The sequence below is a fragment of the Bradyrhizobium sp. URHA0013 genome, assembly GCF_000518345.1.
GTDB lineage: Bacteria > Pseudomonadota > Alphaproteobacteria > Rhizobiales > Xanthobacteraceae > Bradyrhizobium.
The window spans coordinates 543,507-657,253 of sequence record NZ_KI912426.1; the positions used below are offsets into that span (position 1 = coordinate 543,507).

General features: G+C 64.4%; 100 protein-coding genes and 1 pseudogene (1 of these 101 only partly in view). 61 read left to right on the forward strand and 40 right to left on the reverse strand.

Translation table 11 applies throughout. From position 1 onward, the window contains the following. From paaA to N551_RS0123200, 9 genes are all read left to right on the forward strand, one after another. A protein-coding gene (gene paaA / locus N551_RS0123160; protein WP_027568911.1) for a 1,2-phenylacetyl-CoA epoxidase subunit PaaA crosses the window boundary here: on the forward strand, positions 1 to 232 show its 3' portion. It extends 761 nt beyond the left edge of the window; only the last 232 of its 993 coding nucleotides appear in the window; its start codon lies beyond the left edge, outside the window; it ends in the stop codon at positions 230 to 232. Positions 233 to 242: 10 nt separating this feature from the next. Continuing rightward, positions 243 to 530, forward strand: coding sequence for a 1,2-phenylacetyl-CoA epoxidase subunit PaaB (gene paaB, locus N551_RS0123165; protein WP_027568912.1), 288 nt, complete (start codon positions 243 to 245; stop codon positions 528 to 530). Further along, positions 530 to 1,306, forward strand: coding sequence for a 1,2-phenylacetyl-CoA epoxidase subunit PaaC (gene paaC, locus N551_RS0123170; protein WP_027568913.1), 777 nt, complete (start codon positions 530 to 532; stop codon positions 1,304 to 1,306). The genes paaB and paaC overlap by 1 nt, the downstream gene beginning before the upstream one ends. After that, entirely contained in the window at positions 1,300 to 1,803 is a 504-nt protein-coding gene (gene paaD / locus N551_RS0123175) for a 1,2-phenylacetyl-CoA epoxidase subunit PaaD (RefSeq protein ID WP_027568914.1), read from the forward strand. Before paaC ends, paaD begins: the two co-directional genes overlap by 7 nt. Before the next feature lie 2 nt (positions 1,804 to 1,805). Then, positions 1,806 to 2,888 carry a 1,2-phenylacetyl-CoA epoxidase subunit PaaE gene (paaE, locus tag N551_RS0123180; protein WP_027568915.1) on the forward strand — a complete coding sequence of 361 codons (1,083 nt, stop codon included), beginning with the start codon at positions 1,806 to 1,808 and terminating at the stop codon, positions 2,886 to 2,888. A 55-nt stretch (positions 2,889 to 2,943) separates the two neighbouring features. Further along, complete coding sequence (gene paaI, locus N551_RS0123185) at positions 2,944 to 3,393, forward strand: hydroxyphenylacetyl-CoA thioesterase PaaI (RefSeq protein WP_027568916.1); 450 nt, start codon at positions 2,944 to 2,946, stop codon at positions 3,391 to 3,393. 28 nt (positions 3,394 to 3,421) lie between these two features. Then, positions 3,422 to 4,753, forward strand: coding sequence for a phenylacetate--CoA ligase PaaK (gene paaK, locus N551_RS0123190; protein WP_027568917.1), 1,332 nt, complete (start codon positions 3,422 to 3,424; stop codon positions 4,751 to 4,753). Positions 4,754 to 4,817: 64 nt separating this feature from the next. Continuing rightward, entirely contained in the window at positions 4,818 to 5,822 is a 1,005-nt protein-coding gene (locus N551_RS0123195) for a zinc-binding alcohol dehydrogenase family protein (RefSeq protein ID WP_027568918.1), read from the forward strand. Positions 5,823 to 5,824: 2 nt separating this feature from the next. Continuing rightward, positions 5,825 to 6,883 (forward strand): YeeE/YedE family protein, encoded by a 1,059-nt coding sequence (locus N551_RS0123200; RefSeq protein ID WP_027568919.1) that lies wholly within the window; start codon positions 5,825 to 5,827, stop codon positions 6,881 to 6,883. Here N551_RS0123200 and N551_RS0123205 read toward each other — a convergent pair. After that, positions 6,862 to 7,776, reverse strand: a complete 915-nt coding sequence (locus N551_RS0123205; protein ID WP_027568920.1) for a DMT family transporter — start codon at positions 7,774 to 7,776, stop codon at positions 6,862 to 6,864. The genes N551_RS0123200 and N551_RS0123205 overlap by 22 nt on opposite strands. 100 nt (positions 7,777 to 7,876) lie before the next feature. Here N551_RS0123205 and N551_RS0123210 point away from each other — a divergent pair, with 100 nt between their 5' ends. Further along, positions 7,877 to 9,307, forward strand: a complete 1,431-nt coding sequence (locus N551_RS0123210) for a PLP-dependent aminotransferase family protein (RefSeq protein ID WP_027568921.1) — start codon at positions 7,877 to 7,879, stop codon at positions 9,305 to 9,307. 10 nt (positions 9,308 to 9,317) lie between these two features. Here N551_RS0123210 and N551_RS0123215 read toward each other — a convergent pair whose 3' ends face one another. From N551_RS0123215 to N551_RS0123235, 5 genes and pseudogenes are all read right to left on the reverse strand, one after another. Then, the gene (locus N551_RS0123215) at positions 9,318 to 10,541 is read right to left on the reverse strand and encodes a bifunctional alpha/beta hydrolase/OsmC family protein (RefSeq protein WP_027568922.1); all 1,224 of its coding nucleotides are present in this window, start codon (positions 10,539 to 10,541) and stop codon (positions 9,318 to 9,320) included. Positions 10,542 to 10,567: 26 nt separating this feature from the next. Then, on the reverse strand, positions 10,568 to 11,227 hold the full coding sequence (locus N551_RS0123220) for a sulfite oxidase-like oxidoreductase (RefSeq protein WP_027568923.1): 660 nt from the start codon (positions 11,225 to 11,227) through the stop codon (positions 10,568 to 10,570). A gap of 3 nt (positions 11,228 to 11,230) precedes the next feature. After that, a pseudogene (locus tag N551_RS37370) lies at positions 11,231 to 11,431 on the reverse strand (alpha-ketoglutarate permease); the annotation flags it as partial. 124 nt (positions 11,432 to 11,555) lie between these two features. Beyond that, complete coding sequence (locus tag N551_RS0123230) at positions 11,556 to 12,779, reverse strand: cytochrome P450 (RefSeq protein ID WP_027568924.1); 1,224 nt, start codon at positions 12,777 to 12,779, stop codon at positions 11,556 to 11,558. Between the two features lie 54 nt (positions 12,780 to 12,833). Continuing rightward, positions 12,834 to 13,043 (reverse strand): ferredoxin, encoded by a 210-nt coding sequence (locus N551_RS0123235; RefSeq protein WP_027516766.1) that lies wholly within the window; start codon positions 13,041 to 13,043, stop codon positions 12,834 to 12,836. Between the two features lie 135 nt (positions 13,044 to 13,178). On the opposite strand from N551_RS0123235, the gene N551_RS0123240 reads away from it, so the two are divergent. Continuing rightward, on the forward strand, positions 13,179 to 13,826 hold the full coding sequence (locus N551_RS0123240; protein ID WP_027568925.1) for a TetR/AcrR family transcriptional regulator: 648 nt from the start codon (positions 13,179 to 13,181) through the stop codon (positions 13,824 to 13,826). Here N551_RS0123240 and N551_RS0123245 read toward each other — a convergent pair. From N551_RS0123245 to N551_RS0123260, 4 genes are all read right to left on the reverse strand, one after another. Then, positions 13,823 to 14,473 carry an aspartate/glutamate racemase family protein gene (locus N551_RS0123245; protein WP_027568926.1) on the reverse strand — a complete coding sequence of 217 codons (651 nt, stop codon included), beginning with the start codon at positions 14,471 to 14,473 and terminating at the stop codon, positions 13,823 to 13,825. The two genes, N551_RS0123240 and N551_RS0123245, sit on opposite strands and share 4 nt — an antisense overlap. 62 nt (positions 14,474 to 14,535) lie before the next feature. Continuing rightward, positions 14,536 to 15,549 carry an amino acid ABC transporter substrate-binding protein gene (locus tag N551_RS0123250; RefSeq protein WP_027568927.1) on the reverse strand — a complete coding sequence of 338 codons (1,014 nt, stop codon included), beginning with the start codon at positions 15,547 to 15,549 and terminating at the stop codon, positions 14,536 to 14,538. Positions 15,550 to 15,561: 12 nt separating this feature from the next. Then, a complete protein-coding gene (locus tag N551_RS0123255; protein ID WP_027568928.1) occupies positions 15,562 to 16,911 on the reverse strand; it encodes an aspartate aminotransferase family protein in 1,350 nt (449 codons plus the stop codon). Positions 16,912 to 16,914: 3 nt separating this feature from the next. Further along, positions 16,915 to 17,787 carry a MurR/RpiR family transcriptional regulator gene (locus tag N551_RS0123260; protein ID WP_027568929.1) on the reverse strand — a complete coding sequence of 291 codons (873 nt, stop codon included), beginning with the start codon at positions 17,785 to 17,787 and terminating at the stop codon, positions 16,915 to 16,917. 86 nt (positions 17,788 to 17,873) lie between these two features. On the opposite strand from N551_RS0123260, the gene N551_RS0123265 reads away from it, so the two are divergent. Both N551_RS0123265 and N551_RS0123270 read left to right on the forward strand, forming a co-directional pair. Next, positions 17,874 to 19,061: an amino acid ABC transporter permease gene (locus N551_RS0123265; protein ID WP_027568930.1), complete on the forward strand. Its 1,188-nt coding sequence runs from the start codon at positions 17,874 to 17,876 to the stop codon at positions 19,059 to 19,061. Between the two features lie 2 nt (positions 19,062 to 19,063). Further along, positions 19,064 to 20,170, forward strand: a complete 1,107-nt coding sequence (locus N551_RS0123270; RefSeq protein WP_027568931.1) for an amino acid ABC transporter permease — start codon at positions 19,064 to 19,066, stop codon at positions 20,168 to 20,170. Between the two features lie 70 nt (positions 20,171 to 20,240). Here the strand turns inward: N551_RS0123270 and N551_RS0123275 are convergent, their stop codons facing one another. After that, the gene (locus N551_RS0123275) at positions 20,241 to 21,659 is read right to left on the reverse strand and encodes an amidase (RefSeq protein ID WP_027568932.1); all 1,419 of its coding nucleotides are present in this window, start codon (positions 21,657 to 21,659) and stop codon (positions 20,241 to 20,243) included. Positions 21,660 to 21,785: 126 nt separating this feature from the next. Next, entirely contained in the window at positions 21,786 to 22,562 is a 777-nt protein-coding gene (locus tag N551_RS0123280) for an SDR family oxidoreductase (protein ID WP_027568933.1), read from the reverse strand. Between the two features lie 157 nt (positions 22,563 to 22,719). Here N551_RS0123280 and N551_RS0123285 point away from each other — a divergent pair, with 157 nt between their 5' ends. After that, positions 22,720 to 23,793 carry a tartrate dehydrogenase gene (locus N551_RS0123285; RefSeq protein ID WP_027568934.1) on the forward strand — a complete coding sequence of 358 codons (1,074 nt, stop codon included), beginning with the start codon at positions 22,720 to 22,722 and terminating at the stop codon, positions 23,791 to 23,793. A gap of 199 nt (positions 23,794 to 23,992) precedes the next feature. On the opposite strand, the gene N551_RS0123290 is transcribed toward N551_RS0123285, so the two are convergent. The 4 genes from N551_RS0123290 to N551_RS0123305 are packed head-to-tail and all read right to left on the reverse strand — an operon-like array spanning position 23,993 to position 28,204. Next, positions 23,993 to 25,066: a malate/lactate/ureidoglycolate dehydrogenase gene (locus tag N551_RS0123290; protein WP_027568935.1), complete on the reverse strand. Its 1,074-nt coding sequence runs from the start codon at positions 25,064 to 25,066 to the stop codon at positions 23,993 to 23,995. 11 nt (positions 25,067 to 25,077) lie between these two features. Further along, a complete protein-coding gene (locus N551_RS0123295) occupies positions 25,078 to 25,989 on the reverse strand; it encodes an NAD(P)-dependent oxidoreductase (protein ID WP_027568936.1) in 912 nt (303 codons plus the stop codon). A 14-nt stretch (positions 25,990 to 26,003) separates the two neighbouring features. Further along, positions 26,004 to 27,254: a Zn-dependent hydrolase gene (locus N551_RS0123300; RefSeq protein ID WP_027568937.1), complete on the reverse strand. Its 1,251-nt coding sequence runs from the start codon at positions 27,252 to 27,254 to the stop codon at positions 26,004 to 26,006. A gap of 32 nt (positions 27,255 to 27,286) precedes the next feature. After that, the gene (locus N551_RS0123305; RefSeq protein WP_027568938.1) at positions 27,287 to 28,204 is read right to left on the reverse strand and encodes a LysR family transcriptional regulator; all 918 of its coding nucleotides are present in this window, start codon (positions 28,202 to 28,204) and stop codon (positions 27,287 to 27,289) included. 120 nt (positions 28,205 to 28,324) lie between these two features. On the opposite strand from N551_RS0123305, the gene N551_RS0123310 reads away from it, so the two are divergent. The 6 genes from N551_RS0123310 to N551_RS0123335 all read left to right on the forward strand — a co-directional run bounded on the left by N551_RS0123310 (position 28,325) and on the right by N551_RS0123335 (position 33,923). Continuing rightward, positions 28,325 to 29,140, forward strand: coding sequence for a putative hydro-lyase (locus tag N551_RS0123310; protein WP_027568939.1), 816 nt, complete (start codon positions 28,325 to 28,327; stop codon positions 29,138 to 29,140). 89 nt (positions 29,141 to 29,229) lie between these two features. Continuing rightward, a complete protein-coding gene (locus N551_RS0123315) occupies positions 29,230 to 30,474 on the forward strand; it encodes an ABC transporter substrate-binding protein (protein WP_027568940.1) in 1,245 nt (414 codons plus the stop codon). A 171-nt stretch (positions 30,475 to 30,645) separates the two neighbouring features. Beyond that, the gene (locus tag N551_RS0123320; RefSeq protein WP_026233279.1) at positions 30,646 to 31,524 is read left to right on the forward strand and encodes a branched-chain amino acid ABC transporter permease; all 879 of its coding nucleotides are present in this window, start codon (positions 30,646 to 30,648) and stop codon (positions 31,522 to 31,524) included. Beyond that, positions 31,524 to 32,507, forward strand: coding sequence for a branched-chain amino acid ABC transporter permease (locus tag N551_RS0123325; RefSeq protein WP_007593738.1), 984 nt, complete (start codon positions 31,524 to 31,526; stop codon positions 32,505 to 32,507). Before N551_RS0123320 ends, N551_RS0123325 begins: the two co-directional genes overlap by 1 nt. Further along, positions 32,504 to 33,235: an ABC transporter ATP-binding protein gene (locus N551_RS0123330; protein WP_007593737.1), complete on the forward strand. Its 732-nt coding sequence runs from the start codon at positions 32,504 to 32,506 to the stop codon at positions 33,233 to 33,235. Before N551_RS0123325 ends, N551_RS0123330 begins: the two co-directional genes overlap by 4 nt. Continuing rightward, a complete protein-coding gene (locus N551_RS0123335; protein ID WP_027568941.1) occupies positions 33,219 to 33,923 on the forward strand; it encodes an ABC transporter ATP-binding protein in 705 nt (234 codons plus the stop codon). Before N551_RS0123330 ends, N551_RS0123335 begins: the two co-directional genes overlap by 17 nt. 184 nt (positions 33,924 to 34,107) lie before the next feature. Here the strand turns inward: N551_RS0123335 and N551_RS0123340 are convergent, their stop codons facing one another. Next, a complete protein-coding gene (locus N551_RS0123340; protein WP_035961779.1) occupies positions 34,108 to 34,782 on the reverse strand; it encodes an aldolase in 675 nt (224 codons plus the stop codon). A 103-nt stretch (positions 34,783 to 34,885) separates the two neighbouring features. On the opposite strand from N551_RS0123340, the gene ltnD reads away from it, so the two are divergent. The 6 genes from ltnD (at position 34,886) to N551_RS0123370 (ending at position 44,362) form a co-directional block, all read left to right on the forward strand. Next, the gene (ltnD, locus tag N551_RS0123345) at positions 34,886 to 35,803 is read left to right on the forward strand and encodes an L-threonate dehydrogenase (protein ID WP_027568943.1); all 918 of its coding nucleotides are present in this window, start codon (positions 34,886 to 34,888) and stop codon (positions 35,801 to 35,803) included. Positions 35,804 to 35,817: 14 nt separating this feature from the next. Further along, positions 35,818 to 36,600: a 2-oxo-tetronate isomerase gene (otnI, locus tag N551_RS0123350; protein ID WP_018456984.1), complete on the forward strand. Its 783-nt coding sequence runs from the start codon at positions 35,818 to 35,820 to the stop codon at positions 36,598 to 36,600. Beyond that, a complete protein-coding gene (gene otnK, locus N551_RS0123355; RefSeq protein ID WP_027568944.1) occupies positions 36,597 to 37,889 on the forward strand; it encodes a 3-oxo-tetronate kinase in 1,293 nt (430 codons plus the stop codon). Before otnI ends, otnK begins: the two co-directional genes overlap by 4 nt. A gap of 169 nt (positions 37,890 to 38,058) precedes the next feature. Beyond that, entirely contained in the window at positions 38,059 to 39,750 is a 1,692-nt protein-coding gene (locus N551_RS0123360) for a methyl-accepting chemotaxis protein (protein ID WP_027568945.1), read from the forward strand. Positions 39,751 to 39,993: 243 nt separating this feature from the next. Further along, positions 39,994 to 43,173 carry an efflux RND transporter permease subunit gene (locus tag N551_RS0123365; RefSeq protein WP_027568946.1) on the forward strand — a complete coding sequence of 1,060 codons (3,180 nt, stop codon included), beginning with the start codon at positions 39,994 to 39,996 and terminating at the stop codon, positions 43,171 to 43,173. After that, positions 43,160 to 44,362: an efflux RND transporter periplasmic adaptor subunit gene (locus tag N551_RS0123370; RefSeq protein ID WP_027568947.1), complete on the forward strand. Its 1,203-nt coding sequence runs from the start codon at positions 43,160 to 43,162 to the stop codon at positions 44,360 to 44,362. The genes N551_RS0123365 and N551_RS0123370 overlap by 14 nt, the downstream gene beginning before the upstream one ends. 107 nt (positions 44,363 to 44,469) lie before the next feature. Here the strand turns inward: N551_RS0123370 and N551_RS0123375 are convergent, their stop codons facing one another. Together N551_RS0123375 and N551_RS0123380 are read right to left on the reverse strand one after the other, a co-directional pair. Beyond that, complete coding sequence (locus N551_RS0123375) at positions 44,470 to 45,987, reverse strand: acetyl-CoA acetyltransferase (protein WP_027568948.1); 1,518 nt, start codon at positions 45,985 to 45,987, stop codon at positions 44,470 to 44,472. Between the two features lie 119 nt (positions 45,988 to 46,106). Beyond that, on the reverse strand, positions 46,107 to 47,240 hold the full coding sequence (locus N551_RS0123380) for a nitronate monooxygenase (RefSeq protein ID WP_027568949.1): 1,134 nt from the start codon (positions 47,238 to 47,240) through the stop codon (positions 46,107 to 46,109). Positions 47,241 to 47,543: 303 nt separating this feature from the next. Between N551_RS0123380 and yghU the strand changes: the two genes are divergently transcribed. Further along, a complete protein-coding gene (yghU, locus tag N551_RS0123385) occupies positions 47,544 to 48,425 on the forward strand; it encodes a glutathione-dependent disulfide-bond oxidoreductase (RefSeq protein ID WP_027568950.1) in 882 nt (293 codons plus the stop codon). A gap of 135 nt (positions 48,426 to 48,560) precedes the next feature. Here yghU and N551_RS0123390 read toward each other — a convergent pair whose 3' ends face one another. From N551_RS0123390 to N551_RS0123400, 3 genes are all read right to left on the reverse strand, one after another. Further along, entirely contained in the window at positions 48,561 to 49,838 is a 1,278-nt protein-coding gene (locus N551_RS0123390) for an acyl-CoA dehydrogenase family protein (RefSeq protein ID WP_027568951.1), read from the reverse strand. A 272-nt stretch (positions 49,839 to 50,110) separates the two neighbouring features. Further along, positions 50,111 to 50,491: a VOC family protein gene (locus N551_RS0123395; protein ID WP_027568952.1), complete on the reverse strand. Its 381-nt coding sequence runs from the start codon at positions 50,489 to 50,491 to the stop codon at positions 50,111 to 50,113. A gap of 25 nt (positions 50,492 to 50,516) precedes the next feature. Continuing rightward, positions 50,517 to 51,296 carry an SDR family NAD(P)-dependent oxidoreductase gene (locus tag N551_RS0123400; protein WP_027568953.1) on the reverse strand — a complete coding sequence of 260 codons (780 nt, stop codon included), beginning with the start codon at positions 51,294 to 51,296 and terminating at the stop codon, positions 50,517 to 50,519. A gap of 165 nt (positions 51,297 to 51,461) precedes the next feature. Between N551_RS0123400 and N551_RS0123405 the strand changes: the two genes are divergently transcribed. Genes N551_RS0123405 through N551_RS0123415 form a run of 3 tightly spaced genes read left to right on the forward strand, consistent with a single transcriptional unit; the run spans position 51,462 to position 53,613 of the window. Then, complete coding sequence (locus N551_RS0123405; protein WP_027568954.1) at positions 51,462 to 52,250, forward strand: enoyl-CoA hydratase/isomerase; 789 nt, start codon at positions 51,462 to 51,464, stop codon at positions 52,248 to 52,250. Continuing rightward, on the forward strand, positions 52,247 to 53,233 hold the full coding sequence (locus N551_RS0123410) for a phosphotransferase family protein (protein ID WP_027568955.1): 987 nt from the start codon (positions 52,247 to 52,249) through the stop codon (positions 53,231 to 53,233). The genes N551_RS0123405 and N551_RS0123410 overlap by 4 nt, the downstream gene beginning before the upstream one ends. Before the next feature lie 2 nt (positions 53,234 to 53,235). Next, positions 53,236 to 53,613 (forward strand): DUF6285 domain-containing protein, encoded by a 378-nt coding sequence (locus tag N551_RS0123415; protein ID WP_027568956.1) that lies wholly within the window; start codon positions 53,236 to 53,238, stop codon positions 53,611 to 53,613. Positions 53,614 to 53,777: 164 nt separating this feature from the next. Here N551_RS0123415 and N551_RS0123420 read toward each other — a convergent pair whose 3' ends face one another. Continuing rightward, a complete protein-coding gene (locus N551_RS0123420) occupies positions 53,778 to 54,557 on the reverse strand; it encodes an enoyl-CoA hydratase-related protein (protein ID WP_027568957.1) in 780 nt (259 codons plus the stop codon). Between the two features lie 208 nt (positions 54,558 to 54,765). On the opposite strand from N551_RS0123420, the gene N551_RS0123425 reads away from it, so the two are divergent. Beyond that, on the forward strand, positions 54,766 to 56,040 hold the full coding sequence (locus N551_RS0123425; RefSeq protein WP_027568958.1) for an acyl-CoA dehydrogenase family protein: 1,275 nt from the start codon (positions 54,766 to 54,768) through the stop codon (positions 56,038 to 56,040). Between the two features lie 197 nt (positions 56,041 to 56,237). Here the strand turns inward: N551_RS0123425 and N551_RS0123430 are convergent, their stop codons facing one another. Together N551_RS0123430 and N551_RS0123435 are read right to left on the reverse strand one after the other, a co-directional pair. Continuing rightward, positions 56,238 to 57,815: a fatty acid--CoA ligase gene (locus N551_RS0123430; RefSeq protein WP_027568959.1), complete on the reverse strand. Its 1,578-nt coding sequence runs from the start codon at positions 57,813 to 57,815 to the stop codon at positions 56,238 to 56,240. A 215-nt stretch (positions 57,816 to 58,030) separates the two neighbouring features. Beyond that, the gene (locus tag N551_RS0123435; protein WP_027568960.1) at positions 58,031 to 58,903 is read right to left on the reverse strand and encodes an SDR family oxidoreductase; all 873 of its coding nucleotides are present in this window, start codon (positions 58,901 to 58,903) and stop codon (positions 58,031 to 58,033) included. A gap of 115 nt (positions 58,904 to 59,018) precedes the next feature. On the opposite strand from N551_RS0123435, the gene N551_RS0123440 reads away from it, so the two are divergent. The 4 genes from N551_RS0123440 to N551_RS38335 all read left to right on the forward strand — a co-directional run bounded on the left by N551_RS0123440 (position 59,019) and on the right by N551_RS38335 (position 62,655). Then, positions 59,019 to 59,828, forward strand: coding sequence for a crotonase/enoyl-CoA hydratase family protein (locus N551_RS0123440; protein WP_027568961.1), 810 nt, complete (start codon positions 59,019 to 59,021; stop codon positions 59,826 to 59,828). A gap of 141 nt (positions 59,829 to 59,969) precedes the next feature. Next, positions 59,970 to 61,514 (forward strand): acyl-CoA synthetase, encoded by a 1,545-nt coding sequence (locus tag N551_RS0123445; protein ID WP_027568962.1) that lies wholly within the window; start codon positions 59,970 to 59,972, stop codon positions 61,512 to 61,514. 93 nt (positions 61,515 to 61,607) lie between these two features. Further along, positions 61,608 to 62,012 carry a YccF domain-containing protein gene (locus N551_RS0123450; RefSeq protein ID WP_027568963.1) on the forward strand — a complete coding sequence of 135 codons (405 nt, stop codon included), beginning with the start codon at positions 61,608 to 61,610 and terminating at the stop codon, positions 62,010 to 62,012. A 463-nt stretch (positions 62,013 to 62,475) separates the two neighbouring features. Continuing rightward, positions 62,476 to 62,655, forward strand: coding sequence for a hypothetical protein (locus N551_RS38335; protein ID WP_027568964.1), 180 nt, complete (start codon positions 62,476 to 62,478; stop codon positions 62,653 to 62,655). Between the two features lie 134 nt (positions 62,656 to 62,789). Here N551_RS38335 and N551_RS0123460 read toward each other — a convergent pair whose 3' ends face one another. After that, positions 62,790 to 63,707 carry an NADP-dependent oxidoreductase gene (locus tag N551_RS0123460; RefSeq protein ID WP_027568965.1) on the reverse strand — a complete coding sequence of 306 codons (918 nt, stop codon included), beginning with the start codon at positions 63,705 to 63,707 and terminating at the stop codon, positions 62,790 to 62,792. A 345-nt stretch (positions 63,708 to 64,052) separates the two neighbouring features. Next, entirely contained in the window at positions 64,053 to 64,676 is a 624-nt protein-coding gene (locus N551_RS0123465; RefSeq protein WP_027568966.1) for a TetR/AcrR family transcriptional regulator, read from the reverse strand. Positions 64,677 to 64,801: 125 nt separating this feature from the next. On the opposite strand from N551_RS0123465, the gene N551_RS0123470 reads away from it, so the two are divergent. Next, positions 64,802 to 65,680, forward strand: coding sequence for an SDR family oxidoreductase (locus N551_RS0123470; protein WP_027568967.1), 879 nt, complete (start codon positions 64,802 to 64,804; stop codon positions 65,678 to 65,680). A gap of 97 nt (positions 65,681 to 65,777) precedes the next feature. Here the strand turns inward: N551_RS0123470 and N551_RS0123475 are convergent, their stop codons facing one another. Both N551_RS0123475 and dctA read right to left on the reverse strand, forming a co-directional pair. Continuing rightward, positions 65,778 to 66,941: a mandelate racemase/muconate lactonizing enzyme family protein gene (locus tag N551_RS0123475; RefSeq protein WP_027568968.1), complete on the reverse strand. Its 1,164-nt coding sequence runs from the start codon at positions 66,939 to 66,941 to the stop codon at positions 65,778 to 65,780. A gap of 32 nt (positions 66,942 to 66,973) precedes the next feature. Further along, positions 66,974 to 68,248, reverse strand: coding sequence for a C4-dicarboxylate transporter DctA (dctA, locus tag N551_RS36185; RefSeq protein WP_371180086.1), 1,275 nt, complete (start codon positions 68,246 to 68,248; stop codon positions 66,974 to 66,976). A gap of 237 nt (positions 68,249 to 68,485) precedes the next feature. Between dctA and N551_RS0123485 the strand changes: the two genes are divergently transcribed. Both N551_RS0123485 and ppc read left to right on the forward strand, forming a co-directional pair. Further along, positions 68,486 to 69,376, forward strand: coding sequence for a LysR family transcriptional regulator (locus N551_RS0123485; RefSeq protein WP_027568969.1), 891 nt, complete (start codon positions 68,486 to 68,488; stop codon positions 69,374 to 69,376). Positions 69,377 to 70,203: 827 nt separating this feature from the next. Beyond that, complete coding sequence (ppc, locus tag N551_RS0123490; RefSeq protein WP_027568970.1) at positions 70,204 to 72,993, forward strand: phosphoenolpyruvate carboxylase; 2,790 nt, start codon at positions 70,204 to 70,206, stop codon at positions 72,991 to 72,993. Positions 72,994 to 73,043: 50 nt separating this feature from the next. Here ppc and N551_RS0123495 read toward each other — a convergent pair whose 3' ends face one another. The 4 genes from N551_RS0123495 to N551_RS0123510 form a co-directional block, all read right to left on the reverse strand. Continuing rightward, positions 73,044 to 74,210 carry an SMP-30/gluconolactonase/LRE family protein gene (locus N551_RS0123495; RefSeq protein WP_027568971.1) on the reverse strand — a complete coding sequence of 389 codons (1,167 nt, stop codon included), beginning with the start codon at positions 74,208 to 74,210 and terminating at the stop codon, positions 73,044 to 73,046. A 114-nt stretch (positions 74,211 to 74,324) separates the two neighbouring features. Continuing rightward, positions 74,325 to 75,239 carry an SDR family oxidoreductase gene (locus N551_RS0123500; RefSeq protein WP_027568972.1) on the reverse strand — a complete coding sequence of 305 codons (915 nt, stop codon included), beginning with the start codon at positions 75,237 to 75,239 and terminating at the stop codon, positions 74,325 to 74,327. 5 nt (positions 75,240 to 75,244) lie between these two features. Continuing rightward, positions 75,245 to 76,384: a thiolase gene (locus N551_RS0123505; protein WP_027568973.1), complete on the reverse strand. Its 1,140-nt coding sequence runs from the start codon at positions 76,382 to 76,384 to the stop codon at positions 75,245 to 75,247. Positions 76,385 to 76,388: 4 nt separating this feature from the next. Next, entirely contained in the window at positions 76,389 to 76,802 is a 414-nt protein-coding gene (locus N551_RS0123510; RefSeq protein WP_027568974.1) for a Zn-ribbon domain-containing OB-fold protein, read from the reverse strand. 173 nt (positions 76,803 to 76,975) lie between these two features. Between N551_RS0123510 and N551_RS0123515 the strand changes: the two genes are divergently transcribed. The 5 genes from N551_RS0123515 (at position 76,976) to N551_RS0123535 (ending at position 81,866) form a co-directional block, all read left to right on the forward strand. Beyond that, positions 76,976 to 78,325: an amidase gene (locus N551_RS0123515; RefSeq protein WP_027568975.1), complete on the forward strand. Its 1,350-nt coding sequence runs from the start codon at positions 76,976 to 76,978 to the stop codon at positions 78,323 to 78,325. After that, complete coding sequence (locus N551_RS0123520) at positions 78,318 to 79,004, forward strand: DUF2848 domain-containing protein (protein ID WP_027568976.1); 687 nt, start codon at positions 78,318 to 78,320, stop codon at positions 79,002 to 79,004. Before N551_RS0123515 ends, N551_RS0123520 begins: the two co-directional genes overlap by 8 nt. 156 nt (positions 79,005 to 79,160) lie before the next feature. Then, positions 79,161 to 79,907 carry a 2OG-Fe(II) oxygenase gene (locus N551_RS0123525; RefSeq protein WP_027568977.1) on the forward strand — a complete coding sequence of 249 codons (747 nt, stop codon included), beginning with the start codon at positions 79,161 to 79,163 and terminating at the stop codon, positions 79,905 to 79,907. 9 nt (positions 79,908 to 79,916) lie between these two features. Then, positions 79,917 to 80,570, forward strand: a complete 654-nt coding sequence (gene alkB / locus N551_RS0123530; protein ID WP_027568978.1) for a DNA oxidative demethylase AlkB — start codon at positions 79,917 to 79,919, stop codon at positions 80,568 to 80,570. 54 nt (positions 80,571 to 80,624) lie between these two features. Further along, on the forward strand, positions 80,625 to 81,866 hold the full coding sequence (locus N551_RS0123535) for an MFS transporter (protein ID WP_027568979.1): 1,242 nt from the start codon (positions 80,625 to 80,627) through the stop codon (positions 81,864 to 81,866). On the opposite strand, the gene N551_RS0123540 is transcribed toward N551_RS0123535, so the two are convergent. The 6 genes from N551_RS0123540 to hpaH all read right to left on the reverse strand — a co-directional run bounded on the left by N551_RS0123540 (position 81,844) and on the right by hpaH (position 88,186). Further along, the gene (locus tag N551_RS0123540; protein WP_027568980.1) at positions 81,844 to 83,472 is read right to left on the reverse strand and encodes a thiamine pyrophosphate-dependent enzyme; all 1,629 of its coding nucleotides are present in this window, start codon (positions 83,470 to 83,472) and stop codon (positions 81,844 to 81,846) included. The genes N551_RS0123535 and N551_RS0123540 overlap by 23 nt on opposite strands. Before the next feature lie 24 nt (positions 83,473 to 83,496). After that, a complete protein-coding gene (locus N551_RS0123545; protein ID WP_027568981.1) occupies positions 83,497 to 84,366 on the reverse strand; it encodes a fumarylacetoacetate hydrolase family protein in 870 nt (289 codons plus the stop codon). 3 nt (positions 84,367 to 84,369) lie between these two features. Next, positions 84,370 to 85,353, reverse strand: a complete 984-nt coding sequence (hpaD, locus tag N551_RS0123550) for a 3,4-dihydroxyphenylacetate 2,3-dioxygenase (protein WP_027568982.1) — start codon at positions 85,351 to 85,353, stop codon at positions 84,370 to 84,372. 66 nt (positions 85,354 to 85,419) lie between these two features. After that, the gene (gene hpaE, locus N551_RS0123555; RefSeq protein WP_027568983.1) at positions 85,420 to 86,958 is read right to left on the reverse strand and encodes a 5-carboxymethyl-2-hydroxymuconate semialdehyde dehydrogenase; all 1,539 of its coding nucleotides are present in this window, start codon (positions 86,956 to 86,958) and stop codon (positions 85,420 to 85,422) included. Continuing rightward, complete coding sequence (locus N551_RS0123560; protein ID WP_027568984.1) at positions 86,951 to 87,349, reverse strand: 5-carboxymethyl-2-hydroxymuconate Delta-isomerase; 399 nt, start codon at positions 87,347 to 87,349, stop codon at positions 86,951 to 86,953. Before N551_RS0123560 ends, hpaE begins: the two co-directional genes overlap by 8 nt. Before the next feature lie 30 nt (positions 87,350 to 87,379). Continuing rightward, on the reverse strand, positions 87,380 to 88,186 hold the full coding sequence (gene hpaH, locus N551_RS0123565; RefSeq protein WP_027568985.1) for a 2-oxo-hept-4-ene-1,7-dioate hydratase: 807 nt from the start codon (positions 88,184 to 88,186) through the stop codon (positions 87,380 to 87,382). Between the two features lie 110 nt (positions 88,187 to 88,296). Between hpaH and hpaR the strand changes: the two genes are divergently transcribed. The 18 genes from hpaR to N551_RS0123655 all read left to right on the forward strand — a co-directional run bounded on the left by hpaR (position 88,297) and on the right by N551_RS0123655 (position 111,601). Beyond that, the gene (hpaR, locus tag N551_RS0123570; protein WP_027568986.1) at positions 88,297 to 88,815 is read left to right on the forward strand and encodes a homoprotocatechuate degradation operon regulator HpaR; all 519 of its coding nucleotides are present in this window, start codon (positions 88,297 to 88,299) and stop codon (positions 88,813 to 88,815) included. Between the two features lie 118 nt (positions 88,816 to 88,933). Then, positions 88,934 to 90,019 (forward strand): malate/lactate/ureidoglycolate dehydrogenase, encoded by a 1,086-nt coding sequence (locus N551_RS0123575; protein ID WP_027568987.1) that lies wholly within the window; start codon positions 88,934 to 88,936, stop codon positions 90,017 to 90,019. A 142-nt stretch (positions 90,020 to 90,161) separates the two neighbouring features. Beyond that, complete coding sequence (locus N551_RS0123580) at positions 90,162 to 90,938, forward strand: HpcH/HpaI aldolase/citrate lyase family protein (protein ID WP_018456947.1); 777 nt, start codon at positions 90,162 to 90,164, stop codon at positions 90,936 to 90,938. A 93-nt stretch (positions 90,939 to 91,031) separates the two neighbouring features. Next, on the forward strand, positions 91,032 to 92,555 hold the full coding sequence (locus N551_RS0123585) for a UxaA family hydrolase (RefSeq protein WP_027568988.1): 1,524 nt from the start codon (positions 91,032 to 91,034) through the stop codon (positions 92,553 to 92,555). Between the two features lie 186 nt (positions 92,556 to 92,741). Further along, the gene (locus N551_RS0123590) at positions 92,742 to 93,263 is read left to right on the forward strand and encodes a PAS domain-containing protein (RefSeq protein WP_027568989.1); all 522 of its coding nucleotides are present in this window, start codon (positions 92,742 to 92,744) and stop codon (positions 93,261 to 93,263) included. Next, positions 93,241 to 94,545: a methyl-accepting chemotaxis protein gene (locus tag N551_RS0123595; protein WP_027568990.1), complete on the forward strand. Its 1,305-nt coding sequence runs from the start codon at positions 93,241 to 93,243 to the stop codon at positions 94,543 to 94,545. Before N551_RS0123590 ends, N551_RS0123595 begins: the two co-directional genes overlap by 23 nt. 286 nt (positions 94,546 to 94,831) lie before the next feature. Next, positions 94,832 to 98,101: a DUF2126 domain-containing protein gene (locus N551_RS0123600; protein WP_027568991.1), complete on the forward strand. Its 3,270-nt coding sequence runs from the start codon at positions 94,832 to 94,834 to the stop codon at positions 98,099 to 98,101. 27 nt (positions 98,102 to 98,128) lie between these two features. Beyond that, complete coding sequence (locus N551_RS0123605) at positions 98,129 to 100,666, forward strand: circularly permuted type 2 ATP-grasp protein (RefSeq protein ID WP_027568992.1); 2,538 nt, start codon at positions 98,129 to 98,131, stop codon at positions 100,664 to 100,666. After that, positions 100,663 to 101,541, forward strand: coding sequence for a transglutaminase family protein (locus tag N551_RS0123610; RefSeq protein ID WP_027568993.1), 879 nt, complete (start codon positions 100,663 to 100,665; stop codon positions 101,539 to 101,541). The genes N551_RS0123605 and N551_RS0123610 overlap by 4 nt, the downstream gene beginning before the upstream one ends. 216 nt (positions 101,542 to 101,757) lie before the next feature. Further along, on the forward strand, positions 101,758 to 102,585 hold the full coding sequence (locus N551_RS0123615) for a metal-dependent phosphohydrolase (protein WP_027568994.1): 828 nt from the start codon (positions 101,758 to 101,760) through the stop codon (positions 102,583 to 102,585). Positions 102,586 to 102,597: 12 nt separating this feature from the next. Beyond that, positions 102,598 to 103,488, forward strand: a complete 891-nt coding sequence (locus N551_RS0123620; RefSeq protein ID WP_027568995.1) for an alpha/beta fold hydrolase — start codon at positions 102,598 to 102,600, stop codon at positions 103,486 to 103,488. A gap of 135 nt (positions 103,489 to 103,623) precedes the next feature. Continuing rightward, a complete protein-coding gene (folE, locus tag N551_RS0123625) occupies positions 103,624 to 104,250 on the forward strand; it encodes a GTP cyclohydrolase I FolE (protein ID WP_018456940.1) in 627 nt (208 codons plus the stop codon). Positions 104,251 to 104,277: 27 nt separating this feature from the next. After that, positions 104,278 to 105,801: an FAD-dependent oxidoreductase gene (locus N551_RS0123630; RefSeq protein WP_027568996.1), complete on the forward strand. Its 1,524-nt coding sequence runs from the start codon at positions 104,278 to 104,280 to the stop codon at positions 105,799 to 105,801. A 177-nt stretch (positions 105,802 to 105,978) separates the two neighbouring features. Continuing rightward, positions 105,979 to 107,187 carry an ABC transporter substrate-binding protein gene (locus N551_RS0123635; protein WP_027568997.1) on the forward strand — a complete coding sequence of 403 codons (1,209 nt, stop codon included), beginning with the start codon at positions 105,979 to 105,981 and terminating at the stop codon, positions 107,185 to 107,187. A 249-nt stretch (positions 107,188 to 107,436) separates the two neighbouring features. Continuing rightward, a complete protein-coding gene (locus N551_RS0123640) occupies positions 107,437 to 108,669 on the forward strand; it encodes an acyl-CoA dehydrogenase family protein (protein WP_027568998.1) in 1,233 nt (410 codons plus the stop codon). Positions 108,670 to 108,788: 119 nt separating this feature from the next. After that, complete coding sequence (locus N551_RS36190; protein WP_051462891.1) at positions 108,789 to 110,189, forward strand: sensor histidine kinase; 1,401 nt, start codon at positions 108,789 to 108,791, stop codon at positions 110,187 to 110,189. Further along, positions 110,182 to 110,574: a response regulator gene (locus N551_RS36195; RefSeq protein ID WP_197031184.1), complete on the forward strand. Its 393-nt coding sequence runs from the start codon at positions 110,182 to 110,184 to the stop codon at positions 110,572 to 110,574. Before N551_RS36190 ends, N551_RS36195 begins: the two co-directional genes overlap by 8 nt. 535 nt (positions 110,575 to 111,109) lie before the next feature. Next, positions 111,110 to 111,601, forward strand: a complete 492-nt coding sequence (locus tag N551_RS0123655; RefSeq protein ID WP_027568999.1) for a septal ring lytic transglycosylase RlpA family protein — start codon at positions 111,110 to 111,112, stop codon at positions 111,599 to 111,601. Positions 111,602 to 111,757: 156 nt separating this feature from the next. Here N551_RS0123655 and N551_RS0123660 read toward each other — a convergent pair whose 3' ends face one another. After that, positions 111,758 to 113,728: an AI-2E family transporter gene (locus N551_RS0123660; RefSeq protein ID WP_027569000.1), complete on the reverse strand. Its 1,971-nt coding sequence runs from the start codon at positions 113,726 to 113,728 to the stop codon at positions 111,758 to 111,760. Between the last annotated feature and the right edge of the window lie 19 nt (positions 113,729 to 113,747).

The following is a 113,747-nucleotide window of genomic DNA, read 5'->3' on the forward strand; positions in this document are numbered from 1 at the left end:
CGGCCTCACCATTCCCGATCCCGGCATGATTCAGGATGCGGACGGGCACTGGCGTTACAGCGAGATCGACTGGACAGAATTCAAGCAGGTGCTCGCCGGCAACGGCCCGTGCAATCGTGACCGAATGGCCGCGCGCCGCAAGGCGCACGGCGAAGGCGCCTGGGTGCGCGAGGCGGCAGCTAGCTATGCCGCAAAGCGCGCGCAGCGTCGAACTGCACAAGCGGCAGAGTAGGGAGATCGCAATGGCCACGCCAAACACGCCGCTGTGGGAAGTCTTCATTCGCAGCCGCAACGGGCTCGCGCACAAGCATGTCGGCTCGCTGCATGCGAGCGACGCCACGATGGCCTTGCAGGCCGCCCGCGATATCTACACCCGTCGCGGCGAAGGTCTTTCGATCTGGGTCGTGCCGTCGACGGCGATCACCGCAAGCGATCCCGCCGACAAGGGCTTGATGTTCGAGCCGGCGGAGTCGAAGATCTACCGGCACCCGACGTTTTACGAAGTGCCCGAGGAAGTGGGACACATGTGATGCCCGTCGCGAACATCGAGGTCTCAGAAACACCACTGGTGCTCTACGCGCTGCGCCGGGCCGACGACGCGCTGATCCTTGGGCACAGGCTGTCGGAATGGTGCGGACATGCGCCGATGCTGGAAGAGGACATGGCGCTCTCCAACATCGCGCTCGACCTCCTTGGCCAGGCCCGCGAACTCTACTCTTACGCCGCCAAGGTCGAAGGCAAGGACAACGACGAGGACAGCTTCGCATACCTGCGCGACGTCAGGCAGTATCGCAATTTGCTGCTGGTCGAGCAGCCCAATGGCGATTTTGCCCAGACGCTGGTGCGGCAGTTCTTCTATTCCGCCTTCGCTGATCTCTACTGGCGTGCGATGATGACTTCGCGCGATGCGGCGCTAGCGGCCATTGCCGCCAAGTCGGAGAAGGAGAGCGCCTATCACCTTCGCCATGCCTCGGAGTGGATCATCCGGCTCGGTGACGGCACGGCTGAAAGCCATGCCCGCGCGCAGGCCGCGATCAATCATCTCTGGGCTTTCACCGGTGAGATGTTTGCCGTCGATGAAGGCGAGCGCGCCCTGATCCATGCCGATATCGCCGTCGATCCCGGAAGCTTGCGGGGTCGCTGGATGACGACACTCTCGGGTGTCGTCAGTGAAGCCACGCTAGAGCTGCCGCAGACCGACTGGATGCAGCAAGGCGGTCGTTCCGGGCGGCACAGCGAGCATCTTGGCCATCTTCTGTCCGAGCTGCAGTCGATGCAGCGCACTTTCCCGGGGCAGACATGGTGACGGTGCTGGAGCCCCATAGCGAACTGCGCCAACGGGCCTGGGATGCCGCGGCGAGCGTGGTCGATCCCGAAATTCCGGTCTTGACCATCGCCGATCTCGGCGTGCTCCGTGATGTCGTCCTCGACGGCGATCACGTCGAGGTCGCGATCACCCCGACCTATTCGGGCTGCCCAGCCATGAACATGATCGCGCTGGAAATCGAAGTCGCGCTGGAGCGCGCCGGTTTTTGCAGTCCAAAAGTCCGCACTGTGCTCTCGCCGGCCTGGACCACCGACTGGATGAGCGAAGAGGGCCGCCGGAAGCTTCACGCCTACGGCATCGCTCCGCCGCAGGATTCGAATTCACGCCGCGCGCTGTTCGGCGAGCAAGCTGTTACGTGCCCGCAATGCGGCTCGGCGAATACCGAGCTGCTATCCGAATTCGGCTCCACCTCCTGCAAGGCGCTCTGGCGCTGCAGGGCCTGCCGCGAACCCTTCGATTATTTCAAGTGTCATTGACCATGTCAGCAGCCGCACCACGCTTTCATCGCCTGGCCGTCAACGACCTCCGCCGCGAGGCGTCGGACGCCGTATCGCTGACATTCGCCATCCCGGCGGAGCTTGCGGCCGACTACGCCTTCACGCCCGGCCAATACCTCACACTCCGCACCACGCTGGATGGCGAGGAAGTGCGCCGCTCCTATTCGATCTGCTCCGGGCCCGACGACGGCGAGATACGCATCGCCGTAAAGAAGATCGATGGTGGCGCGTTTTCGAGCTGGGCAGCGGACGATTTGAAGTGTGGCGACGCGCTGGATGTGATGACGCCCACGGGACGTTTCGGCGTGATCCCGCCGGCCGGCACCGGCCGCATCCATGTCGGCTTTGCCGCCGGCTCCGGCATCACGCCGATCCTGTCGATCGTCAAGGGCACGCTTGCGCGCGAGCCGGACAGTCAGTTCTTCCTGTTCTACGGCAATCGCACGACCGACAACATCATGTTCCTCGAGGCGCTCGAAGAGCTCAAGGATCGCTTCATCGACCGGCTCTCGATCTTCCACGTCATCTCCGGCGAGGAGCAGGACATCCCGATCCTGCATGGCCGGCTCGACGGCGACAAGGTGCGAGTGCTGCTGCGTTCGCTGGTGCCGGCGGAAAGCGTCGATCACGTCTTCATCTGCGGTCCGTCCGGCATGAGCGAGGACATCGAGGCGACCTGCCGAGGGCTCGGCATCGCGGAAGAGCGTATCCATGTCGAGCGCTTTGTCTCCGAGTTCGGTGGCAAGCCGCGGCCGAAGAAGATCGTTGCGCCGGACGCGCCCCCGAAAGCGATCGCGTCGCTGATCATCGACGGCAAGCGCCGCGACGTGCCGGTCGCCGAGGACGAGGCGATCCTCGATGCCGCACTACGCGCCGGTGTCGATCTGCCCTTCGCCTGCAAGGGCGGCATGTGCTCGACCTGCCGTGCAAAACTGGTGGAGGGTGAGGCGCCGATGGATATCAACTACTCGCTGGAACCCTGGGAGCTGAAGGCCGGCTTTGTCCTGACCTGTCAGGCCAAGCCATCATCGGAGCGGGTCGTGGTCGATTACGACCACGTTTGACAGTTTTAGCCAAGCAGCAGAAAATCGTGTCCAAACAATCGGAGGGGAGAAGCGCGTGAATGTCAAGCCCGCCTTGTCGCCCGAGGATGTAGCCCGTGCCTGCGCCGATGCGATGTGGGCGGAGGACGATGCCTCCAAAGGACTCGGCATGGAGATCGTCGAGATCGGGCCGGGCTATGCGACGCTGGCGATGACTGTGCGGCCGGACATGGTCAACGGCCAGCGCATCGCCCATGGCGGCTTCATCTTCACGCTGGCCGATTCCGCCTTCGCTTTCGCGTGCAACTCGCACAACGACCGCGTCGTGGCGGCGCAGGGACAGATCACCTTCATCAAGCCGGGCAAGCTCGGCGATCGGCTGGTGGCGAAGGCGCGGGAGGTCACCCGTAGCGGCCGCTCCGGCATCTATGACGTGCGCGTCACCGCCGGCGATACAGTCATCGCCGAATTTCGCGGGCATTCGCGGGTCATTCCCGGCAATTGGCTGCCGGCGGAGGATCAATAAAGAAAAGCAATGATGCGGGGAAACGAAGATGGCTCTGACGAGGCTCAAGGAAGGTGGTAACACCTATCGCGCCGAAATGGATGCGCGTGAGCGCGCATCGCGCGACGAGATCATGGCACTCCAGACGGAGCGACTGGCCTGGTCGCTGAAGCACGCCTACGACAACGTCCCGCACTATCGCAAGGCCTTCGACGCGGCCGGCGTGCATCCGTCCGACTTTCGAGAGCTCTCGGATCTTGCGAAATTTCCGTTCACGGTGAAGACGGACCTGCGCGACAATTATCCCTTCAACATGTTTGCCGTGCCCCGTGAAAAGCTGGTGCGCGTGCATGCGTCCTCCGGCACGACGGGCAAGCCGATCGTGGTCGGCTATACGCAACGCGACATCGACACATGGTCGGACGTGATGGCGCGCTCGATCCGCGCCGCCGGCGGCCGCACTGGCATGATCATCCACAATGCCTATGGCTACGGTCTCTTCACCGGCGGGTTAGGGGTGCACTATGGCGCCGAAAAACTCGGCTGCACCGTGGTGCCGATCTCCGGGGGCATGACCGAGCGGCAGGTGCAGCTCATCAACGACTTCCGGCCCGACATCATCACGGTGACGCCGAGCTACATGCTGGCGATCCTCGACGAGTTCAAGCGCCAGAAGCTCGATCCACGCCAGTGCTCGCTGAAGGTCGGCATCTTCGGTGCCGAGCCCTGGACCAATGCCATGCGCGGCGAGATCGAAGACGCCTTCGACATGGACGCGACCGACATCTACGGTCTTTCCGAGGTGATCGGGCCCGGCGTTGCGCAGGAATGTATCGAGACCAAGGACGGTCTGCACATCTGGGAGGATCATTTCTATCCCGAAGTCATCGACCCCGAGACGGGTGCGGTGCTGCCCGACGGGGAGAAGGGCGAACTGGTCTTTACCTCGCTCACTAAGGAAGCCTTTCCGGTAATCCGCTATCGTACCCGCGACCTGACGCGGCTGTTGCCGGGCACGGCGCGGCCGGGCATGCGGCGGATGGAGAAGGTCACGGGCCGTTCCGACGACATGATCATCCTGCGCGGCGTCAATCTGTTCCCGACCCAGATCGAGGAGGTTCTGCTCGCCACCGACTGGTGCGGAGGGCATTTCATTCTGGAACTGACCCGCGAAGGCCGCATGGACGAGTTGACCATCATTGCCGAGGCGCGGCCGGAGAGCTGGGACGGCCGGGGCCTCCTCGACCATGCGAGCCGGATCTCGACGCACATCAAGAACACCATCGGCATCAGCTCCAGGGTAAGCGTGGTTGCGCCGGCCACGCTGGAACGCTCGCTCGGCAAGGCCAAGCGCCTCTATGACAAGCGGCCCAAGGATTGACTTGACGGATTGACTCGACCGTCCCCAAGGGCGACAAGGCCCGCGAGAAATCGCGGGTCTTTCCATGTCAACAGCCGATCCCAAAGCCGTCGACGCGCGCTGTGTGCGCCTCAACGCGAAGGCCGAGAACGCGGCTGCGGTTGCGCCGGTGGTTGAGCGTCAGACGCTCGCTCGCGGCCCTGGCGATCTCCTGATCGACGTGAGGGCCGCCGCCGTCAATCCGTCCGACGTCAAGGCCGCGACCGGGCTAATGCCCTATGCCATCTTCCCGCGCACGCCGGGTCGCGACTACGCCGGCGTGGTGATTGACGGGCCGGCCGGTACGATCGGCCGCGAGGTGTTCGGCTCCTCCGGTGATCTCGGCATCCGTCGCGACGGCACTCACGCCAGCCATCTCGTCGTTGAATCCGACGCGGTGGTGGAGAAGCCCAAGACCGTGTCCTGGGAGGAGGCCGCCGGCATCGGTGTGCCCTTTGTCACCGCGATGGAGGGCTTTCGCCGCGCCGGCATTCCAAAGCCCGGGGAGACGGTGCTGGTGTTCGGCGTCAACGGCAAGGTCGGTCAAGCGGCGGTGCAGATCGCGACCTGGCAGGGCGCGCGTGTCATCGGCGTGGTGCGCAAGGCGGAACCTTATGAGGGCCACACCAACGCCTCTGTCGAGGTGATCGACGCTTCCGCGACCGACGTCGCCACGCGCGTGCGCGAGTTGACCGGGAGTAAAGGTGCCCACATCGTCTTCAACACGGTCGGCGATCCCTATTTCCAGGCGGCGCACAAGTCGCTCGCGCTTCGCGGCCGCCAGATCCTGATCGCCGCGATCGACCGCATCGTGCAGTTCAACATCCTCGAATTCTACCGCGGGCAACACACCTATGTCGGCATCGACACGCTCGGCCTCTCGTCGATCGCGACAGGCGCTGTGCTGCGTGACCTCAGCCCGGGCTTCGCGAGCGGGCACCTGAAACCATTCCCGATCAAGGCGAACGCCGTCTATCCGCTCGAACGCGCGAAGGAGGCCTATGTCGCCGTTGCCGGCTCGTCGCGGAACCGCGTGATCCTGAAGCCTTGATCATGGAGTCGTCCACCCAGCTCGTCATCCTCGCCGGCCTCGGCATCGGCCTGCTTTACGGCGCCGTCGGCCTGCTCAGCGGCTTCTGCCTGATGAGCAGCATGCGCGGCTGGCTGGCGAAGGGGGATGGGCGCTTGGTACGCACCTACGCGTTGGCGATCGCGGTTGCGACCGCCGCGAGCCAATTCCTCGCCGGCAACGGCATGGTCGATCTCGGCAAGTCGATCTACCTGCAACAGTCCTTTTCGGTGCCAGTGCTGTTTCTCGGCGGACTTCTGTTCGGATACGGAATGGTGCTGTCGAACGGCTGCGGTTCGCGCGCGCTGGTGCTGCTCGGTCGCGGCAATCTCCGCTCCTTCGTCGTGGTGGTCGTGCTCGCCATCGCCGCGCAGATGACGCTCAAGGGCCTGATCGCGCCGGTGCGCATCGCGCTGGTCCAGGCCTCGCAAACCACGGTCAACGTGAATTCGCTGCCGTCACTGTTGGCGACGTTCGGTCCGGCTGAAGCGGTTTCGCGCGCGATGGCTGCTGCTGTCGTCGTTGTTGCGCTGATCCTGTTCGCTTTCGCGCACCCGGCGTTCCGGCGTTCCCCCGGCCAGATTGCGGCCGGTGTCATCGTCGGTCTCCTCGTCGCCGGCGGCTGGTTCGTCACAGGCTATCTCGGCGCGGATGACTTCAACCCGGTGCCGGTGACCTCGCTCACCTTCGTCGCGCCGATCGCGGACAGCCTGCAATATGGCATGCTCTCGACTGGTCTGACGCCGAATTTCGGCATTGCGACAGTTGCCGGCGTCTTCGCTGGCAGTCTGGCCACCGCGCTTGCTACCGGCCGTTTTCATCTCGAAGGCTATTCCTCGCCACGCCACATGCTGCGATCGGCGGGTGGCGCCGCGCTGATGGGCATCGGCGGCGTGATGGCGTTCGGCTGCTCGATCGGGCAAGGGCTTACAGGCGTGTCGACGCTCGCGCTGGGCTCCTTCGTCGCCGTCGCCGGCATCCTGCTCGGCACGACGGCGGGCTTGCGCGGGATGCTGCGCGTTCAGCCGTTCGCGGTAGCCTGACGGCGCAGCATACGATCGCCGAGCGTGGCAAAGCCAATGCCACCGATGATCAGTCCGGCCGCAACGGCAAGACTAATATCAATAGGCTCGCCCAGCAGGATCGCAGCGCAGGCGATCCCGACGAGCGGCGTGCCGGTGGTTCCGAGCGCCGTCGTCAGAGCCGAGATGCTCTTGTTGACCATCGACATGGCCCAATAAGCCAGCGCTGTCCCGATCAGACCGGAGTACAGGAACAGCAGGACGAGTTTCCATGACCATTCCGCGTGCGGCAGCCCCTCCACGATCATCGCAGCCGCTGACAGCACGATCGTGGCAACGAGCACCTGCCAGATTAGGAGCTGAAGTGGGGATGCGATCCAGCGATGGGCCCGAATATAGATGATGTTCGCAGCCCATGAGATCGCGGCCAGGATCACCATGCCGGCGCCAAGCACGACGTTGGCATTCGTCCAGTCGATCGAGGTGGGATTCAGGATCACGGCAAGACCAATCAGCCCGAGCAGGGCGCCGGCCAGTTTTGGCGCAGTCAGCGTATCCTTCCCCAGCAGGGGCGCTGCGATCGCGACCCAGAGCGGCGTGGTGTAGCCGAGCACAATGGCCTTGCTCGCGGGCAGGAAGCGCACACCGGCCGCCACCAGGACAGAGAATATCGTCATGTGCAGCAGCGCGACACTCAGGACCACCGGAATGTCGCGCCGCTTCGGGATCACCAGATTGTTGCTGAGCCCCAGGATCACGAACAATGCTGCCAAAGCGATCCAGCTGCGGATCGCCGAGGTCCAGAGCGGCGGAAGGAATTGCACGAGTTGCTTCGTCACCGACCAGTTTACGCCCCAAGCCAGCACGACGATGAGGAATAGGCCGACGGTCGCGCGGGGCGAGAGGGAGTTCATCGGAAAATCCTTGAAGCAGTTCTATCAGGCGGATAGCATTCCGCCTGGCACCTAAAAAAGTGCCAGATCAGAAAGGATCAAGGTGCCAGTTCCGGAAAGCATGATCTCCGCCCTGATCGACCTGAACCGGGCCGACGACGAGGGGCTGGTGGCTCAACTGACGAGCCAGCTCCGAAGCTTGATCGCGACCGGCCGTCTCGTCAAAGGCCGCACGCTGCCGTCGAGCCGCCGGCTTGCGAGCGATCTCGGCGTCTCGCGCAACACCGTCACCTATGCGTTCGAGCAACTCGCCGCCGAGGGATATCTCGAGGCCTCGCACGGACGCCGTCCGATGATTACGGTCGAGGGCGGCGAGCGCATTGCAGAGGCGGGCGCCATCGCATCTCGCATGCGCCTTGCCAGGCCGCGGCTTTCGCCCTGGGCTTCAAGCCTCACGCAGACCGACTGGCCGATGTCTTATCAGGCACGACTGAGACCCTTGCGTCCCGGGCACGGCGATTTCCGGGAGTTTCCGAACGAGGTCTGGGCGCGCTGCCTGCGCCGCAGCGCCGTGCGCGCGGCCAAGCGCGAGCTCGGACCGGTCAACCGGGCGCGCCTGCGCGAGGCGCTGGCGCATTATCTCGCGACCAGCAGGGGTGTGCGCGCGACGGCGGATCAGATCCTGATTCTGCCGAGCGCGCAGGCCGCGCTGACCTTGATTGCGGCCGCCGTCATCACGCCCGGCGACGACGTCTGGGTCGAGGATCCCGGCTATCCCGGCGCCGCGGCCGCGTTCCGTGCGTCCGGTGCGCGCGTGACCGGGATGAGGTTGGACGAGCAGGGCATGCAGCGGATTCCGGGGATAGCGACCCCGACATTGATCTTCATGACGCCGTCGCACCAGCACCCGACCGGCCGCCTGATGTCGCTCTCGCGCCGCACGGAGTTTCTTGGCCTGAGCAGGCCCGGCAAGACCTGGATCGTAGAGGACGATTACGACGGTGAATTCCACTATGACAGCCGGCCGGTGCCGGCCTTGCAGGGACTCGATGCCCATGGCCGCGTGTTCTATGTCGGTACGTTCTCCAAGGCCATGACCTCGGACATCCGGCTCGGCTATCTCGTCGTTCCGCCGGCCCTGGTCAACACCTTGGAGATCGCACAGCGGCACATCGGGCTGATCGCCCCGAGCCACGTCCAGGAAGCGCTGGCCGAGTTCATTGCCGACGGACATTTCCTGGCGCATCTGCGCCGGGTGCGCCGGATCTATCACACTCGTCGCGATCACCTCGTCGAGGGACTTGAGCGTCATCTCGGCGAGGTACTCTCTGCCGAAGTGCCCCCCGGTGGCATTCAGCTCGTCGCGCGCCTCAAGCGCGGTCGCGCGGATCAGAAGGCGGTAAAGCGGCTGGTCGAAGCGGGCGTTGAAACGCGTGCCCTGTCCGGCTTGGCACTGGGCAGGCCGCGCGATCACGGTCTATTGCTCGGCTTCGCGGCCTGGCGCGAGAGCGAGATCACCGCGGCGTTGCGGACGATGGCGTCCTGCTTCTAGCGCAAGCGCGCTAATCCACGGCCCTGGTCACGATCCGGATTTCCGAGGTCAGCGTCCGGTGCACCGGGCACTTGTCGGCGATCTCCATCAATTTCTTGCGCTGCTCGGGATCGAGCGCGCCGTCCATCGCGATGTCGCGCTCGATCTGGTCGAGCATGCCGTCGCGCGTCTCGCATTCCGCGCAGTCTTTCGCATAGATCTTAGAATGCTTCAGTGAGACGGTGACACGATCGAGCGGCAGCGACTTGCGGTCGGCGTAGAGGCGCATGGTCATGGAGGTGCAGGCCCCGAGGCCAGCGAGCAGAAGATCATAAGGACCAGGGCCGGCATCCTCGCCGCCAGCGGCGACCGGTTCATCCGCGATCAGGCGATGCGGACCGACAGAGATGACCTGGTTGAACTTGCTCTTGCGGGTCTCCTGCACCACGACCCGGCGCGGCGCCTCGGGAAGATCCATCGCCTTCGCCGGTTTGGCTGTGTCGATGTACCGGCTTGCCCAGGCCGCGATCATGTCGGCCGCGTAGAGCGCATCGGCCGGCTTGGTCAGGAGATGATCGGCATGATCGAGCGAGACGAAGCTCTTGGGATGCCGGGCGGAGACGAAAAGCTTGGTCGCATTGTCGATGCCGACGGTATCGTCGACTGGAGAATGCATGACCAACAGCGCCTTGTGCAGGCCGGTGACGTCCTTCATCAGCTCGTGCTCGGCGATGTCGTCGAGGAATTCGCGCTTGATCCGGAACGGGCGTCCCGCAAGCGAGACTTCGACCTCACCTTGGGTGCGAATGTCGTCGAGATGCGCTTTGAACAGGCCGGTGACGTGGGCGGGATCGGATGGTGCCGCGATGGTCGCAACCGCCTTGGCCTCCGGGATGCGTCCGGCCGCCGCGAGGATCGCGGCGCCGCCGAGGCTGTGACCGATGAGGATCGACGGCGCCTTGCGGACGCTACGCAGATGATCGGCGGCGTGCACGAGATCGGCGACGTTGGAGGAAAACGTCGAATTGGCGAAATCCCCTTCACTGGAGCCGAGCCCGGTAAAGTCGAAGCGCAGCACCGCGATGCCCTTGGCGGCCAGCGCGACCGAGATGCGCTTGGCGGCCAGCGTGTCCTTGCCGCAAGTGAAGCAATGCGCGAACAGCGCGAAGGCCGCCGGCTCGCCGTCGGGTAGCTCCAGCGCGGCCGAAAGTTGATGGCCGCCTTCGCCCGTGAATTGAAAGCGCTCTGTCCGCATGGGCTTCCCCCCGTCCTTGCTTGAACCTATTCGCCCGAATAGCGCTGCTCTGCCCAGGGATCGCCGCGATTATGATAGCCGCGGACTTCCCAGAAGCCCGGCGCGTCCTCGGTCAGGAACTCGATGGCCTGGAGCCATTTGGCGCTCTTCCAGAAATACAGATGCGGCACCACCAGCCGCACCGGGCCGCCATGTTCGTCCGACAATGGCTCACCGGACCAGCTATGGGCGAGCAATGCATCCTCGGCTGCAAAGTCGTCCAGCGCGAGGTTGGTGGTGTAGCCGTCATGGGAATGCAGCACGACGAAGCGCGCGTCCTCGCGCGGCTGGCAGGCCGCGAGCAGCTCGCGCGTAGCGAGCCCCTCCCACTCATTGTCGTAGCGCGACCAGGTCGTGACGCAGTGGATGTCGGAGGTGAACCGCGCCTGCTTCTGAGCGGCGAACTCGGCAAAGGTCCAGAACACGGGGGTCTCGATTGCGCCGTAGACGTCGAGCCGCCAGCGCTCACGCGAAACCGGCGGCACGACGCCGAGATCGAGCACCGGCCAGTCTTTTGTCAGATGCTGGCCGGGCGGCAGGCGCTGATCTTCCGGGCGCGTGATCTTGCCGGTCAAAAAGCGGCCTTCGCGCGCCCATTTTTCCTTCGTGCGCGTCAGCTTGCTGTCGGATGGCGTCTCGTCGGTCATGAGCTACTCGTGCCGGTGCATCGCGGAGGCATGCTTGGTGCTGCGCATGGAGGAATAGATGATCAGCGACAGGCAGATGATACCAGCGAGATAGTAGTAGAACCACTCCTCATGCCCGATGCTCTTGAAATAGAGCGCGATTGCCGGCGCCGTGCCTCCGAACACCGAGACGGTGATCGCATAGGGCAGGCCTACGCCGAGGTTGCCGATCGAGCCGATGAAGGTCGCGTTGATCCGCGCTGGGCGCTGGCGATATCAAAATGCTCAGAGGCCGGTTTGAGCTTGTCTCAGTCACGTCCGGCCTCTCCGCATCGCTGTTTGGAGAGGTCTACATCGCCTTTCCAAGCAAAAATGGCAACTGGCGGGGACCTCTGACGGTTCCCTGTGACCAGGTCACCGTGCCCGCCGGATCGAGGGCGAAGTCCGGAATTCGCTTCAGCCATTCCTCCAACGCAACCTGCATCTCCATGCGCGCAAGGTTCGAGCCGACGCAGCGGTGGATACCGAGGCCGAAGGCGGCGTGGCGGTTCTCACGGCGGTCAATCACGACCTTGTCAGCATCCGGAAACATTTTCGGGTCACGGTTGGCGGCCGGGAAGGACAGCAGCACCATGTTGCCTGCCTTGACCGGGCAGCCGGAAATCGTGGTCTCCTTGACCACTTCGCGCGCCATCGTCACCGGCGAATAGGCGCGCAGCAGCTCCTCCACCGCGGTCGGGATCAGTCCGGGCTCGGCGACCAGGCGCTGGCGGTCGGCGGGCGTCCGGGCGAGGTGCCAGAGCGAGGAGCCGATCGCGCTCCAGGTGGTGTCGATGCCGGCGATCAGGAGCAGTCGCAGCGAGCCCAGCACGTGCGAATCCTCGAGCGGATTGCCCTCCTTGTCCCTGGCATTCATCAGGTAGGAAATGAGGTCGTCGGTCGGCTTGTTCTTGCGCGCTTCGATATGGGCGCTGAAATAGACGGTCATCTCTTGCACCGCCTGGAGCAGCGTGTTTTCGTCCTTGATGCCAAGTTCCAGGATCATGTGGATCCAGCGGATGAAGAGATCGCTGTCTGTCTCGGGGATGCCGAGCATGTGGGCGATCGCGCGAACCGGAATGTGCTTGGTGTAGCGCTCTGCCGCGTCCAGTCCGCCTTCAGTGATGAAACCGTCGATCAACTCGTTGCAGATCGCGCGCACCCGCGGTTCCAGCTTCTTCATCGCGTCCGGCGTGAACGGCGGCAGCAGCAATTGCTTGGCTGGCTTGTGCACCGGCGGATCGGACGTGATCGGCGGGGCGGAGTTTCTGCTGGTGATCTCCGGCCGAACGTCACGGACGATGATGCGGCGCGAGGAGAAATGCTCGCTGTCGTTGGCGATCTGGCGCACCGCTTCATAGGTCGTCGGCAGGTAGCAGCCGAGGAAGCGGTCGGTATGCACGACCGGGCTTGCGGCGCGCAGCTCGTCCCAGATCGGGAAAGGATCTTCCGTCCATTGCGGATCGGTGTGGTCGAAATCATGGACCCAGTCGGTCACGGGCGGATGGGCGGCGGGCTGGCTGACGTCGGACATCTCGAAATCCCTTGGGGCTCGTGTGCACGGAAGGCTCGCGGGGCAGCGGCTGCGCTACTCCTCGATCACGTCGATCGCGATTTCCGGACAATTGGATTTGGCGAGCCAGGCCTTGTCTTCGAGGCCGGATGGGACGGTGCCGTCGCCGGCTTCGTGGGCGTTGCCGTATTCGTCCAGCTCGAACAGCTCCGGCGCCAGCGCCTTGCAGCGCGCGTGCCCCTGGCATTTGTCCGGATCGACGCGAACCCTCAGTCGCTCTGTCATGGCGGCTTCCTCGGTCGTATGCGCTCCGGCCTGAAGGCGGCGCGCGCTCCCATCTGAGTTCTTATTCAAGTTATAGGATATTACATTCGCGGCGGACTTCCCCTGTCAAGCGCAAACTTATAGGCTCTGCGCAACATGCGTTCACAACTTTCCCGCAAGCCCGAGAACACCTACCACCATGGCGATCTCCGCGACGCCTTGATCAAGGCCGCGCTGCGCGAAGCCGAGCAGGGCGGGACGGAGGCGATCAGCATCAAGGCGCTGGCAAAGCAGCTGGGTGTCTCGCAGCCGGCGCCCTACCGGCATTTCGCCGATCGCGAGGCGCTGCTTGCGGCGGTGACGGCGGAGGCGTTCCGGCAGCTCAACGGGATCTTGCGGGCGGCGATGGCAAAGCCGTCGAAGCGGTCGAAGCTGTCGCTGTTGGCGCAGGCGACGCTGAATTTCGGCTTACGCCGCAATGGCATCTACCGCTTGATGTTCGCCTCTCGCACGGTGTCGTGTGCGGCGAAAGGTAGCAAGTTGCACGAAGCGACCCGCGAAACGTTTGCGCTCGTGATCGAGGCACTGGAAGCTCCGGCTGTTGATTACTTGCGCGAGCGGCAGGCGCTCAAGATCTGGGCGGCGATGCACGGCGTGGTGATGCTGGCTGAGCAGGGACTGTTCACCGGCGAGGCGGCTCATGCCACGCGCGAAGACCTGGTCGAGGACTTTGTCAGCGAAACCAAGGCAGCGCTTGCGGTGGCGATCAAGGGCGCACGGCGCCGGAAAAAGGCCGGCGCTTAAGCCCTCGCCGCCAACAGCTTCATCAGCTTCTCGACGGCGCTGTCGGGCGTGGTCACGACGGGGCGGCCGGTAGCTTCTGCCACGACGGGCGCCGTTGCCGCGATGCTGAACTGCGCGAGCGCGATGACGTCGCAATCGCGCAAATCGCGTGAGGCTTCCACGATCAGCCGGTCATGCGTAGCGCGGTCGCCGCGGTCCAGCGCGGCCAGCGCGCCTTCGGCTAGTTTCGGCACGACCTGGACGGAGGAAGGAAACTCCGGCGGCATCGAGGCCAGCGTCGGCGCGAAAGTCGAGAGCAGGCCGATACGCCGGCCCATCGTCACCGCCCGTTCGATCATGGCTTCGTTCGGCTTGAGCACCGGCATCGGCGCATGTGCGCGCGCAACCGCCTCGATGCAGGGACCGAACGCCGAGCAGGTGAACAGGATCGCATCAGCGCCTGTCACCGCGGCGTAGTGGCCGAGCGCAAGGAAGCGTTCGGTCATGGCATCATTGAGCCTGCCATCATGTGCCAGATCCGAGGACAGGCTGTCATCGAGCAGGTTCATCAGCCGCGCTTCCGGCCACGCGTTCGCGAACGCAGCTTCGATCGGGGCGATGGAATGCTTGAGGGCGTGGATCAGGGCGATGCGAAGGGACGTCGGCATTGAACGTTACCTGATGCAAGTTCGCGAGGCCCGGACGCAGCGCGTCCGGGACACGAGAGGCGTTACTTGAATGGCACCGCGTACATCAAGCCGCCCTTGCTCCAGAGGCCGTTGAGGCCGCGCTCGAGCTTGAGCGGGCTCGCCTTGCCGACATTGCGCTCGTAGATCTCGCCGTAATTGCCGGTAGCCTTGATGGCTGTGACCAGCCATTTGTTGTCGAGCCCGAGCCGCGAGCCGAGATCGCCGGAGGCACCGAGCAGGCGCTGGATCGCGGGCGTCTGCGACTTCGCCATCTCGTCGACATTGCCTTGTGTGACGCCGAGCTCTTCGGCCTCGATCAAGCCGTAATGCAGCCAGGTGATGATGTCGCTCCAGACCTCGTCGCCATTGCGGGTGAAGGGGCCGAGCGGCTCCTTGCTGATGGTCTGCGGCAGCACGACGTAGTCGGCCGCGTTCGGCGCCGCGGTCGTCACGGCGCCTGCGAGCGCGGAAGCGTCCTGGGTCATGGCATCGCAGCGTCCGCCGAAGAACGTCTGGTACATGGTGTCGACGCGGTCGAACACCAGCGGCTTCCAGTCGATGCCGTTGGCGCGGCCGTAATCGCCGAGCGTGACCTCATGCGTGGTGCCCTGCGCGACGCAGACGGTGGCGCCCTTGAGATCCTTAATCTCCTTCACGCCGAGGTCCTTCTTCACGACAAAGCCCTGGCCGTCGTAGAAGTTGACCGGTCCCTGCCGCAGGCCCAGCGTGACACCGCGCAGATAGGTCTGCGTCGAGTTGCGGTAGAGCACGTCGATCTCGCCGGACTGGAGCGCGGTGAAGCGGTTCTGCGCGGTCAGCGAGACGTAACGCACCTTGCTGGCATCGCCGAGCACGCCGGCGGCGAGCGCGCGGCAATAATCGACGTCGAGACCCTTGTAGTTGCCTTGCGAATCCGGCGCGGAGAAGCCGGCAAAACCGGCGCTAACGCCGCATATCAGCGTGCCGCGGCTCTTCACCGTGTCGAGCGTTGCCGCCGACGCGACCACCGTCGATGCCGCGAGCACGCCGGCTACGATAACCACTTTCCTCATCATGCTATTCTCTCCTCAGTGATTGACACGACGCAATACGTTGTCGACGGCGGTGCCGAGCTTGTCGACGATCAGGTCGATCTCCTCCGGCGAAGCGATATAGGGCGGCGCCAGCAGTACGTGGTCGCCACGGACGCCGTCCACGGTGCCGCCGCCGGGATAGCAGCCGAGACCGTTGGCGAAGGCCTCCGCCTTGATCTTCTGGTTCAGCTTCAGCGCGGGATCGAACGAGGTCCGGCTGGCGCGATCGGCGACGAGTTCGATCGCCCAGAACAGGCCGCGGCCCCTGATATCGCCGACATGACGGTGATTGCCGAATCGCTCGATGAGCCGCTGCTCGAGCTGCTTGCCGCGCTCCTTGACCCGGTCGAGCAGGCCGTCCTCGCGGATCACGTCCTGCACCGCGAGCGCAGCAGCGCAAGCGAGGGGATGCGCGAGATACGTGTGGCCGTGCAGGAAGGCGCCCGAACCTGAGCGGACTGTGTCGATGATCCTGCCACTGGCCAGCATCGCGCCGATCGGCTGGTAGCCGCCGCCGAGACCCTTGGCGATCGCCTGGATGTCGGGCGCCACGCCTTCCTGCTCCCAGGCGTGCGTGGTGCCGGTGCGGCCCATGCCGCTCATGACCTCGTCGAAAATGAGCAGCGCGCCGTGGCGGTCGCAGATCTCGCGCACCGCCTTGAAGTAGCCGTCCGGCGCCGTCACGGCACCTGCGGTGGCGCCGACGACGGGCTCTGCGAGGAACGCCGCCACCGTATTGGGACCGAGGCGCTGAAACTCGGCTTCGAGTTCGGCCGCGAGCCGGGCGACGAATTGCGCGTCGGATTCGCTCTCGTGCTTCTCGTGATAGGCGAAGGCCGGGGTCACATGGCTGAAGGCGTCGGAGAGCAGCGGCGCGTAGGGCGCGCGGCGGCAGGCATTGCCGCCCGCCGCGAGCGCGCCGAGCGTATTGCCGTGATAGCTCTGGCGCCGGGCGATGAAATGCTGCCGCTGCGGCTCGCCGCGCTCGATGAAAAATTGCCGCGCGAGCTTGATGCTGGCCTCGATCGCCTCCGACCCGCCGCTGACGAAATAGGCGTAGGCGAGGCCGCCGGGCTCATGGCCGACCAGCCTCTCCGCCAGCGCCTCCGCCGGCTCGGACGAGAAGAAGGATGTGTGGGCATAAGCGAGGGTCGAAGCCTGCTTCGTGATCGCTGCGATCACGCGCGGATGCTGGTGGCCGAGACAGGAGACCGCAGCTCCGCCGGAGGCGTCGATGATGCGGCGCCCGCCCTCGGCAAAGAGATAGACGCCTTCGCCGCCGATCGCCTTGGGCGGCGTTTCGCGCAGCGAGCGATGCAGCACGCGGCTGGTGCGAGCGACCATGGGTCAACCTTTCTCTGAAACGTAAGTTGAGGCCGCGGCCAGCCGCGCCTCCGTATTCTCCAGGCGCTTCTTCGCGGCCGTGCCGCCGAGCGAAAACGTCACGGCGGCGAGCGATTGCGCGATCGCAATGGCGCCGGTGAGGCTGGGGAAAAAGCCGGGAGAGGAGGCCGCCTCGAACAGCAGCACGTGGTCGGCGCCTTCGGCCATTGGCGCCGAAGGGCTATCGGCGATCGCGATCAGGGTGGCGCCGGCACGATAGGCGGCCTGCGCCACCCGGACGCTCGCATGGGTGTAGGGCATGAAGCCAATGACGATGACGGCTTCGCCGGGCCGGAACGCGCCGAGGTCGAGATCGTCGGGGCCGGACGTGCCGACGAGTTGCACCTGTTCGGGGCGAAACAGCCGGAGCTCATAGTTGAGCAGTTCCGCGACGCTGCGGCAGCTTCGGTAGCCGGTGATCCAGACCCGCTTGGCATCGTGGAGCGCGCGTGCCGCCTCCGCAATCGGCTGGGCCGGGATGCGCGGAAGGCCGGCGGCCTCGGCTTCCAGCTTGTCGGTGACGAGCGCGACATCGGCATTCGGGCCGTGGCGGCGGCTCCTGGCGCGGCCGGAGAAGGGCGCTGTCTGCGAGGGCCGTCGCGCCTCCGTCAGTGCCGCGCGCAATTCGTCCCAGCCCGAATAGCCGATCGCCTTGGCAAGCCGCGTGAAGGCGGCGGGATTGGCGCCGGCAACCGCTGCGAGATCGCGCATCGAACGCGTGGTGGCGTCGTAATCGTTGGCCGCGACGAAACGCCCGACCTCCTGCAACCGCATCGGAAGCGATGGCAATGCAATGCGCAGTTCGCTCAGCGGCGAGGATTTGGCGGGCTCGGCCATGAAACATTTGTTGCACGAAGTAGAGTTTGGTGCAACAGTTGACGTACGCTGCCGGAAATCGCCGTCTTGAGAAGGATTTTTGTGCTGTGACGTCAGACGCTCCGAGACCGCCGCCGCGCCGTCGCTTCTTCGGCGCTTTCGGACAACGCGAGCTGAAAGGCCTGTTCTGGCAGGCCCTGGTGGTGGGGATCGCAGTCGCGGTCATCGCCTTCCTCTGGTCCAACACGGTCACCAATCTCTCCGCGCGCCGCATCACGACCGGTTTTGCCTTCCTGGGCCGAGAGGCCGGCATGCCCATCGCCGACAGCCTGCTCGCCTATAATCCGAGAGACTCATATCTCTGGGCCTTCGTCGTCGGCATCGCCAACACCCTGCGCGTCGCCGTGATCGGAATCGTGCTTGCAACCATCCTGGGCACGGTGATCGGCATCTCGCGGCTGTCGGCCAACTGGCTGCTGTCGCGGCTCGCCGCGGTGTATGTCGAAACGCTCCGCGACATCCCGCTGCTGCTCCAGCTCCTGTTCTGGTACGTGCTGATGCAAGCGCTGCCGGCGGCGCGCGCGGCATGGCGGCCGATCGAGGGCGTGTTCCTGTCTAATCGCGGGCTGATCCTGCCGGCGATTCCGATCGGGACGCCGCAGCTTTGGGTGCTCGGCACGGCAGTGCTCGGGCTTGTGGTGTTCTATGTCATCCAGCGGCGGCTCATCGCGCAGCAAATGCGCGACGGCAGGCCGCGGCCGGCCTGGCCGTTTGGACTCGGGTTGCTCGTTGGGCTGCCTGCGGCGGTGTCCGTGCTGCTCGGCGTGCCCTGGACGATCGAATGGCCTGGGTTGCGCGGCTTCAACTTCGTCGGCGGGCTGACGCTCGCGCCGGAATATTTCGCGCTGCTGATCGCGCTCGTCACCTACACCTCGGCCTTCATCGCCGAGATCGTGCGCAGCGGCATCCAGTCGGTGCCGCGCGGCCAGTGGGACGCCGCCAATGCGCTCGGCCTGCGCCGCAGCTTCATGCTGCGGCAGATCATCCTGCCGCAGGCGCTGCGCGTCATCGTGCCGCCGATGACGAGCCAGTACCTCAACCTCACCAAGAACTCCTCGCTCGCGGTCGCGATCGGCTACCAGGACGTCGTCTCGGTCGCCAACACGACGCTGAACCAGACCGGGCAGGCGATCGAGGCTATTGCCTTGATCATGGCGGTGTTTCTCACGATCAGCCTCGGCATCAGCTTTTTCATGAACTGGTACAATTCGCGCATCGCGCTGGTGGAGCGCTGACCATGACGGCGATCGCCGACATTCCGGAAGCACCGCGCGCCGCCCGCCGCCCGCAAATTGGCAACCCGGTGCTGCGCTGGCTGCGCGCCAATTTGTTCTCGTCGATCCCGAACGGCATCCTCTCGGTCGCGTTGCTGGCAGTGCTCGCAAAGGGCCTTTTCAGCTTCGTGCAATGGGGCATCGCCAATGCGGTCTGGCTCACCCCGGCGAACGATTCCAGCGCCTGCCGCGCGGTACGCGGCGTCGGTGCATGCTGGGCGATCATCCCCGAAAAATACCGCTTCATCCTGTTCGGCACCTATCCGTTCGACGAGCAGTGGCGGCCGGCGCTGGCAGTATTGCTGTTCATCGCCCTGTTCTATCTCTCCACCCGCCGCGCCCTATGGCGGCGCGAGCTGGCCTATCTCTGGATCGCCGCTCTCGCGCTGATCAGCATGTTGATGTGGGGCGGCATACTCGGCCTGTCGTTCGTCTCGCAGGACCGCTGGGGCGGTTTGCCCGTGACGCTGATCCTGGCGACCTTTGGTCTGGCTTTTGGCTTCCCGCTCGGCATCCTGGTCGCACTCGGCCGGCGCTCAAAGCTGCCGGCGATCCGCTCGCTCAGCGTGCTCTATGTCGAACTGATCCGCGGCGTGCCGCTGGTCAGTCTGCTGTTTATGGCCAGCGTGATGTTTCCGCTGTTCATGCCGAACGGATTCAACATCGACAAGCTCCTGCGCGCGCAGGTCGCGATCATCCTGTTCGCGGGTGCCTATCTTGCCGAAGTCATTCGCGGTGGCCTCCAGGCCGTGCCGCGCGGGCAATACGAGGCCGCCGACGCGCTCGGCCTGTCCTACTGGCGCAAGAACCGGCTGATCGTCCTGCCGCAGGCGATCCGCCACGTCATCCCGCCGCTGGTCAACACCTTCATCGCCTTCTTCAAGGACACCAGCCTCGTCCTGATCATCGGTATCTTCGACTTGCTGACAACGGCCAAGACCGCGATCATCGATCCGGCGTGGCAGCAATTCTCCGTCGAGGTCTACATCTTCGTCGCCGGGATCTATTTTGTCTTCTGCTTCGCGATGTCGCGGTATAGCCGCAGCCTGGAGGCGACGAGCGGAAGGTGACTATCTCTCTTGTCCCGGCTCTGCAGCACACCGCTGAAGAAGCGCTGCGCCGCGTCCGGGACACGAGAGGCTAGTTCTTCACGCGCGGATCAATCGGTGTCGTGCCGCGCACGCCCAAAATATCCTCCAGCACCTTGGCGCCGGCGATCACATGCGCATCCGCGCGCGGAGCCCCGACGACCTGCAGGCCGACCGGAAGTCCCGATTCGGTGAAGCCGCACGGCAGCGACAGCGCGGGACAGCAGGCGAGCGTGATCGCATAGACGATGCCGAGCCACTCGACGTAATTGTCGAACTTCTTGCCGGCGCATTCGGCGACATAGCGATGCTCGATCGGGAAGGGCGGCACGATCGTGGTCGGTACCAGCAGCAGATCGTAGCTCTTGAAGAACTCGACCGCACGCGCGGTCATGCCGACGCGCTGCGCCTCGGCGCGTTCGAGCTGCTCGATCGTGAGCTTGAGGCCTTCCTCGATGTTCCAGATCACTTCGGGCTTGAGCAGGTCGCGCTTGGTGCGCAACAGATTGGCCTTGCTGATCGCAAAATCGAAGGCGCGCAACGTGTGGAAGCACTCGTGCGCCTCGCGCCAGTCCGGGTGCGCCTCCTCGACGATGGCGCCGGCTTCGGCAAAGCGTTCAGCCGCCTTGCGTGTGATCGCTTTGACTTCGGGATCGACCGGCGTAATGCCGAGATCGGGCGAGTAGGCGATGCGCTTCGGTTTCTTGCCTGATTGTGCCGCTGACAGGAATGAGGTCGCAGGCGCGGGAAGCGACAATGGATCGGCTGCATAGTCGCCACTCATGGCATCGAGCAGCAGCGCGAGATCCTCGACGTTGCGTGCCATCGGACCGACGACGCCGAGGTTACGATCGATGGCTGATTTTGGAGTATGTGCGACCCGGCCGATGCTCGGCCGCATGCCCACGACGCCACAGAAAGCTGCCGGGCTGCGCAGACTGCCGCCCATGTCGGAGCCTTGCGCAACCCAGGCCATGCCGGTGGCGAGCGCAACGGCCGCGCCGCCTGACGAGCCGGCTGCCGACTTGGACGTATCCCACGGATTGAGAGTTGCGCCGAACACCTCGTTGAAGGTGTTGGCGCCCGCGCCGAATTCCGGCGTGTTCGACTTGGCATAGATGACGGCGCCGTTGGCCTCGAGATTTTCGACCAGGATGTCGGACGTCGCCGGGATGTTGTCCTTGAAGATCGGCGAGCCCTGGGTGTTCAACACGCCTGCAACGTCGGTCAGGTCCTTGATCGGCACCGGCAGGGCTGCGAGCAGCCCGCGCGCGCCGGCCGGCTTCCGCATCAGCGCCTTTGCGCTATCCCGCGCGCGATCGAAGCACAGCGTCGGCAGCGCGTTGACCTTGCCATCGACTTCACCGATGCGCTTCTCCAGCACATCCAGGAGCTCCAGCGGCGACACGTCGCCGGACCGCAGCTTGTCGACGACGGTGCACGCGGTTTCGCGGATCAGGTCCTGAGACAACTATTTTGCTCCTGTGCTTGTTCTAGGCTCCGTCATTGCGAGGAACGAAGCGACGAGGCAATCCAGACTTTTGCCGCAGATACATTTCTGGATTGCATCGCTTCACTCGCAATGACGTGGACAGACTTAACCCCATCCCGCGCTGATGCCGCCGTCCACCGTGTAAATCACGCCTGACGTGTAGCCCGCGCGATCCGACGCCAGGAACGCCATGAGATCTCCGATCTCGCGCGCATGCGCAGGCCGGCCGAGCGGCAGGCTCTTCTGGAATTCCTTGTAGCGGCTTTCGTCGCCGAACTGGTGCTTTGCCCGGGTCTTCAGCAAGGTGACGTGACGGTCGGTGCCCACAGGACCGGGATTGATTCCGACGACGCGGATGTTGTCGGCGAGGCTCTTGCCCCCGAGCGCGCGGGTGAAGGCCATCAGCGCGGCATTGCCGGCGCTGCCGCAAATGTAGTTGGCGTCGAACTTCTCGCCGGCCGCGCCGATATCGTTGACGATCACGCCGCCGCCCTTCGCCTTCATCTGCGCATAGATCATGCGCGTGAGGTTGATGTAGCCGAACACTTTCAATTCCCAGGCGTGGCGCCAGGTCGCCTCGTCGATCTTGTCGATAGAGCCGCCGGGAATGTCGCCGGCATTGTTGACGAGGACGTCGATGTCGGCGGCTTCCTTGGCGAGCCGCGTCAAATCCTCGCTCTTGCGCAAATCGACGATGCTCGTGGCGGCATCGATCTGGTGCGCCGAGCGCAAGCGCTCGGCCAGAGCCTTGAGCTGATCGCCGTTGCGGGCGGCGAGGAGGAGATGGCAGCCTTCCTCGGCAAAGGCCTCGGCGGCAGCCGCGCCGATGCCCTTGGACGCGCCTGTGATCAGGACGCGCTTGCCACGCAGATGCAGATCCATGGGAGTTACTCGCAGGAGAGGAACGGGAATAAAATCAGTAGGCGGTCGGCCGCGCCATGGTCAACATTGCAGTGCAGCGTTGCACTGCCGCCGCGTTTGGTCCATTGCAGTGCGGTCAAAAAGGCGGCGGCTGCCGGAGCAATCAAGGACGTTCTCGATGAGCAAGAAACAATACCGGATCGCGGTCATTCCTGGCGACGGCATCGGCAAGGAAGTGATGCCCGAAGGTCTGCGCGTTCTGGAGACCGCGGCGAAGAAGCACGGGGTGTCCCTTCATTTCGATCATTTCGACTTCTCGTCCTGGGACTATTACGAGAAGCACGGGCAGATGATGCCGGACGATTGGAAGGATATGATCGGCAAGCACGACGCCATCTATTTCGGCGCGGTCGGCTGGCCGGCCAAGATTCCGGATCACGTCTCGCTCTGGGGCTCGTTGATCAAGTTCCGCCGCGAGTTCGATCAGTATGTGAATCTGCGCCCGGTACGGCTGATGCCGGGCGTGCCGTCGCCGCTGGCAAACCGCAAGCCCGGCGACATCGATTTCTGGGTGGTGCGCGAGAACACCGAGGGCGAATATTCCTCCGTCGGCGGCCGCATGTTCCCGGACACCGACCGTGAGTTCGTGACGCAGCAGACGGTGATGACCCGCATCGGCGTCGATCGCATCCTGAAGTTCGCGTTCGAGCTCGCGCAGTCGCGGCCGAAGAAGCACCTGACCTCAGCGACCAAGTCGAACGGCATCTCCATCACCATGCCCTATTGGGACGAGCGCGTGGAGGCGATGGCGAAGAAGTATCCAAGTGTGAAGTGGGACAAGTACCACATCGACATCCTGACCGCGAACTTCGTGCTGCATCCGGATTGGTTCGACGTCGTGGTCGGCTCCAATTTGTTCGGCGACATCCTGTCCGACCTCGGCCCGGCCTGCACCGGCACCATCGGCATCGCGCCGTCGGGCAACATCAACCCCGAGGGCAATTTCCCGTCGGTGTTCGAGCCGGTGCACGGCTCGGCGCCCGACATCGCGGGGCAGGGCATCGCCAATCCGATCGGCGCAATCTGGTCCGGCGCGATGATGCTCGAACATCTCGGCGAAAAGGAAGCCGGCAAGTCGATCGTCGATGCGATCGAGCGCACGCTGGCAGAGCGCACGCTCCGCACCAAGGATCTCGGCGGCAACGCCGACACCACGGCTTGCGGCAAGGCGGTCGCAGATATGGTGGATTAGAGCGCTGCTTTCCCTCCCCCCTTGTGGGGGAGGGTGGCTTCGATGCGAAGCATCGAAGACGGGTGAGGGGTTGTCTCCGCGGAGACAGACCTCTCAATTGTGCATTTCCCTTCGCGGAGAGAGACCCCTCATCCGGCGCTTCGCGCCACCTTCTCCCACAAGGGGAGAAGGGAAGAGCACCGTGCTCTGCTCCACCTCACTACCCCGCGATCTTCTCGATCGCCGCCTGATCCAGCCCGAACTTCTTCCCGGCCTCCAAGATCTCCTGCCAGGTGGTCGGATCGACCGGAATGCCTTCAGCCAGGCGCTTCTGTTTCGTCTCGCGCTCGGGCTCGCCGGCGATCTTCACCTTGTCGACGCCGACGGCGGGCGGTGAGCCGGTGTGCCAGGCGACGAAGCTCTCGACTTCGCGCGCGAGATTCTCCGCGGTGCCGAGCTTGGTCGGATCGATGATGATCGAGAGCATGCCGTTGAGGACGTTGTACTTGCCATCGGACGGGCCCTTGACCACCTGCCCGCCGGAGAGCGCGCCGCCGAGGATTTCGCACACAAGCGCGAGCCCCGACCCCTTGTGCTCGCCGAACGGCAAGATGGCGCCGTGCGGCGGGATCACGGTGTAGCGCGGGTTGGTGGTCGGCTTGCCCTCATTGTCGATGATGGTGCCGGGCTCGAGCTCGACGCCCTTGTTGTGGGCGACGCGGGTCTTGCCCTGCGCGATCCTGCTGGTGGCGAAGTCGAGCACGATGGGGTCCTTGCCCGCGCGCGGGATGCCGACGCAGAACGGGTTGGTGCCGTGGCGCCCATCGCTGCCGCCCCACGGCGCAACGATCGGGCGCGAGATCACGTTGACGAAGTGAATCGAGACCAGTCCGTGGTCGATGCACTGCTCGGCCCAGTGGCCGATCCGGCCGATATGGTGCGAGTTCGAGAGGCCGACGAGGCACACGCCGTTGCGCTTGGCCCGCTCGGCAGCCAGCTCCATCGCTTCATGGCCGATCACCTGGCCGTAGCCGGTGAGACCGTCGAGGGTGAGCAGCGGACCGGTGTCGAGCACGATCTTGACGTGCTGGTTCACGGCGAGGCCGCCCGTGGTGACGCTCTGGACATAGCGCGGGATCATGCCGACGCCGTGGGAGTCGTGTCCCTTGAGATTGGCTTCGACCAGATTGGTGGATACGAGCTCGGCCTCGCGGTCCGTGGAGCCGCCGGCCTTGACGATGGCACTGATGGCTTCGATGAGCGGCTGTGCCTTGATGGTGCGATAGTCGGCCATTGTTGGTGCTCTTATCCCTTTACGATTCTGCGGCAGTGCTCCCACGCCGCATGAATGAGGTTCTCGCTCGCCTCGGGGGTCCGGAACGCCGAATGCGCCGACAACGTCACGTTCGGCAGTTTTGTCAGCGGATGATCGCCGGGCAGGGGCTCGATGTTGAAGACGTCGAGGCCGGCATGGCGGATGTGGCCCGACTTCAGCGCGTTGATCATGGCGGCCTCGTCGACGATTGCGGCGCGGGCGGTGTTGACGAGGATGACGCCCGGCTTCATCTTCGCGATCATCTCGCGGGTGATCATGCCGCGCGTTTCGTCGTTGAGCAGCAGATGCAGCGATACGACGTCTGCTCTGGCCAACACCGTGTCGAGATCGGCGAATTCCACGCCCGGATAGCTCTTCGGCGAGCGGTTCCAGGCGATCACCTTCATGCCGCTGCCTGAGGCGATGCGCGCGACTTCCGCGGCAATGCCGCCGAAGCCGATCAGGCCGAGCGTCTTGCCGGTGAGCTGCATGCCGTCTTCGCGCAGCCAGTTTCCGCCGCGCATCTCTCGGTCCATCATCGCGATGACGCGGGCCGAAGCCCACATCAGCGCGATCGCGCATTCCGCGACCGCCGTGTCGCCATAGCCCTTGATCAGGTGCACGGAGATGCCGAGCTCAGCGAGCTCCTCCGGGTTCATGTAACTGCGTGCACCGGTGCCGAGGAACACGACATGTTTCAGCCCCGCGCACTTCTTTGCGACATCGGTCGGCAGCGCGGTATGGTCGACGATCGCGATCTCGGCGCCGTCGAGAATTTCAGGATATTGCTCGGGCTTGATGTCGGGATCCCTGTGGATCCGCACCTTGGGATCGCCGGGCTGCTCCAGGCGCTCCATGATCACGGCCAGGGCTTCGTTGGCGTCGACGAAAACTCCGCGCATGACTCTCTCTCCGGTCAGGATGCGACGCCGGCGATCGCCAGCACCGTGTGCATGAGGACATTGGTGCCCGCGGCGCAATCGGCCTGCGTGGCGTCTTCCAGCTCGTTGTGGCTGATGCCGTCCTTGCAGGGCACGAACACCATTGCGGCCGGCATGATTGTGTTGAGATTGCAGGCGTCGTGGCCGGCGCCGGAGGTGATGCGGCGAGAGGAGTAGCCGAGCGTCTTCGCCGCGTTCTCGACGGCCGCAATCAACTTGGGATCGAAATGCGTCGGCGGCTTGCGCCAGACCAGGTCGATCTTCACCTCGACCTTGCGGCGTGCGGCGATCTCGGCAATCGCGCTGCGCAGATCGCGATCGAGCGCATCCATGATCGCGCCATCTGCACTGCGGCAATCCATCGTGAAGGCGATCTCGCCGGGAATGACGTTGCGCGACGGGTTTGCGATCACGGCCTCGCCGATGGTGCCGACTGCCTTCGGCCCGTGCTTGCTCGCAATGGCCTCCATCGCCAGCACGATCTCGGACAGCGTCGCCAGCGCGTCGCGCCGCAGCGGCATCGGCGTCGACCCGGCATGGCTCTCGAAGCCGGAAATCTTGCCGTCGTACCAAAGTACGCCCTGGCCGGAATCGACGACACCGATGGTCTTGCCTTCGGCTTCCAGGATCGGGCCCTGCTCAATGTGCAACTCGACGAAACAGCCGAGCTTCTGGAAACCGACCGGCTTGTCGCCGCGATAACCGATGCTGTCGAGCGCCTGGCCGACGGTGGTGCCGTCGGCGTCCTTGCGCGACAGGATGTCGTCGGTGGTGAAGTCGCCGACATAGGCGGCGGAGGCCATCATCGCGGGAGCGAAGCGCGAACCCTCTTCGTTGGTCCAGTTGACGACGCAGATCGGCGCCTCGGTCTCAATGCGGGCGTCGTTCAACGTGCGGATCACTTCCAGTGCTCCGAGCGTTCCCACAATGCCGTCATACTTGCCGCCGGTGGGTTGCGTGTCGAGATGCGAGCCGATGCCGACAGGCGGCTTCGACATGTCGCGTCCCTTGCGCAGGCCGAACTGCGAACCGAGCGCATCGGTGTGCACCTCTAAGCCGGCGTCCTCGCAGGCCTTGCGGAACCAGTCGCGCACCAGCTTGTCCTCCGCGCTCAGCGTCAGCCGCCGCACGCCGCCCTTGGCCGTCGCGCCGAACTGCGCGGTCTCGTGGATGGAGCCCCAGAGGCGGGCGGAATCGATTTGCAAATTGGTGGCGGCTCGGCTCATGCGGTCAGTCTCTCATTTGTCCGGCGCCTGTTTCAATGACGCGCCGGCGCGGGCGCGTCAACTGTAAGGCTGCCCTGCGCAATCTGACATGCAAGCTCTGCGACCCGCTCCACCGCCACGACGTCGGGCGAGGCGAGCCAGCTGGCGGTGAATGTCAGCGGCGCGATTTTGAGATCGGTGTCGAGCAGTTGCAGCCGCCCGTCTGCGAGCTCGCTCTCGACGATGGCGTCGGGGATCACGGCGATGCCGAGGCCCTCGACCGCCATGTGAATCACGGTCGCAAGCGAGGCGGAGGCGTGCAGCCGGATCGGCGGAAGCTCCGGCCGGTCGAACACTTCGCGCACGACCTCGTAGGGCCGCGTCTTCCGCGGAAATGTAATGATCGGAAACCGGGCGAGCTCGGCCCGGGTGACCGGCCCATGGCCGAGGCCGAGCGAGGGGCTGGCGAGAAATCCGATCGGATAGTCGGCGAGAACGCGATTGTGCACCCCGGAGGCCGAGAGCGGACCCACGACGAAAGCAAGTTCGATCTCCTGCGCAAGCAGGCGCGCGGTCAGGTTCGGCGTGATGTCGACCTCGATCTCCAGCGACAGGTTCGGGTAGACTTCGTTCATGCTCTTCACCAGCCTCGGCAGCCAAGTGTGCACGATGGTCTCGGCGACGCCGAGCCGCATCACGCCGCGCATCGCGGAGCGATCGCCGATCTCGGCGATCATCGCGGCCCGCAGGCCGATCAGCTTCTCCGCGTAGACCATCATCTGCCGGCCGCTCGGCGTCGGCGAGGCCACGCGGTGGTCGCGATTCAGGAGCTTCACCCCCATCTCGCGCTCGAGCTGGGCGATGCGCTGGGAGATCGCCGGCTGGGTCGTGTTGAGGCGTGCTGCGGCGCCGCGAAAGCTGCCGAGCTTCACAACCCAAAGGAACGTCTCGATCGATCTGAAGTCCAGCATTGGAAGGATTTTCCCGTTCGATAAATGAAATTTATCGATATTGATTAGAAAGGAAGATTAGACTTTATAGCACGCGTGGTGTTGGCTTGTCTTTGTCGAGTTTATAGGCAGGTCGATCCCATGACTGTTTTGGTGGCAGTGCAGCAAACTGAAACGCCCGACACGCTCCCGAGCCGCAAGGCGCGGCTTGCCTACCGCGAGGGGCTGGTCGCCTCCACCGCCGGCGTTGCCCCCGGCTTCGTCCAGGGCAATCTGGCGATCCTGCCGGCGGAATATGCCGGCGCCTTTCACCGCTTCTGCCAGCTCAATCCCAAGCCGTGCCCCATCATCGGCATGTCCGATGTGGGCAGTCCGCACATCCCGGCGCTGGGCGCCGATCTCGACATCCGCACCGACGTGCCGCGCTACCGCGTCTGGCGCGACGGCGAGATCGTGGACGAGCCGACCAATGTGACAAAGCATTGGCGCGACGATCTCGTGACCTTCGTGCTCGGCTGCTCGTTCTCGTTCGAAGAGGCGCTGCTCGACGAGGGCATGCCGATCCGCCACATCGAGCACAATGTGCGCGTGCCGATGTATCGCACCAGCATCGCTTGCGGCGAGTCCGGTCCCTTCGCCGGTCCCATGGTGGTGTCGATGCGTCCGTTCAAGCCGGCGGATGCGATCCGCGCGGTGCAGATCACCTCGCGCTATCCGGCCGTGCACGGCGCGCCCGTGCATCTCGGCCATCCGCACCTGATCGGTATCAAGGACATCGCCAAGCCCGATTACGGCGATCCGGTGCCGGTCGCCGACGACGAGATCCCGGTGTTCTGGGCCTGCGGCGTGACACCGCAATCGGTCATCAACGCTGCCAAGCTGCCGTTCGCGATCACGCATTCGCCCGGCCTGATGCTGGTGACGGATCTCAAGAACAGGACCATGGCCGTGATTTAGTGGGCAGCGTTTGCTGCTTCTTCGAGCTTTACCGCATCCATCAATCGCTTCATTCGATCAGCCGAAATTCAGTAACAGGGGACTTTGCCATGACGATCACTCGCCGCGACGTATTGTTGGGAGCCACCGCTACGGCCGCGCTGGTGCCGCTGGCCGCCCGCGCACAGACTTCGGAAGTCGTGATCGGCGTGATCTATCCGTTCTCCGGCGGCAGCGCGCAGCAGGGCGTCGACGCGCAGAAGGCCTATGAGACCGCGCTCGAGGTCATCAACAAGGACACCGATTTCGACCTGCCGCTGGCGAAGGGCGAGGGCTTGCCGGGTCTCGGCGGCGCAAAGGTCCGCCTCGTGTTCGCCGACCACCAGGCCGATCCGCAGAAGGGCCGCGCCGAGGCCGAGCGCCTGATCACGCAGGAGAAGGTCTCCGCCATCATCGGCACCTATCAGAGCGCGGTCGCCGTCACCGTCAGCCAGATCTGCGAGCGCTATCAGATCCCGTTCGTCTCCGCCGACAACTCCTCGCCGAGCCTGCACCGTCGCGGCCTGAAATATTACTTCCGCGCCGCGCCGCATGACGAGATGTACTCGGCCGCCATGTTCGACTTCTTCGATGCGTTGAAGAAGAAGGGCACCAAGATCGAGACGCTGTCGCTGTTCCACGAGGACACCATCTTCGGCACCGATTCCGGTAATGCCCAGGCCAAGATCGCCGGCGAGCGCGGTTACAAGATCGTTTCCGACATCAAGTATCGCGCCAACTCGCCCTCGCTCTCGGCCGAGGTGCAGCAGCTCAAGAGCGCGAACGCCGACGTGCTGATGCCCTCGAGCTACACCACCGATGGCATCCTGCTGGTGAAGACCATGGGCGAGCTCGGTTACAAGCCGAACGCGATCGTGGCGCAGGACGCCGGCTTCTCCGAGAAGGCGCTCTACGACGCCGTCGGCGACAAGCTCGAAGGCGTGATCTCGCGCGGCACCTTCTCGCTCGATCTCGCGCAGAAGCGCCCGATGGTCGGCAAGATCAACGATATGTTCAAGACACGGTCGGGCAAGGATTTCAACGATCTCACCTCGCGTCAGTTCATGGGCCTGATCATCCTCGCCGACGCCATCAGCCGCGCCAAGTCGACCGACGGCGAGAAGATCCGCGACGCGCTGGCCGCCACCGACATCCCGGGCGAGCAGACCATCATGCCCTGGAAGCGCGTCAAGTTCGACGAGATGGGCCAGAACAACGACGCCGACCCGGTGCTGCTGCAATATGTCGGCGGCAAGTTCGTCACCATCTTCCCACCGCAGGCCGCGATCGCCGAGGCGATCTGGCCGATGAAGTAAGACACGGCGAGCGGGAGCAGGGAAGCAAATCGAGATCGTCGCAAGAGCCTCGTCATTGCGAGGAGCGAAGCGACGAAGCAATCCAGACTGTCTCCGCGACGAGATTCTGGATTGCTTCGCTTCGCTCGCAATGACGGAGCAAACGATGATATTTCGAGCGGGGGACCACCGGTGACAGCCCAAACCATTATCCAAAGTCTCGCGAGCGGCCTTCTCATGGGTCTGCTCTACGGACTGATCGCGGTCGGCCTCGCGCTGATCTTCGGCCTGATGGACGTCGTGAACTTCGCCCATGGCGAGTTCCTGATGATCGCGATGTATGTGAGCTTCTTCCTGTTCACGTTCTTCGCCATCGACCCCTTGCTGTCGGCGCCGCTGGTGGCCGCCGCGCTGTTCGTATTCGGAGCGGTCGTCTATTTGTTGATCGTACGCTTCGCTATGCGAGCCAAGGCCAATGCCGGCATGGTGCAGATCTTCTCCACCTTTGGCCTCGCCATCGTGATGCGCGGCCTCGCGCAATTCTTCTTCACGCCTGACTATCGCAGCGTTCCGCAGTCCTGGCTCGGCGGCAAGACGATCTCGATCGCCGGCGTCTTCCTGCCGGAGCCGCAGCTCATGGGTGCGCTGGTTTCGATCCTGGCCTTTGCCGGCCTCTACTTCTTCATCCATCGCACCGATTTCGGTCGCGCGCTGGAGGCCACCCGTGAAGATCCCGGCGCGGTGGCCCTCGTCGGCATCGACAAGAACCGCGTGTTCGCACTCGGCTGGGGGCTTGGTGCCGCGCTGGTAGGCCTCGCCGGAGCGATCATGGCAAGCTTCTTCTATATTTATCCCGACGTCGGCGCGTCCTTTGCGCTGATCGCCTACGTCACGGTCGCGCTCGGCGGCTTCGGCAGCGTGTTCGGCGCTTTCGCCGGCGGGATCATCGTCGGCCTCGTCGAGGCAACCACCGCGCTGGTGCTGCCGCCGTCGCTGAAATCGGTCGGCATTTACGCCGTCTACCTGCTGGTCGTCTTCATCCGGCCGCGCGGCCTGTTCGGATCGATGTGATGGACAAGGATTTTGCCGCGCGGCGCCGCCGCGACCTCATCATCGCCGCGGTGTTGACCGCCCTGGCGGCGCTCGCGCCGCTGTTCATCAAGGACGTCTACGTCCAGAACATCCTGATCCTGACCTTGATGTATGCGGCGCTGTCGCAGAGCTGGAATATTCTCTCCGGCTATTGCGGGCAGATCTCGCTGGGACACGCGCTCTATTTCGGCATCGGCGCCTACACCACCGAGCTGCTGTTCACCAAATTCGGCGTGCTGCCATGGTTCGGCATGCTCGCCGGCGGCGCGGTCGCGGCCGCGATCGCGATGGGGCTCGGCTATCCCTTCTTCCGCCTGCGTGGCCATTACTTCGTGATCGCGACCATCGTTATCGCCGAGATCGGGCTGCTGCTGTTCCAGAACTGGGAATGGGCGGGGGCCGCGATGGGAATCACCATTCCGGTGCGCGGCGACAGCTGGCTGAAATTCCAGTTCATGCGCAGCAAGCTGCCGTACTTCTATTTCGCACTGGTGCTATGCAGCCTCGCCTGGTTCGTCACCTGGTGGTTGGAGGACTCCAAATGGGGCTTCTGGTGGCGCGCGGTAAAGGACAATCCGGAAGCGGCCGAGAGCCTCGGCGTCGTCGTGTTCAACTCCAAGATGGGCGCGGCTGCCGTCTCTGCTTTCCTCGTTGCCATCGGCGGCGCCTTCTATGCGCAGTTTCTCGCCTATATCGATCCTGAAAGCGTCATGGGCTTCCAGTTCTCGCTGCTGATGGCGTTGCCGGCCGTGCTTGGCGGCATCGGCACCCTCTGGGGGCCCGTGTTAGGAGCGGCCATCCTGATCCCGATGACGGAGCTGACGCGCTCCTATATCGGCGGCTCCGGCCGCGGCGTCGATCTCATCGTCTACGGCACGCTGATCGTGCTGATTTCGCTCGCCCTGCCACAGGGTCTGGTGAGCCTGTTCTCTCGTGCGAAGCGGAAGGGAGCCACGCGATGACCCCGCTGCTTGAAACCCGCGGCGTCTGGCAGCGCTTCGGCGGCCTCGTCGCCAACAGCGACGTCTCGATCTCGGTCGGCCGCGGCGAGATCGTCGGCCTGATCGGCCCGAATGGAGCCGGCAAGTCGACGCTGTTCAATCTCATCGCCGGCGTGCTGCCGCCGACGCAAGGCTCGATCTGGTTCGACGGCGAGGATGTCACCAGCATGCCGGCCGCCGAGCGCTGCCAGCGCGGCGTCGGTCGCACCTTCCAGGTCGTCAAGAGCTTCGAGACCATGACCGTTATCGACAACGTCATCGTCGGCGCTCTCGTGCGCAACACCGTAATGCGCGAGGCACGCCGCAAGGCTCATGAGGTGCTCGAATTTACCGGCCTTGCCGCGCGCGCCAACGTGCTCGCGAGCGACCTCGTGCCGGCCGAAAAGCGCCGCCTTGAAGTCGCGCGCGCGCTTGCAACAGAACCGAAATTGCTGCTGCTCGACGAAGTCCTCACTGGTCTTACGCCGACCGAGGCGCAGACCGGTGTGGCGCTGGTGCGCAAGGTGCGTGACGCCGGCATTACCGTCCTGATGGTCGAGCACGTCATGGAGATCGTGATGCCGCTGGTCGATCGTGCCATCGTGCTCGACCTCGGCAAGGTGCTGGTCGAGGGCAAGCCCACTGAAATCGTCCGCGATCCCAAGGTGATCAGCGCATATCTGGGAGATCGTCATGCTGTCGGTGCGTGAAGTCACGACCGCCTATCAGGGCCTGGTCGCGATCTCCGGGGTCAGCATCGAAGTCGCCAAGGGCGAGATCGTCTGCGTCGCCGGCGCCAACGGCGCGGGCAAGTCGACGCTGCTGAAATCCATCGCCGGCGCCGAGCGCCCGCGCTCGGGCACGGTGACGTTCGACGGCAAGCGCCTCGACGGCATGGCGCAGCACCACATCACCGCCACCGGCATCGCCTATGTGCCGGAGAACCGCCGCTTGTTTCCGCGCCTCTCCGTGCGCGACAATCTGCGCCTCGGCAGCTATCTCTACCGCGGCGAGGCCGACCGCGAGAGCCCTCTCGATCTCGTGTTCCAGCTCTTTCCGCGCCTCTCCGAACGCCTCGAGCAGCGCGCCGAGACGCTAAGCGGCGGCGAGCAGCAGATGCTCGCGATCGGCCGGGCGCTGATGACGCGCCCGCGGCTGTTGATGCTGGACGAGCCCTCGCAGGGCATCATGCCGAAGCTGGTCGACGAGATCTTCCAGGCCGTCAAGCGCATCCGCGACGCCGGCATGACCGTGCTGATCGTGGAGCAACGCATGGCGGAGTGCCTGGAAATCGCTGACCGCGCCTACATCCTGCAAACCGGCCGCGTGCTGATGCAGGGCGCGGCAAGCGAGATCAAGGGCAATCCCGACGTGCGCAAGGCGTATTTGGGGCTGTAGCCGCGAAGTGTTGGGCACGCTCACGCAACACACTCGGCGTCATCGCCCGCGAAGGCGGGCGATCCAGTATTCCAGAGGCCGTTGTGATTGAGCCGAGAAGCCGCGGCGTACTGGATTCCCCGCCTTCGCGGGGAATGACACCGGTGAGCAGGACGGTGTTAGTTCACCCACGGCTGCACGAGGCTCATTCCTCGTGCCCATGCTCCGGCAGCGCCACCCCAAACACCTTCACCAGATCCGTCACCTGCTCTGGCGACAAATATCGCGGGTTCATCCCGCGCAGCAGCAGATACAGCTTCGCCGTCTCCTCCAACTCCTCGGTCGCGAACACCGCTGCTTCCAGCGTATCGCCGGCGACGACCGGGCCGTGATTGGCGAGCAGCACGGATGAGTATTTTCCCGCCAGTCCCCTGATCGCATCCGCGACCGCGGGATCGCCGGGGCGGTAATAGGGCACGAGCGCGGTGGCGCCGCATTTCATCAGATAATAGGCCGTCATCGGCGGCAGCGCGGCGCGCGGGTCGATCTCCGGCAGCATCGACAGCGCAACCGAATGGGTGGAGTGCAGATGCACGATCGCCCTTGCGCTCCCGCGCGTGGCATAGAGTGCATTGTGCAGCGGAACTTCCTTGGTCGGCGCATCGCCCGAAACCAGTCGGCCCTGATCGTCCAGCCGCGACAGTTTTGCGGGATCGAGGAAGCCGAGCGAGGCATTGGTGGGCGTCACCAGCCAGCCGCCGCCGTCCAGCCTGACGCTGATATTGCCGGAGGAGCCGGGCGTCAGCCCCCGCTCGAACAGGGACCGTCCGAAGCGGCAAATGTCTTCGCGCAGCAATGTCTCGTTGCTCATGGCCGCCATGTCCGTTTGTCTCACGCTTTGGCAGCGCGGCCAAGCCGTGTTATTCGGTTGGCAAGCTGCCGCAAAGGGTGGCCCTCCGGGAAACGTCGCAAGGATCAGTTGCATGTCCGCCTCCACGTCACAGAATCAGCGCATCGCCGTCATCGGGCTCGGCTCGATGGGGTTTGGCATGGCGACCTCGCTGAAGCGCGCCGGTCATGTCGTCACCGGCTGCGACGTCTCGGCTGATGCGGTGGCTCGTTTCGTGACGGAGGGCGGCGCGGGCGCCAAGACGCCGGCCGAAGCTGCCAAGGGCGCCGACATCGTCGTCAGCGTCGTCGTCAATGCCGCGCAGACCGAGACGATCCTGTTCGGCAAGGATGGCGTCGCGGAAACCATGGCCAAGGACAGCGTCTTCCTGTCGTCGGCGACCATGGATCCCGACGTGGCGCGGCGTCTCGCCAAGCAGTTGGAGGCGACCGGCCGGCACTATCTGGATGCACCGATCTCCGGCGGGGCGCAGCGCGCAGCGCAGGGCGAGCTGACGATCCTCGCCTCCGGCAGTCCGGCTGCGTTTGAGAAAGCGCGGCCCGCGCTCGATGCCATGGCCGCAAAGCTCTACGAACTTGGCGATGCCGCAGGCCAGGGCGCCGCCTTCAAGATGATCAACCAGTTGCTCGCCGGCGTGCATATCGCCGCCGCCAGCGAGGCGATCGCGTTCGCGGCCAAGCAGGGGCTCGATATCCGCAAGGTCTATGAGGTGATCACGGCGTCCGCCGGAAACTCCTGGATGTTCGAGAACCGCATGCCACACGTGCTCGACGGCGATTACACCCCGCGCAGTGCGGTCGAGATTTTCGTCAAGGACCTCGGCATCATCCAGGACATGGCGCGCAGTGCCAGATTCCCGGTTCCGGTCTCCGCCGCAGCACTTCAGATGTTCTTGATGACAGCCGCCGCCGGTATGGGCCGCGACGACGATGCGTCGGTGGCGCGGATGTATGCGCAGGTCACCGGAGTCAAGCTGCCCGGCGACAAGTAGACAAGAGGATTCCAATGCCCCGTTTCGCCGCCAATCTCTCGATGATGTTCACCGAGGTGCCGTTCCTCGACCGCTTCGATGCCGCTGCGGCAGCCGGCTTCACCGCCGTCGAGTTTCTCTTTCCCTACGAGCATTCGGCCGAGGCGGTCGGCGAGCGGCTCAAGCGCAACGGCTTGACTCAGGCGCTGTTCAACCTGCCGCCGGGCGACTGGAATGCCGGCGAGAAGGGCTTTGCGGCACTCCCGTCGCGATTCCCCGAGCTCAAGGCGAGCCTGGAGACCGCGCTGCCCTACGCCAAAGCGACCGGCGTCAAGCGGCTGCATTTGATGGCGGGCATCGCCAACCGCGGCGAGCGCGTCGCCATCGAGGCGTTCTACAAATCGGTGGCGTGGGCCGCCGAGTTCTTTGCGCCGCACGGCATCGACATCGTGCTCGAGCCGATCAATGCACGCAACGTGCCCGGCTATTTCCTCAACGATTTCGGATTCGCGCGCGACCTGATCCAGGAGCTGCGGCTTCCGAACCTGAAACTCCAGTTCGACATCTATCACTGCCAGATCATCCATGGCGACGTCACGATGCGGCTGCGTGAGATGATGCCGGTCATCGGCCACATCCAGATCGCCAGCATTCCCTCGCGCAACGAGCCCGACGGCGAGGAGCTGAACTATCCGTTCCTGTTCGACGAACTCGACCGGCTCGGTTATGCCGGCTTCGTCGGCTGCGAATACAATCCGCGCGGCAAGACCACCGACGGCCTTGCCTGGTTCAAGCCTTATGCGGGAGTGAAGCCGTGACAGTTGCAGCGAAAATATCCCTTGGCTGCATTGCCGACGACTACACCGGCGCCTCCGACCTCGCCAACACGCTGACGCGCGCCGGCCTGCGCACCGTGCAGACCATCGGCGTGCCCGCGGACGATCTCGCGCTGCCCGAGGTCGACGCCGTCGTGGTGTCCTTGAAGAGCCGTTCGATCGAGGCCAGCCTTGCCGTGTCGCGCTCGCGCGCGGCCGAGACGTGGCTGCGCGGCCGCGGCGCAAGCCACGTGCTGTTCAAGATCTGCTCGACCTTCGATTCCACCGATGCGGGCAATATCGGCCCGGTGATGGACGCGCTGCGCGCCGATTGCGGCGAGGCGGCCGTGCTGGTGACGCCGGCCTTCCCGGAGACCGGCCGCACCGTTTACCAGGGCAATCTGTTCGTGGGCGCCGTGCCGCTGAACGAGAGCCCGCTGAAGGACCATCCGCTCAACCCGATGCACGATTCTAACCTGGTGCGCGTGCTGGCGCGCCAGAGCAAGACGCAAATCGGCCTTGTCGACCTCGCCACCGTCACGCGCGGCGCGGATGCCGTGCGGGCGCGGCTGTCCGAACTCGCCGGCAAGGGCATTGGCGCGGCGATCATCGACGCCGTGTTCGATCGCGACCTCGAAACCATCGGCCTCGTCGCCGCCCAGCATCGGTTGTCGGTCGGCGCCTCCGGCATGGGCCTTGGGCTGGCGCGGGCGCTGGTGTCTACAGGCAAGGTCACATCGACCGCGGCGAGCAGCGAGGCGGCGGGGACAGCGGTCGGCGGACCGGCGGCGTGCCTGGCCGGAAGCTGCTCGCAGGCGACGCTTCAGCAGATCGCCAATGCCGAGCGTGTCATGCCGGTGCTGCATCTCGATCCGGACCGTATTACTGCGGGCGAGGACGAGGCGCAGCGCGCACTGGCCTGGGCGAAGCCGCGACTGGCGGACGGTCCGGTCCTGATCGCATCGAGCTCGACGCCGGATCAGGTCGCCGCGCTCCAGGCGCGCCATGGCCGCGACGCGGCCGGTCACGCCATCGAGCAGGCGATGGCCGACATTGCCGAGGGTCTGGTGCGGGCCGGCGTCAAGCGCCTGGTCGTTGCCGGCGGGGAAACATCCGGCGCCGTGGTCGACCGGCTGAAGATTCCCGGATTTCTCGTGGGGGTGGAGATCGCAGCCGGCGTCCCCGTGCTGCGTGCAGTCGGTGCTGAAAAAGGCGACATGCTGCTCGCCTTGAAGTCCGGAAACTTCGGCGGGCCGGAGTTTTTCTCCGACGCGCTTGGGCTCATGCGCTGAGCGCAGGGCATTTTTAGCGTCGTGTTCACTTGTTTCAGGCTTCCGTACTCGTACGGAGTCGTCGTTAACGTCCGCTCAGGTGCTCTGGTGTTGGATGTCGGTGCTGCTCCCTTAGGTTGATTCGTAAAGCTTCCGGACGCGCCGCCGCGCCAGCACAAAGAGACTCCATATGCTCGCCACTATTTCCATCCGCGCCAAGATCATCAGTGTCGTGGCGTTCCTGCTGGTCGCGATGGCCGGCATGGGCCTGCTCGCCGTCATGAAGATGCGGTCGATGAATGCCAACACCGTCGACATCACCACGAGCTGGATGCCCAGCGTGCGCGTGCTCGGGGATCTCCGGGCCGGCGTGATCACCTACCGCAATGTGATCCGGGAGCACATGCTGTCGGAAACGCTGGACGAGAAACTCGCGGCAGAGAAGACGCTCGCGACCGTGGTCGAGGCCAACACCAAGTTTCGCAAAACTTACGAAGACATGATCACCTCGCCTGAAGAGCGGGCACTCTACGGTGAATGGTCCAAGCTCTGGGACGAGTACAAGAAGGGCACGCAGGAGGTCATGGCGCTGTCTCGCAAGGAGGCCGGCAAGGTCCCGCACGAGGCGCATGAGCTGAACACCAAGACGGTCAACAAGATCGGGCTTCAGGCCGACGAGGTCCTGCGCAAGGACATCGAGCTCAACACCAAGGGTGGCGACCAGGCCGCGCAGGATGCCGCTGACAGCTATTCCTTCGCTTTCATGTTGGTTTCGATCATTCTTGGCGCCGCCGTGATCATCGGGATCGCCGTCGGCTTCTACCTCGTCCGGGACGTCTCCAGCGGTATCAACTCGATCATCGAGCCGATGCAGGCACTCGGTAAGGGCGAACTTTCCGCCGAAGTCCCGCATCGCGGTGAGAAGACCGAGATCGGCGCCATGGCCGACGTGCTCCAGATCTTCAAGGAAGCGCTGATCGCCAAGAAGGCCGCCGACGAGGCTGCCGCCGCCGATGCCGAAGCCAAGATCGAGCGCGGCCGCCGCGTCGACAACATCACCCGCGAATTCGAAACGATGATCGGCGAGATCGTTCAGACCGTGTCGTCGGCCTCGACCCAGTTGGAGGCCTCCGCCTCGACGCTGACCTCGACCGCCGACCGCTCCCAGCGGCTGGCGACCACGGTTGCCGGAGCGTCGGAGGAGGCCTCGACCAACGTGCAGTCGGTGGCCTCGGCCACCGAGGAGATGGCCTCATCGGTCGGCGAGATCAGCCGTCAGGTGCAGGAATCTGCGCGGATGGCGGGCGATGCCGTCGGTCAGGCGCGCACCACCACCGAACGCGTCAGCGAGCTCTCCAAGGCAGCCTCGCGCATCGGCGACGTCGTCGAGCTCATCAACACCATCGCAGGCCAGACCAACCTGTTGGCGCTGAACGCGACCATCGAAGCCGCGCGCGCCGGCGAAGCCGGCCGCGGCTTTGCGGTCGTCGCCTCCGAGGTGAAGGCGCTCGCCGAGCAGACCGCGAAGGCGACCGGTGAGATCGGCCAGCAGATTTCCGGCATCCAGGCGGCGACCAACGACTCGGTCGGCGCCATCAAGGAGATCTCGTCGACCATCGAGCGTCTGTCGGAGATCTCGTCGGCGATCGCGGCGGCCGTGGAAGAGCAGGGCGCGGCGACCCAGGAGATCGCCCGCAACGTCCAGCAGGCGGCGCAGGGCACCCAGCAGGTCTCCTCCAACATCACCGACGTGCAGCGCGGCGCGACCGAGACCGGCACGGCCTCCTCGCAGGTGCTGTCGGCGGCGCAGATGCTGTCGAACGACTCGAACCGGCTCAAGACCGAAGTCAGCAAGTTCCTGACCAACGTCCGCGCGGCCTAGGCCGGCAGGCACGAAATTCCTGAAAGCGGCGTCCTCGGGCGCCGCTTTTTACGCGGGGGACAGCAGCTTCTGTCATCTTTCGGGCATGAGCTGCATATCTGGAATGCGATTTCGCAGTGCGATAGCAGGGAAGTTACCGCACGTGACGCAGCGTCGTTGGCCATTTGTGCGGTCTTCAGGTAAATCAGCCGAGGAACCCGCGGGGGCGGTGTTTCCTGTCCCTGATCTGGAATTGCCCAACGAATGATTGCTCTGGTCCGTATTGCCCTGAGCCGGCCCTACACGTTTGTCGTGCTCGCGCTCCTGCTTCTGATCATCGGACCGCTGGCGGCGCTGCGGACGCCGACCGACATCTTTCCGGACATCCGCATCCCCGTGATCGGCGTGGTCTGGCAATACACCGGCCTGCCGCCCGACCAGATGTCGGGCCGCATCACCACGCCGTTCCAGCGCGCGCTGACGACGACGGTCAACGACATCGAGCACATCACCGCCAATTCCTATAACGGCTTTGGCATCATCAAGATCTTCTTCCAGCCGAACGTCGACATTCGCACCGCCAATGCGCAGGTCACCGCGATCTCGCAGACGCTGATCAAGCAGATGCCGCCGGGCGCGACGCCGCCTCTGATCCTGAACTACTCCGCCTCCACCGTGCCGATCGTCCAGGTGGCGCTGTCGGGCGACGGGCTGACCGAGCAGAACCTCGCCGATATCGGCATCAACCAGCTGCGAACGCCGCTGGTCACCGTGCCTGGCGCAGCTATCCCGTACCCGTTCGGCGGCAAGCAGCGCCAGGTCCAGATCGACCTCGACCCGACCGCGCTCCAGGCGAGGGGCCTGTCCGGCCAGGACGTCGCCAACGCGCTCGCGGCCCAGAACCTGATCACGCCGGTCGGCACCCAGAAGATCGGGCAGTTCGAATACAACATCCAGCTCAACAACTCGCCGCTGAAGATCGAGGAGCTCGGCAATCTGCCGATCAAGACGGTCAACGGCGCGATGGTCTATGTGCGCGACGTCGCGACCGTGCGCGACGGCAACCCGCCACAGACCAACATCGTCCATGTCGACGGCAACCGCTCGGTGCTGATGATGGTGCTGAAGGCGGGCGCGACCTCGACGCTCGACATCATCGCGGGCATTAAGCAGAAGGTGATCGACGTCAAGGACCAGCTGCCGGACGCGCTCAAGATCGGCTTCATCGGTGATCAGTCGGTGTTCGTCCGCGGCGCCATCGAAGGCGTCGCGTTCGAAGGCGTGATCGCGGCGCTGCTCACCAGCATCATGATCCTGCTGTTCCTCGGCAGCTGGCGCTCGACCGTCATCATCGCGGTCTCGATCCCGCTCTCCGTGCTCGGCGCCATCATCATGCTGTCGGCGATCGGCGAGACGCTGAACATCATGACGCTCGGCGGCCTGGCTCTCGCGGTCGGCATCCTCGTCGACGACGCCACCGTCACGATCGAGAACATCAATTATCATCTGGAGCAGGGCAAGCCGGTCGAGCAGTCGATCCTCGACGGCGCCAACCAGATCGTGACGCCGGCCTTCGTCTCGCTGCTCTGCATCTGCATCGTGTTCGTGCCGATGTTCTTCCTCACCGGCGTGGCGCGCTTCCTGTTCGTGCCGATGGCGGAAGCGGTGATGTTCGCGATGATCTGGTCGTTCCTGCTGTCGCGTACGTTGGTGCCGACCATGGCGAACTATCTGTTGCAGGCACATGTCCATCACGAGGACGGTCCGCCGAAGTCGCGCAATCCCCTGGTGTGGTTCCAGCGCGGTTTCGAGGCTCGCTTCGAGCGTATTCGCGGCGGCTACCACAGTTTCCTCGGGCTCGCGCTCGCGCACCGTCCGGTGTTCGTGATCGGCTTCCTCTGCGTGGTCGGCGCGTCCTTCGCGCTGGTGCCGTTCCTCGGGCGCAACTTCTTCCCCGCGGTCGATGCCGGCAACATCCTGATGCACGTCCGCACCCAGGTCGGCACCCGCGTCGAGGAGACCGCGAACCAGCTCGCCGACGTGCAGAAGGCGATCCGCAAGCTGATCCCGGGCGAGATCGAAACGCTGACCGACAACATCGGCATGCCGATCTCCGGCATCAACATGACCTACAACAACACCGGCGTGATCGGCCCGCAGGATGGCGACATCCAGATCAAGCTAAAGGAAGGCCACAAGCCGACCGAGGAGCATGTGCGCGTGCTGCGTGAGCAACTGCCGCGGCTGTTCCCCGGCGTCAGCTTCGCCTTCCTGCCGGCCGACATCGTCAGCCAGATCCTGAACTTCGGCGCGCCGGCGCCGATCGACCTGCAGATCCGCGGCGCCAATCTCAGCGCCAACTTCGCGTATGCCAACAATCTGCTGGCCAAGGTCCGCAGGATTCCCGGCGTCGCCGATGCGCGCATCCAGCAGTCGCCGAACAATCCGACCTTCAACATCGATGTCGACCGCACCCGCGCGCAATATGTCGGCCTGACCGAGCGCGACGTCACCAACAGTCTCGTGGTCAATCTTGCCGGCTCATCGCAGGTGGCGCCGACCTACTACCTTAATCCGGATAATGGCGTGTCCTATTCGATCGTGATGCAGACGCCGCAATATCAGATGGATTCGCTCAGCGCGCTTCAGACGTTGCCGATCACGGCCGCCGGCAATTCGCAGTCGCCGATCCTCGGCGGCATCGCCGACATCAAGCGCTCGACCTCGAGCGCGGTGGTCTCGCAATACGACATCCAGTCGATGGTGCAGATTTTCGCCACGACCTCGGGCCGCGATCTCGGTGCGGTCGCGACGGACATCCGCCAAGTGATCGCCAACACCGCCAAGGAGGTGCCGAAAGGCTCTTCCGTGGTGCTGCTCGGCCAGGTGCAGACCATGAACAGCGCCTTCACCGGCTTGTTGTTCGGCCTGCTCGGCGCGGTCGTCCTGATCTATTTCCTGATCGTCGTGAACTTCCAGTCCTGGTCCGATCCGTTCGTGATCATCACCGCGCTGCCCGCAGCACTCGCCGGCATCGTCTGGATGCTGTTCGCCACCGAGACGACGCTGTCGGTACCGGCGCTGACCGGCGCCATCATGTGCATGGGCGTTGCCACCGCCAACAGCGTGCTCGTGATCTCGTTCGCGCGCGAGCGCTACGAGGAGCTCGGCGATCCCATCGCCGCGGCGCTGGAAGCCGGCTTCGTCCGGTTCCGCCCGGTGCTGATGACGGCGCTCGCCATGATCATCGGCATGGCGCCGATGGCCTTGGGGCTCGGCGAGGGGGGCGAGCAGAATGCGCCGCTCGGCCGCGCCGTGATCGGCGGCCTGATCTTTGCAACCTTCGCCACGTTGATGTTTGTTCCCGTGGTGTTCAGCATGGTACACAAGAAGCAAGGCGCCAAAGCCGCCGCCTCCCTGGAGACCCCGCATGTCGCCCACTGAATCCCGCTCCCCGGTGTCGCACCGGAAACTGGGCCTTTTCGGCGTGGTGGCGCTGATCGCGGCGGGGCTGGTCGTGGGCACCGGCATCCGTGCCCGCGAGGAGCAGGGCTCCAGGCTGAAGGCATGGACCGATGACCAGGCCGTTCCCAGCGTCGCGGTGACGCTGCCCAATGCCAAGGCTCCCAATTCGACCATCGACTTGCCGGGCCGTCTCGAAGCCTATTATCGCGCGCCGATCTTTGCCCGCGTTCCCGGCTATCTCAAAAGCTGGAGCGCCGATATCGGTGCGCGGGTGAAGGCCGGTCAGGTGATCGCAGAGATCGAGGCGCCCGACCTCGACCAGCAGCTGCTTCAGGCCCGCGCCGACCTCGCCAGCCAGCAGTCCAGCGCCAGGCTGTCGGAAGCCACCCTCAACCGCCGCAAGACGCTGGTCGCCTCCAATTTCGTCTCCGCGCAGGAGATCGACGAGCGTACCGCCGATCTCTCCAACAAGAACGCGGCGGTTCGCTCGGGCCAGGCCAATGTCGAGCGCCTCGAAGCGCTGGCCGGTTACAAGAAGATCACCGCTCCGTTTGACGGTGTTGTCACGGCGCGAGACACTGACGTCGGTGCGCTGATCAATTCAGGCGGCGGCTCGGGCCCGGCGATGTTCGTGGTCTCCGACATCACCAAGCTGCGCGTCTATATCAACGTGCCCCAGAACTACGTGCCCGCGATCAAGATCGGCGCCAAGGCCGCCATCGTGCTGCCGGAGTATCCGAACCGGACCTTCCAGGCGACGGTGGAAGCTTCCTCACAGGCGGTTGACGTCGCCTCCGGCACGACACGCATGCAGCTCGGTCTCGATAATTCCTCAGGCGAGCTGATGCCCGGCGGCTACGCCAGCGTGAAGCTCAGCCTGCAGCGCGACACCGCGCCGCTCAGCATTCCCGCCAGCGCGCTGATCTTCAACGGCAGCGGCCTGCGCGTCGCCACCGTCGGTCCGGACGACAAGGTCCTGTTCAAGCCCGTGACCATCGCGCGCGATCTTGGCAAGGAAATCGAGCTCGCCTCGGGAATTGCAGCGGATGACCGCGTCATCACAGCACCACCGGACGGCCTTTCCGACGGCGACCAGGTCCGCGTGACAGGCGCCGGCGCCAAGGGCAAGCCGGCGACCGCGTCGGAAAAGCAGGCGCCGAAGGGGTAGCCTCGATTTCGTAGGGTGGGCAAAGCGAAGCGTGCCCACCATCTCTCTGCGGTCCTAAAAAGATTGGTGGGCACGGCTCAAGAGCGCCTTTGCCCACCCTACGAGAGCTACGCCACCCGCCACTCCGGCACGCCATCCGCAGCCATCGCGATCTCGCCCAGCGAACTTACCGGCGTCCTGTTCAAGTCGCGCAGATGCGCCAGTGTTGCGGTATCGCTCGCGGGAATTCGCGCCAGTGTGCGCCTGTCATCTTCGGTCCGCAGCATCACCACGCCATGCTCGACATCGCCGCTCCGGCCGTAGAGCACCGTAAAGCTCTCGACCTTGCCCTTGCCTGAGGCCGCCGTGACGAACTCCGGCACCGCGCGCTTGTTGCTGTCTGCCGCCGCTTGCACGCTCGTCTCCTGTGCCAATGCTTCACGCGGCGCCGCCTTCGATACCACCAGCGCATGATGCTTGGTGACGAAGCCGCCCTGGCCGTAGAGCAGGCCGAGCGTTGCGCCGTCGCGCACACGCCGCACCATCGCGCAGGCGGCATGGGTCATGTAGGTGTTGAGCGGCGCACCGAAGAAGGTGAGGCCGCCTGTTACGGTCGGCTTCACGTCCGCACCCAGGCCCAGCGTCCGCCGCGCCATCTTGGGCACGCACGGGAAGCAGCTATAGAGCTCTATCGCATCGAATTTCTTGCCGTCGCCGCCGGCGAGATCCATCGCAGCCTTCAAGACGGCGTTCTGCGGATGGCTCTCGTAAAACTGGTCGCGGAGGAGATAGTCGCGCGGTTCTTCCGCCGAGGCGCCGCCGAGTGGATAGACCAGCTTGTCCTCGGCGATGCCTGCCGCACGCGCCTTGGTGAGGCTGGTGAGCAGCAGCGCGCCGCCCATGTTGACGCTCGGGTTGGCAACCATCAGCTTGTTGTAGGGCCAAGCGATCAGGCGGTTGTCTGCCGTCGGCGTCGTGATTTCGTGGGGCGTATAGCGCCGCTTCAGCCAGGCGTTGGGATTTTGCGCAGCGGCCTCGGAATAGCGTGACCAGAGTGTACCCGACTCTGCCATCGCCTCGCGCGGTGTCTGGCCCCAATGGGCGGATGATGACGCTTCATAGAAGGGATAGACGGTCACGGGCCGGAACACGCCGAGCTTCACGGCCAGCGGTTTCTGGAACGCTGCGCCGCGTTTCGGCTCCTCGACGTCATGGGCGAACGGCGTCCATGGCAGCTTCGCGCCGGCGCGCTCCGCCTTGGTCGCCGTCGACTGTGCCTCCGCGCCGCACACCGCGGCAACGCTGCATTCACCGCGCGCAATGCGCTTTGCTGCCTCGTGGATGTAGCGGATCGGGCTCTCGCCGCCGACCGGGCCGTAATAGCAATGCGCAGGCGTGATGCCGAGCCGTTGCGCCAGCAGCTGCTCCGGATCGCGATAGCGCCAGCTCAGGAAGTTGACGACGTCGAGCGATTGCACCTCGCCGAGCAGCCTTGCGCCGGCATCAGCTTCCGCGCGCAGCAAGGCCTGTTCGAGCAGGTCGAGCGGCTCGAGGCCATCGGTGATCTCCTTTGGACGGTCGATAATCTCGCCGACGCCGACGATGACGGGGATGCGGTCTTCGGGGGTATGTTTCTTATCTGTCATGCTTCAATTCACGATGTGTCAGTTGTTTCGTCATTGCGAGCACAGCGAAGCAATCCAGGGTTTTCCCGCGATGATAGTTTGGATTGCTTCGCTGCGCTCGCAATGACGGTGTGTGGCAATCACTCCGCCACCAGCGCATTCATGTGCTCGACGGCTTCGGCAAAGTCTTCCTTGAATTCCTGCACCACCGCGCCGGCCGATTTCACGCTGTCGATCAGCCCGACGCCCTGGCCGACGAAATAGCTGACGAGATCGCGGGCCTTCGCGTTGCCGCCCGCCGCCGCGCGGTCGATCGCGTTGAAGGCGTCGCGGCTGACGATGCTTTGCAGCGGCATCGGCAATGCGCCGGGGCTCTCAGGTGCGCGGTCCCAGGCGTCGGTCCAGACCGAACGAAGCTGCCGCGCCGGCTTTCCGGTGCGGCCCTTCGAGCGCACCGCATCGCGCGACGATGCCGCGATCATCTTCTCGCGAAAGATCTCCGTGGTCTCGGCCTCGACGGTGGCAAGCCACACCGAGCCGGTCCAGGCGCCGGCCGCGCCCATCGCCATGCAGGCCGCCATCTGCCGTCCGGTCATAATGCCGCCGGCCGCCAGCACCGGCACGTCGCGGATCTTCTTGATCGCCTTGATCACCTCCGGCACCAGCACCATGGTCGAGACCTCGCCGCAATGGCCGCCGGCTTCGGTGCCCTGGACCACGAGGATATCGACGCCGGCCGCGACCTGGCGCAGCGCGTGCTCCTTGGCCCCGACCAGCGCAGCGACCGGCACGCCGTGCTTCCTGCCCATCTCGATCATGGCCTTCGGCGGCACGCCCAAGGCATTGGCGATCAGGCGGATCGGGTGCTTGAACGAGACCTCCAGCAGCTCCAACGCGGTCCTGCCGTCGAACGGCTGCGGCTGGTTGTCGGCGACCTCGGTGGTCGTGAGTTCGATGTCGTATCTCTTCAGGAGATCGCGCGTGTAGTTGCGGTGCTCCTGCGGCACGCGCGCTTCAAGGCTCTTCCAGGTGACGTCCTTCTCGCCCGAGGTCGAGATATTTTCGGGGATCAGCACGTCGATACCGTAGGGCTTGCCATCGACGTGCTCGTCGATCCATTTCAGCTCGCGCTCCAGCGTATCCGGCGTGTGCACGGTCGCACCTAACACGCCAAACCCGCCGGCGCGGCTGACGGCGGCGACGACATCGCGGCAATGGCTGAAGGCGAGCAGGGGGAAATCGATGCCCAGCATGTCGCAGATCGGCGATTTCATCGTTCCCTCCGGCGGCCTCGCGTTGCTGTCATTGCAATCTTGAGCGAAGGCTCATCGACGCTAGACCATCGTCTTGCGCAATGCCAATCCGGATTTGGCAGCGCATCTTGCGTGCACACGCCGTATTGCGCGAAGCCGTACGCCCGGCTCGACAGATGCGGATTCTCGTGATGCCCGTCCTCGGCAACGTCGGATGCATGACGCGGCCTCAAGGCCCGCGCCGGACGCAGGGCCGGCAGGGCTTGCCATCGGCCGTCCGTGGGCTAATTAATGCAGGCGCATCTTTTTCGCCGGAGCCCTCTCATGACCGACGCCCCCGCCTACGTGCCGCCGAAAGTCTGGACCTGGAACAAGGAAAACGGCGGACAGTTCGCCAGCATCAACCGTCCCATTGCCGGTCCCACCCATGACAAGGAGCTGCCGGTCGGCAAGCATCCCTTCCAGCTCTATTCGCTGGCGACGCCGAACGGGGTGAAGGTCACGGTCATGCTGGAGGAGCTTCTGGCGCTCGGCCACAAGGGCGCGGAGTACGACGCCTGGCTCATCAAGATCGGCAACGGCGACCAGTTCGGCAGCGGCTTTGTCGACATCAATCCGAATTCCAAGATCCCGGCGCTGATGGACCGCTCCGGCCCGGAGCCGATCCGGGTGTTCGAGTCCGGCTCGATCCTGTTCTACCTCGCGGAAAAGTTCGGCGCGTTCCTGCCGAAGGACATCAAGAGCCGCACCGAGGCGATGTCGTGGCTGTTCTGGCAGATGGGCAGCGCGCCCTATCTCGGCGGTGGCTTCGGCCATTTCTACGCCTACGCGCCGACAAAGATCGAATATGCCATCGACCGTTTCGCAATGGAGACCAAGCGCCAGCTCGACGTGCTCGACCGCCGGCTCGCCGACAACGAATATCTCGCCGGCAGCGAATACACCATCGCCGACATGGCGGTATGGCCCTGGTACGGCGCGCTCGCCAAGGGGCTGGTCTATGGCGCCGGCGAATTCCTCTCGGTGCAGGACTACAAGCACGTGCAGCGCTGGACCGACCAGATCGCCAAGCGCCCGGCCGTCAAGCGCGGCCGCATGGTCAACCGCGTCTCCGGCGATCCCGCCAGCCAGCTCCACGAGCGGCATGATGCCGGCGATTTCGAGACCAGGACGCAGGACAAGATCGAGGCAGCGAAGCCTGCGTGAAGCTATTCGCAGATGTCGTAGGGTAGGCAAAGCGAAGCGTGCCCACCACTTCTTGCGATACGATGGTGGGCACGGCGCGCGAAGAGCGCACCTTTGCCCACCCTACGGCTCTTCCCGAGCGGGAAGAGGTAGCGCTCACGCCATGCTCAGCTCGTGGCGTCCCACCACCATCCAGTGCACCTCGTCCGGACCATCCGCGAAGCGCAGATGGCGGACATCCTGGTACATTTCGGCGAGCGGGGTCCAGTGCGAGATGCCGGTGGCGCCGTGCATCTGGATCGACTGGTCGATGATCTTGCAAGCTCGCTCCGGCACCATGGCCTTGACCATGGAGACCCAGACGCGGGCCTCCTTGTTGCCGAGCACGTCCATGGCCTTGGCGGCCTTCAGCACCATCAGCCGCATCGCCTCGATCTCGCAGCGCGCCTGCGCGATGATCTGCATGTTGCCGCCGAGATGGGCGATCTTCTTGCCGAATGCTTCGCGGGTGAGGCCACGCTGCACCATCAAATCGAGCGCCTTCTCCGCCTTGCCGATGGTGCGCATGCAGTGATGGATGCGGCCCGGGCCCAGCCGAAGCTGCGAGATCTCGAAGCCGCGGCCTTCGCCGAGCAGAATGTTCTCCTTGGGCACGCGCACATTGTTGAAGCGCATATGCATGTGGCCGCGCGGCGCGTGGTCCTGGCCGAACACGTACATGGGGCCGAGCACCTCGACGCCGGGCGTGTCGCGCGGCACCAGGATCTGCGACTGCTGCTTGCTCGGCGCCGCATCCGGATTGGTCTTCACCATCACGATGAGGATCTTGCAACGGGGATCGCCGACGCCGGAGATGTAATACTTCTCGCCGTTGATGACCCATTCGTCGCCGACGAGCTTTGCACTCGTCGAGATGTTCTTGGCATCGGAGGAGGCGACGTTCGGCTCGGTCATGACATAGGCCGAGCGGATCTCGCCGTTCATTAGCGGCTTCAGCCACTTCTCCTTCTGCTCCTTGGTGCCGACGCGCTCTAGCACCTCCATGTTGCCGGTATCAGGCGCCGAGCAGTTCATGCTCTCCGAGGCCAGCGGGCTCTTGCCGAGCTCGGAGGCGATATAGGCGTAGTCGAGATTCTTCAGGCCCTGGCCGGTCTCGTCGTCGGGCAGGAAGAAGTTCCAGAGGCCTTCCTGCTTGGCCTTGTTCTTGGCCTTCTCCAGCACCTCGAGCTGCTTCGGCGTGAAGCTCCAGCGGTCTTGCTTGCCTTCGCCGGCCTTGGCGAACTCGATCGACATCGGCTCGACGGTGTCGCGGATGAACTTCCTGACGTGATCATAGAGCGGCCGGACCTGGTCCGACATCCTGAGGTCGTTGAGCTCGTCGCCGGGATTGAGGGTGTAGTTGGTGGTGCGGGGAATATAGGTGTGTTTTGTCATTGTTCCTCCCGGGGGCGCTGAGATCGTGTTGGTCGCGAGAATAGTCGCAGCGTCGCCAAAGTGCGAGCGCGCATTTTTCAACGCGAGCCATGCCATGCGATGGAATATCGCGGGCGTTTGAAATGTTGTTTGAATGGGGCTGCATTCTCGCTGTCATCGCCCGACTTGATCGTACGATCCAGTACTCCGTGACGTCGGTGATTCATGAAGAAGCCGCGGCGTACTGGATGCCCCGGTCAAGCCGGGGCATGACAGTGGTGCTTGCGGCTGGCTCAGTTCGCCATCCGATGCATCGCGCAGATTTTGTTGCCATCCAGGTCGCGCAAATACGCGATATAGAGATTGACGCCGGGGCCTTGGCGGATGCCGGGAGGATCTTCGCAGGGAATGCCGCCGGCAGCGATGCCGGCCGTATGCCATGCATTGACCTGCTCCGGCGAGTTGGCGGCAAAGCCGATGGTGCCGCCATTCGCAGGCGTCGCCGCTTCGCCGTTGATCGGCTTTGTGACCGAGAACACGCCGGTCTTGGTGATGTAGAAGATGCGATGGCCGTCGACGCGCGCCGGCCGCACCTCGAGCGTGGACAGCAAATTGTCGTAAAAGGCCTTGGCCTTGTCGAGGTCGTTGGTGCCGATCATGACGTGTGAAAACATGTGCCCGTTCCCCTCATTATGAAAATCAAAACGCCGTATAACCGCCGTCGATCACGAACGTATCCGCCGTGTGGTACGACGACGCCTTGCTCATCAGATACACCGCGATGCCGCCGAAATCGCTGGCCTCGCCGAAGCGCCGCACCGGAATTCGCGGCATCACGTTGGCCACGAATTTTTCGTTAGCCATCAGGCCCGACGTCATGTCGCTCTTGATCCAGCCGGGCAGGATCGCATTCGCGGTGACGCCGTGGCGCGCCAGCTCGACGCCGAGCGCGCGGACCAGCGCGTTGATCGCGGCCTTGGTCGCCGCGTAGTGCTCGTTGCGGGCGGTGCCGAAGATCGAGGCGAGGCTCGAGGTCGCCACCAGCCGGCCGAAGGGATCGCCGGCCTCGGCGCGCTGGGTCATGTGTTTTGCGGCCGTCTGGAACGCGTGGAACACGCCGTCGAGATTGGTCGCAAACATTGTGCGCCATTCCTCTTCGGTGCGTTCGATGAAGGAGCGCCGGCCGCCGCCGCCGATGCCGGCATTGGCGAAGCAGCCGTCGACGCGGCCGAATGTGTCCAGCGTGGCCTTCATCGCGGCATTGACCGAGGCCGGGTCGGTGACGTCGCAGACCCGCGCGTCGACCTTGCCGGGCAAGCCCGCCAGGCTCGCGGCAGCGCTGCTGTTCTTGTCAGGATTGCGGCCCCAGATCGAGACGTTGCAGCCCTGGCCGGCGAGCGCCTGCGCGATGCCGAGTCCGATCCCGCCATTGCCGCCGGTGATCACGGCGACCCGTCCTGAAAGGTCGAAAAGGTTCATGGCGCGTTTCCTGTTTTTGCTTGGCGCGCATCAGCCGCTGCGCGCAAGATTGCTTGCTATGCTCCGATCACCATGGACAAGACCGCGCCAAAAATCAAATATGCGCCCCGGCAAAAGCAATTCCGGTCTGCGAAACTGGTGCAGGCCGCAACTCACGAGGAAACCATGCAGTTCAAACACGTCACGCTCGATCTCGATGGTTCGGTCGCGATCCTCAAGCTCGACCATCAGGAGGTGATGAACGCGGTCTCCGTCGACATGCTGGGCGGTCTCGCGGAAGCGCTCGACGCGATCGAGGAAAAGAAGGACGAGGTGCGCTGCGTCGTGCTCACCGGCGCGGGACGGGCGTTCTGCACCGGCGCCAATCTGCAGGGCCGCAATAACCAGTCGAAGAAGACCAAGGCCGGCCTGACGCTCGAGACCGGCTTTCATCCCTTCCTGCGCCGCATCCGCAATCTGCATTGCCCGATCGTGACTGCGGTCAACGGCCCGGCGGCCGGCGCCGGCATGAGCTTCGCGCTGCTCGGCGACATGATTTTATGCGCGCGCTCGTCCTATTTCCTGCAAGCCTTCCGCCGTATCGGCCTCGTGCCGGATTGCGGCTCGACCTGGCTCTTGCCGCGGCTGATCGGCAAGGCACGCTCGATCGAATTGTCGCTGATGGGCGAGCGGCTTCCCGCCGAGAAGGCGCTGGAATGGGGCCTCGTCAACCGCGTCTATGATGACGGCGTGCTGATGGAGGAGGCGATGAAGCTCGCGCGCGACCTCGCCAGCGGCCCGACGGTCGCGCTGTCGCTGATCCGCAAGCTCTATTGGGACAGCCCGGAAAATTCCTTCGAGGATCAGCTCAATCTCGAATTCCAATGCCAGCTCCGCGCCGGCGACACGGATGATTTCCGCGAAGGCGTCGGCGCGTTCCTGGAGAAGCGCCCTGCGCAGTTCAAGGGCAAATGATCGAGCCCGAGCTCTCCCGCAGCGTTGCGCGCTGGTGCAAGGGGGCGACCGGCGTGACCGGCGCGGCCAAGCTGTCCGGCGGCGCCAGCCAGGAGACCTGGCGCTTCGACATCGTGCATCCCGACGGGCCGATCGGTGCGATCTTGCGCCGCTCGCCGAAAGGCTATGGCGCGGCGCCGACGCGCGCGGCGGGTCTTGCCGCCGAAGCGCAACTGATGAAGCTCGCCTATGAGGCCGGCGTGCCGTCGCCGCGCGTGATGCATGTGCTGGTGCCCGACGACGATCTCGGCACCGGCTTCATCATGCAGCGGGTCGAGGGCGAAACCATCGCGCGCAAGATCCTGCGCGACGACGAGTTCGCCGCGGCGCGGCCGCGTCTCGCACGGCAGATCGGCGGCGTGCTCGCGAATCTGCACAGGCTACCAGGCGACAAATTGCCCAAGCTGCGTAGCCGGTCCGCGACCCAGGAGATCGGCGAGTTCGAACGCGATTATCGCAGCCTGGACTGGCCAAAGCCGGTGTTCGAATTGGCGCTGCGCTGGCTGCGCGACCAGGACCCGGGTCCCGCCGGCGAGACGACGCTGGTGCATGGCGATTTCCGCAACGGCAATCTCATCATCGGTGCCGACGGCGTGCGTGCGGTGCTGGACTGGGAGCTCGCCCATCTCGGAGATCCCATGGAGGATCTCGGCTGGGTCTGCGTCAATTCCTGGCGCTTTGGCGAGATCGACAAGCCGGTCGGCGGCTTTGGCTCGCGTGAGGAGCTGTTCGCCGGCTATGAGGCGGCTGGGCGGAAGGTCGATCCATCGCGTGTCAAATTCTGGGAAGTGATGGGCACGCTGCGCTGGGGCATCATGTGCGGCGGCATGATGCAGCGCTTTCGCGAAAGTCCGGACCATTCGATGGAACGCGCCATGATCGGCCGTCGCGCTTCCGAGACCGAGATCGATCTGTTGCGGCTGCTCGCGCCGCGGGGGAGTTGACCATGCAGGACGAGCCGACCCCGATCGAGCTGACCAAGTCAGTCGCCGATTTCCTCCGCAACGACATCACGCCGCTGATCTCCGGCCACCAGGCCTTCAAGCTGCGCGTCGCCATCAACATCCTCGATCTCGTGACACGGCAGTTGACGCGGGAGGAGGGGAGCGATGCTGCGGAGGTGGCGCGGCTGCGCGGGTTGCTCGGCATGGACGGCTCGGTCACCGACCTGAACCGCGCGCTCGCCGAGCGCATCGCCAAAGGCGAGGTCGATCTGGCAACGCCGGGCCTCGCCGAGCATCTGTGGCAGACAACGATGGACAAACTTGCCGTCGACCAGCCGGGTTATGCATCGTACAAGCGCGAGTTGGGGCGAGACGGGTAAGCGGCGCCTAATTCTCCGCGGTCATCGCCCGCGAAGGCGGGCGATCCAGTATTCCAGAGACGGCAGTGATTGGGCTGAGAAGTCGCGGCGTACTGGATGCCCCGGTCAAGCCGGGGCATGACACCGGTGGTGTTGGGAGTCGTGACGGGCGGAGAGAGACCGCCCTACTTCCCCACCCATTTCGGAGGCCGCTTCTCCGCAAACGCCTTCGGGCCCTCGATGTAGTCCTGCGAGGCCACCATCGCCTTCACCGCCGGATATTCCCGCTGCTCCTCGATCGCCTGCTCCAGCGACACGCCGAGGCCCTTCTGGATCGCCTGCTTCGAGGCGCGGATCGACATCGGCGAATTCTTGGTGATCATCTCGGCCCAGCGCAGCGCGGCCGTGAGCGCCTCGCCCTGCGGCACCACCTCGTTGACGAAGCCGAGCTCGTGGCCCTCCTTGGCGCTGACATGGCGCGCGGTGAGGATCATGCCCATGGCGCGCTTCAACCCGATCTGGCGCGGCAGCCGGTGCAGGCCTCCGGCAAGCGCGGCCAGCCCCACCCGCGGCTCGGGCAGGGCGAAGGTCGCGTTCTCCGAGGCAATGATGAGGTCGCAGGCCAACGCGATCTCGAAACCGCCGCCCATGGCGACGCCGTTGACCGCGGCAATGATCGGCTTGTCGCAGTCGAAGCGCGCGGTGAGGCCGGCAAAGCCACCCTTGTCCCAGCCGCGCTTGCCGCCGGCCGCCTGCCACTTCAGATCGTTGCCGGCGCAGAACGCCTTGTCGCCGCTACCGGTGACGACCGCGATCCACTGCTCGGGATCGGCGGAGAAATCGTCAAATACCTTTTGCAGCTCGAAATGCGCGTCGGTGTGCAGCGCGTTGTAGACCTCGGGCCGCGACAGTGTGACGATCGTGATCGGCCCCTTGCGTTCCACCTTTGAGAACTTCAGCTCCATGGTCGCTCCGCATTTTCTCGTGAAGGAATATTGCGGCCATACTAGCGCGCAGGCGCGTTTCAACACCATCGAATTGCGCGGGCGCGCCTTGCGCCTCTCACACGCCTCGCATTGCTTGACTTGGCGGCGCTCTTCTCACCTTAATCGTGCGAAGTAAAGCTGCGCCCAGCGCCTTAACACAAAACGAAAAGACACCCGGGAGAGAGCCGTGGATTTCTCATTGCCTGCCGATCTCGTCGCCTATCTCGCAGAGCTCGACCGTTTCATCGAACGCGAGATCAAGCCGCTGGAGGAAGCCGACGACAACATCCGCTTCTTCGATCATCGCCGCGAATGGGCGCGCACCGATTTCGAGAATGGCGGGCTGCCACGCCACGAATGGGAAGCGCTGCTGCGCAAGGCCAAGGATCTCGCGGACGCCGCCGGCCATCTGCGCTTTCCGGTGCCGAAGCAATATGGCGGCAAGGATGGCTCCAACCTCTGGATGGCCGTCATCCGCGAGCACTTTGCAGCCAAGGGGCTCGGTCTGCACAACGATCTCCAGAACGAGCACTCCATCGTTGGCAATTTCCCTGTCGCGACCATGCTGGATCGCTATGGGCGCGACGACCAGAAGGCGATGATCGATGGCTCCATCAAGGGCAAGTACCGCATCACCTTCGGCCTGACCGAGCCAAATCATGGCTCCGACGCCACCCACATGGAAACGCGCGCGGTGCCGGCGACCCGCGACAACGTCAAGGGCTGGATCATCAACGGCGAGAAGATGTGGACCACCGGCATGCACGTCGCCACCCACTGCGCACTGTTCGCGCGGACCTCGGGCAATGACGGCGATGCGCGCGGCATCACCTGCTTCCTGGTTCCAGCCAAGAGCCATGGCGTGAAGATCGAAGAGTACATGTGGACCTTCAACATGCCGACCGATCATCCCCGCGTCAGCTTCACCGACGTGTTCGTTCCCGAGGACGCGCTGTTCGGCGAGGTCGGCCGCGGCCTGTCTCTGGCGCAATGTTTTGTCCATCAGAACCGGATCCGGCAGGCAGCGAGCTCGCTCGGCGCGGCGGTCTACTGCATCAACCAGAGCGTGAAATATGCGCGTGAGCGTAAACCGTTCGGCAAGGCGCTGGCCGAGAACCAGGCCATCCAGTTCCCGCTGGTCGAGCTGGCGACGCAGGCCGAGATGCTGCGCCTGTTGATCCGCAAGACCGCCTGGGAGATGGACAAGCTCACCGAGGAGCAGATCGAGCGCACGCTCTCCGACCGCGTCTCGATGTGCAACTATTGGGCAAACCGCCTCTGTTGCGAATCCGCCGACCGCGCCATGCAGGTCCATGGCGGCATGGGCTATTCACGCCACAAGCCGTTCGAGCACATCTACCGCCACCACCGCCGCTATCGCATCACCGAGGGCAGCGAGGAGATCCAGATCCGCAAAGTAGCGGGATTTTTGTTCGGTTATATGGGGCCCGGGAAGCACTAGAGGATTGTCGCGAGCGGAGCGATCCAAAGTCTTTCCAGAGAGACGGTCTGGATTGCTTCGTCGCAAGGGCTCCTCGCAATGACGGAGCAGAGAGGCGCGCATCTGCCTCCACACCGTCATTGCGAGCGAAGCGAAGCAATCCAGAGATGCCGCCATGGACGGAGCTCCCGATTGCACGATCGCTTCTCAAAGCGAGCCTAATTGACCCTTCTATCCTTCCCTGCCCAGTACGGCTCCCTCAACTGCCGCCGCAAGATCTTGCCTGACGGATTGCGCGGCAATGCAGGCAAGAACTCCACGCTCTTGGGCGTCTTGAAGCCGGCGATGCGCTCGCGGGTGAAGTTGATGATATCGCTTGCGGTCGCTTGCTTGCCGGGCTTCATCACCACGACGGCCTTCACCGCCTCGCCCCATTTGTCGTCGGGTATGCCGATCACGGCGGCCTCGGCGACGTCAGGATGATCGCACAGCGCGCTCTCGACCTCGGCCGGGTAGATGTTCTCCCCGCCGGAGATGATCATGTCCTTGATGCGATCGTGGATGTAGAGATAGCCGTCCTCGTCCATGTAGCCGGCGTCGCCGGTGCGCAGCCAGCCGTCGCCGCGTAGCGTCGCGGCGGTCGCTTCCGGCAGGTTCCAATAGCCTGCCATGTTGGAGCCCGAGCGTGTCGCGATCTCGCCGACCTCGCGCGGCGGCAGCGGCTTGCCGTCCACATCGAGGATCGCGATCTCGACGCCCGGCAGCGCCTTGCCGGCCGAGCGCATCCGCTCCAGCCCCTCGATATGATCCTCCGGCGGCAGCGCGACGATGGTGCCGGTGGTCTCGGTCATGCCGTACATCTGCACGAAGCCGCATCTGAAGATCTCGATGCATTCCTTCAGCAACGCCGCCGGGATCGGCGAGGCGCCATAGAGCATGTATTTCAACCGCGAGAAATCGACCGTTTTGGCGCGGGGTTGACGCACCACGAACTGCATCGCCGCGGGCACCATGAACAGCTTGGTGATGCCGGACTGTTCGAAAAAATCCAGCACTTTTGTCGGATCGAACTCGCGCGCGATCACGCCGCGGGCGCAGTGATAGAGCCCCATCACGCCCCAGCCGGAGCCGCCGATATGGAAGATCGGCATCGCGACCAGCGACACATCGTCGGTCGACCACCGGTTCCACTCGGGCTTGTCCTCGGCATTGCCGGTTTGCACGAGGTTGAGGAAGTTCGCATGCGACAGCATCGCGCCCTTCGGCTTGCCCGTCGTACCCGACGTGTAGAGCTGGATCGCGATGTCCCGGGCGGCGATCGGCACCTTCGGGTCGTCGCCGCTCTGCGCGTCGCGCCAAGCGGCAAAATCCTGCCATTCCGGCGCGCCGCCTTCGGTGGTGATGACGCTGCGCACGTCCGGCAACTGGTCCCTGATCTGGCGGACGTGGGTGATGAACTCGGGCCCGACGAACAGCACCGGCGCCTTGCAGTCGCCAACGATGAAGGCGACCTCCGGGCCCGCGAGCCGCCAGTTCACCGGCGCCATCACCACGCCGGCCTTCATGGCGCCCATCAGCAGCTCGAAATAGATGTCGCTGTTCTTGCCGAGATAGGCGATGCGCTCGCCGCGTCTCACGCCCATCGCGATCAGCGCATTGGCCACTTTATTCGTCTTGATGTCGAATTCGGCAAAGCTGGTGGTGCGCCCCTCGAACTCGAAGGCGATCGCGTTGCCGCGGCTCGTCGCGCGCTCGCGCACCATGTCGGCGAGATTGGCCAATGGCTGTGTGGTCATGTTTCTCCCATATCGTCTTGTTCTTATGTCGCGGAGTGTGGCGTCATCCGCAGGGGAAGACAAGACGGGGGAAGGCACGCCATGGCTTCAACATTGTCGTCCCGGCGAAGGCCGGGACCCATAACCATCAAACGCAATTTGGCGAAGACTGGGTCATGACCAATCTTCGCCGATTTGGTGTGTATGGGTCCCGGCCTTCGCCGGGACGACAGCAATTACCCCCGCTTCGCACGATCCTTCTCGTTCTGCGCCATGATGCTCTCGCGCGCGGTTTTCCAGTCGTCGTCGCTCCAGTCGCGGAGCTGGTAGAAATTGCCGCCCATCGCGAGCGCCTGCGCGCCGTCCATGGCGATGGTCTCGCCGGAGATCCAGTCGCAGCCGCCGGAGATCAGGAACACGGCGACGTTCTGCAATTCCTCCATGGTGCCGACGCGACCCATCGGGTTCATCGCCTTGGTGCGCGCGCCGGCTTCGTCGCCCGGCTTGATGCGCTTGCTCATGCCCTCGGTCGGGATCTCGCCCGGCGCGATCGTGTTCAGCCGGATGCCGTAGCGGCCCCATTCGGTGGCGAGCGACATCGTCATCGCATGGATCGCGGACTTGCTCATCGCCGACGGCACCACGTAAGGCGAGCCGTTGCGCACCCAGGTCGTGGTGATCGAGACGACGTTGCCGGGCTGCTTCAACGCGATCCAGCGCTTGCCGACCGCATGCGTCACGTAGAACGTGCCGTGCATGACGATGTTGGCGACCGCATCGAAGCCGCGCGGCGACAGCTCCTCGCTGCGCGAGATGAAATTCCCGGCGGCGTTGTTGATGAGGTCGGTGAGGGGGCCGTCGCGAAAGATGGTTTCGATCATCTCCTCGACCGCGAGCGCGTTGCGAATATCGACGCCGTGGCTCGTGACGCGGCCGCCATACTCGGCCATCAGCTCGGTCGCGGTCTCGTCGCAGACGATCTTGCGCCGGCCGCAGATGTGCACTTCGGCGCCGAGCTGGAGAAAGCGCGCCGCCATCGACTTGCCGAGCCCGGTGCCGCCGCCGGTCACGAGGATGCGCCGTCCCGCCAGAAGATTTTCCTTGAACATGGCTGTTTCCCCCGCAGTGATTGTCGGTTAATTGATCGATTGACTAAATCCGGCCGCCGTCGTCCTGTAAAGCGGCACCGAACAAAAACAGCCGGGAACCAGGGGAGAATCATCCATGGAAGAGCGCGTCTCGATCTCGATCTCGGAAGGCGTCGCCGACGTGCGCCTGGTGCGCGCGGACAAGATGAATGCGCTGGATCAGGCCATGTTCGAGGCCCTTGTCGCTGCAACCGATCGGCTTTCGAAGGAAAAAGGTGTGCGCGCCGTCGTGCTGTCCGGCGAGGGCCGCGCCTTCTGCGCCGGTCTCGACATGGGGCGTTTTGCCGCCATGAAAGAGAAGGGCGGCAACGGAATTCCGGGTGGCCAAAATCGCGACCTCACCAAACGCACGCACGGTCAGGCGAATTTCGCGCAACAGGCGGTGTGGGGCTGGCGCCAGCTTCCGGTCCCCGTGATCGCGGCGATCCAGGGCGTCGCCTTCGGCGGCGGCTTCCAGCTCGCGCTCGGCGCCGACATGCGCTTCCTCACCCCGGATGCGCGGATGTCGGTGATGGAAATAAAATGGGGCTTGGTGCCCGACATGGCGGGCACGCCGATCCTGGCCTCGCTCGTGCGCGATGACATCTTGCGCGATCTCACCTACACCGGCCGCATCTTCTCCGCGCAGGAGGCGATGGCTTACGGTCTCGCCACGCGCATCTGCGACGACCCGCGCGCGAGCGCCCTCGACGTCGCGCGCGAGATCGCGGGAAAAAGCCCCGATGCGATCCGCGCCGCGAAACGCATGCTCAACAATCTCTCGGTCGATCCGGGACCCGCGCTACTCGCCGAGTCCGTCGAGCAGCAGAAGTTGATCGGCAGCGCCAACCAGACCGAGGCGGTGCGTGCCAATCTGGAGAAGCGCGCGCCCAAGTTTGCGGATTAGCGACTTTCTCCGTCATGGCCGGGCTTGTCCCGGCCATCCACGTTCTTGGCCCAAGGCGACACGCAAGAACGTGGATCACCGGGACAAGCCCGGTGATGACGAGTAACGGACATCGTCGCTAAACAACAAAGAAAAACAACAATGAGCGAAACCTCAAATTTCCTCGGCATCGTCTCCGGCGAGCGCAGCCGCTCCCATGCCGAGGTCGCTGATCGCGCCGACCGCATCGCCGCCGGCCTCAGCCAGATCGGCGTCAGGCAGGGCGATTGCGTCTGCATGCTGATGCGCAACGATATCGCCTTCATCGAAGCTGCCTATGCAGCGATGCGGCTGGGCGCCTATGGCGTACCGATCAACTGGCACTTCAAGCCGGAGGAGATCAATTACATCCTGAACGACACCGGCACGTCCGTGCTGATTGGCCATGCCGACATGCTGCATGCTCTGCGCGATGCGATCCCGAAAGGCGTCACCGTGCTCAGCGTGCCGACGCCGCCGGAGATCCTGTCCAGCTACAAGATCGATCCCGATCATCTGAAGACGCCGGACCTCGCGATCGATTTCGAATCCTGGCTCGTAGAGCACCAGCCCTATGACGGCCCGATCGTGCCGCAGCCCATGAACATGATCTACACCTCGGGCACGACAGGCCACCCCAAGGGCGTACGGCGCAACGCGCCGACGCCGGAGCAGGCGGCTGCCGGCGAGCGCATGCGCGCGATGATCTACGGGCTCAAGCCCGGCGCCCGCACGATCCTGCCGGGTCCGCTCTATCACTCCGCGCCGAACTCGTTCGGCATTCGCGCCGGCAAGCTCGGCGGCGCACTGGTGCTGATGCCGCGGTTCGAGCCCGAGGAATTTCTCGGGCTGATCGAGCGCTACAAAATCGACACCATCTTCATGGTGCCGACCATGTTCATCCGCCTGATGAAGCTGCAGGAGGAGGTGCGCAAGAAATACGACGTCTCCTCGCTCCGCCATATCATCCATGCCGCAGCACCCTGTCCGGCGGACGTCAAGCGCGCCATGATCGAATGGTGGGGGCCGGTGATCTACGAATTCTACGGCTCGACCGAATCCAGCGCCGTCACCTTCGCGACCTCCGAGGACGCGCTGAGGAAGCCCGGCACCGTCGGCAAAATATCGCCCGGCGCCGAGCTGCGCTTCATCGGCGATGACGGACGCGTGCTGGGCGTAGGCGAGATCGGCGAGATCTATTCGCGCATGGCCGGGATGGCCGATTTCACCTACCACAACAAGCCGGAGAAGCGCGCCGAGATCGATCGCGACGGCTTCATCACCTCGGGCGACGTCGGCTATATCGACGAAGAGGGCTACGTCTTCATCTGCGATCGCAAGCGCGACATGGTGATCTCGGGCGGCGTCAACATTTACCCGGCCGAGATCGAGTCGGTTCTGCACGCGGTGCCCGGCGTGCATGATTGCGCGGTGTTCGGCATCCCCGATGCCGAGTTCGGCGAAGCGCTGATGGCCGTGGTCGAGCCACAGCCGGGCATCGCGCTCAACGCCGGCGATATCCGCGCGCAGCTGAAGGCGTCGCTCGCCGACTACAAGGTGCCAAAACACATCGAGATCCGCACCGGGCTGCCGCGCGAAGATTCCGGCAAGATCTTCAAGCGCCGCCTGCGCGATCCCTATTGGGAGCAGGCGGGGCGGAAGATCTAGCGGTCGATCTACGCTTTGCGTGCGTCGATACCATCCTGGCAGGGACGGATTCCGAGCCTATATAGGCGGGATCATCGTCTCGCGGATCATCCCATGGCTCCCGTTTCCATCCTGCTCAACCTGCTCTGGATTCTCATCGGCGGCGCCTGGATGGCGCTCGGCTGGCTGGTCGCCGCGGTCATCATGGCGATCACCATCGTCGGCCTGCCCTGGGCGCGGGCCGCGTTCAACATCGCGGTCTACACGCTGATGCCGTTCGGCTCCCGGGCGGTCAACCGCTATGAGGTCACCGGTGTCGAAGATATCGGCACCGGCCCGCTCGGGGTGATCGGCAACATCATCTGGTTCGTGCTGGCCGGCTGGTGGCTGGCGCTTGGCCACCTCCTCACCGCCCTGGCCCTCGCGATCACCATCATCGGCATTCCCTTCGCTTGGGCCCACCTCAAGCTCGCGGGCATCGCGCTCTGGCCGATCGGCAAGGTGATCGTGCCGGCCTAGGGGAGTCGTAAGCGTCCCCGCGGCACATCCTTCGAGACGCCCGCCGTTGGCGGGCCCTCGGGATGAGGGCGGAACAAGTGGCTGCACCTGCAACAAATCCCGACGCAGCTCAGCCTTATCCTGAGGAGACCGCGAAGCGGTCGTCTCGAAGGACGAGGCGCTTGCTCGGGTCGTGGGATGGGTAGAGCGCCAGCGAAACCGCAATGCGTCACGTTTCATTGCAACTTTTTCCCGGCTTCATTGTTGACGAGCGGGCGCGAACGCGGCCGCAATGTGCCGCGGCTGGCCCTTGGTTCATTCTTATCGGGAGGCGATTGCATGAAGTGGCTTTGTTTGATCGGCTTTGTGGCGGGGTCAGTTGCTCTAATCCCCTCACCCTCTGCTTCGGCGATGCCCGTTGCCAAGCCGGACGCACTGGGCGCGTCTCAGACTGACACCATCGAGGTCAAGGGCGGCCACGGACATGGCGGTGGCCACGGCTGGGGTCATCGCGGCGGCCGTGGTCATCATTACGGCTGGGGCAGAGGCCGAGGCCATCACTATGGCTGGCGGCACCATCACCACTGGTAAGCGTCACTATTGTCCCGAGATCGGAGTGGTGATCACGTTTAATGCGGACCGCGAAGCACATCCGGGAGCTTGAGGACCAACTAAGCTCGTAGGATGGGGTAGAGCGTGAGCGAAACCCATCAAACTGTCCCCCAATGACGAAACATGATGGGTTTCGCAAGGGCTCAGCCCATCCTGCACGCTGCGTGCATCAATGGGCATGCTCTCTCAGGGACGAACGCGAATGATCGTATTCCCCTTGCGTCGCCTGGTCGGGTTTAAGGCGGTGACCGCATCGTCGAAGATCGAGATGTTGCCGATATTCGTCCGCAGTCGTCCGTCCCGCACCCGCTGGACGATCTCACTCAGTTGGGCACGATCGGACTCGACGACGAAGTCGACCGCCAGGCCATCGGAGGGCCGCGTCTCTGCGGGCCCGACGATGGTGACCAGTGTTCCTCCGACTCCAATCAATCCTGCGGACCGCTTCTGGATGTCACCGCCGATGACATCGAACACCAAGTCGACTTTGCCGATGTCTTCCAGGGCATCGTTGTCGAGGTCGACGAACTCCTTCGCGCCGAAGTCGAGCACTGTCTGACGGTCGGCGGCGCGTCCAGAGCCGATGACGTAGGCGCCGGCCTCTCGTGCGAGTTGCGTCACCATCGACCCGACTGCGCCGGCCGCGCCGTGTGCGAGGACGCTCTGCCCCGCCTGGAGACGGCCATGCTGGAACAGCCCTTGCCACGCGGTTAGGCCCGAGACCGGCAGGCTTGCGCCCACCGTGAAGTCGACGTCGCCCGGGAGCGGCGCGAGATTGCGTGCCTCGATCGCCACATACTCGGCCAGTGTGCCGTCGCGATACCAGTCCGCGAGGCCAAACACCCGCTGTCCTACCGACAACCCCGTAGTGCCATATCCGAGAGCGGTAACCACTCCAGCCAACTCATGCCCAGGGATCGACGGCGTTCGGTCACGCTCGAGGCGATCTGTCCAGGTCGAGGGCCACGTCAACTCGGTCGGAACAAATCCCGACGCATGAACCTGAACGACGACGTCGTTTATCGATGCCTGCGGCTCGGGCCGGTCCACCAGCTTCATCCCGGCCGTTCCCGCGGCCCGTTCCGTTACAACGATCGCCTTCATGGGATTACCTCCTCGGTCATTGTCTCTTGATGCAACTGTTGCTGGCAGCGTAAGCACAAAGGCTATCTACAAACTGCCGGGCGGTGTGGAAGTGTCCGCGATCTGCGCTGTCTGCATTGACCGGCTCGTATTGAGACTGCCGATCGGGTTCGCTTCGGTCGCGGTACTAGCAGCTAGATGCGTCGCGCCTGGTCATGAATCCAGTACCAAGATTGCAAATTTTGGCTGCACCAAGCGCATTCAGACGGCGCTTAGCTTGAGCGCGTAGGATGAGTAGAGCGCCAGCGAAACCCATCAAACCGGCCGCCGATGACGAAGCATGATGGGTTTCGCAAGGGCTACGGATCAGGACGACGAGGCGATCCCGTTTTCCAGCAACACTCTGGCTGCCTCGCGGTTAGCCTGGACGATGGCGGGATCACGCGTTGACTGTGCGATCACGAGCGAGCCTTCGAACAGCGACAGGATCTGGATCACGGCCCTTTCGGGTTTGCTCAATGCCAAGGGCTCAATGAGTGACGCAACGAAGCCGTGCAACTTTGTAAAATACGCTGCGATGGTCGCCTCTACGTCCGGGGAGTTTGCCTCCGGGCCGAATTCGGCCATTCCTTTCGCGAACGGACAGCCGCGGAATGAAGGCGCAAGGAGCGGTTGTTCGAGTGCGTCGAAAACAGCGAGAACGCGCTCCACTGGCGTGAGACCGGCTCGCTCGGTGGAGGTCGAAAGCATCTGAAACCAGACGGCGCTCTTGTAGCGCAGGTAGGTGGCGATGAGGTCGGCCTTCGAGGGAAAGTGCTTGTAGAACGTCATCTTGGCCACGCCGCTTTCGGCGATGAGCCGGTCGATTCCGACAGAGTTGATGCTGAACCGGTAAAACAGATCTGACGCCGTCTTCAAAATGCGCTCGCGCGGGGCGAGCGCATCGAGCGGTTGAATATCCACGTCCACGAAATCAAGCAGCGTGCCCATCGATCGTCCTTAACCGAGCCGTTTGCGTCACTGGACAGACTATTCTGTCAATTTACGGATTGCAAAGACATACAGGTCTGTCTATAGGTTCCGTCGTTCCTTGGATTTGAGAGAAAGATCGTGAGATGAGCGGAAAAGTTGTGATTGTGACGGGTGCGAGCAGTGGTTTTGGGAAACTCACCGCCTCGGAGCTCGCAAGGCGGGGTCACAAGGTGGTTGCTGCCATGCGCGACGTCGCAGGAAGAAATAGCCGTGTTCGCGACGAGCTTGTCGAAGCGGCAAAGGCCGAAGGGCGTGCGCTCCAGGTTCTGGAGATGGACGTTGCCGACGAGCAATCCGTCAACGCCGCGATCGCGGATGTCGTCCGGCAGCACGGCAGGGTCGATGCCCTGATCAACAACGCGGGAATGATGCCCGTGGGCGTCACGGAAGCCTATACGGTCAAGGATATCGAAGCGCAGTTCGCCGTGAACTTCTTCGGCGCCGTTCGCACCGATCGCGCCGTTCTGCCGCACATGCGGGCCGCCGGCGGCGGCGTCCTCATCCATGTCACGTCGCTCATGGGTCGGGTGGTCTTCCCGTTCTTCGGTGTCTATTCCGCCAGCAAGTTCGCGCTCGAAGCCCTCGCGGAAGCCTACCGCTACGAGCTTTCGAGCTTCGGCGTCGATTCGGTCATCGTCGAGCCAGGCCCGTTCCCGAGCAACCTTCTTCCATCCAGCCCCGAACCCTCCGACCACGTCGTGCTGAAAACCTATGGCGATGTCGCGGCGATCCCGGGTCAGATCAAGCAGCACTCCAACGATGGAAACGATCCGCAGAATCCGCCACAGCCCCAGCGCGTCGCGAATGCGATCGCGCATCTGGTCGAGGCCACGGAACGGCGGCCTCTGCGGACGGTCGTGATGCCCGAAGGCATGGATTTCGGTGTCCAGCGGCTGAACGAGGCCGTCGCCCCGATTCAGAACGACCTCCTTCGCGCGCTCGGCATGGCGAGCATGATTTGACGGGAAGACGACGAGGAACAAACTCTACAGCAACAGGGTCACCGCGATGGGCGGTAAGGGCGCCGCAACCAATCCGGAGCAACTCTTTGCAGCCGGCCTATTCCGCCAGTTCGCGCATGACCTTGATGAGATCCGACTTGCCCTCGAAGCCGATGCCCGGAATGTTCGGCATGACGATGTGACCGTCCTGAACCCGGACCGAATCCGGGAATCCACCGTAGGGCTGGAAGAGGTCCGGGTAGCTCTCGTTGCCGCCGAGCCCTAGACCGGCGGCGATGTTCAACGACATCTGGTGACCACCGTGCGGGATGCAGCGCGACGGCGACCAACCGTGTTGGGCTAGGACGTCCAGGGTCCGGAGATATTCGACGAGACCGTATGACAAGGCACAGTCGAACTGCAGCCAGTCGCGGTCCGGGCGCATGCCGCCGTAGCGGAGCAGGTTGCGAGCGTCTTGATGCGAAAACAGGTTCTCGCCCGTGGCCATCGGACCGGGATAGAATTCGGCGACGGCGGCCTGGAGGGCGTAGTCGAGCGGATCGCCAATCTCCTCATACCAGAACAGCGGGTACTGGCGCAGCATTTTGGCATAGGCGATGCCGGTCTCGAGATCGAAGCGGCCGTTGGCATCGACGGCGAGCTTGGCCTGCGACCCGATTTCCTTGAGCACGGCCTCGATGCGGCCGCGGTCCTCGTCGATCGACGCGCCACCGATCTTCATCTTCACGACGTTGTAGCCGCGGTCTAGATAGCCGCGCATTTCTGCCTGCAATGCGGAGTTGTCCTTGCCGGGATAGTAGTAGCCGCCGGCAGCGTAGACGAAGACCCGCGGGTTGGCCTCCTTGCCCTTCATTTCGGCCAGCAGGCGGAAAAGTGGCTTGCCGGCGATTTTTGCGGTCGCATCCCAGATTGCCATATCGAGCGTTCCGACGGCCACGGAACGCTCGCCGTGACCGCCGGGCTTCTCGTTCGACATCATCTTCGCCCAGATGCGATGCGGATCGAGATTGGTACCGTCGTCGTTCAGCAGGCTGACGGGTTCGGCTTCCAGAATGCGGTCGCGAAAGCGCTCCCGGATCAGTCCGCCCTGACCGTAGCGGCCGTTCGAATTGAAGCCGTAGCCGATCACTCGCCGCCCGTCGCGGACGACGTCGGTTACGACGGCGACGAGGCTGGACGTCATCTTCGAGAAATCGATGTAGGCATTCCGGATCGGTGACGAGATTGGCTTGGTCGCCTCGACGACATCTACGATACGCATCGGCATTCTCCGTTTTAAGTTGCTGACTCGGGTTAGTGGGTTGTCTCGGGAAGTTCGTATTCGCCTGTGATGGGCTCCTTGCCATGAAGGCGCATGGCCTCCGCTGCCTGCTTCTGGTCAAAGGCGCCGTCCCACTTGGCGATCGCGATCGTCGCGATCCCGTTGCCGATCAGGTTGGTCACGGCGCGGGCTTCGTTCATGAAGCGATCGACGCCGAGCAGTAGAACGAGCCCGGCTACGGGAACGGTGTGGATCGAAGAGAGGGTCGCGGCGAGCGTCACGAATCCGGCGCCAGCGACGCCAGCGGATCCCTTCGACGTCAGGAGAAGCACGCCCAGCAGGACAATCTGGTCGCCGAGGGAAAGATCGGTGTTCGTCGCCTGGGCTACGAAGATGGCGGCCATGGAAAGGTAGATCGACGTTCCGTCGGCATTGAACGTGTAGCCGGTGGGCAGCACCATGCCGACGACGGTCTTGTCGCAACCGAGCCGTTCGAGTTTGACCAGCATCTGCGGCATCACCGCTTCGGTCGAGCAGGTGCCCAGGACGATGAGGATCTCGTCCTTGAAGTAACGGAAGAACTGCGGCAGCGAAAAACCGGCCCACGTCGCGATGCCGCCGAGCACCACGACGACGAAGAGAATGGTGGTGACGTAGACACCGAGCATCAGATAGCCGAGCGACCAGAGCGTCGCGATCCCGTACTTCCCGATCGTGAACGCGACCCCAGCCCCGGCTCCTAGCGGGGCGAGGCGCATCACCATGGCCACGATCCGGAACAGGGCGTGCAGCAGGATGTCGATCACGTTCACCAGCGGCTTGCCGTAATCGCCGAGTTGAACCATGGCGATGCCGATCAGCACCGAAATCAGGATGACCTGCAGCATCATTCCCTTGGCGAAGGCCTCCACGATCGTGGTCGGGATGATGTCGAGTAGGAACTGCACGAAACCGTGGTTGCCGTCAGCGGCCTTTACGTAGGCCGAGATCGATCCCGCATCGATGTGGCTGGCGTCGATGTTCATGCCAACGCCTGGCTTGATCACGTTGACGACGACCAGGCCGATCACCAAGGCCAGTGTCGAGACGACCTCGAAGTAGATCAGCGACTTGACACCGATCCGGCCGACTTCCTTGATGTCGCTCATCTTGGCTATGCCGACGACGACCGTACCGAAGATGATCGGCGACAGCAGCATCTTGATCAATTTGATGAAGCCGTCGGCGAGCGGCTGAAGGCTCGTCCCGACCTGAGGCCAGAGATAGCCCACCAAACCGCCGAGCAGGATGGCAAGGAGGACCTGCACATACAGTTCGCTCAAAAGTCCGAATGATGACGCTTTTCTCAATGTTTTCTCCCCTGATGGCCGCGCTGTGCCGGGCCGTGGATCGGCCTCTATAGCTGTTTGGAAAGGGCCGCTCCGATGTCCGGAACGACTTCCGTCCTGCTGCGGTGTTGTATAGCCTGCAGCGATCCGTAGGCTTCAGGCGGGGAGAAGGCTAATGCTGTTGCCGAGAATAGTTATGCCGATTTGGCATTACCGATGGAGCTGATCTGGTTTGAGGACTATCTGGCTCTCTCCGAGACCTTGAGCTTCTCCAAGGCGGCCGAAGCCCGTCACGTCACCCAGCCGGCCTTCAGCCGGCGTATCCGGGCATTGGAGGACTGGGTGGGGGCGCCGCTATTCGTTCGCACGACGCACAGCGTGACGCTCACGCCCGCCGGGGAGCATTTCCACGGCCAGGCAGAGATCCTGACCAGAGCGCTTCACCAACTGCGCCGCCAGACCCTCGAAGTGGCCGGCCGGGGCGTGGGACCGCTGTCGATCGCGGCGACGCATGTATTGTCGTTCACGTTCTTTCCGAAGTGGGTCCGGAGCAGCGAGAAGATCCTCGCCTTAGGCAATCTTAATCTGGTTTCCGACAGCATGCTGGCGTGCGAGCGGATGATGCTCCGGGGCGACGTGTCGTTCTTGTTGTGCCACTACCACCGCAGCATGGGCAGCCGGCTCGATACCAGGCAATTCAAGAGCATTGTCGTAGGGACCGACACGCTACTTCCGCTCAGCGCAGCGGGCACCGGCCGGAAGCCGCGGTGGTCGCTGCAGAGCGACGAGACCATCCCCTACTTGGCCTACAGCCCGCAGTCAGGGCTGGGCCGTATCGTTGCAAGTCAGTTAGCGAAAAGAGACCTGAAGAAGATCTTCACGTCGCATCTCGCCGCGACGCTGCTATCGATGGTCAGGTCCGGAGACGGTGTCGCCTGGCTTCCGCGAACGTTGGCCGAAGACGACATCAAGGCGGGTTCGCTGGTCGCGGCCGGCGATGCCAAGTCCGTAATCCCGATCGAGATACGGCTCTTTCGCCCGGCTGCACGACAGAGTCACGAAGTTGAAGCTCTCTGGTTGGCATTCGAACCTGCAGAGGTCGGCTGAAGAAACATTCGGCTCCCATGGTGACTACTACGCCCACGGTCTTCCGACGCCAAAACACACTACAGGCAGGTCAAGGAGTGGCACCGATAAATATTCTGACTCACCGAATTCACGGCTTCGGGTAAACCGCAAGACATCCCGGCCCGCTAAAAGGGCGTTTCGCGATCGTCACGATACGTGAGCCGGGATGCGATGGACGCGGCAGCGCCGGCGCGTGACGAGGTGGCAGGGCGGGCTACGCTTGTGAGCCATCGCGATCTGCGCGAACGACCCGGCGCGGTCACAGCGTTTCTTTTCGGCTTCGGGAGCGAGCACGCGCAAGCTTCCGGATGTCCGGGGAGGGACGTCCGCGGACGGCAAAAGCGTGTGGTCCTGACGCCCGGGGTCTGTGCGTCAAGGCTTGCGGTTATGTGCGGCCCGACCGGGTGCGCGCATCGATCATCCGCAAGGCGACGGGGGCAATAGTGCATCGCTCCCCGGGGAGAGCGCGCCATAAGCCGTAAAACCATTGCGCAGGGAAGGCCGGATGTTCCGGCATCACCTGTGGTCACCCCCGCGTGCGTTTTTCGCGTGCGGACCCTGGGTGCCAGCCGGCGCCCGGCCTTCCCTGCGCCCTTTTTTCTCGACGAGGGCGAAACGGACAGCAAACTCGGGCGCCCCCCGCCGCGAGACCGCGAATGTATGTCTGCGCCCGTCACCAAGGCGCATTCCCACCCATGATCGGTGATGTTGCCGCGCCGCCCCCAACTTCATCTTGCGCTGCGGCAAAAAACTTGCACACTCGGCTGAGCCGGGCAGCCAAGCGAGCTCGACAAGGGGAGCGAGCCATGTCCCTCCAGACCATATCGTCCGACACCGTCGACCAACGCCCCAACCGCCCCGAGGAAGTCCTGGCGCTGGAGGCGGATGCGCGGCTGCGGGACGATATCCGCCTGCTCGGACGCATCCTCGGCGACACCGTGCGCGACCAGGAGGGGCCTGAATTGTTCGATCTGGTCGAGCGCATCCGGCAGACCTCGATCCGATTCCACCGCGACGAGGACCGGCTCGCCCGCCGCGAGCTCGAGCAGATCCTCGACAGCATGTCGACCTCCGAGACGGTGCGGATCGTCCGTGCCTTCAGCTATTTCTCCCACCTCGCCAACATCGCCGAGGACCAGAACAACATCCGTCAGATGCGCGCCAACAAAGGCGGCGGCTCCGGCGTGCTGGCCGAGACGCTTGCTCATGCGAGGGCTGCGGGCATCGGTGCCGATGCCCTGCGCAACTTCTTCAAGAGCGCGCTGGTCAGCCCGGTCCTGACCGCGCATCCGACCGAGGTCCGCCGCAAGAGCACGATGGACCGCGAGATGGAAGTCGCAGCCCTGCTCGATCGTCGCGAGCGCGTCGCGCTGACGGCGGAGGAGGCCGCCGCAAGCGACGAGCAGCTCCGCCGCGAGGTGCTGACGCTGTGGCAGACCAATCTGCTGCGCCGGACCAAGCTCACCGTGCTCGACGAGGTCGCCAACGGCTTGTCGTTCTACGATTACACGTTTCTGCGCGAGGTGCCGCGGCTGGTCAACACGTTGGAGGACCGGCTGGAGGAGGGCGGCGAGCAGGCGGCCGGCGAGCTCGCCTCGTTCCTGCGCATGGGCAGCTGGATCGGCGGCGACCGCGACGGCAATCCCTTCGTCACCGCCGACGTGATGCGCGGCACGCTGCGGCTGCAGTCGAGCCGGGTGATGCAGTTCTATCTCAATGAGCTGCACGTGCTCGGCTCCGAGCTGTCGATCGCGGCTCATCTCGCCGACGTCTCCGAGGAGTTGCGCACGCTGGCGGAGCGCTCGCCCGATACCTCGCCGCACCGGAGCGGCGAGCCCTATCGCCTCGCGGTCTCTGGCATCTATGCGCGCCTGACCGCAACGGCCGAAATGCTTCAGGTCGAGATCACGCGCCGGCCGGTCGGCAAGGGTGCGCCATATGACAGCGTCGGGGAGTTCAAGGCCGATCTCGACGTGCTGCACCGCTCGCTGATCTCCAACAACGCCGGCGTGATCGCCCGCGGCCGGCTGCGGCTGCTGCGCCGTGCGGTGGACTGCTTCGGCTTCCATCTGGCCCGGCTCGACATCCGCCAGAACTCGGCGGTGCACGAGCGCACTATTGCCGAGCTGATGGATGCCGCCAATCCCGGCATGTCGTACCTCGCGCTCGGCGAGGACGCCCGCATCTCGCTGCTCACCAACGAGCTGCGCTCGACGCGCTCGCTGGTGTCGCCGTTCGTCAAGTACAGCGACGAGACCATGGGCGAGCTCAATGTCTTCCATGCGGCCGCGGAGGCGCATGCGAAGTTCGGCTCGGATGCCATCCCCCAATGCATCATCTCGATGTGCAAGAGCATGTCCGACATGCTCGAGGTCGCGGTGCTGCTCAAGGAGGTCGGCCTCGTTCATCCCTCCGGGCGCAGCGCCATCAACATCGTGCCGCTGTTCGAAACCATCGAGGATCTGCAGGCGTCTTCCACCATCATGGACCGCATGCTCTCGCTGCATGATTACCGCCGGCTGGTCGACAGCCGCGGCAGCGTGCAGGAGGTCATGCTGGGCTATTCCGACTCGAACAAGGACGGCGGCTTCGTCACCTCGGGCTGGGAGCTCTACAAGGCCGAGATCTGCCTCGTCGACGTGTTCGAGCGCCACGGCGTGCGCCTGCGTCTGTTCCATGGCCGCGGCGGTTCGGTCGGCCGTGGCGGCGGCCCGAGCTACGATGCCATCATCGCCCAGCCCGGCGGCGCGGTGAACGGCCAGATCCGCATCACCGAGCAGGGCGAGATCATCTCGTCGAAATATTCCAACGCCGAAGTCGGCCGCAACAATCTGGAGATCCTTGCCGCCGCGACTCTGGAGGCGAGCCTGTTGCATCCGCGCCAGAGCGCGCCGCGGCGCGAATATCTGACCGCGATGGACGAGCTTTCAAGTCTCGCCTTCAAGGCCTATCGCGGCCTCGTCTACGAGACCGACGGCTTCGTCGATTATTTCTGGGCCTCGACCGTCATCAATGAGATCGCGACGCTGAACATCGGCAGCCGTCCGGCCTCGCGCAAGAAGACCCGCGCGATCGAGGACCTTCGCGCGATCCCCTGGGTGTTCTCCTGGGCGCAATGCCGCCTGATGCTGCCGGGCTGGTACGGCTTTGGCAGCGCGGTCGAGCAATGGATCGCGGAGCATCCCGACAAGGGCATGCCGTTCCTCAAAGAGCTCTACAAGGAATGGCCGTTCTTCCGCATGCTGCTGTCGAACATGGACATGGTGCTGGCGAAAAGCTCGATCGCGATCGCCTCGCGCTATGCCGAACTCGTGCCCGACGAAGCTCTGCGTGAAAAAATCTTCGGCCGCATCCGCCGCGAATGGCATTCCTGCATCGAGACGCTGCTCGACATCATGGGTCAGGACCGGCTGCTGCAAGGCAATCCGCTGCTGGAGCGCTCGGTGCGTCACCGCTTCCCCTATCTCGACCCGCTCAACCACGTGCAGGTCGAGCTGCTGAAAGAACATCGCGCGCAGAACCCGGACGAGCAGGTGCTGCGCGGGATTCAGCTGACGATCAACGGGATCTCGGCGGGACTGAGGAATACGGGTTGAGAAGCGAGGAGCGAACCGTACGGTTCGCTACTCGCTTCTCTATTAATCGCTCACGGCTTCATCGCGCCCTGCACACTGGTGTAGACGGCATAGAGCGATGTCGAGCCACAAATATAGAGCCTATTTCGCTGCTGACCGCCGAAGCACAAATTAGCGACGGTTTCCGGAATATGAATCTTGCCCAGCAACTCGCCGGAGGGCGTGTAGCAGCGTACGCCGTCTTCGTTTGCGTCCCCCCAGCCCACCGAGCACCAGACGCGTCCTTCGGTGTCACAGCGGACGCCATCGGTGATGCTTGGTTTTGGCATCTCTGCGAACACCTTGCTGTTCGACACCTTTGCCCCGGCGACGTCGAGATCGAACACGCGGATATGCGACGGGTTGTCGGGCCCATCCGTGAAGCCGGTGTCGCAGATGTAGAGCTTCTTCTCGTCGGGCGAGATGGCAAGCCCGTTCGGCTCGACAAAGTCGTCGACGACGACCTTGACCTCTCCAGACCTCGGGTCGACCCGGTAGACGTTCTTCTTCTCCTGCTCGGGCTCGGCCTTGATTCCTTCGTAGAAACCGCCGATGCCGTAGGCGGGATCGGTGAACCAGATTGCGCCATCGGCCGTCACGACCGCATCGTTGGGCGAGTTCAGTCGCTTGCCATTGAACTTGTCGGCGATGATGGTGATCGAGCCGTCGAGTTCGGTGCGCGTCACGCGCCGACCGCTGTGCTCGCAAGTGATCAGGCGTCCTTCGCGATCAATCGTGTTGCCGTTCGAGTTCATTGAGGGCTGGCGATAGACACTGACGTGGCCGTCGTCCTCCGAGAAGCGCATGATGCGATTATTCGGAATGTCGCTGAACAGCAGGTATCGCCCGGCCGCGAAATATACTGGCCCCTCGGCCCAGCGGAAGCCCGTTGCGACGCGCTCGACGGCCATGGTGCCGGCAAAGGCGGGAAAGCCGGGGGGCCCAAACGATGGTGGCCCCTTCTTGGCGGATTCCAAGTGGGCGTCCGGGTAGCGGCTGCCTGGCAGCGGCCCCAACGGCAGCGGCGCGGTCGATCTTGTCGGTGCACCCGTCTGGCCCAAGGGCGTTACGGACGCCCCCAGGGCTGCGGTCATGGTGACGCCCGTCGCCGCAACTGCCGCTGCCGCACCCTTCAACAGGGTGCGGCGCGCGAGAACAGGCTCATTGACGTCGGTGGAGATGGTCAGTGAGTTTGTCATAGTCGCCTCCCATTCTTTTGTTTGGGAGAAAACTGTCCGCCTGCAATCGGGCGTAAAGCGGGCGATCCCCGGCTGGACAACCGGAGATCGCAATGCAGCAAAGGTGGAATTCGCTTACACGGGATCCCACGGGAAGATGTCGGCGGAACGGTCGAGCTTGTAGAACGATCCCTTCAGCGCCGGCATGCCGTGTTCCGCGATCGATTGCGGCGTCCAGCCTTCGCTCCGGTGCACCGAGCGCAGCGGGCGGTTCTGGCTGAACAGGAACAGCTCGTTCATGCGTGCGCCGAAGATCTGCCCGGAGACGTCCTTGGCGGCGTCGGAGAGCAGATAGGCGCAGACCGGCGCGATCTTCTCCGGCCCCATCTGCTTGATCTTCTCGACCCGTGCCTTCTCGGCTTCGGTCTCGGTCGGGATGGTGCCGATCATGCGGGTCCAGGCGAACGGCGAGACGCAGTTGGAACGGACGTTGAAGCGGCCCATGTCGAGCGCAATCGACTTCGACAGGCCGACGATGCCGAGCTTGGCGGCGGCGTAATTGGCTTGTCCAAAGTTGCCGATCAGGCCCGAGGTCGAGGTGAAGTGGACGAAGGAGCCGCTCTCCTGCTCGCGGAAGATCCGCGCCGCGGCGTGGCTGACGTAGAACGAGCCCATCAAATGCACCTTGATGACGGCCTCGAACGCTTCCACGCTCATCTTGTGGAAGATCATGTCGCGCAGGATGCCGGCATTGTTGACCACGCCGTCGAGCCGGCCGAAATGATCGGTCGCGGTCTTCACGATCTTGCTGGCGGGGATGGCTTCGGCCACCGACTCGAAATTGGCGACGGCGGTGCCGCCGCGCTTCCTGATCTCCTCGACCACTTCCTCGGCGGGCGCGGCGCTGGTGCCGGCGCCGTCCGCGGCGACGCCGGGATCGTTGACGACGACCTTGGCGCCCTCGCCAGCGCAAAGCAGCGCGATCTCCCGCCCGATGCCGCGGCCTGCGCCGGTAACGATGATGACCTTGTCTTGCAGTGATTTGCTCATGTGGATTACCTCTCGTTCGTAAACACGATCGTGCCCGACGCGGCGAACATGCCGCCGACGCCGTGGCACACCGAAATCTTCGCGTTGGCGACCTGCGCCGGCGCAATGCCGCGCATCTGGCGGACGCTCTCCTGGAGCGCGTACATGCCGTACATGCCCGAATGCATGTAGCTCAATCCGCCGCCATTGGTGTTGAGCGGCAGCTTGCCGCCCGGGCGCGTGTTGCCGTCCGCGATGAACTTGCCGGTCTCCTCGTGCGGCATGAAGCCGAGATCGCCGAGGCCGAACAGCGGCAGATGCGCGAAGGCGTCGTAGATCATGAGATGATCGACGTCCTTGTGCGCGATGCCGGCCTCCCTGAACGCCAGCGGTCCCGCGGTCTTGAACGCGCGCGAGGAGTTGAACGTTTCCATCTGGCTGACCATCGGCGTCTCCACGCTCTCGCCGGTGCCCATGATGTAGACCGGCTTGCGCGGAAAATCCTTGGCGCGGTCGGCCGAGGTCAGGATCAGCGCGCCGCCGCCGTCGGTGACGAGGCAGCATTGCAGCAGGCGGAACGGGTAGGCGATCATGCGCGAGTTGAGGACGTCGGCGACCGTGATCGGGTCCTTCATCATCGCGCGCGGATTCTTCGCCGCCCATTCCCGCTGCACCACCGCGACCGCGGCGAGCTGCTCGTGCGTGATGCCATAGGTCTTCATGAAGCGCAGCACGGGGATCGGGAACATGCTGGGCGGGCCGTAGACGCCGAACGGCGCTTCGAACTGGCCTTGCAGGCTGTCGGCGGGAATCGAGCGCGGCGCCTTGCCGATCATCGACTTGCCGCTCTCGGCATGGGTGATCAGCACGGTCTTGCACAGGCCGGCCTCGATCGCTGCGGCGGCATGGCGGACGTGCAGCATGAAGGAGCAGCCGCCGACCGAGGTGCCGTCCACCCAGGTCGGTTTGATGCCGAGATAGTGGCAGACCTGCTGCGGTGTCTCGACGGCGGTGGCGAAGCCGTCGATGTCCGACAACTTCAGGCCGGCATCGGCAATGGCATTGAGTGCCGCGTCCGCATGAAGCTGGAGCTGCGAGGCGTTGGGAATGACACCGAGCTCGGTGGTCTCGGCCGCGCCGACGACGGCAACCTGATTGCTGCGCATGGGCTTACCCCTTCGCCGGACGGAATACGGGAAGGGTGATCTTGTCGTCGAGAGCCTCGAAGGCGACCTCGAGCTTCATGTCGAGCTCGAGCGCCTCCGGCGTCTGCGGGCAGTCGATGATGTTGCTCATCATCCGCGGTCCCTCGGCAAGTTCAACCACGGCGATCGCGTAAGGCGGCGTGAAGCCGGGCGCGGCGGGACGATGGTTGATCACGTAGCTGTAGAGGAAGCCCTTGCCACTCGCCTTGAAGATGCTGACCTTGCGCGAGGCGCAGGACGGGCAGAACGGGCGCGGCGGAAAATAGACATGCGCGCAGGCGTCGCAGCGCTGCAGGCGCAACTCACCCGCCTTGGTACCGTCCCAGAAATGCTGGGTCTCGGGCGTCGGTTTCGGTCGCGCGCGCTGCGGTTCGGCCATCTCGGCAGGTCCTCCCAAGGCCAAGCTGAGCCCGGCTGTTGCGATCTTGATGCGACAATCGACCATGGCGCGTCAACGGTCCAGCAATGCGCATGCATGCCATCATGCGCACAATGCTTGTGTCGAAGTGAGGCAGCGCTATACATTGCGCGCAAATATTCCGTGAGACAGACATGCCCGATTTTCCGACAGTGACGAAGCTCGCCGAAGACCTCGAAAGCGGCCGCACCACCTCCCGCAAGCTGGTCGAGGCTTGCATCGCCAAAATCGCCGATCCGGCCGGCGAGGGGCAGCGTGCCTTCATCCATGTCGACAAGGATGCCGCGCTTATGGCGGCCGATGCGATGGACGGTTTGCGCAAGGTGAAGGCGGCGCCGTCGCGCTACGCCGGTATCCCGGTCTCGATCAAGGATCTCTTCGACATCAAGGGCCAGGTGACGCGCGCCGGCTCCCGCGCGCTCGACGATTCCTCCCCGGCCGAACAGGATGCCCCCACGGTGGCGCGGCTGCGCAAGGCCGGCTTCGTCGTGATCGGGCGCACCAACATGACCGAGTTCGCCTATTCCGGCATCGGCATCAATCCGCATTACGGCACGCCAAAGGGCGTCTGGAACCGGGCCGAGGGCTACGTGCCCGGCGGGTCGTCCTCGGGCGCCGCGGTTTCCGTGCTCGACGGCATGGCGCATGGTGCGCTCGGCACCGACACCGGCGGCTCCTGCCGGATTCCGGCGGCCTATAACGGCATCGTCGGCTACAAGCCGACGCAGCGGCGCGTGCCGCTCGACGGGGCCGTGCCGCTGTCGTTCTCGCTCGACAGCATCGGGCCGCTGGCGCGATCGGTCAGTTGCTGTGCCATTCTCGATGCCGTGCTCGCGAACGAGCCCAGCGTTCCGCTGAAGCCTCGCCCGGTCAAGGGCATGCGGCTGGCGGTCCCGACCACGATCGCGCTCGACGACCTCGACGCGGCTGTGGCCGCGACATTCGAGCGTGCACTCAAGAGCCTTGCCGATCATGGTGCGATCATCGAGCGCATCGAGATGGCCGAATTCCACGACATCGGGCCGATGAACGCCAAGGGCGGCTTTGCGGCTTCCGAAAGTTATGCCTGGCATCGCTACCTCCTCACGTCCAAGGGCGACGTCTACGATCCCCGAGTCTCCGTGCGCATCATGCGTGGCGAGGCGCAGAGCGCGGCGGACTACATCGATCTTCTCCATGAGCGCCGCTCGCTGATCGCCCGCGTCAATGCGCGCATCGCGCCCTATGACGCGCTGGTGCTGCCGACCACCGCCAACACGCCGCCGAAAATTTCGGACCTTGCCGACGACAAGGCGTTCACAAGGGAAAACCTGCGGGCGCTCCGCAACTGCACCCTGATCAACATGATCGACGGCTGCGCCATCTCGCTGCCTGCGCATCGCGAGGGCGAGATTCCGGTCGGCCTGATGCTGGCGGGCGCGGGCGGATCGGACCGCCGTATCTTCGAGCTTGCTGCCGGCATGGAGGCCGTAATTCGTGTTTGACCTGACTTTCACCGTTGACGCCCAGGACACCACCACGCCGCTGACGCTGGCGATCGACCAGATGGTCATCGCCGGCTGGACCGGCCGCGATCCGGTCGCGCGCGACAAGCACATTGCCGAGCTGCAGGAGATGGGTATCGCCCCGCCGGCCTCGACGCCGATCTACTATCGCGCCTCGGCACGACGGCTGACGATGGAAGACAGCATCGAATGCACCGGCGGCGATTCCTCTGGCGAGGTCGAGTTCGTGCTGATCGGCTGGCAGGGTCGCATTTTCGTCGGCTGCGGTTCCGACCACACCGACCGCAAGGTCGAGGCCTATAACGTCACGGTGTCCAAGCAGATGTGCGACAAGCCGATCGCATCCACGCTGTGGGAGCTCGAGGACGTCATCGGCCACTGGGACAGGATGATCCTGCGCTCCTGGGCCACGATCAAGGGCGAGCGCGTGCTCTATCAGGAGGGCACGCTCGATGCGATGCTGCCGGTCGCCGACCTGATCGCGCGTGGCTTCGAGGGAGGGAAATTTCCCGACGGCTGCGCCATGTTCGGCGGCACGTTTGCGGCGAAGGGCGGTATCCGCCCCGCCGACCGTTTCGATTTCGAGCTGAAAGACCCGGTGCTGAAGCGCACGATCAAGCACGGCTATGACGTGGTGACGCTGCCCGTGAGGGGCTAAGGTCTCTCCGCCGTCATTGCGAGGAGCCCTTGCGACGAAGCAATCCAGGCTGGTTCCGCGGGGGGATTCTGGATTGCTTCGCTCCGCTCGCAATGACGGGGAGAGAGACGGAAATCGGGTGGTAGAGGACGGGGCGGTCTTGCGAAGGTCAGAGCCATGACAGCAACAGCACGCAAATCGCCTCATAAGTCAGCCACGGACCCTGCCGCCCGCGTCGATGCCCTCGACTGGCCCCAGATCACCGGCGAACTCGACACCCAGGGCTGCGCGCTCCTGAAAGGCCTGCTCACGCCGGACCAGTGCCGCGCCGTCGCCGCGCTCTATCCCCACGACGCCAACTTCCGCAGCCGCATCGTCATGGGCCGCCATGGCTTCGGTCGCGGCGAGTACAAATATTTCTCCTACCCGCTGCCTGACCTGATCGCGCAGTTGCGCCCGACGCTCTACGCGCATCTCCAGGGTGTCGCCAACCGCTGGAACGAGGCTATGGGGATCGACATCCGCTACCCGGCCGAACACGCGGCGTTCCTGAAGCGGTGCCACGAGGCAGGCCAAGCGCGACCGACGCCGCTGCTGCTGCAATACGAGGCCGGCGATTTCAACTGTCTGCATCAGGACCTCTATGGCGAGCACGTGTTCCCGTTGCAGGTCGCGATCCTCTTGTCGGAGCCCGGCCGCGATTTCACCGGCGGCGAGTTCGTGCTGACCGAGCAGCGCCCGCGCATGCAGTCCCGCGCCGAAGTGGTTCCGCTCGCGCAGGGCGACGCCGTGGCCTTCGCTGTGCATCACCGCCCGGTGCAGGGGACACGCGGCACCTACCGCGTTAATCTCCGCCATGGCGTCAGCCGGGTCAGGTCCGGTCAACGCCACACACTAGGTGTGATCTTTCACGATGCGAAATAAACGCTGCCACTGATGGCGGATTTGTTCGATAGCGTTGCCGAAGCCCAGCCGTCGCGCGAGGAGATCGCCGACGGCGCCGTTCTGCTGCGCGGCTTCGTCAAGCCGATCGAGAGCGAGTTGATCGAAGCGGTGCGCGCCATCGTGGCGCAGTCGCCGTTCCGCCGCATGACCACGCCCGGCGGGCATCTGATGTCGGTCGCCATGACCAATTGCGGCGAGCGCGGCTGGATCACCGATCATACCGGCTATCGCTATGATCCCATCGACCCGCGGACCGGGGCGCCGTGGCCGGCGATGCCGCCGGTGCTCCGCGATCTGGCGTTGCGCGCCGCGGAGCAGGGCGGCTTTGCCGGCTTCGCGCCCGACGCGTGCCTCGTCAACCGCTACGAGCCCGGCACGCGGCTGTCATTGCATCAGGACAAGGACGAGCTGGATTATTCAGCGCCGATCGTCTCGGTCTCGCTCGGGCTGCCTGCGACGTTCCTGTTCGGCGGCCTGGCACGCAGCGACAAGCCGCGCCGCTTCCGCTTGGTCCATGGCGATGTCGTGGTCTGGGGCGGGCCGTCACGGCTCGCCTATCACGGCGTCGCGCCGCTGGCCGACGGTGAACATGCGTTGCTGGGGCGGAAGCGGATCAATTTGACGTTCCGAAAGGTCCGCTGACGCGTTTCCTCGCAGCCGCCGCTCGTCTAAGCTTCCGGCGGGGGAGACGGCGATATGGCGACCACACAGCTCTCGGCCGGCACTGGCGCGGCCAACCGTACCGGCTTGTATCTGGCCGTGCTGCAACTGGCGTTCACGCTTGGCTGGACCACCTACGTCATCTATCTGCCAAAGCTCGCGGCTGAGGTCGGCGTCGCGCCATCAGCCGTCATCCTCATCCTGATGCTGGACCAGGCGATCTTCACCATCGCCGACACCGCGATGGGGATTGCCGCCGACAAGATCGCTCCCCATCTCGGCAGGCTAGGCCTGTTCGTCGGGCTCGTGGCCGCGATCTCCTGCGGCGCGTTCGTCGCGCTGCCCTTCGTCGCAGGACGCGGGGTGGCCGCGCAGGGGTGGTTCATTGCCCTGATCGTGGTCTGGTCGATCACCTCGTCCGCGCTGCGCGCGCCGCCGCTGACCCTGCTCGGCAAATACCGCGCCCGGCCGCAGGTGCCGTTCCTCGCCGCGCTCGCGATGCTCGGCTATGGCGTCGCCGGCGCAGTCTCGCCCTATCTCGGCGTGGTGCTGCGCGAGCACGATGCGCGGCTGCCCTTCGTGATATCGAGCGCAGTGTTGCTGTTGACCGCGCTCGGACTGTCACGGATCGAGCACGAGGTGGCCCGCGACACCGCGCCGCCGACACCGCCCGAAGCGGCAAAGCCGCTTGGCCTCGTGCCGATCGCCTTCATCGTCGCGATGGTGGCGCTCGCGCTCGGTTATCAGTTGCACTTCGCTCTGAACAGCGCGCCGTTCTACCTGCGCTTTGCCAAGCCGGATGAGCTGCAATGGCTGATGCCGGTGTTCTGGATCGGTTTCAACATTGCCATGTTTCCGGCAAGCCTCGTCGCCAAGCACCGTGGCGGCGTGATCGTGATGGGCGCGGCCGGACTGCTTGGAGCGGTCGCGATTGCTGCGGCCGAATTCGCCGGCAGCCTCAACACGCTGATCGTCGCGCAGTTTCTCGCCGGAGCAGCGTGGGGCTGCATGCTGATGAGCGCGATCTCGGCTGCGTTGGCCATCGGCTCGACCGGCGCGGAGGGAAAGGTGACCGGCCTCGTCTTCTCGGCGCTGGCACTCGGGACCTTGGCACGAATGGCGGCGGTCGCCGGCGGCTTGCAGAAAGTGCCTGACTACGCGCCGCTGCTGCACTGGGCCCCGGTCGCGTGCTGGGCGGTCGCAGGCGCGGGCCTGCTGGTGATCGCGGCGGCGCGGCTACAGGGCGGCGTTCACCTCAAGGCTTCGGCGGGTGGATGAACGCCCAGGGGCTCACTTCCGAATCCCTGGTCACTTCGATCGAGATCAGATACGGCCCGCCATGGGCGAGCGCCTTCTCCATCGCCGCCTTGAACTGGTCCGGCGCAGTGACGCGCGCTGATGCGACGCCAAAGGACTCCGCCAGCTTGACGAAATCCGGGTTGACCAGATCCGAGGCCACCACGCGGCCGTCGAAGCGCTCGCGCTGGTCGCGGCGGACATTGCCGTAGGCGTTGTTGTTGAACACCAGCGTCACCACGCCGATGTTGAATTGCACGGCGGTGGCAAGCTCCTGCACGCCGAACATGAAGCCGCCGTCGCCGGTGATCGCCACCACCGGCTTGTCGGGATTGGCGATCTTGGCGCCGAGCGCGGTCGGGAAGCCCGAGCCGAGCGTGCCCTGATAGCCTGATGTGATGAAGGTGCGCGGCTCGTAGATCGGAAAGCCGTACCAGGAGGCGAAGCCGAACTGGGACAATTCATCGGTCACGATCGCGTTCGCCGGCAGCACCTCGCGCAGGATGTTGAGATACGCCATCTGCGGCTGGATGCGCTGGATCTCGGCTTGCGCCGTCGCAGTCGCCTCGCGGATCTCTCCCCGCCGGCCGCTGGTCCTGGCATAGCCGGCCTTCGTCACGGCGGTGACAAGATCGGCCGTGCCGGCCTTGGCGTCGGCGACGATAGCGACATCGGAGGCGAGCCGGCGCATCTCGGCCGGATCGATATCGAGACGAATGGATTTCAGCCCCTTCGGCTGGTACGGCCAGCGGAAGCCCGATGCCGGCAGTTCGGCGCGCGTGCCGATTGCGATCATCAAATCGGTTGTCGGCCACAGCTTGTAAGCTGCCGCCATGGTGAGCCCAAGCTCATGCGCGTTGGAGACGATGCCGCGGCCGCTGCGGAAGGCGACGACAGGCGCGTCGATCATCTCGGCGAGTTCGAGAATCTCCTCGCGCGCCTCGATCGCGCCGCTGCCGACGAAGATCATCGGCGCCTTGCTGTTCCTGATCAGCGCGGCCGCCTGCTTGATCATGTCAGGGTCGGGCTGCGGCGCGGGCAAGGGCTCCAGCACTTGCGCAGCCGCGGTGTCGGCGCGCTGGGTGAAGACGTCCCAGGGCATCTCGACCGAAGCGGGGCCACGCCGTCCGGACGTCATCTCCTGGAAGGCGCGCGCGACGGTGGTCGGCGCGTTGCCGGGATATTCGATCCGATCCGCCCATTTCACATAGGTGCGCAAGGTCGCGAGTTGGTCCGGCATCTCGTGCAGATGGCCGCGGCCCTTGCCCAGAAACTGCGTCGGCACCTGACCGGTGACGCACAGCACCGGCTCGTTGCAGCCGAAGGCGGTGAGCAGCGCGGCGCTGGCGTTGAGCACGCCTGGGCCGGGCACCACGCTGAACACGCCGGGCCTGCCGCTGGAGCGCGCATAGCCGAACGCCATGTAGCCGCAAGCCTGCTCGTGCCGCGCGCCGATCACCTTGAGCTGGGCCTGGTGGAAGGCGTCGAACAGGCCGTAGACCTGGGCGCCGGGCAGGCCGAATACAGTATCGACGCCATGGGCGACAAGGCCGCTTACGATGGCTTCGCCGCCGGTGAGGGTGGTCATGGCATTATCCATTCCGATTATTGTTCAGGCTTCGTCGACGACGCCGTTGCGTAAAGATCCGATGCCCTCGGCCGCGACTTCGATAACATCGCCGGGCTTCAGATAACGCGGCGGGTCGAACCGCGCACCGGCGCCGGTTGGCGTGCCCGTGACGATGATATCGCCGGGAACGAGCGTTGCGAAGGTCGAGATATAGCTGATGAGATAGCGGAACGGGAACATCAATCGGCTGGTGCGGTCGTCCTGCCGCAGCTCTCCGTTGACGTGCGTGGTGAGGCGGATGTCAGCGACTTGCGATTCCTGTGTGTAGGGCACCAGCCACGGGCCGAGGCTGCCGCTGGAATCGAAGTTCTTGCCCTGCGTGACGTTGAACTTGGCATGGCGCAGCCAGTCGCGCACCGAGCCTTCGTTGCAGAGCGTCAGCGCAGCGATGTGATCGAGCGCAGCACTTTCCGGGATGTGCCGGCCGGCCTTGCCGATCACCAGCACGATCTCTCCCTCATAGTCGAGCTGCGCGGAGGCGCGCGGGCGCACCAGCGGTGTGTCGTGGCCGACGAAGGAGCGCGGCGAGCGCATGAACATGCTCGGATATTTCGGCGCGTCCTGGCCGTCCTTGTACTCGGCATTGCGGTCGGGATAGTTGACGCCGATGCAGATGATCTTTTCCGGCGCGGGCACCGGCGGCAGCCAGATGATGTCACCGAGCGCGTGATCGGGCGTGCGGCCGGCGGCCTCTTCCGCGAAGCTCGCGAGCTTTCCTGCCGCGATCACCTCTCGCAGCGTCGGATAGTCCTTTGCGTGGCGCGCGGAGAGATCGACAATGCCGCCGTCCACGACGGCGCCGTACTTCGTTGCACCCTTGACGGAATAGGTGGCGATGCGAGGGAGGGTCATCGCTTAATCCGCCACCAGCACGTCGGCCACGAAGTTCGGCTCACGCACGGCTTGTCCTGCGAACGGCGAGCCCTGCTCGAACCAGGAGCGCGGGGCCGGCGCGCCCCACAATGTCTGGCGACGGGGATCGCGCAATGACCAGCGCAGCGGCTCGTGGTCGTGATCGCCGGTGAAATAGTCGCTGGTGTAGAGCTCGAGCCGGTGTCCATCGGGGTCGCGGACGTAGAGGAAGAACGCATTCGAGATGCCGTGGCGGCCGGGGCCCCGCTCGATGTTCTTGACGAAGCCCTGCGAGGCCATGACATCGCAGAGATGGATGATGTTCATCGCCGTCGGCGTCCAGTACGCGAAGTGGTGCAGCCGCGGGCCCTTGCCGTTGGTGATGGCAAAATCGTGGACATTGCCCTTGCGATGCATCCAGGCCGCGGCGATGCGCCCGTTCGGTCCGTCCTCCTCGGCGTATTCGGTGAGGCGAAAGCCGAGCCGGGCATAGAATTCGACGGTGTCCTGCACCTCGGCGGCGAACACGTTGAAATGGTCGAGCCGCTGCGGATGGCAGCCCCTGTAGAGATCGTAGCGGCGCAGCAGGTGCGGCCGCCGGTCCATCGACGCGTACAGCTCGATCTGGAAGCCGAAGGGGTCGGTGAACTGCAGCGTGCGGCCCTGGAAGGGCTGATCGACGAAGGCGTAGCCAAGGCCGTTCTCGGACAGGAACTTCGCAGCCTTGTCCAGATCCCCGTCGTTGCCGACCTTGAAGCCGAGGCGGTTGCAGGCAGGCGCCGCCGCCTTGCGCAACACCAGCGAGTGATGCTGATGCTCCTCGGCGGCGCGCAAATAGACGACCTTGTCGTCGGCGTCCTCCACATGCAGGCCGACAACGCTTTCATAGAACTCGCGGCTGAGCTTCAGGTCGGTGACGTCCAGCACGGCGTGGCTGGAGCGGATGATGTTGAACGGCGGCTCGAAGATATGTTGCGGTACGGGCATTGCGTTTCCCCTCTCCAGACCCGGTCATTCCCCGTCCGCGCTCCGCGCGTCGAGGAACCGTGAGCGTTAAATTCCCAGCTTCTGAATCTTGTGCGTGCCCCGCGCCAGCGAGACGTGCTTGGTTTCCATGTAGAAATCGAACGAGTAATCGCCGCCGTCGCGGCCGATGCCTGAGGCCTTCATGCCGCCGAACGGCGTCGGCAGATGGCGGACGTTTTCCGAGTTCAGCCAGATCATGCCGGCCTCCAGCGCATCCGCGACACGCAACGCGCGGCCAAGGTCGTTGGTCCAGACATAGCCGGTCAGGCCATAGCGGATGTCGTTGGCGATCTCGACGGCGTCGGCTTCGTCCTTGAAGGGCAGCACGGTGAGGAAGGGGCCGAACACCTCTTCCTGCGCCACGCGCATCTTGCCGTGTGCGCCGGTCACCAGGGTCGGCTCGACATAATGTCCGCCGCCGGGGCCGTCATAGGCCTTGCCGCCCACGGCGATCGTCGCGCCGTCCTGGCGTGCGACGTCGAAATAGGAGCACACCTTTGCCAGATGACGCTCGTGGATCAGCGGCCCGATCTCGGTTACGGGATCGAGGGGATGGCCGACCTTCAGGGCTTTTACGCGCGCCGTGAGTTTCTCGGTGAACTTCTCGGCGATGCCGGCCTGGATCAGCAGGCGGCTCGACGACGTGCAGCGCTCGCCGTTGAGCGAGTAGATCATGAACACGACGGCATCGAGCGCGCGGTCGAGATCGGCGTCGTCGAACACGATCACGGGGTTCTTGCCGCCGAGTTCGAAATGCACGCGCTTCAGCGTGGGCGCGCCCTGAACCATGATCGCGGATCCCGTCGAGCTTTCGCCGACGAAGCCGATCGCCTTGATGGCGGGATGCTCGGTCAACGCCTTGCCGCCCTCTTCGCCAAAACCGTGGACGGTGTTGAGCACGCCGTCGGGCACGCCGGCTTCCTTGACGAGCTTCGCAAGAATAGCCGCCGTGATCGGCGACCACTCCGCCGGCTTGTGCACGACGGTGCAGCCGGCGGCGAGAGCAGGGGCGATCTTCCAGGTCGAAAGCATGAACGGCGTATTCCACGGCGTGATCACGCCGACCGGGCCGATCGGCACGCGCGTCGAGACGTTCCAATGCTCGTCGCTCGGCGTGTTCTGGCCGTCGCGCGCCTCGCCGCATCGATCGGCAAAGAAGCGGAAATTTTCGGCGGCGCGGATCGCGGCCTTGGCCATGAAGCGATAGGCCTGGCCGGTGTCGATGCATTCGAGCACCGCGATGTCTTCGGCATTGTCCTCGATGGCGTCGGCCACGCGATGCAGCAGCTTCTTCCGCATCGCCGGTGCCATGTCGCGCCAGGACTTGAAGGCGAGGGCGGCAGCGGTGGCGGCGCGATCGACATCCTCGGCATTGCCGCGGGCGACGCTTGCGAGTGTCGCGCCGTCGACCGGCGACTTGGTCTCGAACGTCTCGCCAGAGATCGACGGCACGATCTTGCCGTCGATCATGTGCCCGATACCGTCGGCGCGCAGCGTCTTCAGCAGCGGTGCAACGCGGTCTCGGTTGGCCTGGAACACATCGGTTTTCGGCGTGGGCTTATCCATGGGCGGCCTCCGCTTTCAGGGCGTCGTGGATGTTGTTGCGCTTCCAGCTCGTATCCTTGTCGTTGATCTGCATGTCGAACGAGAGGGCGAATTTCGAGCTTGCGAAGACGGGATCGAGATGCCGGGAGAGCGCCTCGAAGACATGCTCGCCGGCCGTCTTGCGGGTTGGCAGATCGCGGCCCTCGCCGATGCGCAGCACCATGTCGAGAAAGCCGTAGTCTTGCCGCGCGTCGGCGATGGCATAGTGCTCGCATCTGACGGCGCGGACGCGGATGCCGCCGAGCGGGAAGATGCCGGTCTCGACCGCCGCCTTGCGCACCACCTCACACGCCGCGCCGATGTCGAGGCGGTCGTCGAGATTGGCCGAATATTCGATCGTGAAATGCGGCATCGCGGTTTCACTCCCTGTTTTCTTGTTCGTCTAAGCGAAGTAGCAACTCACCGAGCCGTAGGCGCCATAATCGGCCTGGATTGTGTCGCCCTTGCGGGTCTCGATCGGACGGATGAAGGAGCCGGCGAGCACGATTTGTCCGGGCTCGAGCGCAAGGCCGAGCGGTGCGATCTTGTTGGCGAGCCAGGCAACGGCCGTGGCGGGATGATTGAGCACGCCGGCGGCAAGGCCGGTCTCTTCGAGCTGCCCGTTCTTGAAACACAACGCACCGATCCATCGCAGATCGGCGTCAAGCGGGCGGATCGGCCGTCCGCCGAGCACGATGCCGGCATTGGCCGCGTTATCGGCGATGGTGTCGAAGATCTTTCGCGTCGCCTTGGTCTGGGCATCGACGCGCTCGATCCGCGTGTCCAGAATCTCCAACGCCGGCACCACGAAGTCGGTGGCGTTGAGCACGTCGAACAGCGTGCAGTCGGGGCCTGCGAGGCGCTTGCTCATGACGAAGGCGAGCTCGGCTTCCACGCGCGTGGCTATGAAGCGCTCCGTCGGGACGAGGCCACCATCGGCGAAGAACATGTCGTCGAGCAACACGCCGGAATCCGGCTCGTTGATGCCAAGCGCGCTCTGCATCGCCTTCGAGGTCAGGCCGATCTTGTGTCCCCTGACGATGCGCCCCTCGGCAATCTTGATGTCGACCCAGGCCTTCTGAATCGCGTAGGCGTCAGCGATGCTGATGTCGGGAAAGTCGTGCGAGAGCTGCCGGATCTGTGTACGGGTCTTTTCCGCCTGGTGCAGACGGTTCGCGCAAGCTCGGATATCGTCGTTGGAAAGCGCCATTTGTGATCTTACAAATCGTGGTGCGGGAAGATACTTAACATGTTAAGTGAATGCGTCAATCGCAAATTGGCTTGCTGCACTGCAAACGTTTCGCGGCTTGAAGGGGCGTCATGGTGAAGAGACCGGCTGATCCTGCGAACGCAAGCGAGCCCGCCGTCCGGCAGGTGCCGATGCGCGACTTCTCGCGCTCGCTACCGATGTCGCTTCTGCGGGCGCGCGAAGCGGTGATGCGGCAATTCCGTCCATCGCTGCGCGAGCATGGCCTGACCGAGCAGCAATGGCGCATTCTGCGCGCGCTCGCGGCGATCGACACGGTCGAGGTCACGGAACTGGCGCGCACCGCGTTCCTGCTCGGACCAAGCCTGTCGCGCATCCTGCGTGATCTGGAGGCGCGCAATTTGATCGAGCGCAAGACCGCCAAGGCGGACCAGCGCCGCAGCATGGTCTCGATCTCGGAAAAGGGCGTGAAGCTGATGGCCTCCGTGGCGCCGTCCTCCGAAGCGATCTATGCGGAGATCACGCGACGCTTTGGCGCACGCAAGCTCGTCGAGTTGCAGGAGATGCTCGGCGAGCTCGAACAAAGTCTCGCAGGGCTCGGCGCGGGCGAGGAGGCAAGTGCCGAGGAGTGAAAGCAGATATGCGCAAGCGCGCGTCAACAATCATGGACATCGCCGCAGTTTTTCGCTCAAGTGCCGCTCAAGCCGATCACTGCAAAATCGGCGCCGAGGTAGAGGCAAACAGACCCTCATGGTCACCATCCAGGTTCAGAAGCTGATCGACTTCGTCACCGAGGTCTTCGCGCATGCGCGGTCGTCGCCCGACGAAGCCCGGCGCATCGCCACCTACCTGACCACGGCAAATCTGACCGGCCATGACAGCCACGGCGTGATCCGCGTCCCCGTCTATATTCGCTGGCAGAAGTCCGGCGCGGTCGTGCCCAACCAGAACGCCGAATTGGTGCTCGACACGCCTTCGCTCGCGGTGATCGACGGCAAGTTCGGCTACGGCCAGACCGTGACGCCGCAAGCGGTCCGGATCGGCATCGAGAAGTGCAGGAAGGCGGGACTTGCCGCAGTCGCGCTACGCAATGCGGGCCATATCGGCCGCGTCGGTGATTGGGCCGAGATGGCCGCCGCAGAAGGGCTGATCTCGGTTCATTTCGTCAATGCCGCGGGCTCGCTACTGGTGGCGCCGTTCGGCGGCGTCGAGAAACGGCTCTCCACCGCGCCCTATTGCGTCGGCATTCCGCGCGAGGGCCAAGACCCGATCGTGCTGGACTTCGCAACCTCGGTCGTGGCCGAGGGCAAGGTGCTGGTCGCGAGCCGCGGCGGCAAGAAGCTGCCGAAGGGCGCGCTGGTCGATGCCGACGGCAGACTGAGCGAGGAGCCGGCCGTGCTCTACGGCCCCTACACGCCGGACGGGCCGCGCGACCACACCAAGGGAACGGGCGCGATCCGAGCGTTCGGCGAGCACAAGGGCTCGGGCCTTGCCTTCATGTGCGAGCTGCTCGGCGGGGCGTTGACCGGAACCGGGGCCACGTCCGGCGGTCGGCGCTTCGCCAACGGCATGCTGGCCTTCTACATCGATCCGAAAGTGGTCGATACCTCCCATGTCTTCGACGCAGAGGTGTCGCGCTATGCGGACTTCATCCGTGCCACCAAGCCGGTGGCCGGGGTCGATCAGGTGCTGATTCCCGGCGATCCCGAGCGGAAAACCAGGGCTGAGCGGAGCCAGAACGGCGTCCCCTTGCCGGATGACACCTGGGCGGCAATAGTGAATACGGCCCGCGAGGTCGGCGTCAGCGAAGTGAGCATCCAGAGGGCGACCGCATAGGTCTTGCGTCATTGCGAGCGTAGCGCGGCGCGCCAGTTCGCGGTAACAGCGGGGCTGTGCTGTTGCGACGCTCGTCATGGTGACGAAGGTCCAAACAACGACGACTTAAACAATAACGGTCCAAAACAAGAAGGAAGGCAACGTGGCGAACAAGGTCAAGGAAATCTGGAAGTCGGGCAAGGCCGTGGTCAACGCGTGGCTCGCGATTCCCTCCGGCTTCTCGGCCGAGATGATCGCGCAATGCGGCTTCGACAGCGTCACCGTCGACATGCAGCACGGCGTGCAGGATTATCTGTCGATGGTGCAGTGCTTCCAGGCGATGGACAAGCATCCGATCACGCCGATGGTCCGCGTGCCCTGGAACGAGCCCGGCATCATCGGCAAGGTGCTCGATGGCGGTGCCTATGGCGTGATCTGCCCGATGGTCAACACGCCGCAGGAAGCCAGGAATCTCGTTTCCTATGCCAAGTACCCGCCAAAGGGCGTCCGCTCCAACGGCCCGATCCGCGCCGGCATGTACGGCACCGCGGGCTCCTACCAGAAGACGGCCAACGACGACATCGTGCTGCTGCCGATGATGGAGACCAAAACCGCGGTCGAGAACATGGAAGCGATCTTCGACGTCGAAGGCATCGACGGCGTCTATATCGGCCCGTCCGACCTCGGCTTCTCTTACGGCCTCGAGCCGAAGCTCGATCGTACCGAGCCGGAGATCCTCGCGATCTACGAGAAGATCATCAAGGAGTGCGGCAAGCGCGGCCTCAACCCGGGTATCCATTGCAGCGGCGCCGAAGGTGCCGCGCGCGCCATCAACATGGGCTTCAAGCTGGTGACGCTCTCGAACGAGGTCGGCCTGATGACGACCTACGCCAAGATGCAGGTCAATGCCACGCGGAAGGATTCCGGCGGCAAGGCCTGAGAACTCGCGAATGGCGAATGGGGAGTAGCGAATGAGCTGCTCCCTTTTTCCATTCGCCACTCGCTACTCACTATTCGCCCTAAGGAGACTCCCATGACCATCAGCCCCGTCATTCGCCTGCATCCCGATGATGGCGTGCTGATCGCGCGCGCAAGCTTGCCGCCGGGAACATTGGTGGCCGACGGCGTGACCACGGTCGAGCGCATTCCTTCCGGTCACAAGGTCGCGATCAAGCCGATCGCAGTCGGGGAGCCGGTGATCCGCTATGGCCAGATCATCGGCTTCGCGACCACACCGATCGCGCCGGGCCAGCACGTGCACGTGCAGAACTGCGGCATGGGCGATTTCGCCAAGGACTATGCTTATTGCGCCGACGTCAAGCCGACGCCGAATTTCGAGCTGCCGGCAAGCTTCGAAGGCATCCGCCGCCCGGACGGCCGCGTCGCCACGCGCAACTATATCGGCATCCTCACCTCGGTGAATTGCAGCGCGCATGTCGCAAGCCTCGTCGCCGACGTCTTCAAGAAGAATCCGTTCACCGGCGACAATCCACTGGCCGACTTCCCCAATGTCGACGGCGTGGTTGCGCTGACCCACAAGACCGGCTGCGGCATGACACAGAACGAGCCCTTAGCGCTGCTCCGCCGCACGCTCGGTGGCTATGCGCGGCACGTGAACTTCTCCCACGTCATCGTGCTCGGCCTCGGCTGCGAGGTGAACCAGATCGGCGGCTTGATGGAGGAGCAGAAGCTCGCCGGCCGCCTGCGCGCGATGGACATCCAGGAGGTCGGCGGCACCCGCAAGACGGTGGAAGCCGGCATCGCCTTCGTGCGCGAGGCACTCGCGGAGTCCAACAAGGTCAGGCGCGAGTCCGTTCCGGTCAGCGAATTGACCGTGGCGCTGCAATGCGGCGGCTCGGATGGCTATTCCGGCGTTTCCGCCAATCCGGCGCTGGGTGCGGCCAGCGATCTCATCGTACGTCACGGCGGCACCGTGATCCTGTCGGAGACGCCGGAGACTTATGGCGCCGAGCATCTGCTCACGCGCCGCGCCGTCAGCCGCGAAGTCGGCGAGAAGCTGGTCGATCTCATGCGCTGGTGGGACGAATACACCACGCGCGAAGGCGCCGAGATGAACGCCAATCCGAGCCCGGGCAACAAGGCCGGCGGTCTCACCACCATTTTGGAGAAGTCGCTCGGCGCGATGGCGAAGGCCGGCACCACCAATCTCGTCGAGGTGCTGCGCTACGCCGAACCCATCACCAAGAAGGGTTTCGTCTTCATGGACACGCCCGGCTACGATCCCGTTGCCGCGACGGGGCAGGTCGCCGGCGGCGCCAATCTGGTCTGCTTCACCACGGGCCGCGGCAGCGTGTTCGGCTGCAAGCCGGCGCCCTCGATCAAGCTCGCGACCAACACGCCCATGTACAAGCGCATGGAAGAGGACATGGACGTCAATTGCGGCACCATCCTCGAAGGCGAGGAGAGCGTCCAGCAGTGCGGCCAGCGCATTTTCGATCTCATCCTCAAGACCGCGTCCGGACAGCCGACCAAGAGCGAGAGTTTTGATTTCGGCGGCGCCGAGTTCGCGCCGTGGGTGCTGGGCGCGACGATGTAATTCCTCGTTGCGCGTCGGCGGTAACCCTGCACGGCAAGCGACGCTCCTAAGTAATGATACGGAGCCGTCAAGTGAACACGGGGGTTCCCGCGGTCACACCTGATTAACATCTTCTGCCGTAATCCCTTGGGAGGATGCGAACTCCACTCATGTGGGGCGTTCGCCCTTCGTGAGGATTCGTCGACGATGACGCGTGCGATACGGCCGACCGGCGTGGAACATCTCCTCGGTGAGGAGGAGCTGATCGTGTCGAAGACCGATCTCAAGGGCCGCATCACCTACGCCAACGATGTCTTCATCCGCATGGCGAAGTACTCGTGGGAGGAGCTGATGGGCGCCCCCCATAGTCTGATCCGCCACCCTGAGATGCCACGCTCCGTCTTCAAGCTGCTGTGGGACACGCTTCAGTCCAGGCAGGAGATCTTCGCCTACGTCGTCAACCTCGCGAGGGACGGCAGTCATTACTGGGTGTTCGCCCACGTCACGCCGACATTCGACGAGCGTGGCAATATCGTCGGCTATCACTCCAACCGTCGCAGACCCGATCCGGCGCAGATCGAGCGCATCAAGCCGATCTACAAGGCGCTGTGCGCGGAAGAGGCGCGGCACGCCAATGCCAAGGACGGCATGCATGCGAGCTTCGAGGCGATGGCCGGGCTGCTCAAGCAACAGGGTGTCGGCTACGATGAATTTGTGCTCTCTCTCTAAGGCGCAGGGAGCGACCGCGCTCGCATCCGTTCTTGCCGTCGTTGCGTTCGTGCTCTCGCTCGCCGGTGCGACCGGAATTTCCGGTGCGGCGTTGCTTGGCGCGACGGTCGTGCTGCTCGGTTATGCCGTCTGGTGCCAGCATCGCACGGGGGTGGCCGTCGACGAGATGGCAGACGTATGCCGCAAGGCCGCACGTGGCGACCTTGAGGCGCGCATCCTCAGCATCCGCCAGCCCGGACTGATCGGCGCCATTCAGAAGTCGATCAACGACATGCTCGACATCACCGATGCCTATTTGCGGGAAGCCTCGGCGTCGATGGACTATGCAAGCCGCGGCAAATATTTCCGCAAGATTCTCGCGCGCGGATTGCCCGGTTCGTTCCGCCGTTCAGCCACCGTCATCAATTCCGGCACCGACAGCCTCGGCCGTCGCGTGGTCGAGATCGCGGACCTCGCAAAGCAGTTCGGCACGCATCTCGACCAGGTCGCCGGCACTCTGATGGGCGCGGCGACCGATCTCGAATCAGACGCCGGCCAGATGGCGGCGGCGGCCGAGAAGACCAGCCGGCAGACCTCCGGCGTGCTCAGTGCGTCCGACCAGGCCTCGCGCAACGTCGCCACCGTCGCCGGCGCCGCGGAGCAACTCGCATCATCGATCGCCGAGATCGGCCGCCAGGTGGCGGGCTCGACCACCAGCACGGGGCGGGCGGTGAACGAAGCCAATCGTGCCGGCAGCGAGATCCGCACGCTTGCGGACGCGGCGATGCGGATCGGCGACGTGGTCAAGCTGATCAGCGCGATCGCCGAGCAGACCAACCTCCTGGCGCTCAACGCCACCATCGAGGCCGCGCGGGCAGGCGAGGCCGGCCGCGGCTTCGCCGTGGTCGCATCCGAGGTCAAGAGCCTCGCCAACCAGACCGCGAAGGCGACCGAGGAGATCAGCGCCAAGGTCGGCGAGATGCAGCAATCGACCACCAATTCGGTCGCCGCCGTCGAGGCGATTGCGCAGACCATTACCGAGATCAACGGCATCACCGCCTCGATCGCGACCTCGATCGAGCAGCAGGGGCTCGCCACCCGGGAGATCGCCCGCAACGTCCAGGAAGCCTCGGCCGGCACCGCGCAAATGTCCGCCAACGTCACCGGCATCAGCGAAGCCGCCGCCGACACCGGCCGTGTGGCGAGCCGCGTCAACAGCGCCTCCGAACGCGTCCATGGCGAGGTCGAGACGCTCCGGCGCGAGGTGACGCAGTTTTTGCAGCGGCTGACGTCAGCGGCGTAGGACATCGCGGAGAGGACGCGCATTCTTCCCCTCTCCCCTTGTGGGAGAGGGTGGCTCGCAGCGTTTGCGGCGAGACGGGTGAGGGTCTCTCTCCGCGCGCACCTCTCACGCCGGAATCGCGGAGACGTACCCCTCATCCGGCGCTTCGCGCCACCTTCTCCCGCAAGGGGACAAGGAAGAAAGCGACCGCCCGCACCTTGCGTAGGCACCCTTTGCCCGTTGTTAGTGCTTGATCGAGGTCACCAGCGGTGTTCTGCTCAAAAAAGCTGCTGGAGTACCGCACCCCGTGTCGATCTACGTCGCATTACACCACGTCACGCACTACAAATACGACCGCCCGATCGATCTCGGCCCGCAGACCATCCGTCTGCGGCCGGCGCCGCATACTCGCACGCCGATCCTGAGCTATTCGCTCAAGGTCACGCCGGCCAATCATTTCGTGAACTGGCAGCAGGATCCGCTGGGCAATTGGATCGCGCGTTACGTCTTCCCGGAGAAGACGACCGAGCTCAAGATCGAGGTCGATTTCACGGCGCAGATGACCACGGTCAATCCGTTCGACTTCTTCGTCGAACCCTATGCCGACAGCTTTCCGTTCGAATATACGCAGGATCTCAAGACCGAACTCGCGCCTTATCTCGAGACCGTCAAGCCCGATCGGCTGTTTGCGAAATATCTCGACACGATCCCGCACGAAGCCCCGAACACCGTCAACTTCCTTGTCGATCTCAACAGGGAGCTGCAGAAAAGGATCGGCTACGTCATCCGCATGGAGGCGGGCGTGCAGACGCCGGAGGAGACGCTCTCCTCCGCGGCCGGCTCGTGCCGCGACTCCGCCTGGCTTCTGATCCAGACCTTCCGGCACCTTGGTCTCGCCGCCCGTTTCGTCTCGGGCTATCTGATCCAGGTCCGTCCCGACATCGATCCGATCGAGGGGCCGCCGGAGGTCGAGAACGATTTCACCGATCTGCACGCCTGGGCCGAGGTCTACCTGCCGGGCGCGGGCTGGATCGGCTTCGACGCGACCTCGGGCATGCTTGCGGGCGAGGGCCACATCCCGGTCGCCGCGACGCCGCACTACCGCTCGGCGGCGCCGATCTCCGGCGGCGCGGGCTTTGCCGAGGTCGAATTCGCCTTCGACATGAGCGTCAAGCGCATTCGCGAGGCGCCGCGCATCACAAAACCATTCTCGGACGAATCCTGGATACGGCTCAACGATCTCGGCGAGCAGGTCGACGGCGATCTTGCGGCGCAGGACGTGCGTCTGACCATGGGCGGCGAGCCGACCTTCGTCTCCGTCGATGATCTCGAAGGCGCCGAGTGGAACACGGACGCGGTCGGTCCGACCAAGCGCGGGCTCGCCGACGATCTGATCCGCCGCATGCGCGCGCGTTTCGGACCCGGGGGCCTGCTGCACTTCGGTCAGGGCAAATGGTATCCCGGCGAAAGCCTGCCGCGCTGGGCCTTTGGCCTGCACTGGCGCAAGGACGGCGTGCCGATCTGGAAGAATGCCGACCTCATCGCCAGCATCGAAAATCCGCGGCCGGCGCAGGCCAAGGACGTACAGGCGTTCGTGGAAGGCGCGGCGCTGCGGCTTGGTCTCGATCCCGGCTACATCATGCCGGCCTATGAGGACACCGCGTACTGGCTGCAGAAGGAATCCGAGCTTCCCGTCAACGTCGATCCCTCCGATTCCAAATTATCCGATCCGGAGGCCCGCGCGCGGATGGCGCGGGTGTTCGAGCAGGGGCTCAACAATCCTCGCGGCTTCGTGCTGCCGGTACAGCGCTGGAATGCGGCGCCACGTTGGCGCAGCGAGCGGTGGCAGCTCCGGCGCAGTCATCTGTTCCTGATGCCGGGGGACTCGCCGCTTGGCCTGCGCCTGCCGCTGGACTCGCTCGGCTATGTCCCGCCCGATCAATACCCCTACATCGTCGAGCGAGATCCGATGGAGGCCCGCGGCAAGCTGCCCGTGTTCAGCCTTCCGGCGCGTCCGGACTCGCCGGAGCGGCTCGAGCCCGAAGAGCTCAACACCTCCGTGCCGGTCCGCACCGCGATGTCGGTCGAGGTCCGCGACGGCGTGCTCTGCGCCTTCATGCCGCCGGTCGAGCAGATCGAGGATTATCTCGAGATGATCGCGGCGCTCGAAGCGACGGCCGAGGAGATGCAGCTCCAGGTCCATGTCGAGGGTTATCCGCCGCCGTTCGATCCGCGTGTCGACGTCATCAAGGTGACGCCCGATCCCGGCGTGATCGAGGTCAACGTCCAGCCGGCAAAGAACTGGCGCGAGGCGGTCGATATCACCGTCGGGCTCTATGAAGATGCGGGCAAGACACGCCTCGGCGCCAACCGCTTCCTCGTCGACGGCCGCCACACCGGCACCGGCGGCGGCAATCACGTCGTGGTCGGCGGCTCGAGTCCGCAGGACTCGCCGTTCCTGCGCCGGCCTGATCTGTTGAAGAGCCTGGTGCTGCACTGGCAGCGGCATCCGGCGCTGTCCTATTTCTTCTCCGGCCTGTTCATCGGCCCGACCAGTCAGGCACCGCGCATCGACGAAGCCCGCCACGACAGCATTTATGAGCTCGAGGTTGCGCTCACGCACGTGCCGCCGCCGGGCGTTCAGGCGCCGCTGTGGCTGGTGGATCGCTTGTTCCGGCATCTCCTCGTCGACATCACCGGCAACACCCATCGCGCCGAGATCTGCATCGACAAGCTCTATTCACCGGACGGCACGACCGGCCGCCTTGGCCTGGTCGAATTCCGCGCGCTCGAAATGCCGCCGGATCCGCGCATGTCGCTGGCGCAGCAGCTGCTGATCCGTGCGCTGATCGCAAAATTCTGGCGCGAGCCGCAACAAGGCAAGTTCGTGCGCTGGGGCACCGCGCTGCATGATCGCTTCATGCTGCCGCACTTCATCTGGGAGGATTTCCTCGAAGTGCTCACCGAGTTGAAGCAGTCCGGCTATCCGTTCGAGCCTGAATGGTATCTGGCCCAGCTCGAATTCCGCTTCCCCGCTTTCGGCCGTATCCATCATGGCGGCGTGACGCTGGAGCTGCGGCAGGCGCTGGAGCCCTGGCACGTGCTCGGCGAGGAGGGATCGGCCGGCGGCACCGTGCGCTATGTCGACTCATCGGTCGAGCGGCTCCAGGTCAAGGCGGAGGGGTTCGTCGAGGGCCGCCATATCGTCACCTGCAACGGCCGCCGCCTGCCGATGACCGCCACCGGCCGCTCCGGCGAAGCCGTGGCCGGCGTCCGCTTCAAGGCCTGGCAGCCGGCCTCCGGTCTGCATCCGACCATTCCCGTTCACGCGCCCCTGACCTTCGATCTTATTGACACCTGGAACGGCCGCTCGCTCGGCGGCTGCGTCTATCACGTCGCCCATCCCGGCGGCCGCAGCTACGACACCAAGCCGGTCAACACCTACGAGGCCGAGGCGCGGCGGCTGGCGCGCTTCCAGGACCACGGCCATACGCCGGGCCCGATGCAGCCGCCGCCCGAGGAACGCACAAATGAGTTTCCGCTGACCCTCGACTTGCGGACCCCGCTCCTGCAATGAGTATGATGCGGGGGCAGGGAGAGGCGCATGGCCGAGGGCGCAGCCGAAGAGGACGACAAGGCGGGTAAGGCGCAAGGTCAACGTAATGGCCAGCGTGAAGGCCAGCGCCGTTTCGCGCAATGGGTCCGCGACTACAGGCGCCTGCCCGGCATCCCCGACGAGTTTCTCGGCCCGGACGGCAAGCCCCGCGCGGTCTGGAGCCGCTTCTTCGATGCCTTCGGCGCGCTCGCGCCCGACGAGGTCGAGCGGCGGTTCGGCATGGCCGACCGTCATCTCCGCGAGGCCGGCGTCACCTATCGCGCGCCCGGCGAGAGCGCCGACCGGCCCTGGTCGATCAGCCATCTGCCGCTGCTGATCGACGAGGCCGACTGGAAGCAGCTGTCCGATGGCATCACCCAGCGCGCCGAGCTGCTCGAGCTCGTGCTGCGCGACATCTATGGCGAGGGCCGCCTCGTCGCCGAAGGTGCGCTGCCGGCGGCCGCGATCGCGGGCAGCCCCGAATATCTCCGTCCCGTCTGCGGCGTGCCGCCGCCGGGCGGGCGCTATCTCTCGCTCTATGCCGCCGATGTCGGCCGCGGGCCCGACGGCCGCTGGTGGGTGCTCGGCGACCGCACGCAGGCGCCGTCGGGCGCGGGCTATGCGCTGGAGAACCGCCTGGTGCTCTCGCGCGCCTTCTCGGATCTCTACAAGTCGATGAACGTGCCGCGCGTCGCGCCGTTCTTCGAGGCGTTTCGCGACAGTCTTCGGGCGCGCGCCGACCGCGACGAGCCGCGGATCGGCGTGCTCACGCCGGGCAGCTTCAGCGAGACCTATTTCGAGCACGCGACGCTGGCGCGCTATCTCGGCTTCCTGCTGGTCGAGGGCGACGATCTCGCCGTCAGCGACAACCATATCCACATCCGCACGGTTGCGGGCCTCAAGCGGCTTGACGTGCTGCTGCGCCGTGTCGATTCCAATTCGCTCGACCCGCTCGAGCTCGAAGCCTCCTCGCGGCTTGGCGTCCCCGGGCTGATCGACGTGCTGCGCAAGGACGGCGTCGTCGTCGCCAACATGCCGGGCTCGGGCGTGCTGGAGGCGCGCGCGATGCTCGGCTTCCTGCCGGCGCTGAGCCGCCGCCTGCTCGGTGAAGAGTTGAAGATGCCGCACATCGCGACCTGGTGGTGCGGCCAGCGCTCGGCGCGCGACGAGGTGCTGTCGCGGCTCGACGAGGTCGCGATCGAAGGCGCCTATCGGCGCGGCGTTCCCGGTTTCGACAGCAACGGTCCGATGCTCGCGAGCGAGCTCGATGCCGCCGGCCGCCGGCGCCTGAGCGACGCGATCGCTGCGCGCGGCATGGACTATGTCGGCCAGGAGGTGGTTCGGCTCTCGACCATGCCGGTATGGGAGCAGGGGCAGATCACGTCCCGTCCCTTCGTGCTGCGCGTGTTCGCAGCCGCGACGCCGGACGGTTGGGCCATCATGCCCGGCGGCTTCTGCCGGATCGCCGAGCAGCCGGATGCGCGCGCGGTGTCGATGGGCGACGGCGCGCGTTCCGCCGACGTCTGGGTGGTCTCGGACAAGCAGGTCTCGACCGCGACGCTGCTGCCTGCGGTTGACAAGGTGCGCATCCGCCGAATCGCCGGAGTGCTGCCGAGTCGCGCCGCCGACAATCTGTTCTGGCTCGGCCGCTATCTCGAACGCGCCGAGGCGACGCTGCGGCTGGTGCGGGCGCTGGGCTCGCCGAGCGGGCCCAACAAGGGCACCGCGGCCTCGCTGCAATCGGCCGAGCGTATCCAGCGCCTGCTGGTGACCTGGGGCGCGATCTCACAGACCTCGCGTGCGGCGCCCGGCCGCATCGTTGCCGAGGCGCTGCAGAGCCCGGAGCGTTTCGGCTCGGCACTGTCGCTGGTCCGCGCGGCCCAGCGCACGGCGACCTCCTTGCGCGAGCGGCTGTCGCCCGATGCCTGGCAAGTCATCACCGAGATGGTCGAGCGGCTGGCCGTCGAGGTCGAGGACGACGACAGCGTGCTGAGCGCGGCCGAGCTGACGTTGCAGGAGCTCGCGAGCTTTGCCGGCCTTGCGCATGAAAACATGAACCGCGCCGCCGGCTGGCGCTTCCTCGATATCGGCCGCCGCACCGAGCGCGCCATCAACACCACGCGCTTTGCCCGGCAGTTTGCCTATGACGAAGCCGGCGACGAGAATCTCGATATCCTGCTGACGCTGGTGGATTGCCAGATCACCTACCGCTCGCGTTATCTGCTGGCGCCGATCCTTGCGCCGGTGCGCGATCTCGCCGTGCTCGACAGTTACAATCCGCGTTCGGTGGCGTTCCAGGTGACGGCGCTGAACGAGCATATCGCCGCGCTGCCAAGCCTGAAGGAGCACGGCCTGATCGAGAAGCCGCAGCGGCTTGCGGTCGCGCTGCAAGCGATGCTCGCGACCGCGGAGGCCGAGAGGATCGAGGTCAAGACGCTGTTCGCATTGGAGCAGGATCTGCTCAGCCTCGCCGAGGCAGTCGGGCAGCACTACTTCCCGCACGGCCCCAATGCCAGCCGGCCGGAAAAGCTGACGGGGCTGGCGTGATCTACGACATCCGTCACGTCACCACCTACGAATATGAGAGCCCGGTCAGCTTCGCCCGCTGCACGCTGCGGCTGGAGCCGAGGAGCGGCCATGGCCAGGAGCTGATCTCGCACAAGGTCGAGATTCGTCCGCGCCCCGCGGAGCGTAGCGTCCGGCGCGATTTCTTCCGCACCCTGACCGAGAGTGTGGTGATCGAGGCCGCGCATCGCACCCTGCGCATCGATTCCCGCTCTCGCGTGAAGATGTCGCGCCAGCCGCCGGCGCGCGACGCTGCCAGTCCGGGCTGGGAGAGCATTCGCGACATCGCCTTCGAGGCGACGAGCCTCGGGCCGTCCTCGCCGGTCGGCTATGTCTTTGCGAGCCCGCTGGTGCCGGTGCTGGGACCCGTCAGCGCCTATGCCGCGGAAAGCTTCGCAGCCGGCGTGGGGATCCTTGCCGGGGCGGTCGATCTGATGCATCGCATCCGCACAGAATTTCGCTACGATCCCAAGGCGACGGTGATCTCGACGCCGCTCGACGAGGTCTTCGTCAAGCGCCATGGCGTCTGTCAGGATTTTGCCCATGTGATGATTGCGGGCTTGCGCGGGCTGGGACTGCCCGCGGCCTATGTCAGCGGATATTTGCGCACCATTCCGCCGGCGGGCCAGCCGCGCCTGCAGGGCGCCGATGCTACCCATGCCTGGGTGTCGCTGTGGTGCGGGGAGGAGCTTGGCTGGGTTGATTTCGATCCGACCAACGACCTTATGGTCGCTGGCGACCATATCGTGCTCGCGGTCGGCCGCGACTTTTCCGACGTTTCGCCGGTCGACGGCATCATTGTCGGCTCGCCGAAGCAGAAGCTCGACGTCGCCGTCGACGTGCTGCTGGTGGAATGATTGCCGTTTTTGCCGTCCCGGCGACGCCCAGCCCGGGTGTGTCGGGCCGGCACCGCAACCGCGATATCGCGGGGCACAACCGCAACATTTTTCCGGATTTTCGTTCCCGGGTTTGGCCAGTCGGCCCAAGATGGGCTATGCTGGCGCTTGCGTCGAGGACGAGAATGAGACGTCGGTAGTTGGCGTGGGACACCACTGACAGACGGGGCTGCATCCATGATCACGTTACCGAGACTGGCGGCTGAATCCCTTGAGAAGACGCTAGGTTCGTTCATGCGCCGCAGGTACGGCGATTCTCCGGCAAACATCGTCGAGAGCGCGACCCGTACCGCTATGGAATGCATCGGAAACAGCGACGCGCTCTATCATAATGTCGAACATACGATGCTGGTCACGCTCGCGGGTCATTCCATCCTGAGCGGCCGGTATCTTCATATTCATCTCTCGGCCGAGGATTACGTCCACGTCCTGATCGCCTGTCTTGCGCACGATATTGGCTATGTCCGTGGCTTGTTCGAGGAAGATGACGAGGACGGTTTTGTGGTCGATGCGGCAGGCAGCAAGGTCTCGCTGCCCCGCGGCTCATCAGATGCCAGCCTGATGATGTATCACGTCGACCGTTCCAAGCTCTACGTCATGCGCCGGCTGCAGCATATTCCCGGACTTGATCCAGAGCGGATCGCGCGCGCCATCGAGGGCACCCGCTTCCCGGCCCGCGAGGGCCAGGAATACGACGACGACGCCTCGATCCTGCGCGCTGCCGATTTCATCGGGCAACTCGGAGATCCCAACTATCTGCGCAAGGCTAACGCGCTCTATTACGAATTCGAAGAAGTCGGCATGAACCGCCAGCTCGGCTACGATTCGCCGGCCGACATCGTGAACCGCTATCCGCAGTTCTATTGGAACAGCGTCGCACCGCACATCCAGACCGAGATCGGCTATCTCAACAAGACCGAGATCGGCCGCCAGTGGATCGCCAACCTCTACAGCAACGTGTTCCGCGCCGAGCGTGACATCACGTTGTCCGGGCCGCAAAAATAGCTTCGCTTTGTGATGCGACAAAAAACGGTCACCACGGATATCCTCGACATCGCCTATCGCGAATACGGCGCGCCGGACGGCTGGCCCTGCATCATGGGCCACGGCTTTCCCTACGACGTGAACGCCTATGCCGAGACCGCGCCGATCATTGCGCAAGCGGGCGCGCGGGTGCTGGTGCCCTGGCTGCGCGGCTACGGGCCGACGCGGTTTCGCTCCGCTGCGACGTTGCGCTCCGGCGAGCAGGCGGCGCTTGGCGCCGATCTCCTGGCCTTCATGGATGCGCTTGGAATCTCGCACGCGGTGGTCGGCGGTTACGACTGGGGCGGGCGCGCGGCCTGCGTGGTCTCGGTTCTGCATCCGGAGCGCGTAATCGGCCTCGTCTCGGGCAATTCCTACAACATCCAGAACATCGCGCGTTCGATGGAGCCGGCTTCGCCAACCGAGGAGGCGGCGCTCTGGTATCAATATCTCTTCCACAACGAACGCGGCCGCCGCGCGCTGGAGCGCAACCGGCGCGGTTTTGCGCGCCAGCTCTGGTCGATGTGGTCGCCGACATGGGACTTCGACGACGCGACGTTCGAGACCAGCGCCATGTCGTTCGACAATCCTGATTTCGTCGATGTTGTGATCCACTCCTATCGACATCGTTACGCGCTGGTCGCCGGCGATCCCGCCTATGCCGCGATCGAGGCGAAGCTCGCCGCCCAGCCGCCGGTCCGTGTCCCGACCATCGCGATCGACGGTGACAGCGACGGGGTCAATTCCGGCACCGCTCACCACGCAGGCAAATTCGCGGGCTTTTTCGAGCGGCGCGTCTTTGCAGGGGCCGGCCACAATTTGCCGCAGGAGCGGCCGGCCGAATGGGCCCAGGCCGTGCTCGATGTGCGGAGAGCGGCCTCATAGAGCCGGATTTCTCGTCCCGCTGTCTTGCCGCTCTCACAGCTTCCGATTTTTCCTGATCCCGGGAACCTTTTCCGATCGCAGCCGTCCAAGCTGTGGGCCGCCTTCTGTATGCGGTTCGTTGCACGGGAGTTTTCGATGAAGACGCAAACGCGCAGGCTGGAACGTGTCGCGGTCGCGCAGGCGCCGAGCGAGCGGCCTGAGAGGGCGGAGGTCGAGCAAGCGATCCGGACCATGATCCGCTGGGCCGGCGACGATCCCGCGCGCGACGGTCTGCGCGATACGCCGGACCGGGTCGCGCGCGCCTTCGAGGAGTATTTCTCCGGCTATGCGCAGGATCCGACCGAAATCCTGCAAAAGACCTTTGAAGAGATCGAAGGCTATGACGAGATGATCGTCCTGCGCGGCGTTCGCTTCGAAAGCCATTGCGAGCACCACATGGCACCGATCGTCGGCCGCGCCTGGGTCGCTTATATTCCGCAAGGGCGCGTCGTGGGCATCTCCAAGCTCGCGCGTCTCGTCGACATCTACGCCAAGCGGCTTCAGATCCAGGAGAAGATGACCGCGCAGATCGCCAACACGATCAACGATGTGCTGAGGCCCGAAGGCGTCGGGGTCATCATCAAGGCAACGCATCACTGCATGACCACGCGCGGCGCGCACAAGCCCGGGACCGATCTCGTCACCAGCCGCATGCTCGGCGTGTTCCGCGACAATGCGTTGACGCGCCAGGAGCTGCTGGGGCTGGCCAATTCGGACGATTGATCCGCGACGGCTCAAGGAGGCAACGCCATGACCGAGGACAAGAAGCCAAGCGGACCCGACTTGAGCCGAGGCGTGACGCTCGCCGCGTTCAAGGACAGCAAATTGCTCGGCCATGTCGGCGAGGAAGACGTCCTGCTGGTGCAGGCCGGCAGCGAGATCTTTGCGATCGAGCCGACCTGCAGCCACTATCACGGACCGCTTGCAGAAGGACTGGTGGTTGGCGACACCATCCGCTGTCCCTGGCACCATGCCTGCTTCTCCTTGCGGTCAGGCGAGGCGACCCGTCCGCCGGCGCTGAATGCGCTGGCGGTGTGGGAGGTCTCGCGCGATCAAGACAAGATTATCGTCCAGCGTAAGCGCGAGGTGCCGAAGCCTCCAGCGCCTCACCGGACGGCGCCAACGCCGGAAAAATTCGTCGTCGTCGGCGGCGGCGCGGCGGGTTTCGCGGCGGCGCTGACGCTCCGTCGCGAGGGCTTTGCCGGCGCCATCACCATGCTCAGCAATGACAGCGCGATGCCGGTGGACCGGCCCAATCTGTCCAAGGATTACCTGGCGGGCAACGCGCCGGAGGATTGGCTGCCGCTGCGGGGCGAGGACTATTATCGGGACGCCGGCATCGATCTCAGGCTCAACACGAATGTCGCCGCGATCGAGGCGAAGACGCGCAGCGTGACGCTGGGCAACGGCGACAGGCTGCCGTTCGACCGGCTGCTGCTCGCGACCGGCGCCGAGCCGGTCAGATTGCAGATTCCGGGGGCCGACCAGCCTCATGTCCACACCCTGCGCTCCGTCGCCGACAGCCGCGCCATCATTAAGGCGGCCGGCAGCGCCAAGCGTGCGCTGGTGATCGGCGCCAGCTTCATCGGCCTGGAAGTTGCGGCCTCCTTGCGGGCACGCAAGATCGAGGTCCACGTGGTCGCGCCGGACGAACTTCCGATGCAGAAGGTGCTCGGTCCCGAGATGGGCGACTTCGTGCGCGCGCTGCATGAGGAGAATGGCGTCAACTTCCACCTCGAGGACACGGTGGAGAAGCTGGACGGCACGCGCGCCACGTTGAAGAGCGGCGGCGTGATCGAGGCCGACCTGGTCGTGGTCGGCATCGGCGTCAAGCCGCGCCTCGCGCTCGCCGAGCAGGCAGGGCTTGCGGCCGACCGGGGCGTCAGCGTGAGCGAATATCTGGAGACCAGCATAGCCGGTATCTTTGCGGCCGGGGACATCGCGCGCTGGCCCGATCCGCATTCGCGGCAAACTATCCGCGTCGAGCACTGGGTGGTGGCGGAGCGGCAGGGCCAGACCGCGGCCCGCAACATGCTCGGCAAGCGCGAGCGCTTCGAGGCCGTGCCGTTCTTCTGGTCGCAGCACTATGACGTGCCGATCAACTATGTCGGCCACGCCGATAGTTTTGACGATATCGCAATCGACGGCAGCATTTCCGGCAAGGACTGCCTGCTGAAGTATCGCAAGGGCGGCCGTGTCCTTGCGATTGCTTCAATTTATCGGGATCTCGACAACCTCAAGGCCGAGCTGGAGATGGAGCGGACGCGCGGCTGAGGCGCCGCATCCGGTCTTGATTGGCGTCAATGGTGCTGCCCGCGACGGCGGCTGTGCACCGGCTGATCAGCAACTCGACGCAAGACCGCCTTGTGGAACTCCGCTGATCTGACGTGCTGGCAAAAGCAGCACGCCCCGCCTTCCGAGTCGCGCGGCGATCATCACCGGGGAGAAACCATGAAAGCCGCTTTGGTCCTGGCTGCAGCCGTGGCTGCCTGCCTGTCCACGCCTGTCTCCGCGCAAAAATCCTACGGTCCGGGCGTCAGCGACACCGAGATCAAGATCGGCAACACCATGCCCTATAGCGGCCCCGCATCGCCGCTCGGCATCACCGGCAGGGTGATCTCGGCCTATTTCGACGAGGTCAACGAGAAGGGCGGGATCAACGGCCGCAAGCTCAATCTCCTGTCGCTCGACGACGCCTTCTCGCCGCCGAAGACCATGGAAGCGGCGCGCCGGCTGGTCGAGGGCGATGGCGTCGCCTTCATCTTCGCGACCATGGGCACCGCGCCGAGCTCGGCGATTGCGAAATATCTCAACAGCAACAAGGTGCCGCAGCTGTTTCTGATCAGCTCGGCCTCGAAGTGGAACGACCCGGCCAACATGCCCTGGTCGATGGCGCTGCCGTGGGCGCCGAACTACACCAGCGAGGCGGCCATCGACGTCGCCTATGCCCGCGCCAAGAACCCGAATGCGCGCTTCGCGGTGCTCTATCAGAACGACGACGCCGGCAAGGAATATCTGCGCGGCGTCAAGGAAGCGCTTGGTGCCGACGCCGACAAGGCGATCGCGATGGCGTCGAGCTTCGAGGTCGCCGACCCCACCGTCGATTCCCAGGTGCTGACTCTCGCGAACACCAAGGCCGACGTGTTCATGATCTATTCGGTGACGCCGCGCGCCTGCGCCCAGGCGATCCGGAAAGCGCATGAGGTCGGCTGGCAGGCGACGCGCTTCCTCGCCTCGGGCTGCGCCAACAAGGCAACCGTGATGGTCCCGGCTGGCCTCGATGCCGGCAAGGGCGTGCTCTCGCTCGGCTCGCTCAAGCCGTTCGTCGAGGTGCCGAAGGACGATCCGGCGATGACGGCCTATATCGACTTCATGAAGAAGCGCCTGCCCAATGCCGACGTCAACAACGTCGCGGGTCTCTACGGCTACACCGTCGCCGAGGCATTGGTGGTCTTGCTGAAGCAGTGCAAGGACAATCTGACGCGCGAGAACATCATGGCGCAGGCGGCCAATTTGAAGAACGTGCCGCTGTCGCTGCTGATGCCCGGCATCACGCTCAACACCACGCCGCAGGATTTCCGCCCGATCAAGGACGGCTATATGCTTCAGTTCAACGGCAACGACTGGATCGTGGCAAGCGAGCTGTTGCGCGGCACGTGAGGGACTGCGAAGCGAGCGGCTGCAGAGACGGTGCACCCTCTCCCCTCGTGGGAGAGGGTGCATCGCCGGGAAGCGGCGAGCCGGGTGAGGGGTCTCTCTCCGCGAGTCGTCTCTACATTTGAACTCGCGGATACAACCCCTCATCCGGCGCCATAGCCGAAGCTTTGCTTCGGCGTTCTTAGGAACGCCGGCCGAAGGCCGCCTATCCCACCTTCTCCCGCAAGGGGAGAAGGGAAAGAGGAGACCGCCATGGACTTTCACCACTCCGAACGTTCGCTGGAGCTGCAGGAACGCGTCCGGCGGTTCATGCGGACGCATGTCGAGCCGGTCGAGGAGCTCTATTACGAGCAGGTGAAGCCGGAAGCGACACGCTACAGGACGCCGCAGGTCCTTCAGGACCTGAAACGGCTGGCGCGCGAGCAGGGGCTCTGGAACCTGTTCCTCTCCGGCGAGCACGGCGAAGACCCTAACAACACTGGCTTGACCAATCTCGAATACGCGCCGGTGAAGGAGATCATGGGCTGCATCCTCTGGGCGCCGGAGGTGTTCAATTGCTCGGCGCCCGATGTCGGCAACATGGAGGTGCTGGCCAATTACGGCACGCCGGCACAGCAGGAGCGCTGGCTGAAGCCGCTGCTGGAGGGGCGCATCCGCTCCGGCTTCTCGATGACGGAGCCGCAGGTCGCCTCCAGCGATGCCACCAACATTCAATGCGAGATCAAGCGCGACGGCGGCGACTACGTCATCAACGGCCGCAAATGGTTCACCTCGGGCGCGATGAACGAGGATTGCGAGATCCTGATCGTGATGGGCAAGACGGCGCCCGACGATCCCGACCGCCACCGCCAGCAATCCATGATCCTGGTGCCGAGAGCGACGCCCGGCGTGCGCATCGTCCGCGACATGCTCACTTACGGCTATGACGACGCGCCGGTCGGCCATCCCGAGATCGTCTACGAGAACGTTCGCGTGCCGGCCGAGAACATCCTGCTCGGCGAGGGCCGCGGTTTCGAGATCGCGCAAGGCAGGCTCGGTCCCGGCCGCATCCATCATTGCATGCGGCTGATCGGCTGTGCCCAGCGCGCGCTGGAATTGATGTGCCAGCGCGCCGTCTCCCGCACGGCCTTTGGCAAGCCGCTCGCAGAGCAGGGCTCGGTGCGCGAGGACATCGCGCACTCATTCTGCGAGATCGCGCAGGCGCGGCTCTTGACGCTGCAAGCCGCCGACAGGATGGACCGCGAAGGCAACAAGGCCGCGCGCGACCTGATCGCGGCCGCCAAGATCGTGGTGCCAAGCATGGCCGCCCGCGTGATCGACCGCGCCATCCAGATCCACGGCGCTGCCGGCGTCTCGCAGGACACATTCCTCGCGCGTGCCTACGTCTGCGCCCGCTTCATCCGCATCGGCGACGGACCGGATCAGGTGCATCTGGCCGCGGTAGGGAAGGAGCTGATCAAGCGCGGCGGGGTGATGGCCGGGTAGGACCGTTACCGGACGTCACCCGTTGCTGCGGGAACCTGGGTCGTGAACCAGCTTAGGAACGTCCTTGGACTGTCGCGATTGTCGCTGGCAGTTGGCGCGCTGCCCAGCGCGAGCGCCGCGTGCAGGAGAGCAATCATCCGACAAACGGTCCGGCCGCCCCCGCGGACAATGAGCTGCTGCGTCTCGTATTCGAGAGCGCGACGGACTTTGCTATCTTCACGATAGACCCGAACGGCATCACCACCAGCTGGAACCCCGGCGCCGAGCGGTTACTCGGGTACAAGACCGACGAAATCATCGGAAAATCGGCGGACGTGATCTTTCCCGCCGAGGAGGGTGGTTTTGAGGCGGCAGCCGAAGAACGACGCAGCGCGTTAGCTCAGGGCCGCGCTGAGGACGAACGCTGGCAGATGCGCAAGGACGGCACCCGGCTCTGGGCTTCGGGCCTGTTGATGCCGCTGGCGGAGCGCGACGCGGGTTTCGTGAAGATGTTGCGCGATCGGACCAGCCAGCACCGTGCTGCGGAGCAGCTCGCGCAAAGCGAGGAGCTGTTCCGCGTTCTCGCCACCAATATACCCCAGCTGGTTTTCCGCTCAAAAAGTGATGGTGAGCGCACTTGGGCCAGCCCGCAATGGACCATCTTCAGCGGTCTGAGCTTCGCTGATAGCATCGGTTTCGGTTGGCTTGACGCGATCCATCCGGATGATCGCGAAGAGACCCAGGCGGCCTGGCTCGAAGCGCGCGCCAAGGGCGAGTATTACGTCGAGCACCGCGTCAGGCGTTCCGCCGACAGAGAGTTCAGGTGGCATCAGACCCGCGCGGTACCGATGAAAGTCAGTTCGGATGCAGACGCTGTCGATTGGGTCGGCACGATGACGGACATCCACGAACTGCGCGTGCTTCAAGATCGGCAGAAGGTTCTCTTGGCCGAACTGCAGCACCGCAGGCGCAATCTGCTCGGGGTCGTCCAATCACTTGCCCGGCAGACGATCAGATCGAGCCCGTCCCTGGACGACTTTGCAGACGACTTTGAAAGCAGGTTGGGTGCCCTCTCCAGGGCTCAGGGTTTGCTCGCGCAAAGCGACAATCGGCCGATTGAACTCGGTGATCTGGTCAGGGCCGAATTGGAGGCGCACGCCAGTGCCGACGTGGAGAAGGTGACGACCGAGGGGCCGGCGGCACCGTTGCCGGCGATGTCGGCGCAATCGATGGCTCTCGCGCTGCATGAGCTCGCCACGAATGCGGTAAAATACGGCGCCCTCGGCCAACCCTCAGGCCGGCTGACGGTGCGATGGGAGGTCAAGAACGATCAATCCAGGCGGCAAGCAACCGTGGTATGGTCCGAAAGCGGGGTTGCCATGCCTGAGGGCGGGCCGGCGAGAAAAGGCTACGGAAGCGAATTGATCGAGCGAGCACTTCCTTATCAGCTCGGCGCCAAAACGAAGCTTCGGTTCGAACCTGACGGCGTCCACTGCGAAATCGCCGTGCCGCTCGCGAGCGAGGAGAAGCGTGATGACTGAGTCGCAATCACTACTAGGCCGGCGGCTCCTCGTCGTCGAAGACGAGTACATGATCGCCGCCGACCTGGCCCGTGCGCTGGAAGATCGCGGCGCTGAGGTCATTGGGCCGGCGGGGTCGGTCGAGGACGCCCTGAATCTGGTTGCGGCCGAACAGAGGATAGATGGCGCCGTCCTGGACATCAATCTTCGCGGCGAACGCTCCTATCCGGTTGCCGACGCACTTCGGACGCGCGGGGTGCGGTTCGTGTTCACCACCGGTTATGACGCTTGGGCGATTCCGGATGCTTATGCAGCCGTGCCACGTGTCGAAAAGCCGGTTAACATCAAGGCGCTCAGCGGACTGTTCTCGATCGATCAATCGGACGAGAAACCGCGGACGCTCTAGCCGCGCCCGTTGCGGGGCAAGGCCGCGATCCCACTCCCTGATAGCTGCGTTCCCGGCCTGCAAGATAGGTCGGATGATCGCTTGCCGCATTCGCGCGGCAGCGCGTAGCAGATTTGCCGTTACAATCCGATCAAGCGGAGCGGGTGATGGAGTAGGGGCGATCTCTTCTTCGTTCGAGAGGGTGCACGCCTGTGCAGCAGTGTATCTGCGTTGATCGCTTCTGCGGAAAGGACGGTCGATGGGAAAGAAGAGAAGGTCGGACAGGCGAGTGGAACAATCAATCTGATTGTGAGCGCCGCGGGACTCATGTGGCCGCGCCATTTCGCCGTGGCCTCTTCTTGTCACGCTGTTGACGCAATGTCCGTCTTAGACGGCGACAACTAAAAACACCGTTTGGAACCATTCTGGTTCCTGCAATGGTTCCGCAGCCGGGGTTGGCTCGACCTGTAAACATCGCGAACCCGAACGCTTCCGCGTTTGCTTGATGATGTTTTGAGGCATCGGAACCGGACAATCGAAAATCACAGGAGATATGATGGTGTTCCGATCCAGCGCCGCAATTTGCGGCGCCGTGGTTGCGCTTGCCGTTTCCGTTACTGTTGCTCGATGCGAAGCCGCTGGAGTTCACTCAAGCGCTGTCGTCAATGTCGCTTCCGGGGAAGCGATCGTCGGCGCGGCGTCCACGTACAATCCGTTCAAGCCGGGCAAAGAGGAGGGCGGCCCGAAGACAGCCTCCGGCGAGCGCTATGATCCCTCAGTCTGGTCGGCCGCCATCAAAACGAGTTTGCGTAAGAAATTCGGTGGAGTCCAGTTTGGCGCGAAGCCGAAATACGCCCTCGTAGAGGCCGTCGGCAAGAAGGTCATCGTCAAGATAAATGACGTGGGACCGCTAAGGCCTGGCCGCATCATCGACCTCAACGAGCGGACGATGCGCCATTTTGATCCGGGCCTGCAGCGCGGGGTCATTCCCGATGTAAAGGTGCGGCCGCTTGCCGGCGGCGATTGGACCCCCGGGCCGGTTGGCTGAACCGTCGCACCAGAAGGTCGCGCAGCACGGTCCTTTGTATGTGACTGAGGGAGTGCCAGGACACACCGGCCTTGAGCCGGATCCGATGTCGGCAGGAACGAAGGCCTTTCGGGTTTGCTGCGCGCCTGCAGCAGCCATGTCTCCGCGTATAAACTGCTAGCCGGCCGTGATCTTCGAAATCCGGCCTTCAGCGACTGTGCCAAGGGAGTCCACACCCGTCGCCTCTATGCAGAGTTTAAGCGCCCCGCCCAGAGTTGCAGCAGCCAGATCCGCCTTGGCGCCTTCCCGCAGATTTTCCAGCGCCGCTGGCTCGATGTCCTTCATCCAGCAACCCAGAATGATTGTGGCCTTCGGCAATTTACGGCGAAGCCGTCGCACCGAGTAACGCATATGGGCCGGGCTGCTTGCATCCATATAGACGAGGCAGACAATGGCGACCCCATCGGTCTCCAGCCGGAAGATATTCGCCGTCGACAACGCTTCCGCTGCCTCGACTCTGGCCGACAAGCCATGCGCTCCGGTCAGTTGAGCCAGCATGATCGCAGCGGCTTCGTCGATCGGATTTCGCCCGGCCACGCAGAGCACGGGATGTTCGCCTTGCCATTCAGTGGGCAAGTCCTCCTTGCGCAGCACCCGCAGACCCTCATAAGGCGCATCCTCAGCCACGCCTTCTATGGCAGATGTAGCTTCGACATCTGTGGTCGGGCCGATCTTCGGCGGCGGACGCTCATCCTGCTCCGAAATGTTATTGGCAAATTCCTGGACCGCATCCCTGATTTTAGCCAGCCGGTCGGGATCCAGAGCGCCGCGCTCGGCATCCGCTTGAGCCAGCTGCAGTCCTCGCAAGGCGACTTCGTCGTAATAGGAGCTGAGAGATCGCTCCTTCAAGAACTCCTCGGCTTTTGCAGATGCTTCGGTCGGGTCGCCGGCGAGCATCCGCTGATAGAATATCTCAGGCGGAGAGAGCGCTGGTCGGTCTCCAAACATGACGTCCAGGAACTCCAGGCGCTCGACGTGGCGGCCCAGGACGACCAGACACACCGTAAGGGGTGTTGCGAGAACGAGGCCGATCGGACCCCAGAGCGCCGTCCAGAATGTCGCGGAAGCGACAACGGCCACCGGCGACAGTCCCGTGCTGTGTCCATAGACCATCGGCTCGAGCACATGGCCGACGACGGGCTCCACCACCACGAACAGCGCGATCGTCCACAGCAGCATCGTCCAGGTTGGATCGACCGCAACCGCGAGAGCGAGAGGGAAGGCGGCGGCGATGACCGCCCCAATGTAAGGCACGAAGCGCAGCACTGCCGCCAGAATGCCCCACAGGATCGCGCTTGGAACGCCGATCAGCCAGAGACCGATTCCTATGATGATGCCGAAGCCCCCGTTCACGAGAAGCTGGATGAGGAAAAGCCGGCTGAGGCGGCTCGCCGCGTCATCAAGGGCAGCCGTGGTGCGCTGCAGGTCATCCGAACCGGCCAGCCTGATCAGACGATTACGAAGATCCTCGCGCTGAAGCAAAATGAAGATCACGAATATGACGATGATCCCGGTCGTTGCGAGCGGATGAAGCAATGGTGAAATCAGCGTTTGCAAGCTCTCCAGCGCGCCGGGATCGGGCTGAAGCACTTCCACAGGAACAGGTTTCGGCGGGGCCGCTTTCGGAGCTGCTATGGTCCCCAACGAATTCGCGGCCTCCTTGGGCTTGTCGAGTTCTTTGCTGAGGTCCTTCAACATGCTGGAAGCCCGCTCGAGCGTGCCCCGACCGGCCGTGGTCTCACGGAAGGATTGGATCTTCTCGCTTATTGTGGACTGATATCGCGGCAAATCGCCGGCCAGCTGGGCGAGTTGGGTAGCGAGCAGACTGCCCATCGCAAATATGAACGCGAAGGCGATCACGACCACGCTCACCACAGCCAAACTGCGTGGAATGCGCAGTCGCTGAACCAGTCGAACCAGAGGCGCCAGCACGAAGCTGAGCAAGACGGCCAGCGCTATCGGAATGATGATCTCGCGACCATAATACAGCACCATGACAATGATCGCGGCGAGAATGGCCATCGCCACGGCGCTCAATAGAGAAATCAGTTCTTCCGGTGTTCGTGCTTTGAATGGCTGCCTGATCACAGCTCCTCGCTAGGCCGGG

What these genes read in the sequence shown, in the direction of transcription:
- paaB (WP_027568912.1), top strand. Translation starts at nt 243, where the DNA reads ATGGCCACGCCAAACACGCCGCTGTGGGAAGTCTTCATTCGCAGCCGC.
- paaC (WP_027568913.1), top strand. Translation starts at nt 530, where the DNA reads ATGCCCGTCGCGAACATCGAGGTCTCAGAAACACCACTGGTGCTCTAC.
- paaD (WP_027568914.1), top strand. Translation starts at nt 1,300, where the DNA reads ATGGTGACGGTGCTGGAGCCCCATAGCGAACTGCGCCAACGGGCCTGG.
- paaE (WP_027568915.1), top strand. Translation starts at nt 1,806, where the DNA reads ATGTCAGCAGCCGCACCACGCTTTCATCGCCTGGCCGTCAACGACCTC.
- paaK (WP_027568917.1), top strand. Translation starts at nt 3,422, where the DNA reads ATGGCTCTGACGAGGCTCAAGGAAGGTGGTAACACCTATCGCGCCGAA.
- N551_RS0123195 (WP_027568918.1), top strand. Translation starts at nt 4,818, where the DNA reads ATGTCAACAGCCGATCCCAAAGCCGTCGACGCGCGCTGTGTGCGCCTC.
- N551_RS0123200 (WP_027568919.1), top strand. Translation starts at nt 5,825, where the DNA reads ATGGAGTCGTCCACCCAGCTCGTCATCCTCGCCGGCCTCGGCATCGGC.
- N551_RS0123205 (WP_027568920.1), bottom strand. Translation starts at nt 7,776, where the DNA reads ATGAACTCCCTCTCGCCCCGCGCGACCGTCGGCCTATTCCTCATCGTC.
- N551_RS0123210 (WP_027568921.1), top strand. Translation starts at nt 7,877, where the DNA reads ATGATCTCCGCCCTGATCGACCTGAACCGGGCCGACGACGAGGGGCTG.
- N551_RS0123215 (WP_027568922.1), bottom strand. Translation starts at nt 10,541, where the DNA reads ATGCGGACAGAGCGCTTTCAATTCACGGGCGAAGGCGGCCATCAACTT.
- N551_RS0123220 (WP_027568923.1), bottom strand. Translation starts at nt 11,227, where the DNA reads ATGACCGACGAGACGCCATCCGACAGCAAGCTGACGCGCACGAAGGAA.
- N551_RS0123230 (WP_027568924.1), bottom strand. Translation starts at nt 12,779, where the DNA reads ATGTCCGACGTCAGCCAGCCCGCCGCCCATCCGCCCGTGACCGACTGG.
- N551_RS0123235 (WP_027516766.1), bottom strand. Translation starts at nt 13,043, where the DNA reads ATGACAGAGCGACTGAGGGTTCGCGTCGATCCGGACAAATGCCAGGGG.
- N551_RS0123240 (WP_027568925.1), top strand. Translation starts at nt 13,179, where the DNA reads ATGCGTTCACAACTTTCCCGCAAGCCCGAGAACACCTACCACCATGGC.
- N551_RS0123245 (WP_027568926.1), bottom strand. Translation starts at nt 14,473, where the DNA reads ATGCCGACGTCCCTTCGCATCGCCCTGATCCACGCCCTCAAGCATTCC.
- N551_RS0123250 (WP_027568927.1), bottom strand. Translation starts at nt 15,549, where the DNA reads ATGATGAGGAAAGTGGTTATCGTAGCCGGCGTGCTCGCGGCATCGACG.
- N551_RS0123255 (WP_027568928.1), bottom strand. Translation starts at nt 16,911, where the DNA reads ATGGTCGCTCGCACCAGCCGCGTGCTGCATCGCTCGCTGCGCGAAACG.
- N551_RS0123260 (WP_027568929.1), bottom strand. Translation starts at nt 17,787, where the DNA reads ATGGCCGAGCCCGCCAAATCCTCGCCGCTGAGCGAACTGCGCATTGCA.
- N551_RS0123270 (WP_027568931.1), top strand. Translation starts at nt 19,064, where the DNA reads ATGACGGCGATCGCCGACATTCCGGAAGCACCGCGCGCCGCCCGCCGC.
- N551_RS0123280 (WP_027568933.1), bottom strand. Translation starts at nt 22,562, where the DNA reads ATGGATCTGCATCTGCGTGGCAAGCGCGTCCTGATCACAGGCGCGTCC.
- N551_RS0123285 (WP_027568934.1), top strand. Translation starts at nt 22,720, where the DNA reads ATGAGCAAGAAACAATACCGGATCGCGGTCATTCCTGGCGACGGCATC.
- N551_RS0123290 (WP_027568935.1), bottom strand. Translation starts at nt 25,066, where the DNA reads ATGGCCGACTATCGCACCATCAAGGCACAGCCGCTCATCGAAGCCATC.
- N551_RS0123295 (WP_027568936.1), bottom strand. Translation starts at nt 25,989, where the DNA reads ATGCGCGGAGTTTTCGTCGACGCCAACGAAGCCCTGGCCGTGATCATG.
- N551_RS0123300 (WP_027568937.1), bottom strand. Translation starts at nt 27,254, where the DNA reads ATGAGCCGAGCCGCCACCAATTTGCAAATCGATTCCGCCCGCCTCTGG.
- N551_RS0123305 (WP_027568938.1), bottom strand. Translation starts at nt 28,204, where the DNA reads ATGCTGGACTTCAGATCGATCGAGACGTTCCTTTGGGTTGTGAAGCTC.
- N551_RS0123310 (WP_027568939.1), top strand. Translation starts at nt 28,325, where the DNA reads ATGACTGTTTTGGTGGCAGTGCAGCAAACTGAAACGCCCGACACGCTC.
- N551_RS0123315 (WP_027568940.1), top strand. Translation starts at nt 29,230, where the DNA reads ATGACGATCACTCGCCGCGACGTATTGTTGGGAGCCACCGCTACGGCC.
- N551_RS0123325 (WP_007593738.1), top strand. Translation starts at nt 31,524, where the DNA reads ATGGACAAGGATTTTGCCGCGCGGCGCCGCCGCGACCTCATCATCGCC.
- N551_RS0123330 (WP_007593737.1), top strand. Translation starts at nt 32,504, where the DNA reads ATGACCCCGCTGCTTGAAACCCGCGGCGTCTGGCAGCGCTTCGGCGGC.
- N551_RS0123335 (WP_027568941.1), top strand. Translation starts at nt 33,219, where the DNA reads ATGCTGTCGGTGCGTGAAGTCACGACCGCCTATCAGGGCCTGGTCGCG.
- N551_RS0123340 (WP_035961779.1), bottom strand. Translation starts at nt 34,782, where the DNA reads ATGGCGGCCATGAGCAACGAGACATTGCTGCGCGAAGACATTTGCCGC.
- ltnD (WP_027568943.1), top strand. Translation starts at nt 34,886, where the DNA reads ATGTCCGCCTCCACGTCACAGAATCAGCGCATCGCCGTCATCGGGCTC.
- otnI (WP_018456984.1), top strand. Translation starts at nt 35,818, where the DNA reads ATGCCCCGTTTCGCCGCCAATCTCTCGATGATGTTCACCGAGGTGCCG.
- N551_RS0123360 (WP_027568945.1), top strand. Translation starts at nt 38,059, where the DNA reads ATGCTCGCCACTATTTCCATCCGCGCCAAGATCATCAGTGTCGTGGCG.
- N551_RS0123365 (WP_027568946.1), top strand. Translation starts at nt 39,994, where the DNA reads ATGATTGCTCTGGTCCGTATTGCCCTGAGCCGGCCCTACACGTTTGTC.
- N551_RS0123370 (WP_027568947.1), top strand. Translation starts at nt 43,160, where the DNA reads ATGTCGCCCACTGAATCCCGCTCCCCGGTGTCGCACCGGAAACTGGGC.
- N551_RS0123375 (WP_027568948.1), bottom strand. Translation starts at nt 45,987, where the DNA reads ATGACAGATAAGAAACATACCCCCGAAGACCGCATCCCCGTCATCGTC.
- N551_RS0123380 (WP_027568949.1), bottom strand. Translation starts at nt 47,240, where the DNA reads ATGAAATCGCCGATCTGCGACATGCTGGGCATCGATTTCCCCCTGCTC.
- yghU (WP_027568950.1), top strand. Translation starts at nt 47,544, where the DNA reads ATGACCGACGCCCCCGCCTACGTGCCGCCGAAAGTCTGGACCTGGAAC.
- N551_RS0123390 (WP_027568951.1), bottom strand. Translation starts at nt 49,838, where the DNA reads ATGACAAAACACACCTATATTCCCCGCACCACCAACTACACCCTCAAT.
- N551_RS0123395 (WP_027568952.1), bottom strand. Translation starts at nt 50,491, where the DNA reads ATGTTTTCACACGTCATGATCGGCACCAACGACCTCGACAAGGCCAAG.
- N551_RS0123400 (WP_027568953.1), bottom strand. Translation starts at nt 51,296, where the DNA reads ATGAACCTTTTCGACCTTTCAGGACGGGTCGCCGTGATCACCGGCGGC.
- N551_RS0123405 (WP_027568954.1), top strand. Translation starts at nt 51,462, where the DNA reads ATGCAGTTCAAACACGTCACGCTCGATCTCGATGGTTCGGTCGCGATC.
- N551_RS0123410 (WP_027568955.1), top strand. Translation starts at nt 52,247, where the DNA reads ATGATCGAGCCCGAGCTCTCCCGCAGCGTTGCGCGCTGGTGCAAGGGG.
- N551_RS0123415 (WP_027568956.1), top strand. Translation starts at nt 53,236, where the DNA reads ATGCAGGACGAGCCGACCCCGATCGAGCTGACCAAGTCAGTCGCCGAT.
- N551_RS0123420 (WP_027568957.1), bottom strand. Translation starts at nt 54,557, where the DNA reads ATGGAGCTGAAGTTCTCAAAGGTGGAACGCAAGGGGCCGATCACGATC.
- N551_RS0123430 (WP_027568959.1), bottom strand. Translation starts at nt 57,815, where the DNA reads ATGACCACACAGCCATTGGCCAATCTCGCCGACATGGTGCGCGAGCGC.
- N551_RS0123435 (WP_027568960.1), bottom strand. Translation starts at nt 58,903, where the DNA reads ATGTTCAAGGAAAATCTTCTGGCGGGACGGCGCATCCTCGTGACCGGC.
- N551_RS0123440 (WP_027568961.1), top strand. Translation starts at nt 59,019, where the DNA reads ATGGAAGAGCGCGTCTCGATCTCGATCTCGGAAGGCGTCGCCGACGTG.
- N551_RS0123445 (WP_027568962.1), top strand. Translation starts at nt 59,970, where the DNA reads ATGAGCGAAACCTCAAATTTCCTCGGCATCGTCTCCGGCGAGCGCAGC.
- N551_RS0123450 (WP_027568963.1), top strand. Translation starts at nt 61,608, where the DNA reads ATGGCTCCCGTTTCCATCCTGCTCAACCTGCTCTGGATTCTCATCGGC.
- N551_RS38335 (WP_027568964.1), top strand. Translation starts at nt 62,476, where the DNA reads ATGGCGGTGGCCACGGCTGGGGTCATCGCGGCGGCCGTGGTCATCATT.
- N551_RS0123460 (WP_027568965.1), bottom strand. Translation starts at nt 63,707, where the DNA reads ATGAAGGCGATCGTTGTAACGGAACGGGCCGCGGGAACGGCCGGGATG.
- N551_RS0123465 (WP_027568966.1), bottom strand. Translation starts at nt 64,676, where the DNA reads ATGGGCACGCTGCTTGATTTCGTGGACGTGGATATTCAACCGCTCGAT.
- N551_RS0123470 (WP_027568967.1), top strand. Translation starts at nt 64,802, where the DNA reads ATGAGCGGAAAAGTTGTGATTGTGACGGGTGCGAGCAGTGGTTTTGGG.
- N551_RS0123475 (WP_027568968.1), bottom strand. Translation starts at nt 66,941, where the DNA reads ATGCGTATCGTAGATGTCGTCGAGGCGACCAAGCCAATCTCGTCACCG.
- N551_RS0123485 (WP_027568969.1), top strand. Translation starts at nt 68,486, where the DNA reads ATGGAGCTGATCTGGTTTGAGGACTATCTGGCTCTCTCCGAGACCTTG.
- ppc (WP_027568970.1), top strand. Translation starts at nt 70,204, where the DNA reads ATGTCCCTCCAGACCATATCGTCCGACACCGTCGACCAACGCCCCAAC.
- N551_RS0123495 (WP_027568971.1), bottom strand. Translation starts at nt 74,210, where the DNA reads ATGACAAACTCACTGACCATCTCCACCGACGTCAATGAGCCTGTTCTC.
- N551_RS0123500 (WP_027568972.1), bottom strand. Translation starts at nt 75,239, where the DNA reads ATGAGCAAATCACTGCAAGACAAGGTCATCATCGTTACCGGCGCAGGC.
- N551_RS0123505 (WP_027568973.1), bottom strand. Translation starts at nt 76,384, where the DNA reads ATGCGCAGCAATCAGGTTGCCGTCGTCGGCGCGGCCGAGACCACCGAG.
- N551_RS0123510 (WP_027568974.1), bottom strand. Translation starts at nt 76,802, where the DNA reads ATGGCCGAACCGCAGCGCGCGCGACCGAAACCGACGCCCGAGACCCAG.
- N551_RS0123515 (WP_027568975.1), top strand. Translation starts at nt 76,976, where the DNA reads ATGCCCGATTTTCCGACAGTGACGAAGCTCGCCGAAGACCTCGAAAGC.
- N551_RS0123525 (WP_027568977.1), top strand. Translation starts at nt 79,161, where the DNA reads ATGACAGCAACAGCACGCAAATCGCCTCATAAGTCAGCCACGGACCCT.
- N551_RS0123535 (WP_027568979.1), top strand. Translation starts at nt 80,625, where the DNA reads ATGGCGACCACACAGCTCTCGGCCGGCACTGGCGCGGCCAACCGTACC.
- N551_RS0123540 (WP_027568980.1), bottom strand. Translation starts at nt 83,472, where the DNA reads ATGACCACCCTCACCGGCGGCGAAGCCATCGTAAGCGGCCTTGTCGCC.
- N551_RS0123545 (WP_027568981.1), bottom strand. Translation starts at nt 84,366, where the DNA reads ATGACCCTCCCTCGCATCGCCACCTATTCCGTCAAGGGTGCAACGAAG.
- hpaD (WP_027568982.1), bottom strand. Translation starts at nt 85,353, where the DNA reads ATGCCCGTACCGCAACATATCTTCGAGCCGCCGTTCAACATCATCCGC.
- hpaE (WP_027568983.1), bottom strand. Translation starts at nt 86,958, where the DNA reads ATGGATAAGCCCACGCCGAAAACCGATGTGTTCCAGGCCAACCGAGAC.
- N551_RS0123560 (WP_027568984.1), bottom strand. Translation starts at nt 87,349, where the DNA reads ATGCCGCATTTCACGATCGAATATTCGGCCAATCTCGACGACCGCCTC.
- hpaH (WP_027568985.1), bottom strand. Translation starts at nt 88,186, where the DNA reads ATGGCGCTTTCCAACGACGATATCCGAGCTTGCGCGAACCGTCTGCAC.
- hpaR (WP_027568986.1), top strand. Translation starts at nt 88,297, where the DNA reads ATGGTGAAGAGACCGGCTGATCCTGCGAACGCAAGCGAGCCCGCCGTC.
- N551_RS0123575 (WP_027568987.1), top strand. Translation starts at nt 88,934, where the DNA reads ATGGTCACCATCCAGGTTCAGAAGCTGATCGACTTCGTCACCGAGGTC.
- N551_RS0123585 (WP_027568988.1), top strand. Translation starts at nt 91,032, where the DNA reads ATGACCATCAGCCCCGTCATTCGCCTGCATCCCGATGATGGCGTGCTG.
- N551_RS0123590 (WP_027568989.1), top strand. Translation starts at nt 92,742, where the DNA reads ATGACGCGTGCGATACGGCCGACCGGCGTGGAACATCTCCTCGGTGAG.
- N551_RS0123595 (WP_027568990.1), top strand. Translation starts at nt 93,241, where the DNA reads ATGAATTTGTGCTCTCTCTCTAAGGCGCAGGGAGCGACCGCGCTCGCA.
- N551_RS0123605 (WP_027568992.1), top strand. Translation starts at nt 98,129, where the DNA reads ATGGCCGAGGGCGCAGCCGAAGAGGACGACAAGGCGGGTAAGGCGCAA.
- N551_RS0123615 (WP_027568994.1), top strand. Translation starts at nt 101,758, where the DNA reads ATGATCACGTTACCGAGACTGGCGGCTGAATCCCTTGAGAAGACGCTA.
- N551_RS0123620 (WP_027568995.1), top strand. Translation starts at nt 102,598, where the DNA reads ATGCGACAAAAAACGGTCACCACGGATATCCTCGACATCGCCTATCGC.
- folE (WP_018456940.1), top strand. Translation starts at nt 103,624, where the DNA reads ATGAAGACGCAAACGCGCAGGCTGGAACGTGTCGCGGTCGCGCAGGCG.
- N551_RS0123630 (WP_027568996.1), top strand. Translation starts at nt 104,278, where the DNA reads ATGACCGAGGACAAGAAGCCAAGCGGACCCGACTTGAGCCGAGGCGTG.
- N551_RS0123635 (WP_027568997.1), top strand. Translation starts at nt 105,979, where the DNA reads ATGAAAGCCGCTTTGGTCCTGGCTGCAGCCGTGGCTGCCTGCCTGTCC.
- N551_RS0123640 (WP_027568998.1), top strand. Translation starts at nt 107,437, where the DNA reads ATGGACTTTCACCACTCCGAACGTTCGCTGGAGCTGCAGGAACGCGTC.
- N551_RS36195 (WP_197031184.1), top strand. Translation starts at nt 110,182, where the DNA reads ATGACTGAGTCGCAATCACTACTAGGCCGGCGGCTCCTCGTCGTCGAA.
- N551_RS0123655 (WP_027568999.1), top strand. Translation starts at nt 111,110, where the DNA reads ATGGTGTTCCGATCCAGCGCCGCAATTTGCGGCGCCGTGGTTGCGCTT.